This window comes from Arthrobacter sp. MMS18-M83 (genome assembly GCF_026683955.1).
In the GTDB taxonomy this organism is placed as follows: domain Bacteria; phylum Actinomycetota; class Actinomycetes; order Actinomycetales; family Micrococcaceae; genus Arthrobacter.
On record NZ_CP113343.1, the window covers coordinates 57,672 to 172,217 of the forward strand.

The window sequence follows — 114,546 nt, forward strand, 5'->3', positions numbered from 1 at the left end:
ATCTCGGCAAATCGTGTTCGAGTGGAATTCACCGCGGCACGCGCTGGATGATGCCATGCCACCGCCGAAGACTCCCGAAATCGATTGCTGACAGGGCAGACAAGGGGGTTGAATGTGCCTTATGGTCGACTGGGTTCTAATCTCCAACCTCGGCACCGCTCTCGGCACGACGGTGCTCGCCGTCGCAACGTTCATTTCCACGAGATCGGCCAACCGGTCGGCGCGGCTGGCCGAGCGCGCCCTGCTGAATGGTTTGCGCCCCATCCTGCTGCCCTCCAACTGGTCGGACACCCCGCAGAAGGTGCGGTTCATGGAAGGAAAGTGGATGGTGGTGCACGGGGGCCACGCCGCCCTAGAAATCGCCGACGACGCCGTATACCTGTTGATGTCTGTTCGCAACGCCGGTGCAGGGGTGGCGGTCCTGCACGGATGGCACCTGCCTCCGGACGCCAGGGCACCGCTGTCTCGGGTCGAGGAGTTCCACCGGCTGACCCGCGACATCTACGTGCCGGCCAACGACGCCGGGTTCTGCCAGGTCGCTATCCGGGACCCGGAGTCGGCCGACTACCGTAACGCAACCGAGGGAGCGGCCGGTGACGGCTTCGCTGTCGACGTGCTCTACGGAGACGCCGAAGGCTCGCAGCGTGTTGTCTCTCGCTTTTTCATTACTCCAGGACCTGCCGGCCTTGGCCATGAACGCGAGGCCGAGTGGCTGCTGATGGTCTCGCGTCACTGGAACTTGGATTTGCCCGCGCCGCGCGGCTGAGGTATCGCGGCGGTGTGTGACCGTCCGCTCCCGGTTGAAGGAACCAGACATAGCCATCGCCGACCTGAATGACGCCAGGCGGCTCAATAACAGTCTCGGCCTCGTCTGGATGTCCCACCACGTACTTCGCCATAACCGATCACACCCCGTGTTCCGTCGTGAAGAGCACCGCGCCGTGGCCGACGAACAGACGCCCGTTGACTCCGGACTCGGAGCCAAGCACCTGAGTTGCAGCGAACTTGGCGGGCTCCGAACGCTGGAGCGCGGTGAGGATCTGGTTGTCCACCGATTCCTTCGACTGATCTACCCGGTAGATCTGACCTCCGGTATGCACGAACGTTTTTTCAGCCATGACGATCCCCTCTCTTGTGGCGTGAATGCAGCGCCAGCCTACCCGTGCACAAGGAGGGAGTGAAGCCGTTGGCTAAGATCACGCTGAACGGCGGTCCGTGCGACGGGTACGCCATCGGATACTCGAACGGTTTAAGCTTCCGATCAAACGGGGTTCGTTGTTCCACCGGGTGTTGGGACGCATCAATCCGGTCTTCCACGTTGGGGCAGTCGTCATCGCCTTGCTGCTGCCTCCACTCACCGCTTCGAAGGGATGGCGATCCTCGCCTACCTTGCCGGGGCCATGATCGTCACCTCACTCCTCCTGTATCGGCTGCAGCCGTTGGGTCTCCGCGTCAGAATCGCATATGCCGGAGGGACCGAGGAGCCCCGAACGCTTCGTCAGCTTATTTGGCCGGGTGTAGAGACCCTTCATCCCTGATGGCGTCGCTGGTACACGGCCCCTCGTCCTGGACGAAGTTACCCGATGGCCGGCGTGGCTGACGGTGATCAAGTGGACCGGGCCATTGACCGCAGGGCGGCAAGGTTCTGTATCGTGATCCGGCCGCGGCCTTGCCGGATGATGCCTTGGGATGCGAAGTCGGCCAAGGTTTTGCTGGTCGCTTCGCGGGTGGCACCGAGCAGCCCGGCGATTTGTTCGTGGGTGAGCCGGATCGGCCGGTTCTGCCCGAATCTGCCGGTCCGTGCGGTCCCGGCGAGACCGAGCAGGGTCGAGGCCACGCGGGCGGCCAGGGGGCGGAGCGCCAGATCTGCCAGTCGTTCTTCGAGCCGGGCAACTTGCTCGCCGAGGAGCCGGGCAATGCGGATGGCGATCCGGGGATCGGAGATCAGGAAGCGTTCCACTTCCTCGGCGCCGAGCAGGCAGATCGCCGAGTCCTCGATGGCTTCGGCGTAGTTGTCGTACATGCGCTGGCCGACCAGCAGCATTTCCCCGAAGACGGCTCCGGGTTCGAGGATGGCCATGGTCAGGGCCTTGCCGTCCTCTGCGACCCGGAAGATCCGCACCCTTCCGGTCTTGAGGATGAAGAGGGCCGTGACGGGCTGGGACTGGCTGAAGACCAGCTCTCCGCGGCGGAACATGCGGGCCGGGGCCATCAGGTCCATGGCCCGCATTTCTTCGGGGGCGAGGTCGGCAAACAGATCCACTTCGTCCAGGCAGGTGAACGGATCTTCCGGTCCGGACTCATAGGGGTCGAGGTCGCGCCGCCGTGGGGCCCAGGGCCGGGGGCCGCCGGCGGCGGCCTCCAGGTCCCGTCCGATGTCATCGCTCATGCCCGGCCTTTCAGCACGCGCACGGCCACGAGGGCCAGGGTGGCCCCGTAGGCCAGATGTCCCATCAGGGACAGCCCCGCCATCATGTTGACCATGAACAGCGGCATGCCCAGGATGGCCGGCATGATGACCAGCGGGCCGAGGACCCACCAGACTGCGCCGTAGCCCAGGCCCACCAGAACGCCCCGGCCGTAGGAGCCAAGGACCCCGGCGAAGGGTACCGTCAGGCCGAGGCCGACCAGGACCGAGATCACCATGTGGATGCCGAAGCCGGCCCAGGCGGAAGTCGAGCCAACCAGGGAGGCGACCATGGGCAGCATGCCCATCATCGCCATGAGCAGCCCGAACACCAGGCCTCCGGCGATCCCGCCGGTGACCCCGGCCGTGACGCGCCTGCTCAGATGAAAAGCGGAAAGATGGGGGTGGCGGGCCACCGGAGATGTCGCGGACATTTTGACTCCTTCTCGCGGAACGGATCGTGCCTACCCTCGAAATCTAGGCCCAGGCCAGTCCGTCGTTCTGTGAACTGGGACACACAACGTGAGGATAACGGTCGCAGGCTCGGGGAACCATCCGGGCTCCGACGGAGGCCCGGAGTTCTCCGGGCATCGGGTCACCGGAGGAACGGAATTACGAGGTGTTTTCCAACCCCTGTTTGCCGCTGGAGGTCCGGAGCATACTGGTTGCAGCGCTGGGGCGAGTGGAAGCGGGATGGAGAACCGTTGATTGCTGGTCGTGAAGTGGACGCCGCCCTGGCGGCCGGGTCAGGGCGGGCCCTCCGGGCGCCCAGATGCTGGCTGCCGCCAAGTTTCCAGGCGGCCTCATTCGTGCGGCTTGATCCGCTAAAGACCGGGCTTCGCAGGGGGTTGCTATTGCTGGATGTAGACGTTCGCGCCGCTCTCCGGCACGGACTTGTTGAAGTTGATCACTTCCGGAGATGTACCCTGTAGCGCCGTGATGGACGCGGCACCCAGGTGCGCCGGTCTCCGGGGACGGACAACATCACCGCGGGGCGGGCTAGAGGTAGCTGCAGATACGCTCGGGGTCGCAGTCCGCTGGATCCGCTGCGACAGCGGCGTCATGGACGGTGGCCTGCAGCGCCGTGAGCTCCGCGATCCGGGCGTCCAATTCGGACAACTGCTTAGCCAGCAGGTCCCGCACGTGGATGCACGGAGCCTGGCCGGCGTCGCGACCGAAAGAATGCCGCCGATCTGGGACGGCGTCAGTCCTGCCGTCCGACCGCGGCGGATGCGCCACCGGCGGCATCATCGGGATCACCGCCGTCGCCAAGGACGCCGGTGACCTGGCCGCAGCAGGGGTCTACATCCTGGAGGCCGGGATAACCGTGGACCGGGTGGCGAATCTGTCGCTTGGCGGCGATCTCTTGCGCCAATGGAGCCAATGGACTTGGGGAACCGGTGAACGCCAGGCCCTTCTCCAGGGGGCCTCACCGGAGGTGCCCTCGATCGGCGACGAGGACGCAGACCTTAACGACCCGCTCCTCGGGACCTTCACCGTCAGGGCGTCGACGGCGACGAACGTTTGCCGGCCGACGTCAGGCCGCCGGGTCAGTCAATCGCTGGCCCTGACCGCCTCGAATACGGTCGTGATGGGCGGCAAGGGCTCGTTGAAGTCGATGCCGAGCGCGTCAGCAACCTGGCTCTTGAAGTAGGCTGCGAAGTCGGAAGCGTTTGCCGCGAAGCGCCTGTTGGCCTCGGTTGGATCGGGCGCTTCGAAGTAGACGCTCGTGAAGTCGCCCATGGGTGTCGAGATGATGTAGGCGCGGTGCAGATTGACCCCGTTCTCTCGATTGTTGGCCTCCCACTCCGCACTCCGGGGCCCGGCGGTCTCCCGACCGAGGGCGCGAAGAAGATCCGTCTTCCCGGGTTGTATCGGCGCCGAGAAAGCGATCCCGGGATGGCGTGAGCTGCCCGGCACTGAGAATTCCAGGTATTGCTCGGCGGATGGGGGCGGCTGTGCTCCGATGTCGATTCCGTGTGTGCCCTTGATATGATCGCGTAGCTGCTGCGCCACGTCGGACGGATCGTCGACTTGGTTCTGGAAGGACCGCTCGATCGAGTCGGCCTCCTGATACGTGGTGACCACGTCCCCCATGGGTGTCGTCATTTGGTAGACCCTGACAAGACTCAGGCCGCCGTTGGCGAGAAAGCCCTGCAGTCCGGGATGCCCGGTCAGACGAGCGCCGATCTCGGCCGGCATCGCTTCCTTGCCGGGTAGGACGGGGGCGGGAAATGCTATCGAACCCATCGTTCTTACCTCCTGTTCTTGAATCCATCGGTCGCTGTCGAATACTTCTGGTGAAGGCCTAGATACCCCGTGGGGAGGAAACTACGCACTCTAGTATTCGCATTGTGGCGGGAGCCGCCGATGCTTTCAATACCTGCCCCGTTTTGGAGTGAGAAGTGTTGCAAGGAGAACACTGTTCCGTATGCCGGTCCCCCACCGCGACAACCCGGTGACGGGGTCTGCCCCGTGCACGCGTGGAACTACATTGAGATCCTCCGCAGCGCCCGGATTGCGCTGGTGGGTCGGCCCCCGCCAAAACCATCACCTGCCGATTGGCTGACGGCATGACCGGCGCGTCGACCGTCCTGAAGCGGCCGAGACGACGGAATCTGCGCTGCACTTCTTGGCTTGCGGGTGCAACCTGGAATGCCGACGCTTCCTCGGGTCCATAGGAACTTAACCACCGTCGCCAGTCAACCGGTAGTCCCGCCACAAGCAGGAGGAGAGCTGTCCGGTTCGGGGACCCTCTACGGGTCAGTCCGCACTAGCAGCCGGGCATCCTGATTGCGGGCCTTTACTTGCGGGGCGTAACGAACGGGACAGCGCTTGCAGCTAGGGACAGCATGCAACCCGTGAAAGCCAGGCTTATTAGCGCGATCCGCTGGGAACCCAGCGGCTTGCCTTTCTGACGCGGGTGGCGCGACTCGAAGATGGCGTAGGGGAAAGTCATCACTAGGCCGATCAGCATGAGCGTTAGAACTGCTAGCGGGCTAATCATGAGGACTCGTTCCGTTGACCCAGTCCCTGCCGCTGAACTGGGGCAGTATCGACTCTAGGGGCGCTTCGGGCGCATGTCTACGTTCTTTCGTGTCCACTTTCCCTAGACACACGCGCGCTGAATCGGCCAACATTCGGCGCGGAGCGATGCTGCGGCATCATTCGTCTCTTCCGGCTGTCCCTAGGCATGCCGATGAGCGATGAGATTGAGGGCGGCCTGAGGGGGCCCGAGGCGGCCCGAGATGGTTCCGCTCAACGCCGCCCAGGTCCACATTGTGACTCACATCAGGGGAAGCAGCCCGGGTACCCGGCCTTGAAACTGGCAACCTCTGCACTGTCTAGTGTTCCGTCTGGTAGGAATCCGATCTGCGCGTAACCGCAGGATGTGTTGCTGCCGTCGGTGGTGCTGCCGTGGCTGTTCGACACGCACAGATCTCCGAAGAGGTTTCCTCGTACGTTTCCGCCGATAGTTTCACAGGCCTTTTGTTCGATCTCCAGGTGTGAGGCTTTTTCTGGGCTGCCAGTGCCGAGGCTTGGGCGGCCTAGCGACCACCTCGGATGCCGGCCCTCCGTTCGACTCTTTACGATCAACCACTGGTTCCGTAGAAGGCATCCTGGCCCGAACCGCAGCGGGTGGTGAAGCAGACGGTGTTGCGCATGTCGGTCCACAGCGCAGCGGTCGCCCCAGACGGCAGATCGGCAATCCCGCTGTAGTCCCCCATGAAGGTGGTGGGGTGCGGGAAGGCCGCGTTGACCGTAGTGCGGGAGAACCAGCGTTCGCCCTGAGTAGGGTCTGAGAGCGTCGTGCTCACCTGATGGGTTGTGAACGACAGCGCGCCTGGCGCGGTCTCGGTGGCTAGCGTGTAGCCGTACTTGTGATTACCGGGGTCATAAGAGCGGTCGAAGTACCCGACCCGCAGCAGCCCATCCGCCCCGTAGACCGCCCACGGGAAGAACTGGTCGTTCGGCTCGTTGATCGCAACCGGCGCCGACCAGGTGGCCCCGCCGTCGTTGGACTGGCTGAGGACCACGTCGGCGTTGGTGACCGCGCTGTAGGGGTCGCTCGGCGCGGGCAGCGTCGAGTTTCGCATGTCCGACCATACAACCGCGAGGTGGGACGCGTTGGTGGGGTCGGCGACGAGGTTTCCGGCCGAGTTCACCCGGAACTCGCTGTCCTGCAGGGTCTGGCGTCCGTAAAAGGCGATGGGGTAGTCGGTGAACCCATCGACGAGATCAGCCACCTTGTTGGGGCCGGCCACCAGAGCACCGGTTGACGGACTCACCTTGACGACCAGGTACTGGTCGCGGAATGTGGCAAAGTTTGACAAGTTCTCGAAGGCGACGTGAATGCTGCCGTCGGCCGCGACAACAGGCACCGAGAACTGGTTCTGATTGCAGGTGTTCGCGGGCGTCGAGAACGCGCCCACACAGAACGGAGCCGACCCGGAGATCTGCTGCGGCTCGCTCCAGGTGTTCCCGCCGTCGTGCGTCACCGAGTCGAATATCGGCGAGGAGGTGAAGGTGCCTCTGAGGCCGAGGTTGAACCTTGTCCAGGTGACGATCGCGTTGCCGGTCCCCCAGGCCGCGATGTACTCCTTGTCATTGAAGATCCCGGCGCTGGTCATGATTCCGCTGCCCGCAGCGACAACCGCGGGCGCTGACCATGCCTGTCCGCCGTTGGAGGAGTGCGAGACAACCACATCCGGATTGGTGCAGCAGAACTTGCCCTGGCTGGATGTTAGCCCCAGGGTCGCGTAATAGGCCGTGCCGGCCGCGTCGAAGGCGATCGCCGGGTCGCCGGTGCTGCTGTAGCGGTCCTCGTCCGGGATCGGAGACGTCGTCCAGGTCGCGCCACCGTCGAAGGTGACGTGAGCCCGCGAGTAGCCCGTTTCGTGGACCGTGCCGCCGGGGCTCACCGACAGCTGGAAATCGTTCACTCCCCCGATCAGGTTGCGTGGGTTCACCGGGTTGACGGCAATCGTGGTCTCATTGCGAGGGGCGGTGCCTTCGCAATCCGTGTTCACGTTCACCACCGGCGAACCCGTGGTGGAGCAGATCGGGCTCGGCGGGTTCCGCGTGGTGCCGGGCATCCCGCCCTCCGCGTCCTCGGTCAGCGGCCCTTGTACGCTGTTCCACGTCAGGTGCGTGGCCGGCGTGCTAGTTGCGGGGGCGGCTTCACCCGGGGCGGTTCCGAGGGACGCGAGTACGAGGCAGCAGGCTGCAACGGCACTGAGTAATCGGGGCGGGGTGGTCATCGGGTTCTCCTGACAGGAGTGCGGGGCCGTGTGGCCCGCACCGGGCGGGGCTGTACCGAGACCAGGTCCCATGCTACGGGGCATCCGTTATGTGAGCACGAGTAGCCGATACCCGAATTCGAAGGGGTGGTCCACTCGGAAACACACTAGCCAGACGACGCTGGGGATCCCCGTTTACGGCGAATCCCGGGCGGCTCCCGGGATGAACGAAAGCCGCTGCCTGGAGCAGCTGGTTCCTGTCCGTGACCGGCGCTGCCTTCCGTGAGTAGAAGGCCTGTTTGGAGAAGCCCAGCACCCGGAACTCCCGGAACTCCAATAGTTTCCTGCGAACGTCACACAACTCCCGGGTCATGCTGCGCCGCAACAACCCAGCCATGAATAGCCGGAAGAATCTTCGCCGTTTGTCGTTCTGATGCTCGATCATCGCTGGGCGGGTCCTCCGCGCAACCAGGGCGCCACGCGCCGGCCCCGATCCAAAACTTCGCTCGGCGCTCCGCTTATTTCCTCGCGAACTTTTGGAGCGTTGCCGGTTCCCCAAGTTGCACTCCGACCCCTCATGCCCAGCAGCGGTCCCCGTATCAAAACGACGCCGAAAGACTAACGCCCGTGGCCGACGCCGCCTCTGAGGGAGAAAGATCATGGAAACGCTCACCATCAAGACCCCTGCCGATGTCCTCAGTTTCATCGGCCACACCCTGGGCTTCTGGCCGCAGGAAAGCCTTGTGTGCATCACCTTGTACACCAATCACATCGGCGTAACGCTCCGCGTAGACCTTCCCAAACACGACGGCGGGGAACGGGCCCTATGCGCGAACAGTCGCCAGCTACCTAGCGAACGACACCAACGCCACCAGCGCCCTGTTTGCCGCCTACACCTCGACCGCTCCGGCCAGGACAAACCATACGCAACCATGATCGCTGCCCTGACCGGGGCGCTAGCCGAGCGACACATCACCATCCGGGACGGCCTCCTAATCGGCGAAGAGACAGTCTCGCAGTACGACGGCGAGCCCAACCCGAACTGCGCACTGCCCCTGTCGATGGTCGACTCCAGTGAAATCAACGCCGAGCTCGTGTACCGCGGGAGCTCGGTCGCACGAACCGGCCGAATCACTTTGCCGCCGTCAAACAAGGAGGCGACGTTTCATGCCGTCGAGGATCGCGTCAAAACAATCGAACAATCCCGTGACCACGGCGCGATCGAAAAGGCGCGAACGCTCTGGGCTGGGATCCTTGAGGCCAAAACCTACCCGAGCGACGATCAGACGATTGCGTTGATCGCGAACTTGCAGTTCGCCGCCATCCGCGACCAGCTGATGGCTGACATCCCCGGCGTCGACGGTCCCATGGAAAAGATCCTTCTGGCCCAAACTCCCGGCAAGCCGCAGTGGGCCCGCGTCGAATGGGCGCAGCAAATCCTCCTCCACGCCTACACGCTGAGCAGCACACGTTGGACAGGGGCCCAGAGGGAACCCCAGGTGGCAACCAAGAACATTTCCCCGAACCCAGCATTGCCGCGGCATGGGCACCGAAACCCTTCGGTTCTAACGCGACTGCAGGATGCTCCCGTTTACGAAAATCGCCGCCAATGGACCACAATTTCGCCGGAATCCGTCGCGTGGCCCCGGAGCGTCGCCGGGGCCACGCGTCATGCCTGACTCAGATCCGTGACATCCTCGCGGTGCGTGCTCAGAGAGAACCCCGGGCACCCACGTCCAGGATCTGATTTTCGGACAGCCAGGCCGACCACGAGACGCTTGGCTGGCGATCAGGGCACGGGAATCGGCGAATCGCGGAAATACCGGCACCGAGGGCAGTACCTGACCCCCGGATCCGTGCCCGCGTTGCCACGGCCCGCACGTTCCCTGGTGAAATCACCTCCATCCGGCGGGCTTCGTGCGCGGTCCGGAAAGCATTGTTTGTTTGGCCAGAAGACGGTTCCGTCGCAGCTGTGGACGTGCTTGGAGTTTGGTTTGGCGGTTGACAGAGCAGAAAGGGGACTGTTTAGCTTGCCGCTTAAGACCGCCGCCATGGAAGGAGTGGTGCTGCATGATTTCTGTTTTGCAGCCCGGGAGTGACATGGGTCCGCTCTCCGAGTCAGACGCTGAGGTGTATGTAGCCTCGGTGTGCTTCAAGACCGGGCCGCCGGGTGCTGCCGGGGTGGAGGTCGAGCGCCTGGTCCACGATGCCGCGAACCCGCGGCTCCCCGTGCCGGTTGCACGGGTCAGGGGCGCCATGACGGCATCGGAGGAACCGTTGCCTGGCGGAGGGGCGATCACCTTTGAGCCGGGCGGTCAGCTGGAAATCAGCTCCGCCTGCGCGGCTGATCTTCCGGCTCTCATCACCGCGACCCGCGCAGACCTTGCCGCCGTTGAGGGTCTGCTGACGGAGGCGGGCCTTCGCTTCGGCGCGGTGGCGCTGGACCCCAGTCGGCCTCCTGTGCGGTCATTGGATCATCCACGGTACGCCGCCATGGAGCACCATTTCGACCGCCTTGGCCCTGCCGGGCGAACGATGATGTGTTCCACGGCTTCCCTGCAAGTTTCCCTAAACGCCGGATTCGACGGCCCCGGCTCCACCGGTGCAACCCAACGATGGATTCGCCTGCACAATCTCCTGCCGGTTCTCGTTGCCATGTTCGCCAATTCCCCGTTCCTTCACGGCGTCCCCAGCGGCTGGCACAGCAACCGTCAGCGAATCTGGCTGGCCACGGACCCGACCCGGACCGCCGTGGTCCCCCGCGCCGCGGACCCCCGACAGGCCTGGGCACGCTACGCGCTCGACGCACTGGTGCTCTGCATTCCCTCGGAGACGGCTTCCTGGAACGCCCCGCGCGGGCTGACGATGCGCAACTGGCTGCGCGGGGAAGGCCCCCGGCCCGCGACACTGGATGACCTGAGATACCACCTGACAACCCTGTTCCCGCCTGTCCGGCCACGGGGGTTCCTGGAGATCCGGGTGATCGACGCACAGGCAGGCAGCGAATGGGAGACGGTCACCGCCATAGTAACCGCGCTCATGGACGATGAACGGGCAGCCGACCTCGCCGAAGAGGCCTGCGCCCCGCTTGCTTCCCTGACCGATCCGATCAGGACGGCCGCCCGTGACGCGCTGGCGGATCCCGTGCTCGCCTCGGCAGCCCTCGGCTGCGCCGAGGCCGCTCTGATGGCATTGCCCCGTTTAGGAGCTGACGCCGCCGCGAGAAGCCGGGCGGAAGGTTTCGTTGACCGTTATACGGCGCGGGGCCTATGCCCTGCGGACGACCGGCTGGACCGGTGGTAAAGAACCGACAGCTATTTTGGTTCGGCAGAATGTGAGAAGGGTCCCGAAAATGCCAGATAACTTTCCCGGATCAGATATGGGTCCGGAAACTCTCAGGGCTTTCATCGCCGACGGGCTGGAAAGGGCCCGGAAACGGACACACGCGTTGACGGCCTGCGACGAGGAAGACCTGCTGAAGCAGCATTCACCACTGATGTCACCGTTGGTCTGGGATCTAGCGCATGTCGGCAGCCAAGAGGAAATCTGGCTGGTTCGCGACGTCGGCAAAATGGAGCCAGTGCGGTGCGACATCGACCAGATGTACGACGCGTTCGAGCACCCGCGCAGCGCCCGGCCCTCGCTACCGCTGCTCTCGCCCGAGGAGTCCCGGAAGTACCTCGCCCAAGTGCGAGCCAAAGCACTGGACATCCTGGACCGGACCCCTTTGGAAGGCCCGCCGCTGCTGGATCGGGGCTTCGCATTCGGCATGATCATCCAGCACGAGCAACAGCACGACGAGACGATGCTGGCCACGCACCAGCTCCGCGTCGGCGTGCCGGTCCTGCAGGCCCGGACCTTGCCGGTCGACGTCCTGCCCCCGGACCGGCACTCGCTCACGAAAGAAGTGCTGATTCCTGCCGGGCCGTTCATGATGGGGACCTCGGTGGAGCCGTGGGCCTTGGACAACGAACGCCCCGCCCATGAAGTCCACGTGCCGGGCTACTGGATCGACACCGTTCCGGTGACCAACGGCGCTTTCCGGTCCTTCATCGGCGACGGCGGCTACAGGAACCCTCGCTGGTGGACGGCCCAAGGATGGACTCACGTCAAGGAATCCGGGTTGGTGGCCCCCAAATACTGGGAACGCGACGGTGACCAGTGGATCAGGACCAGGTTCGGCGTCGTTGAACCGGTGCCGGAGGACGAGCCGGTGCAGCACGTGTGCTGGTTTGAAGCGGACGCCTACGCCCGCTGGGCGGGGCGCCGGCTTCCGACCGAGGCTGAGTGGGAAAAAGCCGCGCGTCATGATCCCCAGTCGGGGCGTTCGCTCCGCTACCCCTGGGGCGACGAAGATCCTTCACCCCATCACGCGAACCTTGGCGGATCGGCCCTTCGGCCCTCCCCCGCCGGTTCCTATCCGTGCGGAGCCTCACCGCTGGGCGTGCGCCAGCTCATCGGTGATGTCTGGGAATGGGTCTCCAATGACTTCCGCGGGTACCCCGGATTCAACGCCTTCCCGTATCAGGAATACAGTGAAGTGTTTTTCGGCTCTGACTACAAAGTGCTGCGCGGGGGGTCCTGGGCTGTGGACCCGGCCGCGTGCCGTGGGACATTCCGGAACTGGGACTACCCGATCCGGCGGCAGATCTTTTCCGGGTTCCGCACAGCCCGTGACGCCGCACCGGACGAGGTGCGTTAGCCCGTGTGCCGCCACCTTGCCTACATCGGGTCCCCGGTGTCACTGGCGGATCTGCTGCTCACCCCCGGCCATGGGCTGTTGACGCAGTCCTGGGCGCCCAGGCATCAGCGGCACGGGACCGTGAACGCCGATGGTTTCGGCGTCGGATGGTACGCCCCGGGCGACCCTTTGCCTGCCCGCTACCGGCGCGCCATACCGATCTGGGCGGACAGGTCCTTCGCCGACGTCGCCAGGGTTACCTCCAGCCGGGCCGTTCTCGCGGCCGTCCGGTCCGCGACACCAGGGATGACACAGGAGGAGTCAGCTGCTGCGCCGTATGCGCACGGACCCTGGCTATTCAGCCACAACGGACGCATCGAGGGCTGGCCGGGCGCGTTGGAAGGCCTGGCCGCGTCGCTTCCGACCGCGCGTCTGCTGGCACTCGAAGCCCAGGTCGACTCCGCCCTCCTCTGGGCATTCGTCCTGGAACAGCTCGACGCCGGAGACACCGCCGGGGAGGCGCTCACGCACGTCGTCAGCAACGTCGCCGCCGCCAGCGGGGCCCGGCTGAATTTTCTGCTCACCGACGGCACGCACATCGCGGCCACGGCCGCCGGGGACACCCTTTTCTGGAGAACAGGCCCCGGAAGTGTCGTGGTGGCCAGCGAACCCTTCGACGACGGCCCCGGCTGGCATGAGGTGCCGGAGAACTGCCTTCTGACCGCTACCGCCGGCCGCGTCGACGTACGTCCGATTCCGAACCTCACGAAGGAACAGGTGGCCCCATGAGCCTCTCCACCAACCGCTCCGACATCATCCACCACCTGCCCCCGGACCATCTGGGGCGCAGCCTGCGCGCCGATGTTCGCGCCGGGCTCACCGCCTCGCCGAAAACACTGCCGCCCAAGTGGTTCTATGACAAGCTCGGCAGCGAACTGTTTGAGCGCATCACCGAACTGCCGGAATACTACCCGACACGGGCCGAACGCGAAGTGCTGGAGCTCTACTCGGCAGAGATGGCGGCCGCGAGCCCTGCAGAGACGCTGATCGAACTCGGGTCGGGGTCTTCCCGGAAGACCCCGCTGCTGCTCAACGCCCTGGCGAACGCCGGATCCCTCCGCCGTTACATTGCCGTGGATGTCAGCGACAGCGCACTGCTCGATGCCCGGAACGAATTGGCTCCTGCGTTTCCCGACCTTGAACTGCAGGCCGTGGCCGCGGATTTCGAGACCCAGCTGCACCTGCTGCCCCGGGCCGGACGCCGCATGGTTGCGTTCCTGGGCGGCACCATCGGCAATTTTGAGCCGGAGGCCAGGGCCCGCTTCCTCTCCGACGTCCGCGGACTGCTCGGCGACGACGGCGGTTCCCTGCTGCTCGGCACGGATCTGGTGAAGTCGCCCCACGTCCTGGTTCCCGCGTACGCCGACGCCGAAGGAGTCACAGCCGACTTCAACCGGAACGTCCTACGCGTGCTGAACACCGAACTCGGTGCCGATTTCGACGTGATGGCGTTTGAACACGTGGCGGTGTGGATGCCTCAGGACGAGTGGATCGAGATGCGGCTGCGCGCCAGCAGACCAATGCTGGTCCGTCTGCCAGGGGTGGACATGGACGTCCACTTCCAGGAGGGGGAGGAACTGCGAACGGAGATTTCGGCCAAGTTCCGCCTGCGGGGCGTGGTCCAAGAGATGGAGGCAGCCGGGTTCACCGCCGTCGGTCAGTGGACCGACCGGCAGAACCGCTACGCCATGACCCTGGCCGAAGCCATCTAGGCTGGCCGGTGAACCGACACCGTCAGCTACCCGCGAAGAGGTACCAAACGACACCGACCAGCCGCTGGATCTCGGCCTCGGTGTTGTAATAGTGCACCGAGGCCCGCACCACCATGTCCTCCCCCAGTCGTGTCCCGACAGGGAGGGAGCCGGCCTGGAAGAAAGCGGGCGCCACGGAGACATTGATCCGGTGCTCCGCCAGCCGGGCCCTGATGTTCCGGGCATCGCTTCCCTTCACCGAAAAGGTGACGATGCCGCACCGGGTGATCCCACGGTCGTGGACAATGACCCCGGGAACCGCCGCCAGTTCGGCCCGCAGCTGCTCCGCAAGCCCGACGACGCGCTCCTGCACGGCGTCCAGACCCAGGGCCAGGGCATAATCGGCCGCCCTCCCCAGTCCCAGCCGTCCGGCAGCACTGGTCTCCCAGCTTTCGAAACGCCGGGCATCACCGCGGACTTCAAAGCCCTCGGCGCCGGCCAGCACGGCGGAATGCCCGTCCAGCATCGCAGGCTCAAGCCTCTCCAGGACCGCTGCGCGCACATAGAGGAACGCCGTGCCGCGCGGCCCACGCAGGAACTTCCGCCCCGTGCCCGCCAGCACATCACAGCCCAATGACTGCACATCCAACGGCATCTGCCCCACCGACTGACACGCGTCGAGCACAAACATCACCCCGGCGGCGCGGCAGCGTCTGCCCACCTCAGAAGCCGGATTGACTAGACCGTTGGCCATGGGCACATGTGCCAGGGCAACCATGGCCACATTTCCGCGCTCAAGCTCGCGCTGCAGGTCTTCCACGTCCACCTGCCCGTAGGGATCGTCCTCAAGCACCACAATCTGCAGATCGTTGCGACGCGCAAGCTGCCGCAACGCAATGACATTGCCGGCATACTCGGAGCGCCCGATCAGCACCCTCGACCCGCGGACAAAGGGGAAACCGTAGACCGCCCCCGCCCAAGCGCGGCTGCCGCTCTCGGCCAGTGCGATCTCGTCCGTGCCCGCCCCGATCAGCCGAGCCACTGAGGAGTACACACCCTCCAGCCGATTAGCAGCCTCCTCCGCCGCCTCATAGCCGCCGATCTCTTGCTCGCGGCGTAAATGACCCACCACGGTGTCCATCACAGGGCCGGGGGCCAATGAACTCCCCGCATTGTTCAAATGGGTCACTCGCAGAACGCCGCGGGTCTGCCCGCGCACCGCGTCGACATCTATAGACATAAACCACATCCTGCCTCACTAGTGCTAGGAAACCGGAACCCAGGTCACACGCCGGGGATCGGTCGCGTTCGCGCCGCGCCCGGAGTTTTGGGGCGCACCGAATGGCCCCCGGCCAACCATCTACCATCAGTTCACGAAGGCATTGACGCCGAACGGGCCCGCGCCCACGCTTGGAGCATGGCCACGAAACTATCCGGAGTGATCCTCGGGACCTTCCCGCAACTGCGCTACGAACCCACGGCCAAACGGATCCGCGCGAGCCTGGGCGGGAACAGCGTCGTCGACACCCTGCACGCCTGGCTGGTCTGGGAGCCAAAGCGCATTACACCGGTTTTTGCCGTGCCGGAGGCAGAACTGCTGGCGGAGCTGACACCGCCGGGCGGCCCTCCGGCCGACGTCCCGGAGCTCGCCGTCAGGCTCTCCGCAGGCTCACCTCCGTCTCTGGATCCGCGCACGGGGTTCGGCCGGCACACCACCCCCGGCGAACAGCTCGACGTTGTGACAGGGACGACGACGGCGCCCGGGGCCGCGTTCCGACCGGACGACCCCGACCTGGCCGGGTATGTCGTGCTCGATTACGCCGCCTTTCAATGGCGGGAAGACGACGAGGAGATCATCGGCCACCCCCGCGACCCGTTCCACCGCGTCGACATCCGGGCGTCATCCTTGGCCTTGGAGGTTTCCCTCAACGGGGTCACGCTCGCCAGCACGAACGGTGCGCAACTCCTGTACGAGACGCTGCTCCCCGTCCGCTACTACATCCCGCCCGAGGACGTGCGGCTGGACCTCATGGAAGGGAGCCCCAAAAGGACCGTATGCCCGTACAAGGGGGAAGCTCGCTACTGGACCTACCCCGGCACCGAAGACGGCAGGAATGTCGCCTGGAGCTACGACATGCGTTTCCGCGACGCCGCACAGATCCACGGCCTGGTGAGCTTCTTCAATGAAAGGGTGGACCTGACAGTCGACGGCATCCTGCAACCCCGGCCGGTGACGCCCTGGTCCCGGCCGCAGGACCACCGGGAGTGATTAAGCCCCGGCGGGACCTTCTGGATCCAATTCCGAGGGCGGTCAGTAGGACGAGCACGATGGTGGTAACCGCGAACAGGCCGTGTACGTAGACGAGTGGGATTGGAAGATGAGCTTCCGGGGTTGCCTCATTGCGGCTGCGCCTCCAGCGCAGGACCATCACATCCCCGAGGATTGCGACGAGGATCAAGAGTCCGAAGGCGGTCCAGGTCAGGATGTCGCTGTCGATGATGATGTAGACGATCCACAGGATCAAGCCAGCGGCGGCGAGCAGGAAGTGGCTGAAGATCAGCGGCGGTACAAGTCGAGTCGGGATGGCGGCGTCACTTTGCGCTGCGCGCAGCCCTCCGCTGCGTAGCCACAGGCCGAGCATGGTGAACCCAAGCCCAGCGGTAACAATCCAGGTGACGAGCGCGGCGATGCCCGTTGAATTAGTCCTTCGCTGTGGAGGTCCGGTCGAAGCCGGCGGCCTGCGTCTCGTCGTTGGCAACCCGGACGCCGTACTGGAAGGCGAGTTTGCCGCCGAGGTACCCCGAGACGCCAAGCGCGGCGACACTGAGGGCCGAGAAGACAATCAGTCCGGCCTGCACGGGTCCGTGCTGACCAAGTCTGAGGAGAAAGTTGACTAGGAAGGCGATGGTGATGGAGAGGTTCAAGCCCATGTGGACCAAGGCGGTGCGGAACCCGGGTTCCGGTGGGGATGGCGAACAGGTCCAGGAAACCGATCAGGGCTGCAGCTGCTGCGCCCAGCACACCGATGGCGATGAGCCACCGTGAACCTGTCGCCAGTGCGGCTCCATCGTCATCGCCGGGATCGATACCCACGCCGATACCCACCACGTCGCCGTCATCACCGAAACCGGCCTCCACCTGGCCGACAGGGAATTCCCCGCTACGGGATCCGGCCACCAAGGGATCATCGACTTCATGACCGGCTTCGGCCCGGTCCTCGCCATAGGCGTGGAAGGGACCGGCAGTTACGGCGCCGAACTCTCACGCGTACTTAGCCACGAGGGCATGCACGTCGTGGAGGTCATGCGCCCCAACCGGCAGGCCCGCCGGCTGCAGGGAAAATCCGATCCGCTCGATGCCTACCAGGCCGCCGAATCGGTGCTGGCCGGCCACGCCACTGCCACCCCGAAATCCCGCGACGGTGCGGTGGAATCCCTGCGGGTGCTGCGCGCGGAGCGCTCCACCGCAATGCGCGCACGCATCGCCGTGATGGCCCAGGTCAAGGCGATCCTGGTAACAGCACCGGAGACCCTCCGCGCCAAGTACCGGGCCATGACGAGTCCGGCTTTGATGGCCGCACTGGAGAAAACACGGCCCTCCGGAGCACCGTCCGAGCCGCTGACCAGCACCGCGACCGTGCTGAAACGACTCGCCGTCCGCTACCGGCACCTGCACCACGAGCTGGCACTGATCGATGCCGAACTTGACGCCATCCTCGCCCTCCACGCCCCGATGCTGCGCGATCTTCAAGGCGTGGGCACCGACGTCGCCAGCCAGCTCCTGGTCACCGTGGGCGACAACCCCGAACGCGTCACCTCCGAGCGAAGTTCGCGGCCCTGGTCGGCGTCGCCCCCGTTCCCGCCTCATCGGGAAAGACAACCCGGCACCGGCTCAGCCGAGCCGGGGACCGGCAGGCCAACAAGGCCATCCACCCCGTGGTCCTCGTGCGGATGCGCTACGACAGCAAGACCCGCAGCTATGTGGCCAGGAGACGACAGGAAGGAAAAAGCACGAAGGAAATCATGCGCTGCCTCAAACGCTACGTCGCCCGGGAAATCTACGAACAGCTCCTTCACCCGCAACCCGCCCCGGACGCCGGACCACTGCGGACGATGCGGACAGCCAAGCACCTGACCCTTCAGCAAGCAGCCGACGCCCTGCACGTCTGGCCGACCACGCTATCCCGCCTCGAACGCGGACTCAGCCACGACAACGACTTCCACCACCGCTACGAAACCTGGCTCAACGCGCAATCCCCTCAAACCGTACAGACTCCACATCACGGGCAGGCCCGAGGAATGGCATAGCACAGTGCGCCATGGAAAGGGCCTCGGCCGGGCCCGCGCCCCTGCCTTCCCGACCGGGGGCCGCGGAGGCTCCGGGGGTCAAGGGCGGCCGCAGGCCGTCGCGCCAGCGATCGCAAGACCCTTGAGGCCGGAGAGGCCGGCCCCCGGTAACCTGCCCGGCGCCGGGCTCAACGACCATTGACAACAATAGGAGCATCAGTGTGCACACGCCGCTTTTTTCACGGAGACGAATGTCCGCTATGGCAACTGCGGCCTGTCCGACCAACCGGACAACCGTCTCAATCGTCCTGTCCTCCCCCTTGCGACATCCAGTAATCGTTGATCGCCTGAACGGCCTGCTCTTTCGTCATCCGGGCAACATCTCGTTCATTCAGTCCAACGGTGTGGGTGAGTTGCCAGACCAGCGCCAGGGGAATAGCCAAAGCGGGAGGGGATGCCATTCCGCGGGCAGGCAAGGCACCGTCATCGACGCATGCCCAAAACTCATCCTCACTGACCTCGAGCTGGTCTTGGAGAATATGGTTCCAGATCGAACTCGAATACGTGGTGCGATCCACCGGGCGGGAAATCCTGGTCCGCAAGATCCGTCCATCTTGCAGACTCAACCGGTAGGTCGCGTGATGGCGCACTGGTTTCCCGCGGGCATTCGTCACCAACTCCCAGCGCTCGGTTAGACAGAACTTCTCATGGTCGTCCCGTCCGCCCACGCGTCGGACGCTCATGCCACCGAGCCGGTGAGCCAAGCGGTCAATTGCTGATCGGTGCACAGATCAATGAGCTGAACCAAGGCCCAGTTCTCGCGGTGATTGGGCGCCGCGTGCAAATGATCCTCCCAATCCTCCGCGTAGTCCCGCAAAGCATCGACGAAGTCCGCCAAGGCTTCACCCAGTTCCGTGGCCTCAGCGGCAAAAGGCTGCCCCGGCATGAAGACAGCCCATGCTCCGTCCTCGTTCACGACCTGGACATTGGCGACGACCGTCAATTCCAGATAACGGCGCAAGCTCTCTCCATTGACGACGGCGGCCGTGGCCCGGTCGGGCCGCCGTATCGTGGACAGCCCTCCCCGCTCGCTGGCATCGAGGATCGTCTTCAACGAATCCCGTGCTTGGGTAAACCCGTAGACGTGTCCACCGACTGTCTCATGTGTGGGGGTGCTCATATATCAATCATCCGCACGTACATCAGGTACGTCAAGTACGTCTACATCGCTTCCGTTCCGTGGTCGTCACGGGGACCATTGGGTGGCTGATGCCGTCGCAAAATCACCGAAGACTGTTCCTGCGGGGATGACGACGTCACGCGCTTGGCAGTTTCCGCGGATCAGGGAACCCGAGCGAGACGTACCCCGGCGCCCGCTTGTTCAGGGAAGCTGCCAGGACCGGAGTGGACTCATCATGGTAGTCGTGAACGGTCGCCACCGTTTTCCCTGGGTATGGTCGGATGATTCGGCCGGCGTATTGGACCAACCTGCCCTTGAAGGAAATGGGCGCCGCAAGGAACAAGGTGTCCAGCTTCGGACAATCAAAGCCTTCGCCAATGTAGGAGCCGGTTCCCAACACCAGCAGCGGCTCTGAGTCATCGGAGTTGGAAAGACGCTCGACGGCGGCTTGTCGTTCCTTCGCCTTCATTGCCCCAGTGAAGACCACCGGCTTCAGACCATCCGCCTCGAACCGGGACCTGAAGGAATCAAGATGGGTTTTCCAGGTCGTCAGCAAAAGAATTCGCGAGTTCTGTTCGTAAGCCGCCAAAACGTCGTCGTAGATTTGCTGCAGGCGATCCTCGTTGGCGATCAAGTCCTTGTAAATGGCGGAAATCCCGCCAGGCTCGCTGGGCTCCGCGACGCCGTCGTAATTGTAGGACGTCCGGTGCAGCTTCAAAGCCAGCGACGGCTCGGCAACCTCCCGCGGGTGGCGGGGCAGCTGCTGCGGAGCAGGGGGCGAAATGGTGTGCGTGATCTTGCCGAGCTGGTGGTAGATCAGCGAGTCCAGTTTGTCCCGCCGGTACGGTGTAGCCGTCAACCCCAACCAGTACCGTGCCGGGATCTGGTTCATGACGTGGCTGAATGCCACGGCCGGGACATGGTGGCACTCATCCACGATGACAAAACCGTACCCGGCGGTCAGCTCGGCGACGTTGTCGCGCCGCGCGAGCGTGGGCAAGAGCGCGACGTCGATGCGTCCGGTTGTCTTTGCACGCCCTCCACCTATTTGGCCGCACTTTTCATCCATGAACTCGCCTATGCGGCTACGCCATTGGTCAGCCAGGGCCTTGCGGTCAACCAGGATCAGCGTGGATACGCCACGACGCGCCATGGCGGCACAGGCGATGACTGTCTTACCGGTCCCGGGCGGAGCCACCAAAATGCCTTGCTCAGTGGAAGTAGCGGTATCCATTGCGCCTTGTTGCTCCCCACGGAGTAGCGCTGTGAACTCGAAACTTTGAGCGGTGCCGGATGCGCGCTGATCATCAATGCGCAGTGTGCTGCCACTCGACTCGACCAGTTGATGCAAGAGGGATAACAACCCGCGAGGCAAAATAAGGTCCCCCTCAAGGGTTTCGTCATAGTTGCGTAGAAAACGCGGGATGTCCCAGGTCGACCGGCGCTGGCGTTGACGATCGTAAAACTCGGGGTTAGGCATTGACGCGGCATGTTTGACTGCCGAAATCATGGCTGGCCCCAGATCCGTTGCTTTGATGGTTATACGTGAAGCGAAGGTAGCGCGAATGATGAGCGCCGGGCGAGGAACGATCTTGGACGACTGGGGCAGTTCGAGCCGGCGAACCTCTTGTCCCAACTTCACGGCAGGCAGCCTGCGGATGTGGGTGTTGACTTCCCCGTCCGAGAGCCGGTCGAGGCTGGACAGGTACGCCCATTGGTCCTCATACGGTTCGAGAGTAGTGGTGTCGAGGAACAACGTAGTGCCGTGCTGGCGGCGCTTGCCGTTCAGCGGCGCAGCAATCAGATTGCCCATGCCCTTGCCCGAATGCACGTCTTGGGACGGAAAAAGCCTGTCATAACTCGCCAAGCTCATGCTGCCGCGCAATCCCATTGCCTCGTGAATCAGCCCGGTGCCGAGCTGTCGCGCGGCCGAGCCCGGTACGGCCGCGCTGAAAAAGATCCACGCATGAGCTCCACGTCCAGATTGGGAGACTTCAAGCGCAGCCGGGATCCCGCGAAAGCGCGCAGCCTTGACGTACGCCAACGCATCCAACATTGCCGCACCGCCGTCGAAATCCGCCGCTACCCACCAGCATGTTTCCTGCTCAGTCAAGGGATACAGGCCAATGTGCTGCCGCCCGCGCAGATGTTCAGCCACAACGGTCGGCGTAAGCGGCAAGAAACGAGCATCAGCCATGTTCGTGCCCTTGCGCCAACCACCAGCGACGGCTGGTATCCAGCCGGATCGACCGTCCCGTGAATTCTCCCATCGGAGTGCATAGACATCGCTGCGTGCCCGGAACAAGTCCTGGAACAGACAGACTTTTGCCTCCGGAGACGACTCCATGGTCACGAGGCCACGGCTCACAACTGCAGGAATGGCCGGCTGGTCCTGGCGGGGAGCTCTTGATTCCGGCTCGGTGAGTACCAGCAGTTTCCGCAGCCTGGCATTCTCGAGGCGCAGTTCCTCAAGTTCGCGGGTCATGGCGTTGCCTGCCACATCGGTAAACCAGGGCAGCGCACTTTGCCCGACGACATCCGGCGTGTCTTCATTCACAATTTCCATTGTGACCGGAGAAACGCCTGAATTTCGAAAACTTCCCGTGAACCGGTGGGCGGCGGCACGCGTTAGTGGCGGAGCACGATACTGCTGGAAAGGGCTCGGACATCCGGAAGAACTGGTTCGTACCGGCTCGCATCCGGCTGGTTCGCGACAACGAGCAGAATCACCCCCGTCGTCATGCTCTAGCCACGGCGACCCCAGACCACAACCACATCATGTAGCCGAGCCACGACCGCACCATGAAAGAGCAAGAACACAGAACCCTCGCCCAACCGAAGGAAAGAGGCACCCGGCCACACCGAAGGCCACCAACAAAAACGGCCCCGAAGGGCCCATAAAAAGCTGATTTGTGCACGGTCAGGGCGCCAAAGGCACCCTGACCTGCGACAACACTGTGCCCGAGGTGGGACTCGAACCGCATTCCAAGCCCGGGGAAACACGGTGAACTCCAGAAAACATAGGCAATCCGAGCCAGTCCGGCCGATGTACGGCCCAGTCCGACGCCAAAAGTGTGTATGTTGTACACACCCCAAATCCCGCCCTCAAGCTCCCCCGCCAACCGCACGTCAAAGAATTCCGAACATCAGCCTGGCACCCCTTCCACAGCACCTACCGTCGGATCAGGTGTTTCTCTATCAGGATGGCGCTGCGCTGTAAATCAATGTCACCGGCGGCCACGCCCACCACCAGGTCGAAGCCCTCCTTGGTGCTGAAGTCGTGCCGGTAACCGTTGATCCACAGCAGCAGCACCATGAGCGTCCACGCGGTGCGCTTGTTGCCGTCGATGAGCGGATGAAACCTCGCCACGGACTCGAGGAGTGCTGCCGCTTTCATGGCCAGTTGAGGATAGGCTTCCGTGCCCATGACCGTCGTTGCCGGGCGCACCAAAGCCGAGGCCAGTAGGCCGATGTCACGGATGTGGAACCCGTACCGGTCGATCACCTGCAGGGCGTCCTCGATTTCGAGGTACGAACTCATGCATCCTCAAGGCGTTTGAGCAGCTCCGAGTCATGGCTCATCACGAAATCCAGACCCTCATTGATCTCGCGGCGGCGGCCGTGCCGCTGCAGGACCAGCTCAGCCCCCTGGAGCAGCAGCGCGGACTTGGACGTGTGCTCCTCGGCAGCAAGTTCATCAAGTCGGCGGTCGAGGTCTTCGGGAACACGCAGATTCATGGCCATACCTCATGGTACCAAACCAGTACCAGTGAATCCTGAGGTGAGGACGATTCAAACTCCTGACCTCTTCTCATCGGACGGGTATTTCGTTGTATGCCAAGGGCTTGTGTTGAATTGAAAATCCGCGGAACCTAGCGGATTGCTGTGCTGCGCGAGGTCACTGACATGTCATCGTTTTTCATCGTTTCCGTGGGGTAAACGTGCGGTGGACGCTGAGGCCCCCTGCAACTATAAGAGTTCGGGTCCTCGCGCATCCGATCAGGCTCGTCGCCACGGCCCCAGGTCTCTCGTAACTAATGGTTCGTACCGCGATTGAACCGCAACGTTCGACACATCGTTGTGAGATTCGTCCGCTAGCAGCGTTCCGCAGTTCCTTCGCGGAACCATAAACCGACCGTAGATACCTCTAGTATCCGCGGAGATACGCGCCGCTCCGGCGGCTGGCGGCGAGACCAGATGGTGCCCTCCCAGGAACTCCGGGGCCGCCTCCAGGCCCACGGCCGGACCGATGACTTCCGGCTCCTCCTGACGGGGTATTCATCCGATTAGGAAACGTTCTTCTAACTCGTGTATCCACAGCATGCTGAGAACGGGACGCGAGTATTCGGTCTGTCACTGGCGGAACGGAATCTCGCTGTGAGTGACCTTAACGTCATGTAAGCCGTGGAAGTCGAGCAACTGTTTCAGGCTGGCAGTAGCCTCAGAACTGTACGGGGTCGGACCTATGCGAATTTCACGTACGGGCAACTTCCCTGCTTTTGTGGCAAAGCGATATTCATACGGGTCAACGTGGTCTTCACCCCGAGAAGTCAATTTCACGAAGGCACTAGGCCGAAGGGCCCAGGACGATGGAAGACAAACTTCCAGTCGGGGTTGAGCCACACGATGATCCTTTCTTCCCGTTCATCGCGAAAGCCGTCATTTTTGATGAGGTCCAAAGACTCATTCATGAAGTAGGGGAAAAACCATATCCCGAGCCGACCATCCTCAGGTGTCGAAATGCTCTTCTCAACACCTCGACGGAGCGATTCGAATATCTCGGTGACGATCTTCGACTGTTGCGCCTGATCGTAGACCACCAGCTTCCACTCACCACCTAGGATACTCATGGAGTCTGGGTCAAAATTGACAACGGGGCTGCCATTTGGGTGTTTCAAGATTTGACCGTCGTCATTCAGGTCGTACTTATCGACGTAGTAATCCGCAAAGGGGCTAGGGTGGCTATCCTTTTCGAACCGCGCCACAGGAACCAAGGTTTCGCTACGGTCGAGTCCGACGGCAAAGCTAACTTGATCGCGGCCGTAGTAACGCCACATGGTTAGGCTGTCGCCATCCGATGAGGCGGACAGAATAAAGGAGTCCCGTGATCTTGCCCTCACTTCAGGAATGTACTCTTCTAGCCCCTCGACCACGTCCACTGAGGTGCTGAACGTTGATCCTCAAAATGCTTTCGAAGCCGGATGCTTCCGCTAAGGAGTTCATTCGCGTCGTTCATGAAGGCCGCCGACCCGGCACACAGCTCGTTCTTCGCAAGGATGTTCATCAAGGCAGCGCCATCGGTGTAATGCCAAACAAGTCCCGTCTCGTTCTCCGTCATGCCCTGAGCATATTCGGGAGAGGGGCGTGTCCCATTTCCCTCGACACCGCCCGATCCTGACAGTCCCATGGCCCAGCCGGCTTCTGTCAGGATTGCCGAACTTGTCGCAAGCCTGGGTGAGTGTAGATTTGGTCGCTCGGTAGGCATTCTGTGGGCGATAGATGGCGGGTTTTGGTCTAATGGGCTGGGTTGCGCGCTGGATGGCCCGATACGCGATGAATCGTACGAAGCCAGAGAACTGGCTGGAACAACGCAACGAACCGCCTACGACCCTCCGCACCGTCCAGACAGCAGCGGGCTAGGCCTCACCAGCCAATTCCTACTCGCACCTCCGCGACATCACCTTGAGCCTGGCTAGCGAGCTTGTCGGCTCGCCAGCCAGATCCCTTACTTGGAGAAGCCGATCTCCTGATACTTCAGGTAGCCAGGTCCGTAGAGGTTCAGCCCCACCACCTTGGAACTCCCGATGACGCTCGTCGTTGCATAGTAGAGGTCGATCTGCGGCATGATGGCCCAGAGCTTCTGCTCAAGTTCTGAATAGGCCTTCTTGCGCTCCCCGAGGTCGAGCGTATTGCCCGCCGTCTTGAACAGCGCGTCGATCCCCGGATCTGCCACCCCGGAGAAGTTCGTGCGCGAACCGGAGGAGAACCGGCCCTCCATATCCCAGGAGGGATCGATTCCGAAGAAGCCCGTGGCAGTGACTTGGAAGTCCCGTTCGGCGAACTTCTTCGCGTTGAGCGCAAGCGCCGCCATTTCGATCTTAACCGTCACTCCATGAAGCCGGCTCCACTGCTGCTGCAGAACCTCCGCCGACTTGGCAAACGTGCCCGCCGTCGCATTGATCGTCAGCGTGACGGGGCCCTTGTCGGCCACGTAGCTGTCGATGAGGGCCTGGGCCTTCTTGAGGTCGTTCAGCGGTTGCCTGACCTCCGTGCGAAGCGGGTTCCCCTCGGGGAAGATGGAGGTCGCGATGGTGGCGTTTCCCGACTGCACCTTGGCGTTCCAGTCGGTGAGGTCCGTCGCATATGCGAGGGCCTGACGGACCCTTACATCATCGGTGGGCGCCCGGTTGAAGTTGAAGAGGAATCCCCAACCACCGATGTTTGGCTGTTTGTGTGCGTTGAACCCGGCGTCGACGAGGCGTTTGACCAGCGTCGGGTTATCGCCGGCCCAGACGTCCGCTTCGCCTGCTTGGAAGGAGAGTACGGATTGGTCCATGTCCGACTGGACTGTGAACAGGAGCTTATCCAGGTATGGTTTGCCTTCGTCCCAGTAATTGGGGTTCCGGTCAAAGGCCACTTTGCTTCCGGGAGTCCGCGAAGTAAGCATGAAGGGCCCCGCTCCCACAGGATGGACGCCGAAATCGGCCCCGGACTTCTTGACAGCCGTGGGAGAGACCATCATTCCGAGGCTTTGCATCAGGAGGGTCGGAAACTGCCCGTTCGCGGACTTGAGTTGAACGTCCACCGTGACGTCGTCCACCGCGGTGGTCTTCGCGATCTTGTTCGCCGCGTTGAAGGTCTGGGTGGAAGTCGGCTGCGCATAGCGTTCGAAGTTGAACTTGACAGCCTCCGCGTTCAATGGGGTTCCGTCGCTGAACTTGACATTGGGACGGAGCTTGATCTCCCAGTTCAGCAGGTCCTTCGACGTGACGGAGAGCGCGAGGTCGGGCGTGACCTTTCCGTCCTGGTCAACCTGAACGAGCTGGCTGTAAATCGCCGTAAGGTAGGCGCCGTCGGTGGTAGGGCTGAAGAACGTCACGGCCGGATCGAAGCTCGCCGGATCCTGGAAGTAGGCGATCCGCAGGGTGCCGCCCTTCACGCGGGTCACCGGCTCCGTGGAGGCCGACTTCGTGGAGGCGCAGGCCGAGAGGAGCAGTGCGGCTGCCGCCGTCAGCGCAACCAGCGAGAGGATACTTCTTTTCTTCTTGGCATGGTGCATGGGTTTCCTTGCTTTCATGGACTTCGTTGTCGATGTGGCCGTATCGAAGCTGCCGACGGCCTCCTAAGGTTCGGAACGGTGTCTGTTGCCGGCGCTCCTTCCGTTTAGCGGCCTGGTCTATTCATGGGTCTGGTCTAGGGGGAAGTGGCAGGCGATCCAGTGGTCTGATCGGATCTCCCGCCACTCCGGGACTTCTGCAGCGCACAGTGACGTCGCCCGCGGGCAGCGTGTGCGGAACCGGCAGCCCGACGGCGGGTCCAGCGGGGAGGGAATCTCCCCCGAAAGCGGGACCGCAAGTTTCGCCTCGTCTGGATCCTCTTCGGTCGGAGCCTCGGGGATCGCGTCAAGAAGCGCCCTTGTGTAGGGGTGAAGGGGCGCCTCGTAGAGACTCTCCGCAGGGGCGAGCTCACAGAACCTCCCCAAGTACGTGACTGCCACACGGTCGCTGACGTTCTTGACTACGGCGAGGTCGTGGGCAACAAAGATGAGGGTCAGCTGTCGCTGCTGCTTGAGGTCTTCGAGCAGGTTGAGCACCTGGGCCTGCACCGACACGTCAAGGGCGGAGACGGGCTCATCACAGATGACCACCCGCGGATCGAGTGCCAGCGCTCGCGCGATAGAGACGCGCTGGCACTGTCCCCCGGACAACTCCAATGGCCGACGGCGGCCGACGGTATCCGGGTCGATGCCCACCTGGGCGAGCAGTTTCGATGCCTGCTCCCGGCGGGAAGCCGGGGTGCCTTCCTTCCAGATCGCGAGTGGTTCGGCAACGATGTCGACGACGCGCCGGCGCGGATTGAGCGAGGAGATGGGGTCCTGGAAGATCATTTGGAATCGACGGCGGACCTTGCGGAGTTCTTTTCCGTCCAGGCTCCCGAGGTCTTCTCCCTCCAGCAGGATGGAGCCTGACGTGGCCTCCTCCATCCTGACGAGCGTCCTGGCGATCGTGGACTTTCCCGAGCCTGATTCACCCACCAGACCGAGAGTCTCGCCGGCCCGCACCTCGAAACTGACCCCTGACACGGCGTGGACCGTCTGCCCCTTCCCGACGGGAAACTCGACCACGAGATCGCGCACGCTGAGCAGCGCCCGCTCCTCGATGGGTGTTTCCTCGATGGGCATCGTTGTTGACGTCGTCACAGAAGGATCTCCTTTGATCGCTGGCCTGCGCGCTTCTCTACCGGCTGAGAAACCGGAAGACCGGCGGCGGTACGGCCTCGTTCGAGATTCAGGGCCAGCGCGTCCCGGTTCGCCGTGGTCCCCACGGGGTAGAAGCAGCGGTACTCGTGCTCGGCCTGGGTCTCCTTCTCGATGCCGGGTACCTCGGTGAGGCATTTGTCCTGCGCATAGCGGCAACGCGGAGCGAACCGGCACCCCGTGGGGAGGTCTGTCATCGTCGGAGGTCGGCCCGGGATTACGTCGAGCCGGGTGTGTGATGGATTCGCCAGGCGCGGGATGGATCGTCGCAGCGCCTCGGTGTAGGGACTGCGCGGCCTCTGGAGTACCTCCGCGGCGGGTCCCCTCTCAACGATCTGGCCGGCGTACATCACCATGAGGTCGTCGGCATAGGCGGAGGCGATTCCCAGGTCATGAGTGATGAGAATCATCGACATGCGGCGCTGGGTCTGCTGCTGACGCAGCAGCGTCATGATCTGCGCCTGGATCGTCACGTCAAGGGCAGTGGTCGGTTCGTCTGCGATGAGCAGTTCGGGGTTGCCGGCGAGGGCGATGGCGATCATGACTCGCTGGCGCATTCCGCCAGACAGCTCGTGCGGGTACTGCTTCGCCCGGGCCACGGGATCGGGGATGCCGACGGACGCCAGCGCCGAAATGGCAGCCGTTTTCAGTTCCGCCTTGGGCACCAGCTTGTGTTGCTGCAGCAACTCGCTGATCTGGTCGCCGACGGGCATGACCGGGTTCAGCGCTGTCATGGGGTCTTGGAACACCATGGACAGGCGGTCAGCCCAGATGCTGCGCATGTCTTTCTCACGCAGCTTCATCAGATCGACTCCCGAGAGCAGCACCTCTCCTGAGGACTTGCTGTTCGCCTTGGGTGTTAGGCGCATAATGGTGCGGGAAAGCACGCTCTTACCGGACCCGGACTCGCCTACGACCGCGAGGACGTGGCTTGTCGGGAGGGTGAAGGAGACCCCGTCCACGCTTCGGGCGATGCCCTGGGGCGTCTCGAAATGGGTTTGGAGGTTCCGCACATCCAGGGCGGGGGGCTGCACATCGCTCATCGAGATGACCACCCCGGCAACGCCGATACGCCACAGTTCTGCATAATCCGCTCCTATAGCCGAGAGTTTGAGACATCGAGTCGGCGCCTGGCGGCATCTCCGAGGACGTTGAACGAGAGCACCGTGAAGAACAGCACGGCAGCCGGCACGAAGACGAGGGCGGGGTCGGCTCGCAGATCGTATCGGCCATCGGCGATCATTCCTCCCCAGCTCGGCGTCGGCGGTGCCACCCCGAGACCGAGGAAGCTTAGCGAGCTCTCGGCAACGATCAGGCCCGCCATCACGATGACCGCGTACGCAATCATCGGCGGAACGATGTTGGGGAGGATCTCTTTGATGAGGATCCGACCGACCGAGGCGCCCGACAGGCGGGCGGCATGCACGAACTCCCGCGTAGAGAAACGAATCGCATTGGCTCTGGCGACTCGAAGGAATGACGGAATCGCCACGGCCCCGAGGCCGATGATAAGCACCCCCACTCCGCGTCCGAGGACCGCAGCGAGTGCCATGAGGAAGATGAGCGCAGGAAACGCCAGCATGGCGTCGGTGAACGTGCCGATCAGGTTGTCGATCCATGCGCGCCTATATCCGGCGAGGAGGCCGAGCAGACCGCCGACGACCATTCCGACCAGGACCGCGAGGACACCGATGGCAAGCGAGGTGCGCGCGCCCAGAATCACCCGGGAGAGCGTGCTGCGCCCGAGCGAATCCGTACCGAGGAATTCGGGCCAGTTCTGGAAGGGAGGAAGCCGGACACCGATTCCCGCGTCCACGTCAGGTGAGGCGATGGGAAGGATATTGGCGAAGATCGCCACGAAGAGGAGCGCCAGAACCCACGCACAACTGAAAACAACCAGAAGGCGCGAGCCCTTTCGCACCATTCGGCGTCGCAGCGATCGCACCGAAGGCAGGGCGCTGACGGCGGCAACGGTCTCTGTACTCATGTGTCACTTTCCCAATCGTGGGTCAAGATGCCGGTAGGTCAGATCGACTGCCAGATTGACCAGTAGGTAGAAGAGTGCGATCAGGGCCACCAGTGCCTGGACCGTGATCAGGTCCTTGTTCAGAATCGATGTCACGAGCAGACTGCCGATACCTGGGATGGCGAAGACCGTCTCGACGATGACGGTGCCACCAATGAGTTCAGCCAGTCGCAGGCCCGCAACAGTCAGCAACGAGAACGCCGACGGTCTGAACGCGTGACGGATGAGAATCGTGTGGGTGGGCAGCCCCTTGGCTCGGGCCAGTGCGATGAAGTCCTGCTGCAACGTTGCGATGACGTCGGCACGCAGCACGCGCTGGAACACCGCGATCACGGGCAGCGAGAGAGCGAGTGTCGGCAGCATGGCATGGCTGAGGTTCCCGAGGGGATCGTCGCTGAATGACGTCCATCCCGAGACGGGGAGGACGCCCAACTCCACCGAGAAGACGTACACCAGGCCGATGCACGCAAGGAAGTTCGGAACGGCGATGAAGATGCTAGTGACGACATCCAGCGTCCGGTCCAGTATCCTCCCGGCCCGATAGGCAGCGATCAGGGCAAGGGGAATCGACACCAGGAGCGCGACGACGATCGCCGACAGCGCAAGCTGCAAGGTCACCGGAGCACGCTCGGCGATGAGCCCGAGAACAGCCTGCCGGTTGATGTACGAGGATCCGAGATCGCCCCGGAACAGACCGGTGATCCAGTGCCAGTAACGGACGATGAGCGGATCGTTGAATCCGTACATTTCGTTTATCCCGGCGACCGCCTCCGGAGGCGCCCCCTCTCCCGCGATGAGCACCGCCAAGTCACCCGGGACCAGTGACAGCATAAGAGTCGTTGCAAAGGTGACAAGGAAGACCACCGCGATCAGGCGGGCAATTCGCGTCTGCGTGAACGCGCCGATCGAACGCCAGGCCCTGGCCGGCATCCGGCTCCCGTTAACTCGCCGTACGCCGGTCTCTTGCGATAACGCCGTCATCTCTAGTCACTCTCTCCGTCGAGGGCCTGCCGCGAGGCGACATGGCGGCTTGGTGTCCCCTGGCCCGAACGACACTTTCCGCCGTGGCCGGGACTCATACGATCTCTGCGAAATATGTCAGTGGCCACATCATCACCGACCTGAAGCTGGTTCGCTGTAGAAACATCCGACCTCTACAGCAGAATTGGTGTCATCCGCGATGCCCAGCGTGTCAATGGCACTCGCAGCTTGATGGGTTGCGGAGCCAGCGAAAGCGCCGATCCCGGGCGAAGACATCCGGGACCGGCCGCTTTCATGCCTCCTAGTAGAGGAGGAGCGGGTTGATGAGAACGCCCGTGGAGCGGTGAATGGCGGTGGGCGCGGCGACGAGCAGGCCAGTGGAGGTGCCTGCTTCCTTCAGCGCGGCCGCGGCGGGGCCCAGGAGGCAGTTGTCGACGAGGCATAGGCCGATTGCCCAAATGAGGCTGTGTACCTCCAGCGATCCTGTCGGAGTGTTCCGGGCATCATGGAAGTCCCAGAGCACAAGGCCCGGATCCTTGGAGGCGATCCATTTTGCGCCGTCCTCACCGATGCCGGGGCGCTTCACTGTGGCGGCACCGCTCGGGTAGATGTTCCCGGCAGCCTCGTACCTGTCGCGGCCTTGGTAGATGATCAGCGCGTCACCAAGCTCAAGGGACACCCCCGTCGCCGTGAGGGCGGCGTCGAGCTCCGCGGCCGTGACGGGTTCCTCTGCTGTGACCCACTCGACGCCGCGCACGGCGGGGATGTCGAGCAGCACGCCGCGCGTCGCAATGCCGTGCTGTGCCCAGTTGACCATCGTGTCTTCATCGGTCTCGGTATTCCGGGCGGGGATGGGGCCGTGCCAGGTGGCGTCCGCGCCGATGTGAGCAAGACCGTCCAGATGGGTGTTATGCACGCCGTGCGCGTCGTACTTGATGACATCGCCTCCGTGAGCAGAGCGGCCATGAATGCCGATCTGCACCTCAAGTTCAACTCCTCCGTGGCCGCTAGGCATTTCTGACAGACCCAGCTTTCGCCACTGTTCCTTCTCTTCATCGGCAGCTTTCCGGCTGCCAGCAAGACGATCGGGGCGGGTCTCGATCTCCTTTTCAAGAGAGATGGCCTTGCCTAACTTCACCCCTCCGACCCCGCGGAGCCGGGCTACCTCGTCAATGAGCGCCACGGAGCCACGGCACTGCACGCCCTCGACGTGGCGGCCGGCGTCGTGCTTGCTTGCAATTTCCCGCACCCACGGGGCGAGGGGGTCGGGTCCGATTTCGTCTGACATCTCTGATTCCATTTCTCCCGGGGTTGGGCCCGGGCCATCTAGCTTGAAACTGACTTGTGCCAATCGCACAGGGGCTAGTCCGACTCCTTCGTCGTGCGTGTATCCGGGAAAACCGACCCCAGCATCTGACCTCTACAACGGAACAGTCATGCCCTACAGTGAACTGCGATTAAACGTTGCACGGCGCCCCGTGCGGCGTCAACAGGTAGCGCTCACCCTTAATTGCGGACGTCCGACAGAAGCGGGCTTGACACTAGCCCGTCCGGAGCCCATGCTGGGAGTGCGTCTAACAGTACAGGCGTTCCATACAACAAAACATCATGAGTTCTTGATTGATCTCGAAGAGTCCCGAGGCAACGGCGCGCGGACATCGAGGCAAGGGCGGACTCAGACTCAAGGGAAAGGGACTCAGATGACCACCGTCGACATCGATCCCACCAAGATTGACTTCTTCACCGATCCGGAGACAGCGAAGACGGCAGAGCCTTACTTCGACTACATGCTCGCCAACCATCCGGTGTGGCGTGAGCCAAAGTACGGTGTCGTAATCGTCACGGGATACGAAGAAGCTCTGCAGGTGTACCACCAGCCTGAGGTTTACTCCTCGCTCAACCGCACGGGCGGGCCGGTTCTCGACCTGCCCGTCGAACTCGTCGGCGACGACCTGAGCGAGCTCCTCGAGAAGTACCGTGAGTACTTCCCGAACAACGACCAGATTGTCACCTTCGATCCGCCGGTTCACACCGACCACCGCACGCTCCTGATGGGTCTCATCACACCGAAGCGCCTAAAAGAGAACGAGGACTTCCTCAAACGCACCGCGGACCGCTTCCTTGACGGGATCATCCCGCGGGGCAACTGCGACTTCATCTGGGACTATGCCAAGGGCTACACCATCCTCGCGGTGGCCGACCTGCTCGGCGTGCCCGAGGAGGACCACCCAATGCTGCTTGAGTTACTCGCCTCGGCTCCGGGTCCCGTGCTCGGCAACCTCGAGCTCCAGGCCAGCCATCACAGCAGCATTGAAAAGCTCTACGACTACTTCGTCGCGAAGATCGAAGAACGCCGCAATGATCCGAAGGAGGACGTGATCACCGGCATGGCGCTGGCCACCTTCCCCGACGGCTCCCTTCCCGAGCCACTTGAGGTCGCCCGTATCGCGTCCAACATGTTTGCCGCCGGCCAGGAGACCACGGTGCAGCTGATGGGCATCGCCCTGCAGCGTATCGCCGAGGACCAGGACCTGCAGGGCCTGCTGCGCCGTGAACCCTCGCTGATTCCAAAGTTCATCGAGGAAACGCTCCGCATCGAAGCACCCATCAAGGGATCCTTCCGGCTCACCAAAGTCGCCACCAGCATCGGCGGACACGACCTCTCCCCAGGCACCGTCGTCATGCTCCTGCACGGAGCCTCGGGCCGCGATCCCCGGCTCTTCGACAATCCGGCCGAGTTCGACATCGAACGTGCGAACGCCAGGCAGCACCTCGCCTTCGGCCGCGGCATCCACACCTGCCCGGGTGCCCCGCTCGCGCGCGCCGAAGCGGTCTTCTCGATCCAGCGCTTCCTCGAACGCACCGAGCGCATGTGGATCAGCGAAGAGCACCACGGCCCGAAGGACGCCCGCGAGTGGGACCTGATCCGTAGCTACAAGTTCCGCGGCCACAACAAGCTCTTCCTCGAGTACACGCCGAAGGAGGCATGATGTCTGAAAACCTCACCATCGACCGGGACCGGTGCATGGGCTCGGGGCAGTGCACGTTCTATGCGCCGGGCACCTTCGATCTCGACGATCTCAGCATCGCTATCGTCACCAACGAGCACGGCGACCCTGAAGACAAGATCCAGATGGCCATCAACGTTTGCCCCACCCGGGCCATCGCACTGGCGGCCGCAGCCAACAAGGAAGGTGTGCAATGACAACGACTACCGAGGCCCCAGCCTCACAGCCCATTGCAGACATGGAGGCCGACAGCCTGATCGGCACGTTCCCCGAAGGACAGCGCCTGGTCGGCAGCCAGTGCAACACATGTGGCTGCACGATGATCGGCAGCCGCGTGGTCTGCAGTTCCTGCATCAGCCGCGACGTAAGCCGCGTTGCGCTGCCGAGCACCGGCGTGCTCTACTCCTTCACCCGCATACACGTCGGCACCGCGGGCATCCGCCCGCTTGGCTATGTCGACCTGGACAACGGCGTACGCACCCTGGCCGACATCCGCGAGGGTGACGTGCCACTGCGCCCCGACATGCGGGTCGAGCTTGGTATCGACGACGACGACTGGTTCTTCACGCCGGCGGCCGGCGAAAAGCGAGAGGATTAACATGAGTGAGAATGTATTTGTGATTTCGGCGGCGATGATCCCGTTCGGGAAGCACCGCACCTCCTCGTATGTCGGCCTCGCCGTCTCCCCGCTCATCGATGCGATCCGCGATGCTGGAATTGAAAAGTCGGACGTCGACGCCGTTTATGTCGGCCACTCCTACGGTGGCATGATGACCGGGCAGCGCATCTGCAAAGAGATCGGGCTCGGCACTGTCCCCACGGTCAACGTCGACAACGCCTGCTCAAGCGGTGCCACGGCGATACACGAGGCGTGGCAGGCCATCTCGCAGGGCCTGATCGATATCGCCGTCGTGATCGGCGTCGAGAAGCTGACCCAGTTCGGCGGCGGCACGCTGCCCCTCTCTCCAGAGGACCGCGAGGTCAAGCAGGGCATCATCATGCCCGCGGTCTATGCCATGCGAGCCACCCGCTACCTTCACGAGACCGACGCGACGCCCGAGGACCTCGCACTGGTCAGCGTCAAGGCCCGCAAGCACGGCGCACTGAATCCGTTCGCGCAATTCCGCAAGGAGACGACCGTCGAGGAGGTGCTCAACGCGCGCCGCGTCGCCGACCCGCTGACCCTGCCCATGTGCTGCCCCACAGGTGACGGTGCCGCCGTCGTCGTGCTCGCCTCAGAGCGCGCACGCAAGCGCCTCGACTCCAAGCCAGGCATCCGCGTGGCCGCCTCTGTGCTGCACTCCGGTCATGTCGCCGAGGGCTTCCGCGACATGATCAAGCCCGAGATCTCCTACGATTCGGCCCGCGACGCCTATGCGATGGCCGGCGTCGGGCCAAAGGATCTCGACATGATCGAGCTGCACGATGCGTTCTCGATCGCCGAACTCATTTACTACGAGGCCTTCGGGCTCGCCGAGCCCGGGCACGGCGTGGACCTTATTCGCGACGGCAAGACGACGTTCGGCGGTGATGTTGTGGTGAACCCCAGCGGGGGCCTGCTCTCGAAGGGCCACCCGGTCGGCGCAAGCGGCGTCGCGCAGGTCGCCGAGGCGTTCTGGCAGCTCACTGACCAAGCGGGCGCACGGCAGATCGACAAAGCGCGCTGGGCGATGACCCACGTCACCGGTGGCGGCACCGCTGGCCTCGATCATGGCGCCTGCACCATTCATATCTTCGAGGCGGCATGACCACCATCGAGCGTCCGCCACTGGAGGGGATCCGGGTCATCGACCTCACCACCTTCCTTTCCGGCCCTTCGGCAACGCAGCTCCTCGGGGACCTCGGCGCGGACGTCATCAAGGTCGAATCGCTCGCGGGTGACTCAAGCCGCGCCATCGCCGGCCCCGAGATCGACGACGTCAGCGCCTACTACCTGGCGAACAACCGCAACAAACGCAGCGTCGCGATCGACCTCAAGGCTCCGCGGGGCCTTGAGGTCATGAAGCGCCTGATCGCGGGCGCCGACGTCGTCATCGAGAACTTCCGGCCCGGCGTCACCACCCGGCTCGGACTGGAACCCTCGACCATTCTCGAGGCCCAGCCCTCGCTCATCTGGGCGTCCATCAGCGGGTTCGGACAGGAGGGCCCCCTTCGCGACCGCCCGGCCTACGACATGGTGGTGCAGGCCCTCAGCGGGGTTATGAGCCTCACCGGCCACCCGAACGCCCCCGCCGCGCGGCTGGGCATCCCCGCCGGTGACGTCGTCGCGGGGCTGTACTCCGTGATCGGCATCCTGGCCGCCCTCCGGGCGCGGGACGAGACCGGTCGCGGCCGCATTATCGATGTCTCGATGCTGCGGGGCCAGCTGGCGATGCTGTCCTACCAAGCCCTGTACACCTCGGTTAACAACACCGCACCCGAGCCGCAGGGAGCAGGCCACGACTCCATCGCCACCTATCGCTCATTCCGGGGAGGCGACGGCCGCGAGTTCGTCGTCACGGCCAACACCCCCCGGATGTGGGAGGGCATGTGCCAGACGCTCGGCCTCGGCGAACTGGTCAGCGACGAACGCTTCATCGACGCCGCGAGCCGGCTGCGGAACAAAGAGGCCCTCTGGGAAATCCTCGAGGCCCGTCTCGCCGAAAGGCCCGCCGACGAATGGGTCAAGCTCCTCGCAGATGCATCGGTGCCCGTCGCTCCAGTGAAGAACGTCCTCGAGGCGCTCGAGGACGCCCGCGAGGCCGGTGACGGTTCACTCCTCACCCTGAGGAAAGGCGCGACCTCGTTCGAAAACGTCGCAACACCAATCCGCTTTGTCGACACGATCGACGTCGAACCGGCCTACCCGCCGGCTCTCGGCGCAGACACCATCAGCATCCTCACCCGGGAGCTTGGGCTCTCGAGCCTGGAGGTCAAGGATTTGCTGGAGGACGGGATAGTCCTTGCACCGTCGAGCGATCGCTCGGCAGCAGTGTAGGAGACACGAGACACGCCTAGATTCCCGGCTGAGACCAACGTCGTCCTACACGGGTCTTCGAGACACGAAACGGCCGGGCCCCAACGCCCGGCCGTTTCTTCGTCCCCGCCTACCGGCTGACGATATCCAGCGCGATGTCGACAAGCATGTCCTCCTGGGCCCCGACGAGCCCCCGCTCCCCCGCCACGGTGAGGAGTTCGCGGGCATCGGGGCCGTAGGTCCTCGACGCGTCCTCGGCGTGCCGGAGAAAACTTGAGTACGCCCCGGCGTAACCCAGGGTGAGCGTCTCGCGGTCCACCTGCACCGGCCGGTCCTGCATCGGCAGCACAAAGTCATCGGCCGCGTCCTGCAGCTCGAACACCGAGCATCCGGCCCCTAGCCGAGCCGGTCGGCCGCCCCGACGAAGGCCTCGATCGGCGTGTTCCCGCTACCGGCACCGTGCCCCGCGAGCGAAGCGTCCACCCGGTAGGCACCCTCTTCGACGGCGACGACTGAGTTTGCGACGGCGAGCGAGAGGTTCTGGTGGGCGTGGATGCCGACCTGTGTGCCGGCATCGGGCACGTCGGGATAGGCGCGAATGCGCCCGCTAACGCCCGCCATTGTCGATACGCCTGCGGAGTCGGTCACGTAGACGCAGTGGGCGTCGGCGTTCTTCTCCTCAGTGCTCATCGCGATAGCGAGGTCGTGCACCTGCGGCGTGACGGAGGGCCGGAGGCGACCAGTGCACCGACCTCGGGAATGTGCACGAATTCGCGTCGCTTGAAGTCAGCTGGTCCCGCAGCCACTGCTCGGCGGCGCCAACGTGCTGGGGAGCCGCCTGCACGTTGAAGTGGTCGATTCGCCGCACTCCGAGTCCGCGCCTCCTCGAGCTGTTGCTTGGCAGCTTGGATCGGATCTCCTCGGGAGCCTGCGGTGTGTCGATGTCGTAGTACAACTCGAACGGATGCTCCGATTGAGGAACCAGGAAGCGGATGGCGGTGCCGCGGCCGGACTGGTGACCGTGCGGCAGTTCGATCACCTCGATATCCTGTGCACTGAGCTGCTGGGAGAACAGCTCAACGTCCTCGGGACGCGCTACGCGGAAGCTGTAGGAGTCCACGATGGGAGCATCGCTCGCGAACAGCACGAGCGAGTGGTGCTTCAAGTGAAGAGAGGTCTCAAGATTGGGGGGTGCCAAGCGAGATGGCACCTACGTGGGCGATGCGAGGGCCTGAAAATGACGTCGGTGTCATAGTGTGTGCTCCTTTTTGTGGTCCCCTAGGTAAGGGTCGATGCAGCGTGAGTCTATGCACCCGTCCCCCGGGCCCTCTCGACCCAGTCCCACTCAGCGGGATGGAACGCGGGGTCCGGCCGACTTTGCCCGGGCTGAATCCTTCAGCGATTCAGCGAGTTTCTTTAGAGTCTTCGCTGTAGCTTCGGCGTCTTCCTGGCTCCAGTCCTGGAGATACTCCTGCAAAGTGGCGGTGCGCCGCGCTTCGATCTGCCCCAGCTTCTCCGCGCCTGAGTCGGTGAGGGCAAGCAACTGGGCCCGGCCGTCGTCAGGATCCTGCCGCCGGATGACGTAACCCTGCTCTTCAAGGTCCGCGATGTGGCGACTGAGAACCGGCGCGCTGACACCCAGCCGCTCGGCCAGCTGGGTGGCGCGCGATTCCCCCTCCCCGACGAACTTGAGAACGCCGTGTACCGCAACGCCGGCGACGTTCCCGCGCACGCTTGCAGCGGCTGCGCACTTCACCACGCGCTGAAGGTCCAAGATCCGGTAGACGAGATCTGCTGCCGTATCCGATGCAAGTGCCATAACTCTGAGTTCTCCTCGGTTGTTGGCCTCAGCCAGCTACTGGGGCCTCGGCCAGGGGTGGCCGTCCAGCCGTTCGATATCGCCGTTGAAGCGTTTGAGGGCCAGGGCGAATTCCGCAACATCCTGGCTGGTCCAGTCCTGCAGTACCCGGGAAAGGGCCTTCACGTTAGCCTCACGTTCCTCGTCCAGGAGGCGTTCGCCCTGAGGCGTGATGCGGAACTTGCGGGCAATGCCTCCATCCGGGTCGGCAATGCGTTCGGCCAACCCGGCCCGCATCATGGCCGCGGTCTGGCGGTTCAGGGTTGAGGCGTCCAACCCAAGGGCATCGCTGAGTTCGCCTATGCTCATCGACCCCTCGATCCTGATGCGGTTGAGCAGGGTGTAGGCGCTGCGGTCCAGCTGGCCACCGCTGCGCCGAGAGAGCAGGCCCAGGTGGCGGCCCAGCAGCATGGACTCGAATTCGACAGCCCGCGCGGCTTGCTGATCCATGGATTTCCCTTCCTCCCGCCGCCTGTTACGGACAGCCCCCTCAGATATAGCACGAGCGAACCTGCATACCCGTTGTGTATGATACATAGTCTATGTATCATACACATTAGAAACCCTTCCATCCCTCCATATCCAGGAGATTCCTATGAGCTCCCCCTCTCCGCCACCAGAACCGGCCCATTGGTGGCCGTGCTGGCATTCTCGGGCATCGTGGCCTCGCTCACGCAAACCCTCGTGGTCCCCCTTATCGCGGAACTGCCGAAGATTTTTGACACGACGGCGTCGAACACTTCCTGGGTCATCACCGTGACACTCCTGGCCGGTGTGGTCAGCACCCCCGTAGCCGGGAAGCTCGGTGACATGTTCGGCAAGCGCCGGATGATCCTCATCTCGCTAATACCGCTGATCCTCGGATCCATCCTTTGCGCCGTGGCCGTCTCCGTGGTTCCGATGATCATTGGACGCGGCCTGCAGGGCCTCGCCACAGGCCTAGTTCCACTGGGCATCAGCCTGCTCAAAGACCTGCTTCCTCCGCAGCGACTGCACGGTGCGATTGCCCTGATGAGTTCCTCGATGGGCATCGGGGGTGCGCTGGGCCTGCCCATCGCGGCCGCCGTAGCCCAGTACACCAACTGGCGCACCCTGTTCTGGGCCGTGGCAGTCGTGGCCGCATTGGGCATGGTGCTGGTCTGGAAGGTCATCCCGGCCGCCGCGGCACCGGAACGAGCCGGAAAATTCGACGTTCTTGGGGCACACGGCCTCGGCGCAGCCCTGGTCTGCCTCCTCCTGGCCGTGTCCAAGGGCGCGGACTGGGGCTGGGGCAGCCTCACCGTGCTCGGCCTGTTCGCCGGCGCCGTCGTACTCTTCCTCCTCTGGGGAGTGTGGGAGCTACGCACCCGCGACGCCCTGGTCGACCTGCGCGTCACCGCCAGCCGCCCCGTGCTGCTGACCAATGCTGCGTCCATCCTGGTGGGCTTCGCCCTCTATTCCCAGTCGCTGATCATCCCGCAGATCCTCCAGCTCCCCACGCAGACCGGATACGGCCTAGGCCAATCGATGCTGCAGATGGGCCTATGGATGGCCCCCTCCGGCATAGCGATGATGCTCATCTCGCCGGTTGGGGCGCGGCTCACCGCCGCCCGCGGACCGAAGACCACCCTCATCGTCGGCGCTATCATCATGGGCGCCGGCTATGCCGGCGCGGCCCTGATGATGGGGACCGTCTGGGGCCTGCTCGTCGCGACGGCAGTCGCCGGCATCGGCGTCGGCTTCGCCTATGGGGCCATGCCGGCCCTGATCATGAGCAGCGTCCCAAGCACGGAGACCGGCTCCGCAAACAGCTTCAACTCACTGATGCGCTCAATCGGCCTTTCCCTCTCCGCCGCCATCATAGGCGTCGTCCTGGCCCAGATGTCCGCCCCGTTCGGTGCTCATGCCATCGCCACCCCGGACGGTTTCCGGACAGGCCTGTTCATCGGATGCGGCGTTGCCCTGGGCGCCGCGGCGCTCTGCCTGGCCATCCCCACGGCAGCAAAGACCACGCCGGACTCCTCAGGGCGCAGCGACAGTCACGCAATGGAACCCGCGGCAACCAGCCACTGACACCCCGCCGGGGCTGAGATACAACCGGGCCTTGGAAATACACCCTACAAACGCGACTGTAGTGCTAGTCGTTTGTAGAGTTCCCTGAGGCCCCCGACCGTTCCCATCACTTGGCCGAGCATGAGTCCGTCCACCACGGCCAGACTGCAGACCCCGACGATGTCCGCCGGGACCCACAATCCCACCAAGCGGCTGCGGAAGATACTGAACGCAATGTACGCCACCAGGATGACGACGCCAAGAACGTCCAGTTTGCCAACGACGTTCTTGGCGGCGCTGTCCCACTGGAGCCGAAACATGCGGCTCGCCACAAGCCCGACGACGATTCCGCCGGCCAAGGAAACGGCAGCGGGGAGGATGGCCGTCCGTGAGGCAATGAAGAGCTCAACGATCACGACAACCAAGAGCACTGAGAAGACAAGCGCATAAATCCGAAGCCGCAGCCGGATCTTCCGGTGGACATGCCTGCGCGCCCCCTCCCTGCGCGCCTGGCGGTCCAGCGGTGCGCGGCCGTCGGGGCTCTCCACGGCGCCCAGAATAGACCTGAGGGCCACCGCGTTTGAACAGTCCGGATTCATAGTCCAGCACTACAGCGCGGAGAGAGCGGACCGGTCATGAAACCTGTGCGGTGATTTCGTGTTCCTTGAATTCCTTGGCTGTTTGGATAAGGCAACTGGCAAGGCGTTTGGCGTCCTCTCGGGTGAACCGCGCACTTGGCAGGGCAACGCTGAATGCGGCGTGTTCGCCGTCGATCACTCCCAGTGAGACGGCGACGGCAGCGACGCCGTTTTCGCTTTCCTCGTAGTTCGTACCCACGCCTACCCGGCGGGTCTTCTCCAGATCCGCGTGAATTCGAGCCAGATCGATTCTCGCGTCGCGTCTACCGGAGTTCGGCGCTGCGATCTTGTATCGGGCGTCGACCTCCTGCGGAGTCAGTTCGGCGAGCATTGCCTTGCCTGCTGAGGTGACATGGGCTGGAAGTACGACGCCGGTCCTTAGGCCGAAGCGCAAGGCGTGTGTGGTGGCTTCGATGCCGTCGAGATGGTGGATTTCGGTGCCGACGAGTGTCGCAAGGTGGACCGTCTCGCCGACGCGTTCAGAGAGGCGCTCCAGGTAGGGCCGGGCGCGGAGGCGGAGCGGCGGAACCGGTTGCATCATTCCGGGCCGCAGGAACTCCGGGCCGGGTGAATAGCGCTTCTGTTTTCCCTGCCGTGCGAAGCCGTCTCCGACCAGGGTGGCGAGCAGTCGTTGCGCCGTCGACGGGTTGACGTCAAGTTCCTTTGCGGCCTCCGTGACGCTGAGGGAGCCGCTTTCGGCCATCAGCTTCAGCAGGACCAAGGCCCTATGGACGGCTTCCACCCGAGAAGAGTCTTCATTGCGTATCACGCAATTACTCTAACATCTATTGCGTCACAGACAATAGCGGGGCTACGGTTACATCACTTCCAGGTGCACAAGGCGCAGAACCAAGAGCCCTCGGCCGAGCGCCACGCCTGGCACCTCCAACAATCCGCTCACCCGACAAAGGAGTCTTGATGAGTCAGCCCACCCCCACCCCCTACGTGAAACATCCGTCGCGGACCCGCATGCCGGCTTCAGCCCAGGCCAAAAGGGCCGTCGTCAGCGGAACCTTCGGCTCGGCACTCGAATGGTTCGACTTCGCCATCTACGGAGCGATGTCAGCAACCGTCTTTCCCGCCGTGTTCTTCAACAAGCTGGACCCCGGCATCGGTTTGCTGGCCTCGTTCGCGGCCTTCGGGGTCGGCTTCTTCGCCCGTCCGCTTGGAGGCATCGTCTTCGGTCATCTGGGAGACCGGTTCGGACGCCGAAAGATCCTGCTGACCACTTTCGTCCTCATGGGTATGGCGTCAATGATCATCGGGCTTTTGCCGCCCTACTCCTCCATCGGATTCATCGCCCCGTTGGCGCTGGTCCTCATGCGTTTCATTCAGGGCGTTGCGCTGGGCGGTGAGGCCACAGGGGCTCAACTCATGACGATGGAGCATGCTCCAGGAGACCGGCGCTCGTTCTATGGAGCCCTCATGGCGATGGGCTCGCCCATCAGCCAGGTATTGGCCAATCTCATGCTTGCAGTCCTCTCCGGAGTGCTGAGCGGGGAGGCCTTCCTCTCTTGGGGCTGGCGTGTGCCGTTCCTGCTGAGTATCGTCCTCGTGGCAGTGGGTATCTATATCCGTCTCAAGGTTGAAGAGACTCCGGTGTTCAAGGAGGGCGTGAAGGAGCTTGCGACTGAGCAGAGCACCCCGGCGATTGTGATGAAGACGCAGGGCGTGACCATTCTGCGGCTGATCCTGGCTTTCGCCCCGATCGTCATCACGTTCTATATCGTTTCCGTCTTCGGCATCAGTTACCTGACCAGCCACGGATTCACCCAAAGCCAGACGTTTACCATCATCATGATCTCCAATTTCCTGTCCGTGATCGCGATCTGGTGGGGTGGCCGGCTGTCCGATGTCTACGGTCGTCGCAAGATCCTCATGATCGGCTCGGCCGGCACCCTGCTTGCGGCCCTCATTTTCTTCCCGGTCGCAAATACCGGCAGCTTCCCACTGACACTTGCCGTGGTCGCCTTCGCCCTCGTCTCGGCGCAGTTCGGCAATGCCGGTCAGGGAGCGCTCTTCGCCGAAGCCTTCCCGACCCACATGCGCTACACCGGATCCGCACTCGCCCTGACGGGATCAAACCTTATCTTCGCGGCACCTGCTCCCTTCCTCGCCTCGTGGCTGATGACCATTAGCAACGGCAACACCCTCTCGATCACGATTTTCTGGGTGGTCACCATCGTTGCCGCGCTGATCAACATGCGACTGATGGGTGACGGCAGCACGCTCGAAGGAAAGTCGCACCGATTCGGTCGCAATGTACCGGCAGTCGAAACCGATGATCCGGACGTCCAGGCCCCGGCCAACGTCGATGACGCCAACACGGCGTTCATCAGGAACTGAGGTGCGGGCCATGGACCTCACGATCGCCGAATCCACTGACCGGGAAGTCCCGGAACGCAGCACCCTCACCCGGACGGCAATTGTTACCGGCGGGGCAGGCGGTATCGGCCGGACGATTAGCCGCCGTCTCGCGGCCGAGGGCTACGCCGTCGTCGTCGCCGACATCAATCAGGACGCTGCCGATCAGGCGGCGGCCGGCCTTCCCGAGATCGACGGCGCGACTCACCGCGGTTTCGCGGGCGACCTGACCAACAGCGCAGTCAACCGTGAACTGGCAGCCCTCGCCGCCGAGACGGCGCCCATCGGTGTCCTGGTCAACGCCGTCGGCATTTCCCCGAAACGCAACGGCCGGAAGATCCCGTTCTTCGAGCTCGGCGATGAGGAATGGAACCAGGTGATGGCGGTCAACGTCACCGCCCCATTCTTTCTCATCCGAGAAGCTTTCCGCTACATGCCTACCGACGGCAGCGCAAGCATCGTGAACCTGCTCTCGATTACGGCCAAGCTGGGCACCGGCGGTCCGGCCGATGCCGACTTCGGTCCGTTCCTGCCCAGCACTGCGGCCTACGGAGCGTCGAAGGCGGCACTGCAAAACCTGACAGCCAGCCTCTCGCACGAGCTGGCCAGCCGGCGCATCCGCGTCAACGGAATCGCCCCGGGCTTCGTCCAGACTCCGATGATGGGCGACGTGCCCGTGGATGAGAGGCTCATCGGCCAAGTGCCGATGAAGCGCTTCGCGAGGCCCGAAGAGATCGCCGACGCCGTCGCATTCCTCATCAGCGACCAGGCCAGCTACATCACCGGCATCAGTCTCGACATCAACGGCGGCTGGCTCACCTGCTGACACGCCGCCCCAAGCGCGGTCACCGTTCAACTCTTCCGAAATACATCTGAAAGCGAGCGTGCACTACCACCATGCCCGAACATACATACGATCTGATTGTCGTCGGCTCCGGCATCGCCGGGCAGACGGCCGCAACCTCAGCTGCCGAGGCGGGACTGAAAGTGGTCATGCTGGAAAAAACAGCAAGCCTCGGCGGGTCTTCGGCGATGAGCGGCGGTTGGTTCGCGTTCACCGGCACCGAGGAGCAAGAAGCGGAGGGGATCGAGGACTCTACCGAACTATTCCTGCAGGACATGCTCGAGGTCGGCCAGTACCACAACGACCGATCCCTGCTACAGGCCTACCTCACTTACCAGCAGGAGACCTACCGGTGGCTTAAGCAACACGGCGTGGAGTTCCGCGAAGTGGAGATCAGCTCCGGGCAGTCGGCACGTCGCAGCCACAACTCGATGATCAAAGAAGTCCTGGCTTCTCTCCATCGCGACTTAACGGCCGCCGGAGGACAGACCCTTCTGAACCACCGGGCAGTGCGGCTAGTACAGGACGATTCGGGGCGCGTCACGGGAGTGATCACGCAGTCAGAACAGTCCCAGGAACAGTTCACCGCCGCCGGCGGTGTCATCCTGGCCACCGGCGGATTCAGCCGAGGAACAGAGCTACTGAAGACCTTTGCGCCGGAGCAACTGAGCGCCATCCCTTACGGGGGGAAGGGCAATACCGGGGACGGGCTGCGGATGGCTTGGAAGCTCGGGGCCGGCATGGCGGACATGGCATTCGTCAGCGGGACGTACGGTTCCCACCCGGACACCGGGGAGGAGTTCCATGAACTGCTGACGGCTTATTACATGGGGGCCGTCGTCGTGAACAAACACGGCCGGCGCTTCGTCGACGAATCGCAGGACTACAAGACACTCGGCCGGGTGGTCCTCGACCAGCCCGAGGGACTTGGCTTCGAAATCTTCGATGCGAAAGTACGGGCGAAGTCACACCAGGGCATCCCGCTGAAGGACATCGATACCCTTGAGGACATCGGACACGTGTACAAGGCCGAGACTCTCAAGGAACTGGCGGAAATCGCCGGCATCGACCCCGGAACCCTTGCCGAGACGATCCGCCAATACAACGCCGCAATTGCCGGTGAGCAAGCGGACGAGGTCGGGCGGAGCAGCCTGTGTAACGGGGTCGGTGAACTGCTAACCATCGACCAGGCGCCGTTCTACGCCTACCCGGCGAAGTCCCTCATGACCACCACCTACTGCGGCGTGACTATCACCGACCGCGGGCAGGTCCGCGACGTCGACGGCGAAGTCATTGACGGTCTGTACGCCATCGGAGAAGTCACCGGCGGCTTCCACGGCGCGGCCTACATGACGGGCACGTCCCTGGGCAAGGGCGCCGTCTTCGGCCGCATCGCGGCCGGGCACGCGGCCGCAAGGCTTGGCGTCGGTGTCGGCGCCGCATGAGAACGAAAGAGAGGAGTATGTCAATGGCACATCACGAAAGCGTCGACGAGACGCGCAAGGTGGACGTCGTCGTCGTCGGGTCCGGGGTCAGCGGATCATCCGCGGCCATGACCGCGGCCCGGACCGGGGCGAAAGTGGCGATGCTGGAGAAATCGGAGAGCTTCGGCGGGTCTGCGGCCCTATCGGCAGGAATGTTTTGGACCGCGCCCACCGTCGAGGCCTATCGAGCCCGCATTCCCCTGGGAAACCTGGAGCTGGGGACGCGCGTGGTCGGAGACTACCGGGATGCGCTCGCCGAGCTGCGTGCCTCGGGCGTGAGAGTGGCCGATGAGCCCAAACAGGACATCATGACCTTCGGCATCGGCTACTCGACGGATATTCACGCAATCCTTGCTTGGTGTCGGGAGGAAGTGGTTTCGGCCGGAGGCCAGGTCCGCACCAATGCGCCGGTGATCGAGATGCTTTACGACGGCGGCAGGGTCACCGGAGTGGTTGCCCGTGAGGACGGGGATCGCTTGGTGCGCTACGAAGCTAAAGCGGTCATTCTTGCTACCGGCGGCTTCCAAGGCGCCCGCGATGAGCTCACACGCCACATCGGTCCCAACGCCGACCGACTAATGCTTCGATCCAATCCCGGCAGCGTCGGCGACGGCCTGCGGCTGGCTCGCTCTGCCGGAGCCGGGGGCACGACGGCGATGAGCACCTTCTACGGGCACCTCCTTCCCTATCCCGTTGACCGGTTCCAGCCGGAGGACTACCTGCCGTACTCGCAGTACTATTCCGGTTCCACCGTCCTGGTCAACCTGATTGGAGAGCGGTTCACGGACGAGACAGAAGGCGACGAACTGCTCAACCAGGCCGTCACCTTCCAACCACAAGCCCGCGGCGTGCTGATTTTCGACGAACACGTGCGCAGCACCAAGGCGACCGAAGAACCTTTCCCAGGCCTCGGAGCCACCGACCGGTTCGCCACAGCCGTCGACGCCGGTGGCACCTACGCGGTGGCCGACACCCTTTCCGAACTGCTGGACCAAGTCGCGGCCTGGGGAATCGACCGCACAGCCCTGGGCCTTACGCTGCACGCCTACGCCGATGCGGTGGCCTCCGGCGGCGGAATCGCCCGCGGCATCAAAGTCTCCGCCACGGCCCGCGCCCCGCAACAAGGACCGTTCTATGCCCTGATGGTCCAGCCATCCATCACCTTCACTTTCGGGGGAGTTCGCACCAACACCGACGGCGAGGCCCTTGACTACGACGGCCGGCCGATCCCCGGCCTCTACGCAGCCGGAGCCGACATCGGAGGGCTGTCCAACTACGGCTACGCCGGAGGCCTTGCACCGGGATACATCACCGGACGCTGGGCAGGGCGAACCGCATCCCAACAGGCTGCCGCCGTTCAGCTGAGGCGCTGTCCGGCACTGATCAACGCAGCACAATCAACGACACACGGAGAGACAGCATGACCACAACCGCAGATGTCCTCGTCATCGGCGGCGGCGGCTCGGGATTGAGCGCGGCCATCTCCGCAGCGACCAGCGGAGCCACTGTGATCCTGCTCGAAAAATGCCCCAAGGTCGGCGGCAGCACCGCAATGTCGGTCGGGTCATTCACGGCGGCGAACACTTCCTACCAGTACCGCGCCGGCGTCAACGACAGCATCGAGCTGTTCGTCGCGGACATGAAGGTCGCCAACGGCCAATTCGAGGACCGCGAAAACAAGGAGTTGCGCAGGATCCTGGCCGAGAACGCCGGAACCACCGTGGAATGGCTGTCCAGTATCGGGGTGCAGTTCCTCGGCCCGACGCCGGAGCCGCCCTACGAGAAGCCGCGGATGCACAACGTCCTGCCGAACTCCTCCGCCTACGCCTCGGCACTGCTGCGGGAATGCAAGAAGCGCGGCGTCGAGGTGCGCACATCCATGCGCGTGGACAAGCTCCTGCGGAACGCGGCGGGCGAGATCATCGGAGCCCGGGCGAACGGCACCGACTTCTTCGGCCGCCGCGGCGTCATCCTGGCCACCGGAGACTACTCCGCCTCCACCGAGATGAAAGCCGAGTTCGTCGGAGAAGCCGCCGCCAAGATTCCCCCTGTAAACCCCAACAACACCGGAGACGGGTTCAAGCTGGGCACCGACGCAGGCGGAGTCATGATCCAGATGGACCGGCTCTACGAGGGACTGCGGTTCGCCCCCTCAACACGACCAGACCCGATCAAGATCCTGCCCTCGCACCCGCTGTTGTCCAAGGCCATGCGCCTCGTTGTCGAACGGCTGCCGAAGAAGCTGCTCGCTTACGTCATCCGTGGCGCCCTGACCAGTTGGGTGGGCCCGAACAACACGATGTATCAGGCTGGTGCCATCTTGATAGGGCATTCCGGGAAACGAATAGCCAACGAGGATTCCGACAAACTCATGGCGCGCGCCGCAGCCGCTGATGAGAAGAACACTGCCTTCATGATCTTCGATGAACGCGTGGCGAAGAAGTTTTCCGCGTGGCCCCATCCCGTTTCGACCTTCCCCGGCGTAGCCTACGCCTACGTCGACGACTACAAGCGATTCCGCCCCGACGTCTACCACCGGGCTGAAACCATCGAGGAGCTCGCCGCGAGCATCGGCGTCGCCACCTCCGTTCTGAAATCCACCGTCGATGAATGGAACGCCGAGGTTGCCAACGGAAAGGACAGCAGGTTTGGCCGGCAGCACCTCGGCGACGGCGTCAGCGAGGGACCGTTCTGCGCCCTGGGCCCGATGAACGCCTACATCACCCTTGCCGACGGCGGCCTCGCCGTTGACACACAGTTGCGCGTGACGCAGGCCGACGGCGAGGCAATACCGGGGCTGTGGGCCGCCGGTTCCACAGGCCAGGGAGGTCTCCAGCTCCTCAACCACGGCCTGCATATCGGGTGGGCGATGGTCTCCGGGCGACTTGCGGGCAGGAACGTCGCCCACGCCCCGGACCGTCTCGACCTCCAGTCGGTGGAGACGGCCGCAGAATACTCAGCAGGAACTCGCGTACCGCCTCTGGGAGACGGGATGACGGGACGTTTAGCAAGCAGATGCGAGCGAGACCGGAAGCCTGCGTCCTGACAGTCCGCGGGGGCGTACAGCCAACTTTTCGGCGAGCTTGCCGAAGGCTCGGGCCGCAGGGTCTTCGGGATCGGCGACGACCACGGGCACCCCGGAATCGCCTCCCGCGCGCAGCCCGGTGCTGAAGGGGATCGAGGCGAGGAGCGGCACCTCTGCGCCGGACGCGGAGAGCCTGGCTGCGACCGCGGCCCCGCCGCCGGCGCCGAACGGTTCGAAGGCGGTGCCGTCGGCGAGCTGCATCGGAGACATGGTTTCGACGACCCCAATGACACGCTGGTTTAATTCGCGGGCCAGGATGCCGCTGCGCACCGCGACGCCCGAGGCGGCCGGCTGCGGCGTCGTCACAACGATGACTTCTGCGTGCGGCAGGATCTGCCCCACCGAAATCGCAATGTCGCCGGTGCCCGGCGGCAAGTCGAGGAGCAGCACGTCGAGGTCACCGAAGTAGACATCGGTGAGGAACTGCTCGAGCGTGCGGTGCAGCATTGGCCCGCGCCAGGACACCGCTGTGTCCTCGGCGCCCTCCGGCAGGAACATGCCGATCGATACCGCCCTGACGTCGTGCGCGATAGGCGGCAACACAAGGTTGTCAATGCGGGTGGGCCTGGTGACCTTTCCCTCGTCGTCGAAGAGTCCCAGGAGCCCGGGGATCGAGAACCCGTGCACGTCGGCGTCGATGAGCCCCACCCGCAGCCCGCGCGCAGCCATCGCTGCGGCGAGGTTGGCCGTCACGGTGGACTTTCCGACCCCGCCTTTGCCGCTGGAGACTGCGATAACGCGGGTGAGCGAGTCCGCGGTGAACGGCATGCTCGCCCGGCTGCGTCCCTCGCGCAGCTTCGCGGTGAGCGCCGCGCGCTCTTCCGCGGTCATCACCCCGACGTCGATGCGCACCTCTTCGACGCCGACGACCGCGTGGGCCGCCGCGCGCACGTCCCGCTTGATACGGTCGGCGGAGGGGCACGTCGAGATGGTCAGGGTGATGCCGACGACGGCGACACCGCCTTTGACCTCGACGCTCTTGATCATGCCGAGGTCGGCAAGGGGGCGGCGCAATTCGGGATCGCTGACTCGCCCCACGGCCTCGCGTACGGCGGCTGCGAGGTCTGTGCTCGAGTTCTCCATGTCGATGTTGATCCGCTCAGCCGGCCGCGACGCCGGCGGCGCGGAGCATGTCGGCGCGGTCGTGCAGCTTGATGCGCTCGCGACCCGCTGCCTCACCGGCCTCGTACTCGGCCTGCTCGAGCACCCGCCAGGCGGCCCAGTCCACCACCGGCACCCCGCGGGAGCGCAGCAGCTGGTCGACGACGGCGGCCGGAGTCGCCGTCGACGCCCAGCCTTCTGCGGTGACGTCCTGAAGGATCGAAGTGACGGTCTCGGACGCGCAGCGGCGATTGGTGCCCACCACGCCCGAGGGGCCGCGCTTGATCCAGCCGGCCACATACACGCCGGGCAGCACGTTCCCGCCGTCGGCGACCCGCGAGTCGAGGTGGGCAATGGTACCGGACGCCTCGTCGAAGGGCAGGCCGTCGATGGCCGCGCCCCGGTAGCCGACCGAGCGAAGCACCAGCTCGGTTTCGAGTGTTTCAGTGACACTGGGGTCGCTGGTCTTCGCCAGGCGAATGGCCAAGGCCGATTCGTCACCGATCAGTTCAAGCGGCGTGCGGTCGAACAGGAACCGGATCGCCGTGCGACGCCCCAGCACCCCTCGCTCGGCAGCCTTGGCAAAGGTGGCAAGCAAGCGCCTGGATGACGGGTCAGCGTCGGCGTGCGCCTGCTGCTGAGCGTCGAGCTCGAGGTCTGCCGGATCGATGATGACGTCACAACTCTCCACTTCCAGCAGCTCGATGAACTCCTTGTTCGTGAACTTCGCGAAAGCGGGTCCGCGGCGGCCGATCACCACAATCTCGCGGTACGTGCTCGCTGCAAAGGTGTCGACAATATGCTCGGGCACATCCGTGGCGCGGAGAGCCTCGGGCGTGTGGGCGAGCATACGGGCCGCGTCGAGCGCCACGTTGCCGACTCCGATGATGACCGCACGGTTTCCGTTGAGCACGAAGGCATCGCTCGCACTGTCGGGGTGGCCCTGGTACCAGGACACAAAGTCGCGCACGGCATGCACGCCACCTAGTTCCTCGCCCGGTATGCCGAGGTTTCGGTCGACCTGTGCCCCACTGGCGAAGACGACCGCGTCGTAGTTCGCACGGAGCTCGTCAAGCGTAATGTCGGTGCCGACGTGCACGTTGCCGAGGAAGCGCACGCCCGGGGTCTCGTCGAATACCTCGGCGAACGAGGCGGCTATCGACTTGACCTTGGGATGGTCGGGCGCCACACCGTAGCGAACCAGGCCGAACGGTGACGGCAGGCGTTCGAACACGTCCACCTCAACCGGGGACTCGGACTCTTCGGTGAGCAGTTGGGCGCAGTACGATCCCGACGGACCGGAACCGATGACGGCGACTCGCAGGGCACTCACGCTCAGCCCCCTGCTCGCGGGGGAAGGGCCGCAATAACATCGACGTCGTAGTCGATCTTGCCGGCCTTGCGTCCGCTCTTGGGCGTCTCGACTTCCTGGAAGAAGCGCTCGTTGATGTCGACGTACTCTTCCTTGGCGTCCCGAAGTTCGGCGTCGTAGAAGACCGCGTCAACCGGGCAGGCCGTCATACAGGCCCCGCAGTCAATGCAGAGATCGGGGTTGATATAGCTCATCCGCCCCCCTTCGAAGATGCAGTCCGCAGGGCACTCCTGCATGCAGCTCTTGTCTTGAATGTCGACGCATGCGTCAGCGATCACGTAGACCATGGTTTTTCCTCTCTTCACACCTTCAGGACAGCGCGGCCGTCAGGCCAGCCGCCCAAGTTTTTCGACAATTGTCTTGGTGGACTCCCCGGTGGCGAGCAGCCTCCGGGCCAGGTTGAGTCCGCGTACCCAGTTCACGGTGACGGCACCACAGACGTCTCCTTTCGCGTCGCTGTGGATAACGGCGGTTTTCCCGCTCCCGGCCAGGTCGCCGACGATAGTGGAACTGCCCTCTGGGTGGCGCCAGCCGATGGTATGGACCTTCCAGTCGTACTGGTGCGACCACACGTAATCGGTGGAGTCATAGGGCACATCGGCCCCTTGGGTGATGGCGGTGGCAACATACCGCGCCTGGTCGCTGGCATTGGTCCAGTGCTCGGCGCGAACCTGCACGCCGCGTCCCGGGTGGGGCCACCGCGCCACGTCGCCGATCGCATACACGTCGTCGGCTCCGACCGCACGAAGGAAGCCGTCGGTCACTACACCGTTATCGAGCGTGAGCCCTGAAGACGCTAGCCATCCCGTCGATGGAATGGAGCCGATGCCGACCACCGCCGTCGAGGTCGCGATGCGACTGCCGTCATCGAGGATGACCGTGAGCTCACCGTCTTGGCCCTGGATGTCAGCGACGCCGACGCCGAAGCGGGTTTGGGCTCCGTGCCGGTGATGCAGTTCCACGAGGCTGCGGGCGATCTCAGGGCCGACGATCCGCGCCATCGGCTCCGCAACGGGATCGACCACCGTGACCTCGCACCCGAAGCCGACGGCAGCGGCAGCGATTTCCGTGCCGATAAAGCCCCCGCCGACCACGACGACGGGCCCGCCCAGCTTCAGACGCGTAGCGATGGCCCGTGAATCTTCAAGGGTTCTGAGCTGGTAAACACCCTTCCCGGGGCGCCAGGGCGAGGGCCGGGCCGAGGCTCCGGTCGCGATGATAAGCACGTCATAGCCGACTGTCGTACCGTCGGCAAGAATGACGACACGTTCGGTTGTGTCGAGGTCGTTTGCCGCGACACCGAGCTTGAGCTCGATATCTGCACCGTCCAGGCTGGCCTTGGTAGCCAGTCGAAAAGACTCGACTGCCTCATCGGACCAGTCGGACGTGAGCAGGTCTTTCGACAGTGGCGGGCGATCGTACGGCAACTCGTTCTCGGACCCGATGAGCGTGATGCGGCCGGTGTGGCCAAGGTTGCGCAGCCCCTCGGCCGCCCGTGTTCCGGCCAACGACGCACCCACAATGACTACGTGGCGGTCGGCTCTTGCTTCGGTCATCGTTGATCCTCGGTGTAGTCGGGCAACGCGACGGTCCCGGTTAGGCCCTCGCAGCAGTTTTCATGTCATCATGTTCATTGAACCGAACAAGTGGTCGCTTCAACGCAACGCATTCAGTATGAGCCGCGGTCCGAACCGGTGTCAAGGAACGTAAGCACGGCCACTGAGCGTTTCCGCCAGGCACCCTCCCGCTCGAATGGCAGCATCCGCCTCTACCTACGCACGATCCCGGTGCGTGGATCACGAGCGCCAGTGAGATAGTCGGTGATCTGGCGCGCGGACTCTTTGACCAGCCCGGCCAGTGATGAGGAGTGTGCGGCGTTGAAGCGCGCCTCGGGCATGGAGATGCCTGCCGAACCGACCACAGTGCCCGCCGGGCCGAAGACCGGCGAGGCGATCGCGATCGCCCCATCGATACGCTCGCCGTGGGTAATTGCATACCCGTCGCTCCTGATCATGGCGAGCCGGTCGAACAGGCTCTGAGGCTCGACCAGGGTGCGATCGGTTGCCGCGTGCAGCGGGCCATGCGCAATGCGGTCCTGGATCTGCGCCGGGAGGAACGCCAGGATCGCCAAACCGCTTGCACCGGCATGGAGCGGGATCTGCTGGCGCATGGGCAGCGTGTAGCGAAGGGGGTGCGACGATTCGACGACGAGTGTGAACATCATCTGCAGTCGCTGCTCGCCGTAGACGGCGAAGAATGAGGACTCGCCGCTCTGCTCCGTGAGTTCCAGAAGCGTGTCCCTGGACACTTCCTGGATCGGGTAGCGTTCCGTCGTCGTCCATGCGAGGCGTAAATATTCGAGGCCGAGGCGGTACGAGCCGTTGGCCGTGCGGCTGACAAGTCCGAGCTTTTCAAGGTCGGCGATGAGGCGGTGCGCGGTGCTCGGGCTCACGTCGAGCCGGCCCGCCAGTTCCCGCACTCCGTGAGTATCCCGGTCGCTGTCAGTCATGAGGGTGAGCAGTTCAATGCCGCGGGCCAAAGGATGCCTGCGTCGGAGCCCCTCGACGGACTCTCGATCTGCCTTCTCTGCCGCACTACTCATCGCTCACCATCCCGTTTCGTAGCCACTTTCAGTGGCTTGACATCCATCTTCGGCGCATGCAATTCTGAAGCGACCGAGAACGGAACACTTGTTCAGTTGAACACAACAGTAGCTCACCGCGAAGCACATATAAAGACATGGCGGCTCAGCCGGTTCGGCGCGGCGAACCCACGGCACCTCAAGGAAATAAGGACAACCATGACCACAAAGCAAAACACCCGGTTTACCAGTTTGGACATGAGATGAGCGGGGCAGGGCGGGTCGCCGTCGTCTCAGGAGGAGCGGCCGGCATTGGACTGTCGATCGCAGAGCGGCTTGCGAAGGACGGGTTCGCGGTCGCCATCCTCACCCGCACCGAGGGTGCGGCCGAGAAGGCTGCCGCAGGCATCGAAGAGACCGGCGGTATCGCCCGCGGCTACCAGGCCGACGTGAGCGACCGCGAACAGGTGGATGCTGCCCTCGCCGCCATCCGCGCCGATCTTGGCCCGCTGTCTGTCATCGTCGCAAACGCCGCCGTCGCTCCGCAGCAGCCTTTCCTTGAAATGACGCTGGAGCAGTGGAACCAGATCCTGACTATCAACCTCACGGGCACTTTCAACCTTGTGCAAGCAGGCCTGCCCGATCTGCTCGACGCCGGCAGCGGACGCGTAGTGCTGATCTCGTCGTCGAGTGCCCAGCGCGGTGCGCCCAGAATGGCACATTACGCTGCGTCGAAGGGCGGACAGTTGGCCCTGACCAAGGCGCTGGCCGTCGAATTCGCCAAATCGGGCGTGACAGTTAACACCGTTGTTCCTTCATCGATCGACACTCCGAGCGTGGAGAAGAAGCGGGCGGCAGGCGCCATGCCCTCGGTCGAGGACATGTCAAAGTACATCCCGGTCGGCCGCATGGGTACCGGCGCCGACATCGCCGCCGCTGTCTCCTACCTTGCCTCCGATGACGCCTCGTACGTGACTGGCCAGACCATCAGCGTCAACGGCGGATCGTTCATCGCATAACGAACAGGAACACAAAAGATGACACAGCTGACACAGCCCCGAATCTCCCCTCGCCCCACCGAAGACTGGGATGCTGAGGTCGACAGCGCGCTCAGCGTGCTCGCCACGCACGGCGCCGGTGGCCAGGCTGCACCGCAGCTCACGCCGGAAACCAGGCCGAAATCCAACATTCTCGGTATCTACGCCTGGCATCCCGAACTCATGCGCGGCTGGATGCCGTACTCGAACCACCTTCGGCACTCGAGCCTTAGCGACCGTGTTCGCGAGATCACGATCATCCGCACCACCTGGCTCGGCTACGGCGAGTACGAGTGGGCGCAGCACGTGCGCATGAGCCGGGCCGCCGGGTGGCTCACCGACGATGAAATCACCGCGCTGTCCGAGGGACCCGACGCAGCCCTCTGGTCGGACAATGACGCCACGCTGGTGCGCGCGATCGACGGGATGTGCCGCCACAAGAACGTGATCGACGAAACCTGGCAGGCGCTCGAAGCGCAATTCAACCGCCAGCAGCTCCTCGATCTGCTCTTCACCGTCGGCACCTACGACTTCCACTGCATGGTGTTCCGCACGATGGGCCTTGAACTCGAGCCCGGCATGGAAAGCTTCCCCGAGGGTCACTCCCCCGAGCCGGCCGAGTGACAGCATTGCATAACTCGGTGAATCGCGGATCGCTCACATGGGCGGTCCGCGATTCATTGCTGCGCTACGTCACGGTGATCGCCCGCGGTTCATACCAGATGGAGGGTGGAGCCACCGTCACCGACGACGGCGCATTCACCTTCCCGCTGCGCAACGCGGTGCACGTGGGGAATGAGTGGCGCTTGTCATTCGAAGGTTCTGTGCGCTTTACGGCGCATCACGGTTTCCTCGATGTCAGAATCGCCGATCCCGAAATTGTCACCGGGCCCGTGGACGGGGTTCTTTCCGTCCGCACCGGCGATGACGGGACGTCGACCACGGCCGTTGCCGCGACGGGCGCGGAAGAGCTTGGGCGCGACGGCACCGATATCGTCTGGACGGCGAACCTCCATCTCCTGGAAACCGGCGTCGAGCTTTTCGGTGGCGTGTACCCCGTGGGAACCGACCTGGCTCCGCTCAACATTCGCGCCTCACTAGACTCATAGGCATGTCCCAAACTTCAGTTGCGTCCAGGCCGTCCGGCGAGCGAAAAAACATACGCGGCCAGGCAACACGGCAACGCATCCTCACCGAGGCAGAGCGACTCTTCGCACAGCACGGCATCTCGTCAGTGCCGCTGCGAGACATCGGCAAGGCTGCGGGGCAACGAAACCACGCGGCCGTGCAGTACCACTTCGGCGAGCGTGAAGAGATCGTGAAAGCGATCATGGAGTACCGCGGCGCGCAGAGCGAAGTCAGCCGCGTCGAGATGGTGGCAAGCCTCATGTTAAGCGGAACTACGCCGACCGTGTCCGACGTCGTTAGCGCCTTCGTGCGCCCGCTCGCCATCCACTTCCAGCCCGACAACCATTACCTTCCCTTCCTCTCCCTCTACATCACCGAAGAGGGTGGATATGAAGGGCTCACCGGGGTGCATGTCGGCGCCGCGGTAATCACGCTCCGCACACTGCTGGGCAAGCTTGTGCCCGAGATTCCCGAGGCGGTGCTCGACGAGCGCTGGTGGGTGACACTTACGAGCACTGTGCACGCACTCGCCCGGTACCACACGGCCCAGCGCAAACGTCAACACCTTCCCGCAGGGATCGAGGCGCTCGTCTCGGACCTCATTACATACCTGAGCGCCGGACTTGCGGCGCCGGTCGCGGAAGACGACCCCCGAAAATAGGAAACGGGGCCTGCGCGAACGCAGGCCCCGAAACTGGCTTAACGCCTACGCCAGATGCGCCATGAACCTCGCGCCCCAGTCATACGTCCCCGTGGGCACGTAGTAGCCGCTCTGGTCGTTGATCTCACCCCAGTGCGCCACGACATCTTCAATGGTCGGAACCCCCTCGCCATCGTCCAGCCAACCCGGTGTAAAGCCCATGAACCAGCGGGCGAAGCGCTTCGCGCCGGCGACGAGGATCTCACCATTGACCCCGCACGATTCGTGGGCGAGGTAGGCGACCATCGGCGAGACGAGATTGGTCTGCATGGCCTGAACGCGCGCTGCGTCCATCTGGTTGGCCGAGACGATGTTCGGCTTGTCGGCTGAGGGACTCGGCCTGGTAACCGAATTCGGCGCGACGCAGTTGACGAGGATGCCCTTCGCTGCGGCTGCCACCGCGAGGCTTCGAGTGAAGCCAATGAGTGCCCCCTTCGCCGTCGCATAGGCAAGGTTATCGGGCAGGCCCAGCATTCCGGTCGACGTCGTCGTGATAATGCGGCCGTAACCCTGCTGCTCCATATAGGGCCAGGCCGCGCGGGTCGTATGCCAGGTGCCGCGGAGGTGCACGTCGAGCGTGAGCTCAAGGTTTTCGGCGTCGGCATCCGGGAAGGTCGCCCAGCGCGAGATGCCCGCATTGTTCACGACGATGTCGACGCGGCCGAACTCGCGAATGGCGGTCTGGACGAGCGCATGGCAGCCCTTCTCGCTGCCGACGTTGTTCGTATCGGCGACCGCCATGCCGCCCGCAGCGACGATCTCGCTTACGACCTCGTTGGCGGGCCCGGCGTCGCTCCCTTCACCCTCTTTCGAGCCTCCGAGGTCGTTCACGACAACCTTCGCGCCGCGTTCAGCGAGCAGCAGGGCATGCGCGCGGCCCAGGCCGCGGCCGGCCCCCGTCACTATGGCAACACGTCCGTCGAATCGTAGGTCAGGGGTGGCGTTCATGGTTCTCCTTTGAAATAGCCGTGGATCAGATTTCATCACAGCTGCTCAAAAATATCAATCGAGAACTGTCCGAAAATTCCTGCTTTCCCGGCACGCCGTTGTAATTATTGAGCGTTAGTGCTTGAATTATGTCCGGTGGTCGCCAGAGAGGCACCGATTGAGTAGGAGTGAAGTCAAATGGCAGAACAGACCAGCAGCGACGTCGATGTCGAAGTACTGGTGATTGGCGCAGGTGTTGTCGGCATCTACGCGCTCCAGCGTGCGCTTGAGGCCGGGTTCTCGGCCCAGACGCTGGAGGCGGGAGAGGGCGTCGGCGGCGTCTGGTACTGGAACCGTTACCCCTCCGCTCGCTTCGATTCCGAAAGCTACACGTACGGCTACATCCACTCCAAGGGCCTCTTCGACAAGTGGCGTTGGGAGGAGGAGTTCGCTACCCAGCCCGAGATCGAGCGCTACCTCAACTTCGTGGTGGACCACTTCGACCTGCGGGGGCACATCCGCACGGGCCAGAAGGTCGTCTCGGCAGTGTGGAACGAGGTGGACACGGCATGGACAGTGTCGACCGAGAAGGGCGAAACCATCCGGGCACGCTGGGTCGTCTCGGCGACCGGCGGTCTCTCCGTGCCGAACTACCCCGACCTGGATGGCCTTGAGGACTTCAAGGGGCAGGCCTGCCACACCGGCGCCTGGCCGCAAACCCCGGTCGATTTCACGGGAAAGCGGGTTGCCATCATCGGCAACGGGCCGAGCGGCGCGCAAATCCTGCCTGCCATCGTTGACCTGGTCGAGTCCGTGGACCTCTACCAGCGCACCCCGACCTGGACGACACCGCTAAACAACGCGCCCATCACCGATGAGCGCCACGCGTGGCTTATCAAGAACTTCGACGAGATTGCCGGGAAGCTGGGATCCCCGGCGAACCCGACCGGCTTCCTGCACGAGCCCGCTGGCAAGTTCTCGACCGACGACTCCTTCGAGGAGCGGCAGGCCTTCTACGAGAAGGTCTGGAACAGCCCGGGCTTTGGCAAGCTCACTACCAACTACTACGACATGACAACGAACCGCGAGGTCAACCTCGAGTTTTGCGAGTTTCTCGCCAACAAGGTCCGCAGCATCGTCAAGGATCCCATTACGGCCGAACGGCTGATCCCGAAGGACCACCTGTTCGGCGCGAAGCGCCCGCCGTTCGTCTCGCACTATTACGAGTCGTTCAACAATCCGAGGGCCTCGCTGATCGCGCTCAGGGAGACGCCAATTGTGCGGGTCGACGGGACCGGCATCGAAACGACCGAGGGGCATCGCGAGTACGACATCATCGTCTTCGCCACCGGCTTCGACTTTGGTACCGGCGCCCTCACGCGCATGGGCATCAAGGGCCTCGACGGCCTCGACCTCAGCACGGACTGGGAAGACGGCCCCGCGGACTTCGGTGGGTTCAGCGCACACCAGCTGCCGAACTTCTTCTTCCCTGGCGGGCCGCACGGCGCCGGCGGTGGCAACTACCCGCGCTATTCGCAGGACCAGATCGACTGGATCACTGCCACCCTGATCTACGCGCGTGAGCACGGCTACGAGCGTTTCGAACCGACCGCCGAACAGCAAGAAGGGTGGATGAACATGATCGAGACCCTCGCGCCCAAATCCATCTTCTCGGCAGAGCACAGCCACTACTACGGCGCGAACGTCGAGGGCAAGGTGCGCAAGTTCCTGCTCAACCCGGGCGGACGCGCCAAGCTGCACGAGATGCTGGGCGAAATGACCGCAACCGGGAACTACGGCGGCGCGTTGTCGACCGTGCGCGAGCGTGTGAGCGCGGTATGACGCCTGCCCCGCCCGAAAAGCCCGTTCCATACGAAAAGGAGAATGAAATGACCGATAACACACTGCCACCACGCGAGATGCTGCTGGCGCTCGTCAACCCCGTGGAGGACCGCGACGAAGCGTTCCGCCCCTGGTACTGGGAGACACATATACCTGAGGTGCTTGGGCTTCCCGGCTTCGTGGCGGCCCAGCGCTACCGCGCCGCCACGGACGCGCCCGCTTCGGTCTCGCACCAGTACGCGACGATCTACGAAGTCGAAGGATCTGCAGCCTCTGCCCGCGACATGCTGTTCGGGGCTGGCCTCGGCATGAGCCCGGACCTCGATCTGGGCACCATGGTGTTCGTTCCTTTCGTCGCAGAAGGGAACCCCGTCCTCCCATAGAGGCTCGGGACCACGAGCGCAAGATAGTCAGAAACTTAGGAGAGAATAAGCATGGTTTTAAGCAGCAGGCGGCCCGGCGGGCCGTGGGGACTGGCCCGGTGAGCGCGATGACACGAGTCGCGGTGGTGACCGGGGGTGCTTCCGGCATCGGCAGGGCGATTTCCACCCGGCTCGCCGACGAGGGGTACGCCGTTGCCGTCCTGGACGTAAACGGCGAGGGCGCCGAGCTCGTCGCCAAGGAGCTGTCCGCGGCAGGCGGCAAGGCGGTGGGATACCAGGTTGACGTAAGCGATCGAGCCCAAGTCGACCATGCCATCGAGAAAGCCCGGGGCGAGCTCGGCCCCATCGGAGTGCTGGTCTCCAGTGCAGCCGTGGCGGTCCAGGAGCCTTTCGCCGAAATCACGCCCGAATCCTGGAACCGCGTTCTCGCCATCAACCTGACGGGCACCTTCAACTGCGTCCAGTCCGTGATCCACGACATGGTGGACGCCCAATGGGGCAGGATCGTCCTGATCTCCTCCGTGAGTGCCCAGACCGGAGCGCCGAGCCTGGCGGCCTACTCGGCCTCGAAGGGCGGCGTGATCGCACTGACCAGGACCCTGGCCCTGGAATACGCATCCTCAGGCCTGACCGTCAACAGCATCGCTCCCTCCGCGATCGACACACCGGCCCTACGCAAGAAGCAGGAGGCAGGGATACTTCCACCGAGCGATGTCCTGGGGAAGGGCCTTCCTGTCGGGCGCATCGGCACGGGCGAGGACATCGCCGCTTCCTGCGCGTTTCTCTGCTCGGATCAGGCCTCATTCATCACCGGACAGATCATGGGCGTCAACGGTGGCACATTCACCGGGTGACGAACTGCCACTGATTGAGTACTGCGCGGGGGCCGGCGCGTTTCCTGCCCGCCGTTGGATCAGATACGACGACTGGTCTTGTGTTCTCGGACAGGAGGTCGAGATCCGGCGCGGGCCGAAGACTGTCCGGCGCGGCCGTGTGGACATGGTCTCCGAGGACTCCTCAATCGTCTGGATTGCCGGGGACCATGCCCAGGCACGCGCGCTCTACATGAAGGACGACGGGTACGAGGCGTGGGTCAGCCCGCCCTGCATCCAGACGATGGGACCCTGACTTTCACCGCCTGCGGCATCGTAGCTGCTTGCGATGCCACAGGTCTTCCATTCACCACAGCACCGACGTTCCACCAATAGGAACATCCAAAGAAAGAAGGTCGTGCAATGACCAGTTTCGTACCAGGAGAGGTAGCCGTGGTAACCGCCGCGGGAAGCGGCATCGGGAAGTCGCTTGCCCTGGCGTTGGCGGCCCGCGGGCTCAAGCTCGTGATTGCCGACATCGATTCGAACGGATTGGAGGCCACCCGCGATGAGCTGAAGTCATTCGACACCGAAGTCCTCGCGGTGCCCACCGACGTAACCGATGCAGAATCGGTCGACAGGCTCGCGCGCACAACTCTTGAGCATTTCGGCACTTTTGACCTCATATGCAACAACGTCGGGGCCGCCAATGCCCAGCGCCCGTCCTGGGAGATCAGCCCGGATGCCTGGCAGCGACTGCTTTCCCTGAACCTATGGAGCGTCATCAACGGGATCCGTGCCTTCGTGCCGCACATGGTCGAAAAGAACCACGGCCATGTGCTGAACACGGCCTCCATGTCCGGCCTGTCCATCGTCCCGGGCATCGCCGACTACATCGTAACCAAGCACGCCGTCGTCGCACTCACCGAGACGCTGCGTGCCGAATTGGACGCATCGGCGCCTGGCGTCAGCGCCACCGTCCTCTGCCCGGGCATCGTCCGCACGCCCATGAGCGCGGCCATCGAATCCGAGCGCGTCGAGAACGCCGCAGGGTCCTCCGCAAGAAGAGGCTCCATCCCTGCCGTTCCGGCCATAAACCCCCACGACGTGGCAGAGAACGCACTCGCGGCCATGGAAGCCAACTATCTCTACGCGGTGCCAGCCATCGATCCTCTGATGCGGATCCGTCCCACGGTGGACCGCCTGCTCCAGGAAGTATCCAGCCAACCTCGAGCCATAACGGCCCATCCCTGAGGCAATCGGGGGCGCCCCAAGGCGACCCGGCGCGGGCCATCCATCCCGAACACGGCCGCCCGTCGGAAAGGTATCTCTTAACTCACTTACGCCCGATGCTTCGATTCTTCGTCAGAACGCGTGTCCTGTTGAGTAGACTCATCCAGAATGACTTCGAACTGAGACGATTTCGCTAAGTCGTAGCAGGGAGATGTCGGAGAGTCCTGGAGGGGCAATGAGTACGAACGAGACGGCTGCCGAATCGGAGCCGGTGGCGGACAGGCAGCGGCATCCGCTGGCCCGCGGTATCGAGCTGTTGACCATTATGGTCGACACGGGCGAGGATTCCTACGGTGTGCGCGAACTGGGTTCCCTCATGGGTGTCAGTGCGAGCACTGCCCACCGGCTGCTCACGGACTTGGAGAAGCTCGGGATGGTCGGGCGCACGCCCGATGGCGCGTATCGGCTTGGGCTCGAGTTCCTGCGGCTTGCCTGGGCGACGACGGCCCGTCTCCCGCTCGAGGAGGCGGCCGCGGACATCCTCGGTGAACTCACCGCGCGCACCGGAGAGACCTCGTTCTTCGGCGTCTACAACGAACAGCGCCGGCAGATGATGTTCACCCACACGGTCGAATCCCCGCACCCTTTGCGCTACGTGCTGCGCAAGCACACCTGGCTGCCTCTCCACGCGGGCGCGAGCGGGCTCGCAATCCTCGCCTTCCTACCGGATGAGACCCGGCAAGAGATCTCCCACGGCGCGCTCCCCGCAGTGACTGCACGCACCCTCGTCGACCCCGATCGACTCTCCGAGCGACTCGAGGAGATCCGCCGGGACGGCTACGCCATCTCGCACGGCGAGCGAATCGACGGCGCGATCGCCATCGCCTCCCCGGTGTTCGGGCTCTCAGGCAACCTCGTCGTCGGCGATGTCGGCATCACAGTCCCCGAAAGCCGCTTCGACAGGGGCGCCGAATCCAATCTCACACGCCTCGTCAGAGACTCCGCCGCAGCCCTCACCGCCCGGATCGCGAGCTCCCGCGTAGCCACTCGACGCCAGCCCACTGAAGTGCTAGCCAAGAATTCTGACTGAAGGCGACACCTTTCGGGGCAACCCACTCGCGCCTGTCCAAGATCTTTTGAACCATCGCTTCGTCGAACATTGTTACCAATTGACTGGTCCTTTCGACGCCGATCATGCCTGGCTTGCCGCGGCGCTGCTGCTTCGCCTGGACCGGGTCGGGGCAACGGAAGCAACTGGCTCACCTCGGCACTCGTCGAGGCAGCCGCGTGCGCCGCGCGCAGCAAAAACAGCTACCTTTCGCCGCAACAGTCCCGGGCCCAGACCCGACTGGCGGTCACCAAACTGGAACGTCTAGGCCACACTGTCGTCATCGACCCAGCGGCCTGAACCGCGGGGCCCTTCCCTCCGAAGTAGCTCCTCCGGAGGGAACGTATTCGGAAACTGCTGCACGGATGATGCAGATGGCTGCTGCAAAGAGCATGTCCTCCCCACGCCGCGCGAGCCTGGCCGCGGCCGTCGGCCTTCCGGCCCTGATCAAGTTGCCCAACAACCAGTCCGAGGCAACGTGGGCCCGCCAGGATCAGGACGCGCGCTTGACATTGGGCACAGCGGTCGACCCGGAACGGCGCGTCGCGCTCTTGACAGGGCACTTTGACGGTGACAGCATGGTGCAAATCACACAACGAAACCCTCGTTTCGCTAAAGAGAACGCTTTCACATTCACTAACAAGTTTCACATTCACTAACAAGGAAGTTAGGAACGAAATGACTACGCCCCTCACACGGTCAATCGCGGTTAGGCCTTTCGCCTTGATCGTTGCGATCTTCATGACCATCGAACTCACCCCGATATTTGAAGTGACGATGGTGTTCGCGGCCATCCCCACACTCATGGCTGCCTTCAAAGCCGATGCATCCGCGATCTCCTGGGTGATCACGATCTTCTTGCTAACCGGAGCAGGCACAGCAGCAATTTCGGGGCGGCTCGGGGATATCTACGGCCGGAAAAAGATCCTCATCATTCTGATGCTGATCTCCGCTGCAGGTTCGATCATCAGCGTGATCACCGGCAACCTGGAGGGCGTGCTGATCGGTCGCGCATTGCAGGGAACCAGCGCAGGCCTCTTTCCGCTGCTTATCGGCGTCGCCCGCGAGGTTGCGCCCCCTTCCAAAGTGTCGGTTCTCATCAGCCTGACCTCGGGCATCGGTCTGATCGGTGGATCGCTGGGAGGCGTCGCGGCAGGCATCCTTCTCGGCGCCGGCGGTTGGCGCAGCATGTTCATCGCCTCGGCCATCCTGGCGATCGTGTCCATCCTGGTCGCACTTGCACTGCCCAAGTCGGTTGTTGCCGTGGCGGAACCCGGCCGGGTGGATGTGTTGGGCGGCATTTTGATGGCCCCAGCAATTGCAGCAATTCTGTACGGGTTCACAACGTCGCGCACTGAGGGCGCTAGCCCGTTGGTCGTCGGCCTCATCGTTATCGGAGCGCTCCTCTTCACCTTCTGGATCATCTGGGAACTGCGAATCAAGACCCCGATGTTCAACCTGCGGCTGTTCCGCAAGCGCTCATTGATTCTTGCTCTCGTCGCCACCGCTTTTGTATCGCTCGGTATCCTGTCGGCGCCCAGCCTGCTCACCCCCATCCTCCAGCAAAGCCCGACGAAGCTTCCTGTCGGCCTCGGCCTGACTCCGACCCAAGCCGGACTGTACGGGCTGATCTCAGGAGCGATCGCGTTCATCCTGTCACCGGTGGCAGGTCGGGTCGCCGGAAGGTTTGGGGGAAAGCTGATACTCGCCTTGGGCGCCCTGCTCGGAACCCTGGGATATTCCGGCTTCTTCATGTCGACCCATAGCCTCCCCCTTTCCATTGTCTCGATCGTGATCGGCTCGGTGGGGTCAGTGTTCCTCACCATAAGCATTCCGATTGTCATCGTCGAGAACGTGTCCGCCCGCGACACGAGCGAGGCCGTCGGTCTGATCTTCACGGTCGGGCGCACCCTCTTCAGCGCCAATGGCACCGCGATCATAGGTGTTGTGTTGGCGTCGAGCACCGTGCCTGGCACCACAGCACCGACCATTTCTTCATGGAATGCTGGGATCATTTTCATCGTCATCACGGGCGCGGTCGCCTTTGCTGCGGCTATGACCTTCAGAAAGTCGACACCGATGGACCGGCGCGGCGCGGTCATGGAGGCCCTCGTCGAGGTCGAAGAAGAAGCCCACAACGTGGAGGCGCCTGCAGCGACCCATTAGCTCGCCACGTGACTTCATGGTGTCCAGTTCCATTTACCGTTCCAGGAGTTGGCGCGGCGAAGTGGAACTGGACACCCCGACCTCGACCGCAGCAGGACCTTCGGTTCATTCATGGCGCAGCCTAGGGATCCGAGGTTGATGAACGAACATGGACAAGATAGCTTGCAACGAATGTGGCGAAGGCTTCGAACCGATTCGCACCTCGCAGCGGTTCTGCACAACACGCCGGGGCTCTGGCTCGGCTCCGGACTGGACGGCATCGTCCGAACAACCGGTGATCTCGACACGGAAACCGACGCGTAGGCTGTTTTCGACGACGTCACCCACCGGGACACCGGCACTCCCCTGGGCCGACCGCAGGCCAGCCCAATATCGTCCAAAACACCCAAGCACAAACCGCAACGCGCCGGGCCGTGGCCGGATTCGACCTCACCTTCAGCGTCCCCAAATCCGTGTCCGTGCTCTGGGCACTAAGCCCCGCGCCCTCCAGGGCCAGATCCTGCAGACCCACCATGACGCCGTCACCCGCCACCCTTCACTGGATCGAGGAATCGGTCATCCACACCCGTGCAGGACGCGACGGCATCGCCGCGCATCGGCACCCAGATGGGAGGGTCCCCACGCTCCCTCGACTTCGCCTGAACCCTGAGGTTCGATGGCGTCTGGGGTGCCGATGAACTGCCGGATCTTCCCCTCGATGCGGTAATCGACGCCTCGAACGCGCCGACCCTGCCAGCGAAGGCCCTTGAGCTAGCGGCACCGCGAGGCTGACAGCCAGCTCGCGGACCGGATGGCTGCGGAGATCAGCCGGTTGCTGCCCGGATATCCCCCCTCAGGGTGCTGCCGCGATCGCCGCGCACACCGCGGCACGGGGCGCGGCCGGGTCGGACGCACCGCCGAGGGACAGCGCCTTTACCAACAGGCTCTGGAGTTGGCCGTCGTGGCCTCCATTCGCCACCACGACACCGACTACGACGCACTACTCATGGCGGGCGTGCCCCGGCACAAAGCCCGCGAGGGGTCCGTGAAAAAGTGGGCGAGGTGCTCAACCGCTGGCGTCGGGGCTAAGACCGCTAAACGGCACACCCCTTCCCTCTCGTGGTCACGGCCCCCACGCAGAATCATTCACTCAGCCTCTCACGGTCGTCCGGTTGAGGATCCGTCACCGGAACAGTCCGCAATGTCGTTGGTATATCGGGCACGCAGCACATCCACAAAATGTCGCCGCTGCGGGTGAGAATTGGATCATGCCAACGCGTAACCCCGTCCCAAAGGCCGTAATCTCCACTCCAAGCACTTTCCGTTCGGTCAGGACCAATGTGTCCGATCTCCTCGCAGGGCCAAAGGTGGATGCCGATGGGAACATCGCGATGATCCTATCCGCACCGTCATGAAGCAGGTAAGGCTCCGGTACCCCGGGGCATGCCGGGTGTGCGGTGCCCCTCTTCTCCCGGCACAAAAGCGATCTACGAAACCGAAACAAGGACCGTCCGCTGCCTGGAGTGCGCCTCTAAGGCCAAGTCCGCAGATCTCGAACCACCTGCTGAGGATTCATCGCCCGCCGAGTCCGGAGTAGCCGGGTCGTCGGCCCGACGTGAATACGAGCGCCGCAAAGCCAAGGATGAGGAGAGGCTCCGGGAGAAATGGGGCCGCCTGGGCGGCCTCGCCGTGGCTCTCTCCGACGAGCGGCAAAGCACCAAGGCCTGGGATCGGGGTGCGGTTGGCGAGGAACTCCTCGGGACCAGGCTCGACTCTCTGGCCACCAACGGCATCGCGGTCCTTCACGACCGCCGCACCCCCGGATCGAAGGCCAACATCGACCACATAGCCATCACTCCGGGTGGAATCTGGGTGATCGATGCCAAGCGGTACGAGGGGCGACCCGAGCTGAAGATCGAGGGCGGCATCCTGCGGCCACGCGTCGAGAAGCTCCTCGTGGGCCGGCGCGACTGCTCGAAGCTGCTCGACGGGGTGCTCAAACAGGTCGGGCTCGTACGCGAACTCGTCGGGGAGGTGCCGGTCACCGGGGCGCTGTGCTTCGTCGAAGCCGACTGGCCCCTGATCGGGGGCGCATTCGCGACGCGTGGCATTCACGTGCTCTGGCCGAAACGACTGGCCAAAGTGCTTGCAGAGGAGACAGCCGGCAACGTTGATGTCGCCGCTATGCGTGAGTCTGTAGCCTCGCGGTTCAAATCCGCATAACATCCTTGTCGACGCTAGACATTCAGCGCAAAGCAACAGCAGGCACGCCTGACTGTAAACAGCCAGGTCATGCAGCTCCGGAGCTCAGAGCCCGCACATGCATTGAGTGCATATACGTCGAAGGCTCAGGGGCGGACCGCCATGGGCACTTCCATAAAGCAGACGTAAGTGTGGACACTGTCCACAGCCCCTTTGGCAGGACAAGCGGACAGGCCCAGCTCCCCCTTGCGGCCGGAAGTAGCTTTCCAAGAAACTTCGGAGCCAAGGTCGGATTCATCATGTTGCACCCCGGACCCTGAACCATGAACTGGTGTTGGCCATCCAGGACCAACCTGACCGAACCGGAACGAGGAACCGCATAACCGCACCTCAGAGCAGGCGGACGGCCCACCAGCCAGGACTGTCAACGGCAACTTAGAAGTGACCGGTGGCGGCATGTTGGTTTGACCGCTGGCGGCAAGTGATTGACCGGTCGCGGCAAGTATTTTTGGACAGGGTCAGGCGCCCCGGGCATGCCGGGTTTCAGTGCGCCTGACCAGGGTTTGGGGTTAGTTCATGGGGCGGGTTCCTTTCCCGTTCTGGGCTTGCATGAGCCGGACGGACTCGCCGCTGGTTTGGCAGAGGTGGGCGTGGTGGAGAAGCCGGTCAACGGTCGCGGTGGCGATGGTTTTGGGCATGAGCTCATCGAACCCGGAGGGGTGGATGTTCGAGCTGATCGCCAGGGACCGCTTCTCGTAGGAGGCCTCCACGACGCGGTAGAAGCCCTCGGCCGAGTCCGCGGAAACCGGCAGCAGGCCGATGTCATCGATGCAGATCAAATCCACGTTGGTGGCCCGGGTGATGGCTTTGTTCACGCTGTCATCGATGCGGTGCCGGCGCACGAGCGCACCGAGGTCTTCCATGCTCAGCCAGGACACGGACATGCCCTGGTCGATGGCCTGCTGGCCCAAGGACTCCAGCAGCAGGGTTTTGCCGGTGCCGGAGGGCCCGCACGCGATCAGGTTCTCCCGCCGCCGCACCCATTCCAGCGTCCGCAGGAACGATGTCGTTGCGGCCGGGAGGGTGGACAGAGCCTCGTCCCAGACATCGAAGGTCTTCCCGGAGGGGAAACCTGCGCGTTTGCGCCGGGTGGCCAGCATCGAGGCGTTCCGACCGGTGGCTTCGGCTTCGAGCAGGACACGGACGACCTCGGTGGGGTCCCAGCGCTGGGCTTTCGCGGTGGCCAGGACATCGGCGACGACGGCGCGGGCGTGCGGCATCCGGGTCGTGCGCATAAGCGCGATCACCTGCTCCACCGCCGCGTCGGTCAGGGGCGGGGACATGGTGTCAGCGCTCATCGAGGGCTCCTTCAAAATCGCCGTCAACGACTGGATCGGTGGTCGGGGCGGTCGTGGGTGTCGTGCCGAAATTCGCCCAGGAGCCGGTGCCCTGGCTCAACCATTGGCCCTGGTCGGTGACGGTGCGGGTGGTGCCGGTTGTGTGGCCTGTGCCGCCGGCGGTATTGACGATGGAGCACAGGTCCTCGTGGGTGAAGCGCTGGTGCACCGCTGCCGCCCCGAGGCCCTTGTCGACCTCGCCGGCGCCCAGGACCTTGGCCAGGGTGACGGCGCGTTCCATTTTGTGCCGGATCTTCTGGGTTCCGGCAGCGGCGGCTTCCTTGAGCCAGAGCGCGGCGCCGGCGCCGATGGCCAGGAACTCTTCCTCGGCCTTGTTGGTGGGGCGGATGACCCGTTCGAGGGCACCGGACGGGGCCGGCGGGAAATGGGCGTCGATGATCGCCGGGGTCCCTGGGCGGGTGAGCTGGTGCCGTGCGACCTCCACCGGGCCGGCGTCCCCGACGTGGACGATGACGACCTCGGTCTCGGTGCCGCGGACCCAGACCATCTCACCCATCAGGGTGTGCGGGACGGAGTACCGGGACTGCTGAAAGGTGATCATGGGCGTGTTCGGCGGGACCTGGCGGGTGTGGCCGAAACTGGCCGTGACGGGGGTTTCCGGGACCGGGTGCAGCCGGGGACGTTCGAGAACGCGGAGCATGTCCTTGGGGATCTCCAGAGTGGCCCGGTGAACCCGCGAGTTCACCTCCTCCATGAACGCCTCACACGCAGCCTCCAGCTCGGCGAAGGACCGGTACTCGGGCAGCAGGTTCGTCTCTTTGGGGACGAGGTCGGCTTTGGCGATCTTGACCGCGTTCTCGACCCCGCCCTTGGAGGCCGGGTCGGCCGGGATGCACGTCTGCATGGACGTCGAATAGTGCCTGGAAAACGCCACGATCTGCGCGTTCCGCACGGGGATTCCGGCGACGTGCTCGATCGTGACCGTCTTCTCGTTGTCAGTCAAAATGTAGGTCGGGATCCCGCCGATCAGCCTAAACGTCCGGTCCAGGGCGGCGAAGACGCTCGGCATGGTCTTGTCCCGCAAGGCGATCACGATCCGGAACCGCGAGAAGGCCAGCCAAGCGACGAACAACACGGTCTTCACACCGTCAACCACGGGGCCATCCCCGTAGTCGAACTGGAGCCATAGACCCGGCTCCGGCGTCCAGGGCCGGTGCACGCGCACGTTCCGGGCCCGGTATTTGGCCTTCAGTTCAGCCAGCGTTGTCCTGGTTGTCCGCTCACACCCGGTGAACCCTAGAGCGAGGAGCTTCTCATGCACGACATCACCGCGGATCTTCCCACGGGACTGCTCGACCCAGGAGATCATCTGCGGCAGGAACGGGTCGGTCATCCGGCCGCGGTGCCGGGCCACCGGCGCCTGCGCGCCTTCCTGACGGGCCTTCACATAAGAGCGCACCGTATTGTGTGAAACGCCGCAGATCTTCGCGGCATCCCGGTAGGACCGGGTCAAATCGTAAGCAGCTAAAATTTCCATGAACTCTCCTGGAGACTTCATAACGAGCCCCTTCCTTCCCGCAACGGGTGAAATACACGATTGGCATCGCCATTTCACCGCGGAAGGAAGGGGCTCTCCCCGTAACGACACGAGGAATGGACAAGGGGGAATCCCGGCACGCCAAGCCACCCGTAGTGGCCGACTGCTGTTCAAAAATGCTTGCCGCCGCTGGTCAAAACCACTGCCGCGAACGGTCAATCAGTTTTGCCGTCTCCGGTCAGTTTAAAGTTGCCGCTTACACAGGACCCTGAACCCGCCACCCACACACCTGAACAGGCCACCGCGGCGGCCAGGCCACAGCCGCGAACCAGCGTCAGAGGGACCTGGTCACAAGCCTTGTACACACGTTAAAGCAAAAACCCCCTCTGACGAGGGGAAACAGTATGCCCGAGTTGGGACTCGAACCGCATTCCAGGCCCCGGCAACACAGGGAAGTCCAGAAAACATGCCGAGTACGGGCCGGTCCGGCCGATGTACGACCCAATCCGAAGCCAAAAGTGTTGACAGTACTGTCAACACCCGCCGATCCGAATCCGCAAGCTTCCACATCGGCCGCTCAACAGTATGACTTACGACCTCTCGGGGTAGAGCTACGAACTTACGACCCCGTTTCCGCAGCGATCGCGATTCGACGCCTTGTCAGCAGGCGGACCACCACGGTGGGGGCCTTCCTGGCAACGCCGAGCAGCCGTATAACCATGTCATGACACCCTTTCCCGGGGTGTCATGACACCGCGTAGACTTGGTCGTGAAGGTCAAACCCTCTGAGAGGAGCGCACCATGTCGACCGGGACGCCACGGCACACAATCCGGGTCAGCGACGAACTGTGGAACGACGCCCACCGCAAAGCCGTGCGGGAAGGCACGTCCGTGTCCGAACTCATCCGTACCCGGCTCCACGAGTACGTCACAGCCCCGGTCAAGCACCCGCACACCATCGCCGATTCCCTCGTGTACCTGGTCCCGGGCGCTTTCAATGACCTGCACGGCCCCGCCACCGGCTCGGTCGAACTCCCGCTGCACCTGGACTGGGGACCGGAGACAAGCTACAACCTGGACGATGACGGAAGCTGCTCGGTGCTGTACCAACTCACCCTGCAGAACTCCGGATCCATCGAAGAAATCTGCCGCATCGTCCACCCGGGACGGCTGACCGCCCTCTGGCCGACCATGATCCTGCCTCCACGGTGCAGGCAGCTCTGGGAAAACACGTTCCCCAGCTCCCCGCCACCCGCGAAGCGAAGGAACACCCGTCATGGACGACGCTCAGCGTCTAGCAGCCAGGATCGCCCTCGACGTCCTGGCCGACGACGGCTTCCTCCTCGCCGGCGGCCAGGCCCTGATCGAACACGGCATCACCGAACGCCCCTCGGACGACATCGACCTCTTCGCCCTCCACCGACGCCACACCCCGGCAACCTTCGCCGCATCGGTACAGAAAATGACAGCCGCCCTCGAAGCCGCCGGATACACGATCGAGATCACCCGACAATACGAGGAGTTCGCCAGCATCACCATAGGACACAACGACGAAGCCGTCGTCATCGACCTCGGACTGGACTGGTGGGAGAACTCCCCCGCCATCATCGACATCGGCCCCATCCTCTCCCTGAACGACTCCGTCGCGTCCAAGCTGCTCGCCGTCTACTCACGCGGCTACGCCCGCGACTACCTCGACGCCTACTCCATCATCACCAGCCACCGTTTCACCCACCAGCAACTGATCACCCCCTGCCAGCGCCGGGACCCGACCCTGGACCTCCCAACCTTCGGCGCCGCCATCGCCAGGCACCGGACACTCCCCGCCGCCGAATTCACCAAATACGGCCTCCACCCCGGCGAGCTCCCCGCCCTCAGCACCACCCTCCTGGACTTCGCCAAGACAACCCACAACGCCCGCCGCAACCCCGGCGCAACCCAGACAGACGCAGCCAACCCCGCCGGGCCGCCAAACCCCAAACCCGGCCTGGAACTGCTCTAACCGACTCGGATCAGCTCACGCCCGGTTCTCGGTAAAACTCCGCCGGCCGTTGTCCTCGTAACCATGACTGAAGTCCGGGTACGTTCAACACTCTGGATCTGACGGCAGCGCCCTTAAATTACTCCATCGAGGGTCATCTCATCTCTGTTGATGTCTATTGTCAGAGCGGGTTGGTCGACTTCGCCTATGACACCAGCTGCCGCGCGGATCTTTGTGTTCAACCTGGCGGTACCTCTTAACCGACGGCGTGGTTCGCTAAGCGACAAGCGGCCAAGGCGGCCCGATTGCGGGTCCCCGACCGGCCGCAATTCCGGACTGTTAGCTGGGCGGACCGATAAAAGGTTCGACGTCCGCAAGGAATCGATCTCCCTTCTTCGTGCGGCCGGGAATCCTCAGCCAAGTCGGTCTAACGCACAATCCCTTCAGAGCCCCTAATCGTGCCCGTTCGCCGATGCCCGCTCGGTCAGCCATTTCGACACCTGGTCTTTGAAAGGCTGTAGGCGCCGATACGCATCGCGGGCGAATGAAATCTGCCATTCGAGATCGGCCTGCCTAACCGGCTATCTCTTTACCGAGTCCCTCGTCGATGATTCCCAATCTCACAGCCGCAGCCACCTTGCTATCGAATCTGATCTTCGAATCCCGCGTGCGGCGCGTTACGCGCACCGCCCCGACGATACTGCCGGAGTCGCCCCCCTTGAGCCCCCGAATCCGGTTCATGATGTGACCAGGCAGCTAGCGCTCGATCAAGGTCTCATACTCAAAGAGGCGCTGAACCTCAGGCGCGTCCGCTGCTTCGACGAACAATAGGTGGTGGATGGACGCCTCGTAAATGGATGCATACTGCTGGACCTGCAACTGAACCTGAGCCTGCCTCGCCCAATTCCCGTCGACCCTCAACCCCTCCCAGAGCTTGTAGAGGTATCTCGCGGCGTAGAACTCTTGCCCGATCCGCTGGCGAAGCTCCAGGTCACTAATGAAGTCGAAGTAGTCCACATGCCAGGCGACGTCGCCGGGGAGGTCGTTACGCGCGTACTCGACCGCTTCTGATCGGGCTGGCTCTCGGAGTGGCATAAACGGCCTTTCAGTCCTGAATATATTCGTCGGACATACTCTAGGTGTTTGGCACGAAGAGTGCCGGGTCGCCTACGCTGACGGCGGGGCCCACTGGACCCCAGCACCATAAACACACCAAGTCCCAAGAGGCTGCTGGTGGCCAGTTCGATCAAGGAACCGGCCACCAGCGTCCCTGGCGCCCCGAGACAGCGAGGAGCGTGGCAGGTTTCAGGCGAACTTGGGTCCCACCCCTTGTATGCGCTGCGGATCGAGACTCTGTCGAACGCCTTGAGCCAGAGCAGACGCCCCACGCCACGGCAACCGATCCCCGACTTGTAGTCGCTGTCCAGCGTCTCGAACGAGGTCATGTTCTCCGCAGTGAAGCCCACGCCGTTGTCTTCGATGCTGAATCCGACGATCGGGCTCAGCGCCGCACGGCCGCCGCTTTTACGACGAAGGAGAACGGCGGACTCGGGCTCGCCCCTGAGCCACCGGATCATCACCCGCCAGCGGGGCCGGATCCGTGCGCAGGAGAATCCGGACGGGGGCGCCACGTTCGCTTTCACGCCGCCGATTGTGCCCTGATGCCCGAAGAGAAGGGCGAGCGTCCTTACGGGGAAGCTTCCCGCGATCGGCTCGGCGCCATGTCGTGTGCTGGCGAGGACCTTGAAGGAGGGGAGGTGCGGCCGCACCTCCCCTCCTTCAAGGTGCCTTTGATGCCTAGCCGAGGTACTCGGCCAGCCAGCGTCCGCTGGCGGCAACGCTTTCTTTGGGGTCGGTGCTCGCCCGGTCGACCTCGATGACTACCCATCCGTCGAAGTCCGGGCGGAGGGAGTTCAAGATTCCGTCGAGGTCCGCGTCGCCGCGGCCGGGCTCGGTCCACAGTCCGGCCAGCACGGTGGCTCTGTAGTCGATTTTCTCGTCGCGGCTGCGTCGCGCCGTCTCGTGATGGAGGTCCTTGATGTGGATGCCCCCGATCCGCTCCGCGTACTCTCCGATGGCAACCGTGGGGTCGGCTCCCGTCCACGCGAGATGGCCGGTGTCGGGGCCGAATTTCAGGGTGTCGGCGTCCGTGCTGTCGAGGACGAAGCGGGCCTCGTCAAGAGTCTCCACCCACGTTCCGATGTGTGGGTGGAGTGCCGCCGTTCCGCCTTCCGCAGTGATGACGACGGCGGCCTCCGCGAGATAGTCGCGGACCCGGTTCAAGTGCGACTCGTCCGCGGCGTGCCCCACGGCGGGCCGCAGGACCCGCTCGGCGTTCCTGGCCATTCCCATGGCCAGGAACATCAACGGCGTCCCGGCCTCGACGTTCTGCACGGTCAGCCCGCGTGCGCGGTCAAGGTGCCGGCGGCGCTCGACTGCGTCCTCGCTCCAGGGCATGTTCACGTAGCCGGGTCCGGGCCGCACTCCGTACTCGGCCAGCACGGCACTGTACTGGGCGGGCGTCATGTCACGCGGGACTTCGGTCTGGATCGCGCCGAAGCCGGCATCGCGGATAACCGTCAACCTTTCGCGAAGGGCCGGCGCGAGCGTGGGGTCGATCCAGCCGTCGGAGGTCGCGACCCACTGGAGGGGATTGATGGCGAAGTGGTCTGCTGTCAGTGGCATGGGTTCTTTCCGTTCTCAGAGGAGGTGGCTTCGCCGACGATCGTCAGCGGCCGGTCGGTGGTGGAGGCGACGCGGAGCGTCTTTTCCATTTGGGCGGCGAGGAGCCGGTGCCGTTCTTCGCGGCGTTGGGCCTGGGCTTCTGGGTCGGCCACGGGCGCGGCGAAGAAGAGCCGCTGGGTGTAGGGGTGCCGGGGTGCGCTGGTGACCTGGTCGCCGTCGCCGAATTCGACGACGCCTCCCCGGTACATGACGGCCACCCGGTGGCTGATGTGGCGGACGACTTCGAGGTCGTGTGAAACAAACAGGTACGCGACGTGCGTCTGTTCCTGGATGTCCTTGAAGAGTTCCAGGACGCGTGCCTGCGTGGACAGGTCCAATGCGGAGACAGGTTCGTCGCAGACGATGAGTTGTGGTTTCAGGGCAAGGGCGCGGGCGATCGCGATGCGTTGTCTCTGGCCTCCGGAGAATTCTCTCGGCAGCCGGTTCCCCGAGTCCGCAGGGAGCCTGACCATCTCGAACAGCGCCTGGATGCGCTTGGATGCTTCAGCCCGCGGGACTTTCCGGACCGTGAGCGGTTCGGCAAGGATCTGCTCGACGGTCCGGGACGGGTTCAATGAGGTGTAGGGGTCCTGGAAGACGACCTGGATGTCGCTGGCCAGTTCCCGGCGCTCGGAGCGGCCGGCGTGGGCGATGTCCTGTCCGCGGAAGAGGACCTTGCCTTCGGTCACGGGTGCCAGGCCCAGGACGGCGCGGCCCAGGGTGGTCTTTCCCGAGCCGGACTCCCCTACCAGGCCGACGCATTCTCCGGCGCGCACGTCGAGTGAGACGTTGCTGAGGGCCCTGAAGGGCTTGGACCGGAAACTCTTGGAAGGGTATTCGACCGTGATGTTCTGGATGTCCAACAGTGGCTGGTTCACCGCAAGGCTCCCTTCCGGGACGGGCTGGCACTGGGTCCGGCGTCGAAGGTGGCGAGTGGTCCGCGGGGGCTGGTCTCGCCAAGGATGGCTCCGAGGAGTTCGCGGGTGTAGGGGTGGCGCGGGTCGGTGAAAATGGACCGGGTGGGGCCGGTCTCCACGATCCTGCCCAGCCGCATCACCGAGACGCGGTCGCAGAGGTCTGCAACGACGCCGAAGTTGTGGGTGACGAGGATGACGGCCATGCGGAATTCCGATTGCAGGTCGCGCAGCAGGTCCAGCACTTCGGCCTGGACGGTGACGTCGAGTGCCGTGGTGGGCTCGTCCGCGATGAGCAGATCGGGGTTGCAGGAGATTGCCCCGGCGATGAGGACGCGTTGGGCCATTCCGCCGGAGACCTGGTGAGGGTATGCGGCGAACGTCCGCTCGGGGTTGGGGATTCCCACCCGGGCCAGGAGCGCCAAGGCGCGATCTGTTGCTTCCTTCTTGGAAATCCGGAGGCAGATCCGCATCGGCTCGACCAATTGGCTGCCGATCGTGAAAGAGGGGTCCAGGTTGGACATCGGCTCCTGTGGGATGTAGGCGATGCGGGAGCCCCGGATCTTCTCCATGTCTTTCTCGTTCAAGGCGGCCAGGTCGTCCCCGTGGAAGAAGATGGAGCCTCCCGTGATCCTGCCGCCTTCGGGCAGCAGCCGCAGGGCCGACCATGCCGTCTGGGTCTTGCCCGAACCGGATTCGCCCACGAGACCGTGGACCTCGCCGCGGGCAACCGTGAGGGAGACGTCGTGGACCACGCGCTTTGTGCCGCCGTCGCCCGTCTCATACCCGACCGAAAGGTTCTCGATCCGCAGGACCGCCTCGCCGGCCGGACCGCCGTCGTCGTGCCGCATGACTTCTTCGCCCGCCACGGCGGGTGGTTCAGCATGCTGCTTGCGGCGGCGCTTGCGCGGCGCGTTGGAGCGTTCGAGCTCGTCGCGCAGGCTGTTGGCCAGGAGGGTCAACGAGATCAGGGTGAGGCCGATCGCGAGGGCTGGCCAGATGATCAGCAACGGGGCCGTGTAAAGGTTGGTGAACCCGTCGCTGAGCATTTGTCCCCAGGTGGGGACGTTGATGTCGCCCAGGCCCAGGAACTCAAGTCCGGACTGAACAGCAAGGGCGACGCCGCCGACGATCGCGGACTGGACCACGATGGGTGCGCGGACCACGGTCAGGATGTGGATGCCGATGATCCGCCGGTCGCTGAGGCCGGAGACCCGGGCGGCATCCACATACAGCTCGTTCCGGACCGCGGAAACCGAGGCGTAAACGAGCCGGAAGAAGGCCGGGGACAGCATGACGCCGAAGATCAGCATCGAGGCCCAGAGGGAAGGGCCGACGACGGCGCGCGCGGCCAGGAGGACGATGATCGCAGGCAATGCCATCAGCATCGAGATGACCCAGGTCGAGACGGTGTCGATCCACTTGCCGTAGTACCCGGCCAGCAGGCCGCCGGTCACGCCGATCAACATGGAGGTGACCAGCGCCACAAGCGCGCCGGCGAGGCTGAACTGCGCACCGAAGAGGAGCCTTGAGAGCACGTCGCGGCCTGCACCGTCCGTCCCGAGAAGGTGCCCGCCGTCCGGGGACGACAGGACCGCGGAGATGTCGGCGGTGTTGGGGTTGTGTGGCGCCAAAAGCGGGGCCGCAACAGCGCTGACGATGACCACGGCAAGGAAGAATATTGAACCCAGCGCCAGCGGGTTGCGCAGCACGCGGCGCAAGAGGGAGGTCTGGGCCGCGGCCTCCGGCAAAGCGATGGCGAGCTGGGGATCCGGGGCGTGGACGGGTGTACTCATGACAGACGCACTTTCGGGTTGAGCCAGCCCTGGGCCAGGTCTACAAGGAGGTTGAAAATGATGACGAGGATGCCGGTAGCGACCAGCAACCCCATGACGAGCGGAATGTCCCCCTGCGTCGTGGCTTGCACGGCCACTTGGCCGAGTCCGGGGATGGCAAAGACCTGCTCGACGATCACCGCCCCGCCAAGAAGACCCACGAAATAGACCGCCAGGACCGCAAGGGCAGGCCCGGCGGCATTACGCAGGACATGCTTGAGGACAACACGGCGGGCAGGGATTCCGCGACTGCGCAGGGTCCGCACGTAGTCGTTGCGCAGGGCATCGATCACGGAACCGCGAACCTGCTGGGTGACGCTCGCGATCCCGCCCAGGGCAAGGGCGATCACCGGGAGTGTGACGGTCTTCGCCCACCCCGTGGGGGAATCCAGGAACGGCACGTACCCGGTAGGGTCGAACCAACCCAGCGTCAGGGCAAACACGAGCACCAGCCCCACCGCGAAAAGGAAACCTGGAATCGCGTGGCCCACGATCGCCAAAAGCTGGGCAATCCGGTCAACCCATCCGCGTCTGGTGGCGGCGAGCACGCCCAAGACCACCGAGATGACCGCGATGAGGATGATGGCTCCCGTGACCAGCGACAGCGTCACGGACAGCCGCGAGCCGATCGCATCCAGGACCGGCTGACCACTGAACCACGACGCGCCCAGATCACCGCGGACGGCGTGGGAGACCCAGTCCCCGAACCGGACGAACACCGGACGGTCCAGGCCCAGCTCGTGCGCCTTCGACGCCACCGTCGCCTGATCAGCGCTCTCGCCGAGGATCTTCCTGGCGATGTCACCGCCGCCAAAGTAGAGCAGGTTGAAGCCGATCACCGTGATCGACGCCAGGAGCACGATGCCGCTGAGCACGCGGCGGGCAATGAACGTAACCATCAGAATGTCCTCCATTCTTGGGAGACGCGCCACGCCGTGGGGTGGCGCGACCCGTCAGGATCATGCTTTCGGCTTGATGTCCCAGAGGTAGGGGTAGGCGTTGCCGTTGTTGATCGTCGCACTGGTGGTGCTGTTCGTGACGTAGTTGAGGGTCGGGGCGTACCAGACGTCGAACCATGCCTGCTGCACGATGTACTGGTTCAGCTGCTTCAGCACCGCGGCCTGGGTGTCACCCGTGGTCGTCTGGATCGTGCTGATGAGCGAATTGACCTTCGGGTCCGAATGCTTCATCGGGTTCCAAACGGCGCTCGGGGAGATCAGGTTCTGGATGTTCAGCCAGTCGCTGGGGTCACGGCGCAGAGGGAAGAAGGCTGCCGGGTACTTCTGGCCCAGAAGGGCCGAGATGTAATTCGGCGCGGCTCCGACGTCGGTGAGGTTCACCTTGATGCCGACGTCCTGCAGCTGCTGCTGCAGGAGCGGCCACAGGGACTGGGAGATGACGGAGCTCGTGGGGAGCGAGAGGGTGAAGCCGTTGGGGTAGCCCGCCTCCGCCAGGAGCTGTCTAGCCTTGGACGGGTCGTAGTTGTAGGTGGAGTCGAGACTCTTGTCGTATCCTCGGCTGCCGGGTCGGAAGACCTGTTCGGTCAGTGTCCCGTACCCCTTGTCGACGGCCTTGAGCATCGCGTTGGCGTCGATGGCGTAGTTGATCGCCTGGCGGACCTTGACGTTGGCGAGGGCCGGGTTGAGCTTGCCGTCGCGGTCTAAGAGCATCAGACCCGAGAAGTTCAGCTCCTGCGAGTTGACCGTGTAGCCAGCCGCCTTAATCTGGTCGATCGTGGTGTTATCGGTCACTGCCGCCGCGTCGAGCTGCTTGCCGCGCAGCGCGTTCAGCAGGGAGGTCGGGTCGTTGTAGACCTTGACGGTGATGCTGTCGTAGTGCACGGAGGAGGAATCCCAGTAGTTCGGGTTCCTATCGAAGACGTAGGAGCTGCCCACCACGGTCTGGGACGAGTTAAGGGTGTACGGGCCCGACCCCACGGGGACGGTCTTCGCAGTCGCACTTCCGAATGCCTTCGGGCTCTCTTCGAGCCCTGGTGCTTGGCCCAGGACGACAAGGAGTGCCGGGTCTGCCTGCTTGAGAGTGATCACCAGAGTGGTGGCATCGGTGGCCTTGGCATCGGTCACGTCCGTGAGAAGCACCGCCAGGGATCCCGTGCCCTGCTTGTAGCGAAGCAGGTTCTGGGCTGCGACATCTGCTGTGAACGGCGTCCCGTCTGTGAACTTCACATCGCTGCGGAGCGTCATCGTCAGGACCGTCTCGTCAGCGTTGTAAGACCACTTGGTGGCCAGAGACGGCTGGACATCGGTGCCGTTCGGGGCGATCTTCACCAGCGTGTCATAGACCGCCTGCAGGTAGATGGAGTCGTTTGCCCAGCGGGTGTTGCTGGCATCAAAGGTCGTCGGAGTCGAGACATTCCCCAGGGTCAGGTTCTTGGAGGCCTGCTGTGGGCCGCCCGAAGGGGAGCCGGAACATCCGGCAAGGGCCAGGGCGAGAGCTGCGGCGGCGACTATTGGGGTGGACTTGAAAAGCATCCTTGCGTCCTTTCGGTTTTCAGTACTGGAAGCTGAGACCGCCCGGTTTCTCAGCCACCGACTCCAATGGGTTCAGTGGCGGAAGCCGGCGGGTCAGGCGGTGTGAGAAGGAGCCAGTTCCTCCGCCAGTTGGACCAACAGGGTGGCCGGGATAGGGCTGACCCGTGCCAGTTGGTAGAGCGTGAGCTGGGCGGGGATGTTGACCAACTCGCTAGAGACCAGCTCAGGGACGTGCCGTTCGAGGATGTTTCGGCAGCGCGGATCCAACAGGAGCTCAAGGATCGGGGTATTCAACCCTGCACCATCGTCGAGGAACTCCTCCAGGGGCGGGAGGGGCTCCAAGGCGGCCGAGGCGCGCTCCGCCTGCTCGCGGACCAGGAGGTGCTCCTTGTCGGGGACGGCGTCGAAGGGAATGCCAAGCCGTTTGAATTGACTGGGTGGGGCATCGCTTGCGTGCATGAGCTCGGCGAGCAGCCGCAGCATGCGAAGCTCGGCGTCGTCGTCAGTGACCGGTGCATTTTGCCCTGGATCGGTCTGAAGGTCGAACAGCAGGGTTCCATGCGCCCAGGAGTTCATGCGCGAGGTCGCCTGGACCTTCATGGTGCGCAGGCCTTTTGTGAAGGAGAAGGCTTCCGCGGGCTCCCACGCGGTGAGCTCCGGGACAGCAAACCGTGAGCGCATGTGGGTGGGCATCAGGGTGTAGTCCTCAAGCGGGGCGTTCGAGGCGTCCGCTGCAGCCCGCATGTAGACGTATCGGCCGTCGGTGACGTTGACGTGACCGCCGTGGATTCCGAAAAGTGCCGCCTCGCGCACCTGGGTGTCGTCTTCGAGCACGATCGCGAGATCCCTGCCCTGCATGTCCGTCGTCGGCTCGAGCCCGAAATACCGGAGCATGGTCGGGGCGATGTCGATGGTCTGGGCGAGTGCGCCGCGGCGAGTGTCACGCCCCGAAGTGCGGGGGTCCCAGAGGAACATTGGCAGGTGCACCAGCTCGTTGAACCACGGCAGGACCGATTTCGCCCACCACCCGTGCTCGCCGAGCAGGAAACCGTGATCGGTATTGACCAGCAGAACGGTGTCCTTCCACATGTCGTACTTGTCCATGGCATCCAGGACCCGGCCGAGAGACTTGTCGCACATGGAGACAAGGGCTGCGTACTCGTAGCGAGCATGGTCCACTTGGGACTGGGGCTCGGTAACTTTCTGGTAGCCAGGCCAGTCGAACTCGGGCCCGTCGTAATCATGCGGGTACATGGCCTTGTAGGCCGCGGGGGTAAAGAAGGGCTCGTGCGGGTCAAAGGTCTCGATCTGGAGCATCCATTGGTCCGCGGACTGGTTGGTGTCGATGAAGTGCAGCCCGGCGTCGACGGTGAGGGTCTGGGGGTGTTCGGCTTCGGTGGGCATGTAGCTACGGTTGATCAGGTCCTGGCGCTTCATGCCAGAGCGCGAGTCCCATGCGCCGCCGTCGTCCGCCGGCTGGGCGACAACACCCTTCCATGGATCGCCCTCCTGGCCGCGGAAGAACTCCCACGTCGTGTACCGGGGGTGATAGGTGGCACCGCCGTCCTCCCAGTAGTGCGGATGGTCAGACACTAGGTGAGTGTGCACACCCGCCCTGCCGAGCATCTCGGGCATGGAGTCGTCGAACGGCTCCAACGGGCCCCAGCTCCGGTGCAGAAAATTGTAGCGGCCGGTGTGCATCTCGCGGCGGGCGGGCATACAGGGCATCGAACCGGCGTAGAAGTTCTCAAAGGTGACCGACTTTGCCGCGAGGCGCGCGAAATTCGGCGTTTCGACAAAGGTGTCGGCATAAGGGGAAAGCATGTGCCTGTTAAGGCTGTCAAACATGAGGATGATGGCCCTCATCATGGTCCTTTCGGGGGCGGCAAGGCGCCCTGTAAACGAACGACGTCGTCCCGCCGGGTCAGCGGGCGACGTCAGCAGAATTAACGTCGCCGGGAAGTGCGGTAAGGGAACGCGACGACAGCTTCCCGTCGAGGAGGTCCTTGCGGAGCTCGATCATGGCGGCGACGTGGGCATCGATTGCCTCGGCACCGAAATGGTGGATCCTCTCCCCGATGGAGTCGGCCAACTCGGGGTCGAACGGGATGGTCGGCGCCCAGTGCTCTCGCCGGTCCCGGAACCGGTACTGGGCGATCTGCTCCTGCCGGGTGTTGATTTCCATGTCGAGGAGCCGAAGCACCTGCTCTGCGCTCATGAAGCCGGCGAAGCGCAGGCGCGCAAAGAACTCGGGGTCTTGGAACCGCGACGGCGGCTGGTAGGGCCCGGTCAGCCAGTCGAGGAAGACGGTGGCCCCCTCCTCGGTCACGCGGTACGTCTTGGCGTCCTGGGCACCGGGATGCGGGGCAACGGCGTACGTGACCCAGCCCAACTTCTCCATGGCCGTGAGCGATCGATAAACCTGGCTCATCTGCGTGTTCGATCGCATGAAGCGGCCGCGAGTGTCGAGGAACTTCTTCAGGTCGTAGCCCGTGCTCGGATGCGAGGCCAGGACGCCGAGAAGGATGTGTTCAAGCTTCAATTGCCCTTCCAACCTGCTCTAAGTGAGATGAATCACTTCGAGGATGACACAAGTAGAGTGCCTAGTCAATGGCACAAATAGAATGATTTACTCGCTGATGCAGAGCTGCTGCTGCCAAGGAGGGCGAGGCCAAGGAGGAAATCGAGCCATCAAAACCGGTGGACGGGTAGGGTCGCTCGAGTGGCTTTGGGAAGATTCCGCCGCCCCTCGGGGCCAACGGCTGAATGTGCGCTTCGAAAGCGAGAAAGACTGGGGGGATGGCGCGCATGCTTCAGGCCGGCGAATCCCGAGGCTTCGGTGCCGCGGTTTTTGGAATGCGCATGGTTATCCTCCTCGAGTGGCCAGGCCATCGGTGAAGGCAGCCCGGATCACTCAGTCTTGTGAATCTTTGAGAATGCGACAGCCCCAATCATGGACAGCAGAGATTGCCGGGGTGGTGCATCCACAGAGGGACGTGTCGCGGCAACGGTCGAGGTCATCGGCCCGCTTGCGGACTGAGCGCCCTGGCGGTCTGGGACGCTTCGGGGCCTAAAAAAGGTCCTTGAAGCCGAGGGCCACGAGGTTGCGGTGGGAGGTGGCGGGGGCTTCGAAGACGGTCCGGCCGTAGAGCCTGTCCTGCTCGACGAGCAGGTACTTGGCGCCGGCGTCCATCGCCGTCGGGACGATGGACGCAAAGTCGAGGTTGCCCTCGCCGAGCTCGGCGAACTGCACGACGCCTAGGAAGTGGGCCATGAATGTCTCGTTCCACGGGTTTGCGTCGTACGCCTCGACCCCATCCTCGGAAAGCGCCCCGATGCGGTAATCCTTGAGGTGCACCATAGCGGTGCGGTCCGCGTACTTCTGCAGCGTGCGGACCGGGTCGAGCCCGCCTCGCTGGACCCAGTGAACGTCGATCTCGCGCCCCATGCTCTGCGCCTCCTCGGCGAGGATGTCCAAGATGAAGGTCCCGTTGATCTTCGCGAACTCGACGTGGTGGTTGTCGTAGCAGAGCGTGATGTCCTCGCCCGCGAGCGACTGGGGGGCCTTCTCCGTGCGCTTCGCGTAGTCCACCACGGTGTCCTCGGTGCGCAGCTCGGACATCGGAGCCATGCCGATCCGCAGCATGTCGGTGCCGAGGCGACGGCAATCCGCGATGGCGCGCTCGACGTCGACCGCGAACGGATACGGGGTGGCGCCGGGCCGACAGCGCGGCGAACTCGATCCCGAGCCCACCGCGGGCCCGATCAAGCTCGGCGACATTCGTCGCATCCATGGGAATCTGGGAGACCTCAACGACGCGGTACCCGATGTCCGCAACCCTGGAGCGTTTCAAAAGGGCCAATGCCTTCGAAGCTCTCCCGAAGCATCATTGCTTGGACGCCGATTCTTGCCATCGCTGTGACCCTTCCCTTTGATGTGGTCTCGTTGATGCGATCGGCCGCACGGTGACGACCATCACATGTCCATATGCTAGACAGGGGTGGCCCGCCATGGTGACCGATTGCCTTAATTTGCCAGAGAAGTCATTTTTGCCGGATTCCGACTTTATTCGCTCTTCAAAGGAATCACTGAGAGCGTCATTCCGAGGCTGCGGGCTGTGGTTTTCATGGCGCGGGAGCTCATGTAGTAGCCGCGAGCCATGCGGGGAGGTCGTACACGTCAGGATCGATCAAGCGGGTGAGCGCGAAGTCGGCTCTGTGTGCCGGGAGCCTCGTGTACCACTGGAACATCACGGCGTTGTCCTCGTCGTCGGCGAGCACTTCGATTGGCACGGCTTCGTATCGCGACGGCAAGCCGAGATGGGCGCCGATCGCGTGGGCAATCTGTCGGCCGGTGCGCTCGTCGCCGGCGATCTCGACCGCCTTCCCGGGGACGTCCGCTCCGAGCATTATGGAGGCGGCGATCTTGCCGACGTCTCGGACGGAGACCAGCTGGATCGGTATCGACTCGGGGAGGGGAAGACGTACAACCACGGTACCGTTCTCGATCGACGTCCCCATGAACGGCACGCTCTGGGTCAGGTTTTCCATGAAGAACACGGGGCGCACGAACGTGGCGTTCAGGCCGAGGGATTCGATGTGCTCCTCGATGCGGCGCTTGCTCTCGAAGTGCGGGATCCCCGTATGGCGTTCGGCACCCCCGACCGTGCTGAAGACCAGGCGGGGTGCTCCTGCGGCTGCGACTGCTTCCGCCAACGCAATGCCGCGGGCGGTCTCACCGGCAGGTCCCTCCGGCCCGGCGGGGGTACTCATACCGAAGACGGCGTCTGCGTGCAACAGGGTAGCCGTGAGGGCTTCGCGGTCGGCTGGGTCGGCTCGCACGACCTCGACACCTCGGGCAAGGAGCGCGCGCGCCGCGGGAGACTTCGGGTCGCGGACGACGGCGCGTACCCGGATCCCGTCGGCAAGAAGCGCGTCGACGACCGCGCCACCCTGCTTTCCTGTGGCCCCGAACACAGCCGTCAGCAGGGTCGGGGTGGGCGACTGAACAGCGATGGCAAGCTCCTTCTCTAAGGCGACGCCCCGGCGAATTCCGCAAGACGGGACGGTGCGGGGAAAGTGTGTTTCTCGGTCCACTTTCAGCCACAGGTGAGGTTCTGCAGCCTTCCCTTCTCGTCGGCCGCGGCCCGGATGGCGTGTTGGAGGGCGTCAGGGTCCGCCGCGTTTCCGACGATGGCCTGGATGCGGCCGCCGGAAGCCTCGCGCACTGCCTCAGGGCGCGGTTGCCTCGCCCCCGGGACGGCGCAGCTTCATGCTGCTCGAATGCCGTCGGACGTGTGAGCCGGGGGTCGCCCAACCTCGGGCAATACAGTCAGCATAGGATCGAATGTCGACAAAGACAACCCCTGATCTCACATCAATCCCTCGCCTCCCGCAAAATCAGACAATCTACGTCGAAAAACCCGCCAAGGTGCAGGCCGCTCGCTCGCCGCATTTCACCCTGCAAGCGCGACGCGCTCGGAAGTGATGGCCCCCGATTGCTGCTCCTCAGGGGATCTATGCGTATTCGAGGGAGGTGTAGACCGGCCCTCCCACCCCCGCACCGTCACGGAGACCTGAGACTCGGCGTGGCTCACCATTGTCACTGCCGACGCCCCGGCCGAGTGCCACCGGCCTGCGAACGCCAGCAACGAGGAAGCACATTTTGTCGACAAACTCTGCTGAAGAAGCTGTGTCACACGGCCTCCGATTGGTATGCTCGTTCAGCAGCAGAAACACGGACCAGGAGCACCGCCATGTCGATCGCCGAGTCCTCGGGAACGCCCGAGAACTACGCAGCTCTACCCGAGGCGCTGCGGCGTGCCATTGCCAGTGGCGAATACTCCCCCGGCACCAAGCTCGTCGAACGGGAACTAACCCTCAAGTACGGTGTTGGCCGCACTGCGGTGCGGGACGCGCTCCACCATCTTGCGGCCGAACGGATCATCGAGCTCACTGAGAACCGGGGTGCGCGCGTACGGGCGCTTGACTACGCAGAGGCCGCCGACATCTATCAGGTGCGCGGCGTGCTCGAGGGGCTTGCTGGTGAACTCTTCGCGGTGCGAGGCACCGCGGCGGAGAAAGTGCGTTTCGCCGAGTCACTCGAACTGATCAGGGAGGCCATCGCGAACTCGGACATCACGGGGGCGCTCCTGGCAAGCGATGTCTACTACGGGCTCTTGCTGACCGGCGCCCGGAATGCAGAACTTTATGAGGTCGTCGAGCGACTGCACGTGCGCATCAACCAGATCCGCCGGGTCTCGCTTTCGATGCAGGAAAGCGCCCAGCCGACCACCCAGGGACTTCAACACATCGTGGACGCAGTATTAGTCGGCGATCCCGCGGAAGCGCGACTGGCCTGCATTGAGCACGTCAAGGCGTCGGCCGCGGCCACGCTGCCGGTGCTCGCCGCACACGAGCGGCGTTCGCCGGCGCCGAAGCCAAGAGGCGATCACGCTTCCTAGTCGTCGTAGAGCAATACGTCGTGGGACGGTTTAGCAAGCGCCGCCAGGCCAGACGAGCCTCGCCCGCAAGCGGAGTCAGCGCGCGCGACCGGCGAGCCAGGCACATAGGACCGGGGTCGGGAACGGCGTTGGATCGAGCGGTCGGGCGATTACCCCGAGCCTCATACGAAAGGCCAGACACCGGCCGCTGGCTCACGATCGAGTAGCCTATTCCCCGTGCAACGAGCGACCGCACCACCTCGATCTCCTGGAACCGGTACCGCGGCTTCGGAATGAAACCCTGTGCCGCGAAATAGCTGCGGAGGTTCTCTGGGCTCGGGAAGGCGTCCAGCAGCACGAGCGTTTCGCGCAAACCATAGGCTCGACGTGCATCTGGAATTCCTTACTGGGATCACGAACGGGACCCGGTTCTTGTCGAACCTCGGCCTAGAGAGTGACTGCGGCACAGTTGAAGCGTCTTTTGATCCGAGAACCCGCAGGTTCTTCCGCCAGCCACACACGAACCTCATCATCCTCGTGAAGTGCGATCCGGCCGCCTCCGGCGTCGATCCAGATCCAAAAGATCGATCCATCCGGAACCATGTCGTCCACCGTGCCACGCATAAGCAGCTGACTTTCCCTCTGGACGTACAGCCCGTCTCCAGGAGTAAGACCAGCCCAATCCTTCGTTTTCAAAGGTGGGTATTTCATGAGGGAGGGCAATATCTCGGCGATTTCGCGCTGGACCAAGAGATCGGCCACGTGGGGTTCCGTCTTCCTTGAAAACTGTCTTTACCTCAACGCTCTGGTTCGGGCGCGAATGCTGTGCAGTTCCTCATCACCTGCGCAGTTGTGGTTCGCGTTCCCCTGCCACCCCGAAGGGGAACGTAGGAGTGGCAGGGGAGACGCGGTGCATCCTTGGAAAATAACCAAGTGACCGGGAGCCACCCGGAATGCATTTAGATTCGGTGGAGGAACCAGTCGCTCAGTCGTGCACCCGCTACTGACATGTAGTCATAGCTGCAGTGCAGCGATCCGGCGCCGTCGTAGATGTCCACGGTGACGTCGTCGGAGGTAAGCGCTTCAACGAAACGGTCAGCGCCCTTGATGTCCATGATGATGTCGGCGGTGCCGTGCATGACGTAGACGGGGATCTTGAGCTTGTCTGCGACACCGTCCAGGGTGAATTTGGCCAGCTTTTCTCGGGCTTCTGCATCGTCCTTTGAACCGCTGAGCCACTGGAGCTGCTTCTGCAGGGGCGGGTAGAACTCGTAGAAGTCCGTGAGGATGCTCCACGTTCCGCACCAAGCGGCTACTGCCTTCACGCGGGGTTCGAATGCAGCAGCACGGGGGGCGTAGTAGCCACCGAAACTCACGCCGGCGAGACCGAGCCGGTCAGAGTCGACGTCGCCGCGCTGCTCAAGGAAGTCCAGAATCGCGGCCACGGGTACTTCATAGTCGGGTCTGCTGTACATTTCCTTGAAACGCAGCGAGCTGCCGCGTCCGGGGGTGTCGACCATGACGACATTCATGCCCCGAGCCGGGAATTCGGTTCCGCCCAGGAAGTAGAGTTCTTCGGCCCAGGAGTCGGCGCCGCCAAGGAACAGGACCGTGGGGCGGGCCTGACCGGAGTTGTCGGGGCGGACGATGTAGCCCTCCATTTCCTTGCCCTCGAAAGGTACGGCGATCCGCTCGATGAGTCCATCGGACAGCTTGGCAGCATTCTGGAAGTTCTTGGTGCCCTGGACGTAAGCTTCAGTGCGTCGCTCGTCAAAGGAGTCCAGGAAGAATTCGGAGTGGCGCCAGTAGCTCATGGAGCGGAACAGCGCCCGCCGGGCAGTTGTGATTTCACCGCGCTCAAGGGCTTCGTAACCGGCGGCCGCGATGTCTTTTGCTGTGCGGCTCCACTCGCGGTGCCAAGTTTCGCCGTCGGTGGTCTCACGCCCGATGCGGGCTGCCGTACGTGCGCATTCAAACAGATCTGCGCCGCCGACTGCGACCTGCGAAAGCAGCCTCATCGTCTGCAGCGACCAGTCTTCGTCCTGGGGGAAGAGCTCGATGAGCGAGAGTGCGTCGCCCGTTTTGACGGTGTTCATGTATGTCTCCTTGTTGGAATCGGGTGGGGAAGGGGATTCAGGTCGCTGGGGCCAGCCGGGTTGCGTCGGTGGCTTCCCAGGGGGTTCGGTTCTGGATCGCAACCTTGTATTTGGCGAGTTGCCGGGGAGCGCAGACGCAGAGCGCACCGATTAGCAGGCCGTCACGGCCGAGGGTGGCAACCAGTTTGTCGTCCGACATCTTTTCGATTCGGATGTCGGTGGCACCGGCTGCGCGCCCCACGAACCGCATCTTTTTATCGTGCTGGTCTGTCCAGAAGTAGGGCACTGATGCAAATGGGTCCCTCTCGCCGAGCAGTGTTGCTGCTGCATGGCGGCCTTGGTCCACTGCGTTCGACCAGTGTTCGATGCGCATTTCCTCGTCGAAGACCGGGTTGCGCCAGCTGGCGACGTCGCCCGCCGCGACGATGTTCGGGACCGAGGTCAGCAGTTCCGGTGTGCAAGTAACACCGTTGGTAACCTCGATGGCGCTTCCGGTGAGCCAGTCGACAGCGGGTGTGGCACCGATGCCTGCCGCTACAATGTCAGCGCTGAGGCGTTCACCGCTGCTGAGGGTGAGCGTGACCCCGCCGGCAGAGTCCTGCAGGCTTTCAACGGATGAGCCGCATATCATGCGGACGCCGTTGCCTTCGTGAAGGTCCCTGTACCAAGCGCCGATCTCGGTGCCGAAGGCCCGTGCCAGGGGCATCGGGGATCCTTCAATCAGGGTCACGTCCAGGCCCAACCGTCGGGCTACGGCCGCGACTTCGAGGCCAACGAACCCACCCCCGATCATTACGAGGTGCCTGCCAGGTATGAGTTCCGGCCGCAGCTCGAGGGCATCATCGAGGGTCCGGAGCACGTGCACGCGGGCCTGGGCGGCGACACTGGAGAAGCGCCGAGCGACGGAACCTGTGGCAATGACCATGCCGTCGTAGGGAAGATCGGATCCGTCCGTAAGCGCAAGCAGCCCTTTACCGGCATCAACGCCTCGGGCGGCTGTACTGAGCCGCAACGCGATGCCTTGTGTCTCGTACCAGGGGGCGGGGCGGAGCAGAAGCTGCTCGGGCGTCATGCCGTCAAGCAGGAGTTCCTTGGAGAGCGGCGGGCGGTCATACGGCAACCCTGGCTCTGCCGACACGAGCGTCAGTTCCCCGTCAAATCCACGCTCGCGGAGCGCTTCGGCTGCATGCACTCCCGCGAGCGAGCCTCCGACGACGACGATCCTTTGCATCAGATGTCCTCTATAAAGATGGCGTGTGCGGGACACCCGCGCCGGGCGGCCTCTGCCTGGGCCCGCACAGCTTCGTCGTGTTCGTCAGAGCCGATCAGGACGGCCTTGTTCGTGTCATCGTCGATGTCGAAGAGTGCGGGACCTTCGATGAGGCAGTTTGCGTATCCCTGGCAGGCCGGTAAATCCACGGTGATCTTGAATGCCATTTTTCTCTATCTCCTTTCATGCTGTTGTCTCAGTGCCCCGAGGCTTCGAGGTGCTCGATGCGGGGCGTGACCTGGGCCGCGCGTGCAGCCTGTGGTGTGTTGCGGCTGCGCAGCGTGCGGACTATCCCACCGGTAATCACTGCTGAAATGCCGGGAATATCGCCCACGGCCAGCGCGCCCAAGGCATCGTCTCGGGTCGAACCCCAGGGAGCGTCGAGAACTACGAGGTCCGCGGCCCGTCCGGGGGCGATGAATCCTGCCGGCAGGTCCCATACCCGGGCGTTGTTGCCGGTGGCCGCTGCCCACACTTGGGCCGGGTCGACGTCAGAGAGCGACGACAGCTCGGCTACGGTCTTCAGCACGCCGAGGGGCATGACGCCGGTACCGGTTGGGGTGTCTGAACCGATCACGACACGCTCGAAGATGCCCTTGTCGGCGGCGCGGTTGATGATGCGCACGGCAGAGCGCAGGTTGCCCGCCTGCACGATCTGTAGAGCCATGTTCGTCTCGTCCATGATGAGGTCCACGCCGGCCTCATCAAGTGAGGTTGGTCCGCCGTTGAGGTGGCCGCACACGTCCGGAGCCAGCAAAAGCAAGTGCTCCGGAGTGATCGGCTTACTGCCCGGGATACTCGCCCCTCCGGAGTGGCACATCACGGTTAGCCCGTATTCTTTAGCCCATCGGACCTGGTCTGCCCCATCGGCGGGATCCATGTAGCGGCCGAATCCGAACTTCGCCAGGTGTACCCCGACTTCCTGCAGGTCGGCGAAGTCCTTTTCCTGCAGCGTGGGTTCAAGCACGACTGCGCCGGCGTGGACGGTCATGCCGTTGGGATGGAAGTTTTCGAAGCACTCTTTTGCAGCGATGGCGAGAGCTTTGACTCCTGATGCGCTGCTCGGCCGGCCCGGCGCATGGATCTCGCCGGGGGACACGACACTGGTGATGCCTCCGTGCACGTAGCTTGCAAGGAAGTCCACGGTCTTCTGCCGGGGTGTGTAGTCCCCGAGGACGACGTGGCAGTGTGAGTCGATGAGCCCCGGCGCGAGGGTGGTACCCATGGCGTCGACAACATGGGAGGACCCGTCAATTTCGGCCAGTAGATCCTGCTTGCGGCCAACGGCCGTGATGATCCCGTCCCCGGTGATGACGGTATCGGCGTCCTTGATGATGGGTGACTGCCAGTCTCCGGAGAGGATCGTGCCCGCTCCGACGATTGCGATCGATCCTGTCACAGCCCCTTCTCCTTCGCCTCTGCGATGGACATGCCGCCAACGCGTGCGTTCAGCCGTCCACGGTTTGTCACGGCGGCGATGACGACCAGCTCGTCGGGGTGGGGAGCGTCCGGCACCCGTACTTCCATTGCGTCGTAGTGCGACCGAACCCAGACTTCGTCCTTGAACGCCGTTGGCACGTCAATAACGGAACCGGCGGTGGCGGCCTTCGTCACTGAGGTGATCCAGGCCGCGCCCCCGCCAATGGCCTCGCGGAAGGCGTCTCCGAATACGGAGGTGAGGGCGGCGTTGATGTGTTCCTGCTCGCCTGCGCTCCCCACGAGGCCTGCCTTGCCGTAGCTTTCGACCGGGGCGCCGAGCAGCCCCAATGCCTCTTTTCCCAGCAGGGTTCCGATTTCGCGCGAGGCCTCGACCAGTGCTGAGAGGTCCTCGACAAAGCCCTCCCCGGCGTAAGGGTTTTTGATCACGGCGCAGACCGCAACTTTACGCAGCGGCCCGCCGGCGTCGCTCTTTCCGGCCGACGTGCGGATTTCTTCGACCTGCGCGAAGGTCTTACGAATTTCGATGGACTTCTCAACCATTTGTGTTCCTCATTCTGGTTTGGGTACAACGGCGGACCGTTTTCCTGGTTTTTTGGTGTGGGGTTCTGCTAGAGGCGTCTTCCACCGTCAGTTCGGATCACGACCCCGGTGACAACGCGGGCGTCAACCGGGTCGGCGAGAAAGCGGTACGCCCCGCTGTGGTCTTCAGGGGTGGCGGTGAAACCGAGCAGGGTGCGCTCGGCAATTCTCTCGTCTCGCCCTTCCACCCGGTCAGCCGTCATGGTTTGCCCAAGCGTCGACAGTCCGCCGAACCGGGTTCCTCCGGTGCCGCCAGGCGCGACGCCGTTGACACGGATCTCCGGTGCAAGCTCGGCAGCGAGGTGGTCGACTATGCCCCGCAGCGCCCACTTGGAGCTGCCGTAGAGCACGCCGCCTCCGATGGCGTTGAAGGCAGACTCTGAGAGGGTGAGAGTAACGGATCCCCTTGCTGAGCGGAGTGCCGGGACGGCGAGATTGACCGCAAGCAACGTTGAGCGCACGTTAACGCGCCAAACCTCATCTGCCGCGATCAATAGCTCATCGGAAGACAGCTCACAGACCTTCGCGTAGTTGTCGAACACCCCAACACCACAGGTGATGTTATGCAGTCTTCCCTCTGCATCGACCGCAGCCGCGATGGCCTTTCGGAGGACATCAGCATCGGTCGCGTCGCCGGCCAAGGCTTGAATGGCGCCGCCGGAGGACTCCGAGACGGCTTGGGCGCCCCCTGCCGACCGATTGAGAACCGTAACTTTTGCGCCTTCATGGTGATAGCGTTCGGCAGCGGCCCGCGCAATTCCCGACCCCCCACCCGTGACCAGGATGTGCTGCCCGGAAAGTGATCCGGTCATGCCCCTGGCGTCCTGCTCAGCAGTTTTGTGATGAACTCGGGCTCCTGGTAGCTCAATACATCAAGGGCCACAGCGTCGTAGCGCACGCAGGTGCCGCGACGGGGGGACCATAGTTCAAGCCGCACGCCATTTCGTGTATCGACCTTGCGGACAACGACATCCGCGAACTCATTGGCGATCACGATGGGACCACGGTTGCCACCGTCCTGCGGGAACTCGAGCACATCGCCAGTGTCCGGGTTCTCCGCCTGAGGCCTTGCTGTCGATTCGGACATGATTCATTCCTTTAGATGAAGATGGACAGGTTATGGGCGTTGATGACCGCCTGGTCAATCGCTGCCCAACGGCGTGCGATCTCGTAACCGTCGGTAGTTTTCCGGACGAGGTCCTTTCGGAACACCGAGATGAGGTTCGGCTCGATACTGTCTCCGCGGCTGCGGTAAATAAGGCAGTAAGAGCTGACTTCGTACTCGCCGTCCTGCTCCCCGGTATCCACAAGCACGTTTGTCACGAAGTGACGTGTGCGTGACGGTGGCTGTTCGGCCCAAGCAAAATCAGTTTCGAGACGACGGACCCGGATTTCGAGCGTCTGCTTGTTGTCCTGGAAGATCCTGCCCGTAGGGGAAAGCTCCCATTCCGCCAGTCCTTCTCGTACGACCCGCAGGGGCACATCGTAGGTAATGTCTTTGGCCAGGAATTCGAGCCAATCACGGAAACGGCGCTCATCCAGAGCGAGTGCTTCCCGCAACATAAACTCTCGGATGTCCTCTTGCACGGTCCGGTCAACATGGCTGAGCACGGTCATGATCAGGCCTCACCCAGCAGGTAGTCCGCCCACCGGGACCACAGGTTCCGGAAGTTGGAGTCATTGACGTAGGGCTTGACCACATGGCCGGGACCGGGGAAATCGGGATCCGGCTTGCCTTCAAGGCTCATCATGTACGGGAAATCGATACCGCGCGCTGCAGAGGACTTGGCCATGCGGGTTACGCGTGCCCAGTTCTCGAGGTCATCCTGCTCGAAAGTACCTGCCTGGGCGAACGCGAGTGTGTAGGCCTGGTAGGCAGCTGCCTTGTACTCTTCGGAGGCGTCCTTGGGCACCAGGCACCAGGAGTACATTTCCGTCTTTCCGGGGCCGATGGGGTGGTACAGCCGCATCGTCACGAACCGCACACCCGTTTCACCGGGAATCAGGCTGAAGGGCTGCATCAGGAAGGACAAATTCGGAAACACTGTGCCAACGGCCGTGCGGGTGTTGCTGAACACCTCCACCTGCTCCGGGGAAAAGCTGCGCCGCATCTCCTCGGTAAGCTCTTCCGGGAAACCTGCGAAGGGGGTGAATCCCGGCGTGTGACCGAGCCCGATGCCGTGCCCCTTGCCTGGAATACTCGCAGCCCAGCCCTGGCTGTGCGTCGCGCCCGATGAGGGGAAGTACCCCAGATTGAAGCCGAACTGGTGGGCGACGGGCGTGTGGTATCCATCCCCCGCAAAATTCTCGGCCGCAATTTTCCAATCGGTTTCAGTGATCCAATGATCGGGTGGACCGTAGACTTCACTGCCGGCCAATCCCTGTTTGAGGTAGAGGTCGAGGTAGAACTGGAACCCGCCGAGGTATTCTTCCAATGTGGGAGCATCCTGGTTGAATGTTCCGAACACCAGACCCGCGTAACTGTCTACACGGGCCCCCACCAGGCCCCAGTCCTTCCTCTTCAGCCGGCCTTCATAACCTTCGGCCATATACGGAACTCCGACGAGCTCACCAGAGTTCTTGTACACCCAGCCGTGGTATGAGCAACGGAAGTGGGAAGCGTTTCCCATCTCCGACTTACACATCATGTTGCCGCGATGCCGGCACATGTTGAGATTGGCGTGGATCTCGCCGTGCTCGTCCCGGGCAACGATCAGATTGTTGTTTCCGATATACCGGGTGACGTAGTCACCCGGGTTCGGGATCTCCGATTCGTGCGCCAGGAACGTCCACGCCTGACCGAACAGCCGCTCCTGCTCCAGGTCGAAGATCTGCTGATCGTTGAAGACATGGGCCGGAAACCGCCCCTGTTGGATCCCTTCCTGGATCTGTCGCAAATGAGCATCCATGTCCGGGCTTGCCGGTTCCGTTGTCATGTTGATGACCTCGCTGATTCCTCTATCTATTCCGTGATCTGCTACTTTTTGCGGGATCCCAGTCGCGCTTCGATTTCCGCGCTGATCTTGCGGTAGCGCTCGACGTGCTCGGAGGTAGTGTCCCAGTGCACCTGAGGCACGAGGTCCTCGGTGTAGGGCACCCGGCTCTGGCCTACATTGATGTAGCCGGCCTTGTTGACGCGGATCTTCTCGAGCGGGATGTTGTACTTGGCAAACTCGAAGAAGTCCTGGCCCACGATGAAGGGCTCGTGTGCCCAGCGCAGCCGCTCGGTAAGCCAGCGGGCGTCATCCGTGCGGCCCTGCTGGAGCGCATCGCGCAGGTGGAGGACAGGGTCCGGTCCCATGGCCGTTGTGGAGGACCAGGCCATGCCAACGAGCTCCTCGCCGTACATCTCCCAAGCCGGGAACCAGTCGGTCTCGATGGGCATGAGGGGGAACTTGTCGCCGGTGTGGGCCATATCGTTGTGGTAGCGGAAGCCGACCGAGGCGCCGCCGGCGTATTTCACTGCGACGACCTGGGGCAGCTGGACCAGCGTGCGGTACACCGAGCGCGGGATGATGCCGCCAAAGGCTGCGGTGTTGTCGTAGACCACGATCGCCATTTCGGGAACGGCCTCGGCGACGTCGCGGTAGAACTTCTCCATCACAGGTGCCACCATCTCGCCCCACATGGGGCGGCCGAGGAGGGTACCGGTGGCGCCGAGATCCGAAAGGAACCGCATACGTGAAATGGTTTCGCGGGTGCTCAGGGTGGTTGAGCCGACGAAGATGGGAAAATCGGGATTTACTGCATGTGCTGTGTGTACCGCGCACTCAGCGAAAGCCTTCCATTCGTCAAGAGTCAGTGTCGCCATTTCGCCTAGGGTGCCGTTCAGCGCGATGGCGTCTACGCCATCGGTGATCAGCTGGCGGATCATGCGTTCGGTCTCGGCGAGATCGACGGTGTTCTGTGCCTCCACCTGGTCCGCGCCGGGCAGAGCCGGCGTGGGCGGGTAGGACATGACGCCACGCATATCGCGGCCGGTGACCTTGGGAAGTTTGCTCATGGTCTTGTTTCTCCTTGATGTGATCGGCTTCCGCGAGTGCAGAGCCGTCTGGGTTGGGGTCTTAAAGCTTCAAACCAGGCGTTGCCGCTGCGACGGCGGTCCCGGTCAGCCACTCCGGAACCGGTTCGTAGGCGAGCACCTCGAACGGGGCTCCGATCGCGCCGGCAGCGGCAATCCATGTGCGGACTTCGTGAGCCCCATTGCCTGCCGCGTCGATTTCCTTCGGCGAGTAGCTCTTGAGCTGTTCGGGATCGCCGCTCTCGATCCGGGTAATGAAGTCGCGGTCGAATTCCTCGTTCACCTGGCCCGCCTCGGGCAGCCCTACCCAGTGGGAGAGGCCGCCGGTTCCGACGACCACCACACGTTCGACCTGGTCCTGCGCTTCAACGGCGCGGCGGATCATCTCCCCGAATTCGTAGCTGCGCTTTGCTGTGGGCCAGGGCGGGTTGACGCCGTTTATGATGATGGGGACGAGCGGGTACCTTGAAGCGGGATCGAGGTGCTTGAACGGAACGCAGAAGTTCTCGTCGAAATCAAAGCCGCCCTCAACCAGGGACGGATCGAACTCATTCGAGATGGCGAACTCGTAGATGTGGCGCCCGAGTTTTCCGTTCCCGGGGTACTGGTGCTGCTCCACCTGCAGGAACTCGCTCATCTCCGGGGTCACAGGTCCCAAGTAGGAGTCCGCCGTCGCGATCGCGAATGCCGGAAGGTTTCCGAAGTTGAAATTGGTGAAGTGTTCCACGGAGATGGCGATGATCGCGTCCGGTTCCAGGGCGTCGATCCGCCGTCGGGCCTCAGCGAAGGCTCCTTCGATTGCTTCCCTTTTGCGTGGCTCGGCTCGTTCCGGCCAGCCGGTCACTCCAGGTGAATGGGATGCTGCGAATGCTCCTACGATCTTGCCCATCAGTTCTCCTCCTCACGGATCTGTGTGTAATAGGCCGCACGATCAACAGCCAGCTGGATGGCGCAGAAGTAGATCAGGTATGGGTTTGCTCCGAGCTTGTGGAGCCTCTTGAAATCGAGCTCCAACATTGCAGTCCGGGCCTCGCCTTCCACCCCGTACTGATCGAGAATCGGATGCGGGTCGCTACGAAAACTCTCTGCGAGAGTGGGATCTTTGCGGATGTCCCACAGCAGCTTGTGCAAGTTGTACAACCGGTGCTCCTCCGTTCGTCAATTGAGTGCTGTCCTGCGCCGGTCATCTTCGGAATTGATTGGTGACTATCAGCGCCCTCGTTCATGACGCGCAGATTCAGAAGTTTCGTGGCGTCGAGCGGTGAAGACAGCTTAGGAATGATTGTCGACAAAAATCAAGACTTTTTTCAAGAAAACTTTTTGAACCCCTGGAAGCAGTCTTGCTGCGCGTTGAGCCAATCTCCGCCTCGGACGCACAATGTCTTCGGTCTCGCGGAACAAGACTTGTACCGGTGAGATTGCTACGGTTCCGGGGGTTTGAGCGATAAACAAGGCGACGAGTCTCCTGTCCCGTACGGTTGAGCGATCCGAAATCTAGGCGGGAGGTGCCGCTGGGCGTCCCCGCGGAAACGGCAGCACTTTGGCGTCCGACACACCCATCCAGACCGTATGCGGCGGACAGGCTCATGTGTTCACCTATTTTTGTCGACATTATTGCAGGACGCGGCCCTATGATTGATCTGTATGCTCGAATCGAGAGCAGAAACCGTCAAACTAGGAGCTCCCAACGCCATGGCCGTCAGCCAACACGCTCAAGCGCCCAGATCGCTCATGGCTCTCCCCGAGGAATTGAAACGGGCCATCGCAAACGGCGAATACGCGCCTGGGGCGAAACTTGTAGAACGAGAGCTCGCCCTGAAGTACGGCGTTGGTCGTACTGCGGTGCGTGACGCCTTGCGGTACCTCGACGCTGAACGAATTATCGTGCTTACTGAAAATCGTGGAGCGCGTATTAGGGAACTTAGTTACGCTGAAGCGGCAGACATTTACCAAGTGCGTAGCGTGCTGGAAGGGCTTGCGGGCGAACTTTTTGCTGTGCGTGGCACCGCTGCCGAGAAGGTTGTCTTTGCCAAGTCCCTCGAGCCTGTACGTGAGGCGATGGAGAATCTGGACATCACCGGGGCGCTACTAGCGAGCGATGTCTACTATTCCCATCTTTTGAACGGCGCTCGGAACTTTGAGCTATACGAAGTGGTTGAACGTCTCCATGTCCGAATCAGCCAGCTCCGCCGAGTCTCTTTGTCCATGAGCGATCGCGCGCAAGCCACCATTGAGTCCCTGCAGCGAATCGTGAACGCGGTGCTCGCCGGCGATCCTGTCGAAGCTAGGCTCGCTTGCGTTGAGCACGTCCGGGCTGCAGCTGCAGCGACCCTACCCGTGCTGGCAGCCACCGGCGAAAAACCCGATGCGGAACCGAAAATTTGTGGCTTGCCTTCGTCCTAGAGCGATGCCTCGTGCTCGCTTGGTGAGCATAGATCAGGCCGAGTATTTGCTTGTGCTGGGGCAGTCCCCTAAATCCGGGTCTAGCTTTAGCCTGGATGCTTGATGGTTGTCTTGACTGCTGTCTACTCAATCTTTGCCTCAGCAAACAAGCGAAATGTGATCGGCCACTGGATGAGCCCACGCCGCTCCGTCGTCTGGAGCATAAACCGCTATGTGGCAGAGATCCTTCGCCGTTCAAGCATTCGCCCGAGCCTCCAGACAGCGGACGCGGAGCTATTGGACCCGATGTCGAGCCTTGCCGAATTCAGCGTGGCAAAAATCAACCAGAGCCTGCACTTTGGCGTTAGGTACGCTACCGCCCGGACGAGCTAACACAACGGAGTTCGCCGGCATCTGATCCGCGATCCGCTTGTAGAGAACGGGAAGACCGTCATAGGTGGTGTCACCTGCGGGCCTGCCCATCAATACGGAGTATCCGATGCCTCTGGCAACCATAGACCGGATAGTTTCGACGTTATTGCTGAACATTCGGATATTAGCTGTGAAGCCAATCGCTCTAAGCAATTCGTTGGCTATGTCGGACGCTGGGCGCAGTGAGAGCAGGATCGCCCTATCCTCACTCAGTTCCTCAAGCGCGATTTCACTACGGTTCGCCAGATGCGGAATTTTTCAAGCTGAACGGTACCAACGGGGGTTAGGCGGCTAGCTGTCCCGTGTTTTCCTTAGGCTGGTTGATCCACGAGGGTCCTGGGAGCCCGAGGATTTTCGGGTCGGTTCTGGTGGTGAAGCGTTCGGGGTGTTTCGCGCGGGCTTGAGCGAGTGTTGCCAAGCGTTCCTTGGCCACGTCGGCGGCGTGTCCGTAGTGGACGTTCGCGGGCGTGTGGAAGCCGATTCCGGAGTGCTGGTGGTGATGGTTGTACCAGTCCACGAAGCCGCTGATGAATGCCCGGGCGTCGTGGACTGAAGCGAAGCGTTCGGGGAATTCCGGACGGTACTTCAGGGTCTTGAAAAGCGATTCACTGTACGGATTGTCATTCGACACCCGGGGCCTGGAGTGAGACCGGGTGACCTCCAGGCCCGAGAGCAGCGCGGCCACCGTCTTGGAAGTCATGGACGTTCCCCGGTCCGCGTGCACGACCAGCGGGATCCCGTGGATCCCGAAGATGCCTTTCATCATTTCCACCGCCAGCACCCCGGACTCGGCGGCGTGCACGTGCGCGCCGACGATGAATCGGGAATGGATGTCGACCATCATGTAGCAGTCGAAATCTTTGCCCTTGAACGGGCCGGCGAGTTTGGTGATGTCCCACGTGTACACCTGCCCCGGGGCCGTGGCCACCAGTTCAGGAACGGCACGGGGCGGATGTTTGGCCAGCCGGCGGCGTTCCTTGACCTGCTTGTTTTCCTCCAGCACCCTGTAAAACGTCGATAGCGATCCCAGGTAGATTCCCTGGTCCAGCAGCTTTGTATAGACATGCATTGGTGCCAGGTCCACGAACTCCGGTGAGTTCAGTGCCGACAGAATCCTGGCGCGCTCAGCAGCGCTGAGTTTGTTCTGCGGCACCACAGCCATCTGGTCCCGTGGTGGGGCCTGTTTGCGGTTCGCGGTCGTCCGGGAAACACCGGTCAACGACGCGGCCCGGCGTGAGGGGATTCTCAGTTCCAGCATCGACCGGTAGGTGGCCATCAGCGTTTCTTGGACCGGGGCTCGTCCGGCATATCCTCTGAGGCGCTCTCTAAGAACGCCTGTAGTTTTCCCATCAGTTCCAAGGCTGCCTCGGTCTTCTTCAACCGGCTCTCGCTCACCTCTGATATGTAGGTCTGGTTGTCAATAGCCATAGGTGAGCGGCTCCTGGATTGTGGTCCGGGGCCGCTCATCTTGTGCCGATCAGGGTGGGTAGCTTGGTGCTGGGCGGGTCGGTTTCGACTGGCAGTGTCAGGCTGACATCCGCGGGTTGTTTAACGCATGACGATGTGTTCGGCTGCAGCGTATCGGTGTCTAACATCGAGCGTCCGACGGCCGGGTCATCCGCGTGCTCATAGAGGTGGCCCCGAGTTAGCTCCGGGTGCTGCCCATCGCACTTGCATGCACCGGAGGGGCACGTTCAGGTCAGCCCGCGTTCATGCGTTCTCCTTGCTGGAGCGGGGCGGCCAGTGACCAGCACCAGCCTGCGAGTTCGCGGGCGATCGCGGTGTTGGCCTTGACTGACATCTTGCGGCGTTCATCGAAATGTTCCCATTTCTGGTGGAGCCGGTGGTTTCCCTCCAGGGCGCGGATGCGGGTTGCCGGGGAGACGAGATCGAGCTGGCGCAGCAGGCGTTGCCCGGGCCGGGCGTAGGGGCGCCTGTGCTGCCAGGCGGATTCGATGAGCAGTTTGCGGGCATAGGTGTTTCCGGCCTTGGTGATCGGGCCCTGGTACCGGGACTGGCCGGAGGATTCCTCGCTGGGAACCAGACCGAGATAGGAGCCGATGGACGAGCCGGTGAACCGGGTTCAGTCCGCGATTTCGACGGCCAGCCCGAACGAGGTGGTCATCTGGATGCCGCGCAGGCACATCAGCGCCTCAATCACCGGGGAGTAGCGTGACGCCGCGGCCGTGGCGGCGACGTGCTTCTCGATCCGGGCCAGAGGTGTCCGGCGAGCAGCTCGGCCTGCTCGACGTCGGCCTGATAGGTGAACTGCAGCGCCGGTTCGCCAAGGTTTTGGCGGTGCAGCCACTGGATGTGTTCCTTTGTCCACCGGGTGTCCTTGGTGTACCGGATGCCGTGGCGCAGCAGGCCTCGCATGATCTCCCGGACCAATGTGCTGGGAACGGACCATCAAAGCAATCATGCGAAGACCAGTAACCTTGCGGTATTACGGAGATGGGTACCGCTCGGAGCAACCTTCCTCGGCGGAGTCCTGCACATAGCTGCGTCCCTCATCGCGTTTGCACTCGAAAATCGACGGCATGAACGTGAGGCCCGGCGGAACGGTAAGCGCATAGCTGTTTCTCGAATGCTCGATGTTCTCGACCACGCTATCCAGGACCAGGAGTTGCCTCCACTCATCCGCAACGGGCGAAACCCCGATGCTCGTGTTCTCCTTGCACTGTCCCGACTGCTGGTCGACCTTCCGAAGGACGACCTACGCGTTGCCCTATGGCAGAAAGCCAAGTCCAGCGGATAGTCTACCAACGAAACGGAAAACAGTACTTGCATCGAGCGACACAGCTTCAATCTCGTCTTGTAAGTTGGTAAGGCGATGCTGAGATTCGTTGGTTCGACGAACCCTCCGTGAATCACCATTTGATGCTCACTGGCGGCCATCGCTATCCACGCGAGCGAAGCCAGTTACACGCGACTTGGCGAAGGACATGGAAATTGCTGCAGGGTGGGTCCTTGCAAACGCCATAGTGAAAGACGTCATAATGCCAGCCGCATCGAAGTTCGTACGTGATCGGTTCGGGACACTCGAGAAATAGGCCTCTCGAAGGTGACAGGATTCAGTTGCGCAGTCTCATCGTTTCACGGAGTTGCCCATGGCAGCTCCTTCGGAAGATGCGACTCTCAGGACGCTCGAGGCCTAGGTCGAACTGCCAACCGGAAGTCACGTGAATGCATCGGTTCATCTTCTGAAAATCGCCGCGCTCTATCGTCGGCTTTCACCCCAAAACCTCGGGTGAGCCCCAAATCTGCCACAAGAAAGGCCCTCCCACCCAACGTCTCCGCAGGTCGGAGGGCCTTCACTGTGGAGCTAAGGAGATTCGACCTCCTGACCTCTTCTCACGGGTGGACAGGTTGTCTGCGAACGGCTCGTGTGTGGTCTTGAAAGTCCGCGGAATCTCGTGCATAGGCTGTTCACCGGTCGAGGATGCGCTCAGCGCCGTCGGCCTTTCCGACGTACTGCTTGCCGTTAGTGGAGTCCGTGATCAGGTAAATGCCCTGAACTTAAGAGAGAGCGCCTGCCAGTCCGCGTATCGCGAATCCCCCACCATCTCGCACAATTTGTGGTAGCTGAGCAACTGGTCCGCGGAGGCGGCGAGTTTGGACCTCACGGGCGTGGGCAAGCCGTTGCCTGGATCCATCGCGTCGGCGAGCAACTACGCCGCCATTTCGCCGATCCCGGCAGCACGTCCGAGGCGTCGCCGCCCAGGGTGGCTTCGTCGGTGTACTGCTCGCGCAAGCCACGGGCCTCCCAGAATCCTTTCACGAGCATCCGCTCGCTAGGTCAAGAAGTCGACAGGACCCAGGGCAGCACCGCATGTAGCTCCGAGCCGCACCTGCATTGGGCATGCACGTCGAAAGGCCCAGGGGCGAGCCACCGCGGCACTTCCATAAAGCAGACGTAGGTGTGGACACTGTCCACACCCCCTTTGGCAGGACAAAACGACAGACGCAGCTCCCTTATGACCAGACGTAGCTTCCCAGAGAAACTTCGGCGCCAAAGTCGGTTTCATCATGTTGTACCCCGGACCCTGAGCCATGAACTGGTGTTGGCCATCCACGACCAACCAGACAGAACCGGAATGGAGAACCGCATAACCCCACCCCAGAGCAGGTGGAGGGCCCACTAGCCAGGACCCTGAACCCACCACCCACACACCTGAATAGGCCACCGCGGCGGCAAGGCCAAAGCTCGCGAACTTAGCGTCAGAGGGACGCCACCACAAGCTTTGTACACACGTTAAAGCAAAAACCCCTCTGACGGGAGGAATGCTGTGCCCGAGGTGGGACTCGAACCGCATTCCGGGCCTTGGAAACGGTAATACTGGAATTGGTCTTGAACCGGTGTGACCCGCTTGAAAACTGACGTGCCTGCCGGTGCTGTCTTCCCTGTGATCTGTCCGCCGGTTCAAGTTCCGCTATAAGCGCGTTGAGCCAGGCGGACATGACTTCATAGGAGCCTGATTCGACCAGTCCCATTACCGTTTTGTCTGCCCACCTGGCCCACGTGCCCGTCAACTAATCATTGATATCTCAGGGGCAGTTTCCATTTTGGCAAAAGAACCGCTAAATGTCTTCGTCGGCGTCGACACGCATGCCGATACTCACCACGTCGCCATCATCAGCGAGTACGGCAAACCTCTGGCCGATCAGGAGTTCCTTGCCGTGGGCTCCGGATACCGCAAAATCCTGGACTTCATTGCCAGTCATGGAACGGCTGCCGCGGTGGGGGTCGAAGGAACCGGCTCATACGGTGCCGGGCTGTCCAAGGTGCTCCGCAACGAAGGGCTCACTGTCCTGGAGGTCAACCGGCCCAACCGGGCCCAGCGTCGCCTGAAAGGCAAATCCGATCCCCTGGATGCCTACCAGGCAGCCCAGTCGGTACTGGCTCAACGAGGACTCTCGACCCCGAAAGCCAAAGACGGACCCGTCGAATGCCTGCGGATCCTGACGTACCGCGCGCTCTTCGGCGATGAAAGCCCGCACGGCAGCAATCAATCAGATCAAGGGTCTCCTCGTGTCGGCACCGGACGCTCTCCGGGCGAAATACAGGGGGATGGCCACTCCCGCCATGATCACCGCCCTCCAGCGGAGCAGGCCGTCAGGCCATGTGGCCGACCCGGAATACATGACGCTGCTGACCTTGAAAACCCTGGCCACCCGTTACCAGGCGCTGGCCGGGGAAATCACCGCCGCCGATACCGCCCTGCAAGAGATCCTCGATTCCTATGCGCCCTTGCTCTGCGACCTCCCAGGCGTAGGACCGGACGTTGCCAGCCAGCTCCTCATCACCGTGGGAGACAACCGGGGACGGATCGGAAACGAAGCCCAGTTCGCGGCACTCGTCGGGGTTGCACCCATCCCGGCATCGTCAGGAAAAACGACCCGCCACCGGCTCAGCCGAGGCGGTGACCGCAACGCAAACCGTGCCCTGCATCAAGTAGTACTGACCCGGATGGCTTCGTGTCCACGCACGAAAAACTATGTCAGTAAACGCACCACGGAAGGAAAAAGCAAGCGAGAGATCATGCGTTGCCTCAAACGCTACGTATCCCGTGAAATATACCGACAGATATTCAACCCGGTACCGGCACCAGGCATCACCGACCTACGCCAGAAACGCAAAAGCCTCGGGTTGACCGTCAATGCGGTCGCCGGCGAACTCAGCCAATGGCCCTCCGTTATCTCCCGCATCGAACGAGGCCTCATGCGCAACGACGACCTCGCAACAAGCTACCGAAAATGGCTCGAGGAGCAGGGGACTCAAAAAGCGAATTGACAACCATAGGAGCGTCACTGGGAACTCCAGAAAACATACCGAATCCGAGCCAGTCCGGCCGATGTACGGCCCAGTCCCAAGGTAAAAGTGTTGACGGTGTCAACACCCTCTTGATGGCCGAGTCGAGCGCAATCTCGGGCTGCGCTCCCCGCGGTGGAGGAGGCAGCGGCACCGGATTCCTGAGGAGAGTCATCGAGCCAAATCCACAGCGGCCGGCGAGGAACCCGTCGTTTAGAACGCTGCGGCCGCGCTGAAATACGGCCCTAGTTGCATTTCCGCGCGTTCTCTTCGGGTACGCCCAGCAGGCCCCTCTTTGCCCGACGGTGGAGTGCAATGGGAGTTGTATTGCCAAGCGTTATTCGCTGAAGCGACGGTCGTGACCAGCCTGCCGGCCCTTCACGGCTGCGCAGGAGGTGTCCGGAACCGTGGCACTCGTCGGACCCCTCGACCGAGCATGGATGCGTGGAGGTCCTACAGGAGCATCCGCGAGGCCATGAGAATTGTCCGAAATACCGCCAGAACTCGCGCCGTGAACGTCTTCATCCGCGAACGCAGCCTGGCCACCAGCTGAGCGGCGGAGAACTCAGCGCTGAACAAATCCGCGCCCAGTATCAAATTGGTTGGGCGGCGGCGTGGTCACACGCACCTAGCTGCTCGCCACGGCCACGTGGATGACTCGACTTATTCGGTTTCTTTGACGGCCATGCTTAGACGGTCGACCCCGTGCATTGCATCCGCGGCCCGGACTAGCGCCAAGTGGGAAAATGCTTGCGGGAAGTTGCCCGCCATCCGTTTTTCTTTCACCGCATATTCCTCGCTGAGCAAACCCAGCTCATTCGAGAACCCCACAAGCGTGTCCATCAGTGCTTTGGCTTCGGTCAAACGACCTGTCCTGGCGTATTGCTCCACGAGCCAGAAGGAACACGCAAGAAATGGATGTTCGCCCGGTTCAAGTCCGTCGATGCCGCTCTCGGTCCGGTACCGTAGAAGCAGCCGGTCCTCCGTCAAAAGTTCCTTTTCCAGCATTGAAACCGTACCGAGCATTCGCTCGTCCGCGTACGCAAGGAACCCGACCTGCGGAAGAGCCAACAGAGCGGCGTCCACCTGTCGCCCACCGTATGTTTGGGTGAAGCAGTTCAGCTCGTGGTTAAATCCTCGGTTCATGATCTCCTTGCGCAGCCGTTTGCGGATTTCCTCCCAGTGCGCAACCGGGCCCTGCAGCCCGTGGTCACGGACCGCCCGGACTCCGCAGTCGAATGCTGACCACATCATGACTCTGGAATGTGTGAAGTACCGAGCGCTACCTCGCATCTCCCAAAGACCGAAGTCTTTGTCGTTGAAGTGATTCTCCACGAAGCCCAATAGGGCGCACTGTAAGGCCCAGGAGAAGTGGTCTTCCCTTCCGCCGGCCAGGCGCAGTCTTTCCAGCGCAACCATGACTTCGCCCACTACATCGGCCTGATACTGGGAGACAGCGGCATTACCGACCCGAACGGGTCTTGCATCCTGGTAGCCCGGCAGGTGGTCCAGTTCTTTTTCCGGCAGGTCCCGTTCACCTCCGACTCCATACATGATCTGAATATCTTCCGGATCACCAGCGAGGGCGCGTAACAGCCAATTGCGCCACTTTAACGCCTCGGATTCATAGCCATGCGTCAACATGGATTCGAGCGTCAACGCGGCGTCGCGAAGCCAACAGTAACGGTAGTCCCAGTTGCGAGAACCCCCAAAATCCTCCGGCAGAGACGTTGTCGGGGCGGCAACGATGCCACCTGTTTCATAGTGCGTCAGAGCACGCAGCACCAATAGCGACCGCTTGACTGCGGCCCCGTATGCTCCGTCCTGACGGCAATGACCTCCCCACCGGGCCCAATAATCCACAGTCTCATCGAGAGCAGCGTCCACATCGACGGCGGGCGGCACTTCGCGATGGGAGGGAAACCACTTCAGCTCGAAATCCACACTCTCTCCAGCTGCAACCACAAATTCCCCTACATGAAGACGATCGTGGGCTCGGGGAAGGTAAGGCCCCCGCAACGCCCAGGCATCCGGTCCGGCCATGGCAAGTAATATTTCAGCACCGCGCGCAGCGTTCTCGCGATATCGGCTCACCCAAGGCAATAGGGCGCCGTAACGTGGGCGGATCCTCAGATCCTGCAGCAGGATGACGCTCCCGCTAAGGCCCGTCACCCGTCGGACAAGGGATGAACACCCTTCCCCGACGGGCATGAAGTCCCTAACCCGGACCTGGCCACTGGAAGTCTGCCATGTTGTCTCAAGAACAAAAGTCGACGCCACATAGCGACGGTCCAGGACGACCGCTTCAGGGTGCTTGGGGGCAAGCAGCCACCTTCCGTGCTCTTCGTTCCCCAGAAGGGCGCCAAAAATTGAGGCTGAGTCGAAGCGTGGCAAACAGAGCCAGTCGACGCTGCCCCGGCGAGAGACTAGACATCCTGTGGAGAGATTCGACAGAAGCGCATAGTCCTCTATGGGTGCGGCCATAGCCCCACTCAATCACAAGGTTTTGAACCGCGATAGATTCGGCCCGGGGGAACCATCAGGCCCTCGTCACAAGACGCTGGGGGCCGGAGACATCCGGGGCCACGCCGTCGGAGGTCCATGGCTTTGAGCCACCACCCCCATTCCACCCGGGTGGCCGGCCGTCCCTCCCGGAACTTCACCCGGGAGGGTAGTTGCGGGCCACTCCGGCCTCGGAGCCAGACTGAATACAAGACGCCAGCAAGGTCACCACGCGGCAACACAGCAAGGGAGTAGCCATGGAACGCTCTGTCAGCATCGACAGTGGTGAGACACTAACCGCTTCTCCGGCCCGGAATGGCGGACGCTTTTCGATAATGCGTTCGATCCCGATGCGCGCCGTTTACTCCAGTGACCCGTTGCGGCAACTCGGTGGCTCGGGGATGACGCGCGACGAGGCCTACGCTAGTTGCCCCGACGACTCGTATGTGGAGCTTTACGGGAATCAGTGGTTAATCGTTCCGTTCGCGCCTATCGAGCAGCCGAAATTCTTCGTCTGCACGCCAGGCCCGAAAAGCACGAGTCTCTGAGGCATGTTGCCAGCCTTGTCGGTCGCCTGCAGCAGCCATCCTCCAGAATGACGGCCAGCGTCAGGAAGTTGTTTCTGCGTCTCGCTGAGAGAAACCATGAGACCGCAACGCCGTGCATGCCTGCACCGCCCTCTTCGCACGAAGCCATGGGTCTGACCGAACCGGGCCAGGGATCCCGCGCCGTCCCGGAAGGCTGGGTCAACACGGACGGCAAGCTGCCAATCAACGTCTCCGGCGAGCTCGAAGCCAAGGGCGCCCCACCCGGTGGCCGGCGTCGGCATCGCGAACTAGTCAGCGTCCTCGAAGCCGCCTAGCCCTCAAGACCCAGATCCTCCACAGAAAGTGGCACATCGGTGACAATTTCACAAACGCACCAAGACAGCTACAAGAAGGGCCTCAGTATCCGCAGCACCGTCATGGGGACGGCCCACGTCGAACGAAGCCTTGGGCAGACCAGCGACTTTTCCCGTCCTATCCAAGAGATGGTTACCGAGTACGCGTGGGGGGAAGTGTGGTCCAGGCCTGGCCTGGATCCGAAGACTCGGAGCATGCTCAATCTGGCCATGCTGACCGCCCTTAACCGTCCACATGAATTCGCAGGACACGTCCGCGGCGCTGTCAACAACGGCGTTACGGAACAGGAAATACAAGAAGTACTGTTACAGACGATGATCTACTGTGGCGCGCCTGCTGCGCTTGAGTCTTTTCGAGTGGCCGAGGCGGTCCTGCAAGAGATGCCGCACCAGGATTAGAAATCCTGGCCGAACCACTCCGGCCCCACGGCGCTGTTTTTGACGCACTCATTGACATAGGATTTCAGAGGGCATATTCCCGGCGAACGCCGGTCCACAAGGAGGTGGCAGATGGCGGCAGTGCCGCCCGGTGCTTCAAGCAAGTTCCGCCCCCCGAAACCGGTGGGGAAATGGGTTCCCAGGACCCGCCTGAGCGGTTTTCTCAATGCAGAGTTTGGTTGGCGCCTGGCCCTGATCCATGCACCGGCAGGCTTCGGCAAATCCACCCTGGCAGCTCAATGGATGGAGCTTCTCGCTTCACAAGGACGAACGACAGTGTGGCTCTCCCTGGACCGGGATGACAACAACACCATCTGGTTCTTGTCCCATTTGCTGGAAGCCATCGGAAGGGCAAGGCCGGGTTTCGATGGCGAACTGCAACAGCTGCTCGAGGAACGGCCCGATGACGCAGAACGATATGTCATCCCCGCTCTCGTCAATGCCATCGATGAAGGCGCTCAGGAAATAGTCGTCGTGCTGGATGACTGGCACTTGGTCACAGACAAACGCACCCTGGACGTCGTCGAACGCCTGTTGGAGGCCGGCGGGGCGCATCTTTCCTTCATCATCACGAGCCGAACGCGCTCAGGGCTACCGCTGGGGCGTCTGATGGTACGCGGCCAACTGGTTGAGGTGGATGCCGTCGACTTGCGGTTCGACCGGACGGAATCCCAGTCATTTCTGGTTGACATCAACCGCCTAGACCTCGGCGGAGAGGACGTCGCCAGCCTCTGTAGGACCACCGAAGGCTGGATCGCCGCGCTGCAACTCGTGTCCCTGTCCCTACGCGATCATAGTGAAGCGTCAGCCTTCATCGAAAGACTATCCGGAGGGCATCAGTCGATTGGCGAGTATCTAGCAGAAAACGTCTTTAACACTCTGGAACCGGATGTGCTGAATTTCCTCTTGACCTCGTCCGTTCCAGAGCGGCTCTGCGCCGGCCTCGCGTCGGCACTGTCGGGTGTGGAACAGGGGCAGTCCATGCTCGAACAGGTCCAGGCCCGGGACTTATTTCTGCAGCCGCTTGACGAGGACGGTACCTGGTACCGCTATCACCATCTCTTCGAAGACTATCTGCGTCGCCGACTGGACCGCGACTACCCAGGACGCGCCAGGGAGCTGCATCTGACCGCAGCACACTGGTACTCGGACAACGGATTCCCGAGCGACGCCGTGGACCATGCACTGGCCGCGGGTGACATCGACTTCGCCGTAGAAATCGTCGAGTCCCGCGCGATGTGGCTGGTAGAGCACTCGAGCATGGCGACGTTGCTTGCGCTCGTGGGCAAAATCCCGGCTGATCGTGTTGCTGGCCAGGCAAGGCTCCAGATGGCCATCGCATGGGCAAACACGCTGCTGCACCTGGCTGCAGAAGCGCAGGTCGCCCTCGACCAGGCGCAGGCCGTGATGTCCTTCGACGCGACGTTGAGCGACGACGACCGCTTTGAACTCGGAGTTGAAAGCCTCGTCGTCCAGTGCTGCATCGATATGTACGGTGACGATGTGAGCCGGGTCGGAGAATTGGATGAAAAGTGCTTCGCTCAAGCGAGCAGGCTTCGCCCTTGGATCGTTTCGGTCGGAGCCAATCTGTCGACATTCAAGAAAATTCACGACGGCCAGTATGGACTTGCATTGGAACAGCAGCTTTGGGCGAACAAGTTTCATGACCAGGTCTCGGGCCCGTTCAGTAATGTCTACGGGCACTGCTTTGCCGGCCTCGCTGCTTATGCGCTGCTCGACATGGATCAGGTTGAAAGGCAATTCGCCCTGGCTGTCGAACTGGGACGAAGCCACGCCGGACGACATTCGCACGCCGCCCGACTGGCCGGGGCCATGAAGGGTCAACTCCTTTACGAACGCGGCGATTTGGATAAAGCCGAAAGGCTTCTTGAAGAGACACATGAGCTGGGATCAGAAGGCGGAGTCGTGGACTTCATGACTTCCACCTTTGCCACTCTCGCCAGAATCAAGGAACTTCGCGGCGACTCATCTGAGGCCGCTGAGATACTCGACGAAGGCGACTCCGTCGCCGACAGTCTGGGGCTTTCGAGGCTTAAACTCGTCATCAATCTTGAACGGGTGCAGCTGGGCCTCAAGTCCAGGACACTCCAACCGGGCCTTGCCCCTGGCGTTCCCGTAGCGCACGGGACTCCGGGAGTACGGCTGGAAGGACTGGCCGAAACCAGCTACCAGATTTTCCTTGCCACCCAGGTCCGGTCGGCGCTGGCCGATGCCGTCCCCGCTGACGCAGCTACCCCAGAGCATCTGGCAGCCGTCGAGACAGCCCGCTTTCTGGTGGGGCGGGCTGCAGCATACTTGGGCCCTCGGTCGGAATTGCACGCCCGCATACTGTTGTCTGCGGCACTTCAGCAGGCGGGCCTCCACGACGAGGCTGAAGATACCATTCTCCCGGCGCTCAACACATGTTGCACCTTAGGCCTTGTGAGGCCAGTACTGGACGGCGGAACTGCCTGCTCCGAACTGGTGCGTACCGTCTCTGAAAAACTGAGGCTGGGAACGGCGAACTACGACTACCACCCATATCTCAGGGGGTTCCTCAGTCTCCTGGTTCGGCTGGATTCAAATGCTGCAGTCAACCGCGGAAGTTCCGCACCTCGACGCGAGACACCGTACAGCAGCAGGTCCGCCGTGCCCTCTGTCGCGGAGCCAGGCTTGTCACAACGCGAACAGACCATTCTGCTGCTTATCGATAAGGGTCGATCCAATCGCGAAATTGCCCAGGAGCTTCATCTGGGCATCAACACGGTGAAGTGGTACTTGAAGAACCTTTTCAGTAGCCTCGGCGTGAGCGGCCGTCAGGCCTGTGTGGATGAGGCGCGCCGCAGGCATTTGCTGAAGCAAGCTTGAACTGCAGGGCCGGTCATGGCCGCGGCCGGTCATCTCAGGGCATCAAGCCGCAATAGCACGTCTTCCGGTCGTGCTGCGCTTGGTATCTCTGCCAGGTAAAAGTCTGCGGACGGAAGTTCTACATCCGGATCTAGCCAAAAGCTTCCAGGGACATACCCGCCCACCGCAGTGTCGGCTTGCAGATGCACTTGCTCGTCGTCCAACTGCCCTAGCGTCCACCGATAATTGCTGGTTACGTTGGCGATCGGTGTATAGGCCTCCAGCGCAACGGGCACGCGTCCGAGGCCTTCGTCAGGCGCGCGGTTATCCAGCAACAGGCCGGCGACGGGCAGTGCTGCGAAGGCGCGTAGCCAGTCGCTGACGTACATCGAGGCGTTTTCAGCGTCGTCCGCGACCAGTTCGCTCAGGTTGTCAGCGCCGCCGAAACGGTGTGTGGCGATGAGCCATTCCATCGGCGAGGGGATGCGCAGGACCACTGGCTGGCGTGCAGTCTGAGCGAACACCGTGGCGAATTCAAGGACGGCCTTGTTTGTGTCATTGTCTGCCAACAAACTCCGAAGCGCGTACCCCGTCCGGGATCTAGCCGCCATTGCGGTCTCGAGCCCGGTATTTCCGGCTGTCAGATGATCGTAGAGTCGCTTCAAGTCCAACATGGCGATGTCCGGCCTGAGCAGCCCTTGTGCCTGAGAGAAGAAAGCCGCATAAGCGGTGGCGTTGTCCCAGGGCACGGCATGGCCGCGAAGAATCACGGATGCTGCGTACTCATGGTGATCAAACACCACGGCCTTCGCCCGCCCCGAGGGAGGGGAGGCAACAACGTTGGCAAGTGTGGCGGCAGTGGAAGTGGTCATGACGTCTTTCTCCGAACTTTGGCTGTTACAGGCCTTCAGCGCCGCACCGTCCTGGATTCCGGAGGATGCGGCGCTGAAGGGGATTTTGAATGCGTTGGTCCCGAATCAGGATCTACGTTGGAGGGCTAGGACTTGCGCTGGACGACTTCTCCGTGCTTCATTTCCAGTTCGCGAATTCTCTCCTCCAGTTCGGTGATCTTCACTTCCCGGCGGTCCGGAAGCATGATCAGTGGCAATTTGTCGATGGTCGCTTTGACCCGTTCCGGGCCGTTGCTGGTGAAGTGGGTGGCGGTGAGCTCCCCCGTGTCGTCGCCCCAGGACCCGTAGTAGAGCAGATCCTTCGGAGGCTCAGCCTTCACATAGCCCTTAAGGAACTCCTTGTACGGCTTGCCGCGGGCGATCCGTGCTTGCCGCGAGTCATGACGCAACTGGGTGGTTGCCTCGTGGTCCACCACAAAGGTGTCAGGATCCCAGACGACGCCGTAGATGCTGGTGGCCACCTTCGCTGAAATGCGCCCGAGCTCCAGATCCTTGGCTACCGATTCTGGGTCGCGTTCCAGGACATCGCCGTAACCACCTCCGGAGCCCTGGGCGATCATGTAGAGCTCGCCGTCCTTTGCGACATCGAACTGCAGGCCCATATGGGCGGTGCTGTATTTGCCGCCCTTGTAGGGCTGCTCGTTCATGATCCGTTCCATGGACAAATCGAACTTGCTGGAATCCTTGCGGATGATGTCGTAGATGTTGATGCCTTTGACCATGGCAAGCGGGTTTGTGCTGCAACCATAACCGCCGAACATCCCAGTGATGGAGGAGAACTTGGACCCCGAAGCAACCGTCATGAAGCCCCACATCGGCGTTCCTTCAGCGGCGACAATCATCTCGTAGCCCATACCGCCGCTGTTCTTGCCGAAACCCTGGTTGTCGCGGACGATCCTCTTACTGACCAGTTGCATGAAGGGAACCTCCTCCTCCATGACTTCCTGTTCAGCGGTGTCAGCCATGGCGCAGAACAGTGGGGAGACGGCATCTTCACCATCTCGGAACGCCTTGGCCCCGCCGCCCATACCGTTAAGGTCTGCACACAGATTGCCCACCTGATCCCCGTGCTGGGTCAGACCTCCCCAGAGGAAGGTGTTGATCTGGTTGAACCACGGAGCCAGGACGTTTGAGAACTTCTCCGGGTTGGAGAACTGCATCTTGGCGAAGGCCGTCTGTAGGGCCGAGAACGCGCGGAACGAGGCCTGCAGCGACTGACCCATCGGCGCATCGTAACCGGCGTCGGCCCAGGTATGTTCATCCGAGATGATGTCGATGGGCGACATCGCCGAAGTACACCGCGGCAGGTCCGGCCACCAGAATGCAAGGATCGCTTGCATCATCATTGACTTGACTGAACACAGCGGGGAGTTGATGGCCCGGTTGAGGATTTCCGGACCGGTTCCCCTCAGGTCCACGGTCATCTTGTCGCCCTTGACCGTGACCTTGCAGGCAAGCTTGATCAGGATGTTTTCTTTGAGCGTGGAGTCCATGAACTGGTTGAAGGACACGGTTCCGTCGGGGAGCTCGCTGATGCGGCGTTTGACTTCCTGCTCCACGTCCTCGACTGTGACTCGCAGCGCAGCTACGAACGTCTCGACGCCCACTTCCTCGATGATGCTGTCAACGCGTTCCTGGATTCGCTGAACGGCACCGATCTTGACCTTGAGGTCTGCCAGCTGCAGTTTGGGGTCTCGGACCGAGTGCTGTAGGAATGTCAGCAAATCCCGGCGAAGTTCGCCTTTCTCAACGATTTTGAACGG

Annotated in this window: 109 protein-coding genes and 5 pseudogenes (1 of these 114 cut by a window edge); 44 read left to right on the forward strand and 70 right to left on the reverse strand. The window is 63.0% G+C overall.

Annotation, left to right across the window (positions count from 1 at the left end):
- Positions 1 to 112 precede the first annotated feature (112 nt).
- Positions 113 to 766 carry a hypothetical protein gene (locus OW521_RS00260; RefSeq protein ID WP_268021967.1) on the forward strand — a complete coding sequence of 218 codons (654 nt, stop codon included), beginning with the start codon at positions 113 to 115 and terminating at the stop codon, positions 764 to 766.
- Positions 767 to 905: 139 nt separating this feature from the next.
- Here the strand turns inward: OW521_RS00260 and OW521_RS00265 are convergent, their stop codons facing one another.
- The 7 genes from OW521_RS00265 to OW521_RS00295 all read right to left on the reverse strand — a co-directional run bounded on the left by OW521_RS00265 (position 906) and on the right by OW521_RS00295 (position 7,668).
- Positions 906 to 1,118, reverse strand: a complete 213-nt coding sequence (locus OW521_RS00265) for a hypothetical protein (protein ID WP_268021968.1) — start codon at positions 1,116 to 1,118, stop codon at positions 906 to 908.
- A gap of 488 nt (positions 1,119 to 1,606) precedes the next feature.
- A complete protein-coding gene (locus OW521_RS00270) occupies positions 1,607 to 2,389 on the reverse strand; it encodes a Crp/Fnr family transcriptional regulator (protein ID WP_268021969.1) in 783 nt (260 codons plus the stop codon).
- Positions 2,386 to 2,841, reverse strand: a complete 456-nt coding sequence (locus OW521_RS00275; RefSeq protein ID WP_268021970.1) for a hypothetical protein — start codon at positions 2,839 to 2,841, stop codon at positions 2,386 to 2,388. Before OW521_RS00275 ends, OW521_RS00270 begins: the two co-directional genes overlap by 4 nt.
- Positions 2,842 to 3,406: 565 nt before the next feature.
- Complete coding sequence (locus tag OW521_RS00280; protein WP_326494046.1) at positions 3,407 to 3,658, reverse strand: MerR family DNA-binding protein; 252 nt, start codon at positions 3,656 to 3,658, stop codon at positions 3,407 to 3,409.
- Complete coding sequence (locus tag OW521_RS00285) at positions 3,612 to 3,782, reverse strand: hypothetical protein (RefSeq protein ID WP_268026130.1); 171 nt, start codon at positions 3,780 to 3,782, stop codon at positions 3,612 to 3,614. Before OW521_RS00285 ends, OW521_RS00280 begins: the two co-directional genes overlap by 47 nt.
- A 179-nt stretch (positions 3,783 to 3,961) precedes the next feature.
- Entirely contained in the window at positions 3,962 to 4,657 is a 696-nt protein-coding gene (locus tag OW521_RS00290; RefSeq protein ID WP_268021971.1) for a hypothetical protein, read from the reverse strand.
- Between the two features lie 1,343 nt (positions 4,658 to 6,000).
- Positions 6,001 to 7,668 (reverse strand): exo-alpha-sialidase, encoded by a 1,668-nt coding sequence (locus OW521_RS00295; RefSeq protein WP_268021972.1) that lies wholly within the window; start codon positions 7,666 to 7,668, stop codon positions 6,001 to 6,003.
- A 638-nt stretch (positions 7,669 to 8,306) separates the two neighbouring features.
- Between OW521_RS00295 and OW521_RS00300 the strand changes: the two genes are divergently transcribed.
- The 5 genes from OW521_RS00300 to egtD all read left to right on the forward strand — a co-directional run bounded on the left by OW521_RS00300 (position 8,307) and on the right by egtD (position 14,100).
- Positions 8,307 to 9,326, forward strand: a complete 1,020-nt coding sequence (locus OW521_RS00300; protein WP_268021973.1) for a DUF4192 family protein — start codon at positions 8,307 to 8,309, stop codon at positions 9,324 to 9,326.
- 391 nt (positions 9,327 to 9,717) lie between these two features.
- Positions 9,718 to 10,950, forward strand: a complete 1,233-nt coding sequence (gene egtA / locus OW521_RS00305; protein WP_268021974.1) for an ergothioneine biosynthesis glutamate--cysteine ligase EgtA — start codon at positions 9,718 to 9,720, stop codon at positions 10,948 to 10,950.
- Positions 10,951 to 10,999: 49 nt separating this feature from the next.
- Complete coding sequence (gene egtB / locus OW521_RS00310) at positions 11,000 to 12,349, forward strand: ergothioneine biosynthesis protein EgtB (protein WP_268021975.1); 1,350 nt, start codon at positions 11,000 to 11,002, stop codon at positions 12,347 to 12,349.
- Positions 12,350 to 12,385: 36 nt separating this feature from the next.
- Positions 12,386 to 13,117: an ergothioneine biosynthesis protein EgtC gene (gene egtC, locus OW521_RS00315; protein WP_268021976.1), complete on the forward strand. Its 732-nt coding sequence runs from the start codon at positions 12,386 to 12,388 to the stop codon at positions 13,115 to 13,117.
- Positions 13,114 to 14,100 carry an L-histidine N(alpha)-methyltransferase gene (gene egtD / locus OW521_RS00320; protein WP_268021977.1) on the forward strand — a complete coding sequence of 329 codons (987 nt, stop codon included), beginning with the start codon at positions 13,114 to 13,116 and terminating at the stop codon, positions 14,098 to 14,100. Before egtC ends, egtD begins: the two co-directional genes overlap by 4 nt.
- Before the next feature lie 22 nt (positions 14,101 to 14,122).
- Here the strand turns inward: egtD and OW521_RS00325 are convergent, their stop codons facing one another.
- The gene (locus tag OW521_RS00325) at positions 14,123 to 15,319 is read right to left on the reverse strand and encodes an aminotransferase class V-fold PLP-dependent enzyme (RefSeq protein WP_268021978.1); all 1,197 of its coding nucleotides are present in this window, start codon (positions 15,317 to 15,319) and stop codon (positions 14,123 to 14,125) included.
- 177 nt (positions 15,320 to 15,496) lie between these two features.
- Between OW521_RS00325 and OW521_RS00330 the strand changes: the two genes are divergently transcribed.
- Positions 15,497 to 16,348, forward strand: a complete 852-nt coding sequence (locus tag OW521_RS00330; RefSeq protein ID WP_268021979.1) for a DUF427 domain-containing protein — start codon at positions 15,497 to 15,499, stop codon at positions 16,346 to 16,348.
- A gap of 431 nt (positions 16,349 to 16,779) precedes the next feature.
- Here the strand turns inward: OW521_RS00330 and OW521_RS00335 are convergent, their stop codons facing one another.
- Positions 16,780 to 17,010, reverse strand: a complete 231-nt coding sequence (locus OW521_RS00335; protein ID WP_268021980.1) for a DUF2231 domain-containing protein — start codon at positions 17,008 to 17,010, stop codon at positions 16,780 to 16,782.
- Positions 17,011 to 17,197: 187 nt separating this feature from the next.
- Here OW521_RS00335 and OW521_RS00340 point away from each other — a divergent pair.
- Positions 17,198 to 17,536, forward strand: a pseudogene (locus OW521_RS00340) (IS110 family transposase); the annotation flags it as partial.
- A gap of 380 nt (positions 17,537 to 17,916) precedes the next feature.
- Positions 17,917 to 18,387, forward strand: coding sequence for a transposase (locus OW521_RS00345; RefSeq protein WP_268026088.1), 471 nt, complete (start codon positions 17,917 to 17,919; stop codon positions 18,385 to 18,387).
- A gap of 278 nt (positions 18,388 to 18,665) precedes the next feature.
- Here the strand turns inward: OW521_RS00345 and OW521_RS00350 are convergent, their stop codons facing one another.
- The 12 genes from OW521_RS00350 to OW521_RS00405 form a co-directional block, all read right to left on the reverse strand.
- Positions 18,666 to 18,944, reverse strand: coding sequence for a hypothetical protein (locus OW521_RS00350; protein WP_216363216.1), 279 nt, complete (start codon positions 18,942 to 18,944; stop codon positions 18,666 to 18,668).
- Positions 18,945 to 19,105: 161 nt separating this feature from the next.
- Positions 19,106 to 19,546 (reverse strand): hypothetical protein, encoded by a 441-nt coding sequence (locus OW521_RS00355; RefSeq protein ID WP_268021981.1) that lies wholly within the window; start codon positions 19,544 to 19,546, stop codon positions 19,106 to 19,108.
- A 136-nt stretch (positions 19,547 to 19,682) separates the two neighbouring features.
- Positions 19,683 to 22,103, reverse strand: coding sequence for a DEAD/DEAH box helicase (locus OW521_RS00360; RefSeq protein ID WP_268021982.1), 2,421 nt, complete (start codon positions 22,101 to 22,103; stop codon positions 19,683 to 19,685).
- A gap of 615 nt (positions 22,104 to 22,718) precedes the next feature.
- Complete coding sequence (locus tag OW521_RS00365) at positions 22,719 to 23,087, reverse strand: type II toxin-antitoxin system death-on-curing family toxin (protein WP_268021983.1); 369 nt, start codon at positions 23,085 to 23,087, stop codon at positions 22,719 to 22,721.
- Complete coding sequence (locus OW521_RS00370) at positions 23,084 to 23,284, reverse strand: ribbon-helix-helix protein, CopG family (RefSeq protein ID WP_268021984.1); 201 nt, start codon at positions 23,282 to 23,284, stop codon at positions 23,084 to 23,086. Before OW521_RS00370 ends, OW521_RS00365 begins: the two co-directional genes overlap by 4 nt.
- Before the next feature lie 818 nt (positions 23,285 to 24,102).
- A complete protein-coding gene (locus OW521_RS00375) occupies positions 24,103 to 24,705 on the reverse strand; it encodes a hypothetical protein (RefSeq protein WP_268021985.1) in 603 nt (200 codons plus the stop codon).
- 566 nt (positions 24,706 to 25,271) lie between these two features.
- A complete protein-coding gene (locus OW521_RS00380; RefSeq protein ID WP_268021986.1) occupies positions 25,272 to 26,825 on the reverse strand; it encodes an ABC transporter substrate-binding protein in 1,554 nt (517 codons plus the stop codon).
- 117 nt (positions 26,826 to 26,942) lie between these two features.
- The gene (locus OW521_RS00385; protein WP_268021987.1) at positions 26,943 to 27,965 is read right to left on the reverse strand and encodes an ABC transporter ATP-binding protein; all 1,023 of its coding nucleotides are present in this window, start codon (positions 27,963 to 27,965) and stop codon (positions 26,943 to 26,945) included.
- Positions 27,962 to 29,065 carry an ABC transporter ATP-binding protein gene (locus OW521_RS00390; protein ID WP_268021988.1) on the reverse strand — a complete coding sequence of 368 codons (1,104 nt, stop codon included), beginning with the start codon at positions 29,063 to 29,065 and terminating at the stop codon, positions 27,962 to 27,964. Before OW521_RS00390 ends, OW521_RS00385 begins: the two co-directional genes overlap by 4 nt.
- Positions 29,066 to 29,118: 53 nt before the next feature.
- Positions 29,119 to 30,009 carry an ABC transporter permease gene (locus tag OW521_RS00395; RefSeq protein WP_268021989.1) on the reverse strand — a complete coding sequence of 297 codons (891 nt, stop codon included), beginning with the start codon at positions 30,007 to 30,009 and terminating at the stop codon, positions 29,119 to 29,121.
- A 3-nt stretch (positions 30,010 to 30,012) separates the two neighbouring features.
- Positions 30,013 to 30,978, reverse strand: a complete 966-nt coding sequence (locus tag OW521_RS00400; RefSeq protein WP_268021990.1) for an ABC transporter permease — start codon at positions 30,976 to 30,978, stop codon at positions 30,013 to 30,015.
- A 352-nt stretch (positions 30,979 to 31,330) separates the two neighbouring features.
- A complete protein-coding gene (locus tag OW521_RS00405) occupies positions 31,331 to 32,317 on the reverse strand; it encodes a cyclase family protein (RefSeq protein WP_268021991.1) in 987 nt (328 codons plus the stop codon).
- Positions 32,318 to 32,729: 412 nt separating this feature from the next.
- On the opposite strand from OW521_RS00405, the gene OW521_RS00410 reads away from it, so the two are divergent.
- From OW521_RS00410 to OW521_RS00430, 5 genes are read left to right on the forward strand one after another with little or no spacing between them, the layout of a single operon-like run.
- The gene (locus OW521_RS00410; RefSeq protein WP_268021992.1) at positions 32,730 to 34,019 is read left to right on the forward strand and encodes a cytochrome P450; all 1,290 of its coding nucleotides are present in this window, start codon (positions 32,730 to 32,732) and stop codon (positions 34,017 to 34,019) included.
- The gene (locus OW521_RS00415) at positions 34,016 to 34,234 is read left to right on the forward strand and encodes a ferredoxin (protein WP_268021993.1); all 219 of its coding nucleotides are present in this window, start codon (positions 34,016 to 34,018) and stop codon (positions 34,232 to 34,234) included. Before OW521_RS00410 ends, OW521_RS00415 begins: the two co-directional genes overlap by 4 nt.
- Entirely contained in the window at positions 34,231 to 34,635 is a 405-nt protein-coding gene (locus tag OW521_RS00420; RefSeq protein WP_268021994.1) for a Zn-ribbon domain-containing OB-fold protein, read from the forward strand. The genes OW521_RS00415 and OW521_RS00420 overlap by 4 nt, the downstream gene beginning before the upstream one ends.
- Position 34,636: 1 nt before the next feature.
- A complete protein-coding gene (locus tag OW521_RS00425; protein WP_268021995.1) occupies positions 34,637 to 35,785 on the forward strand; it encodes a thiolase family protein in 1,149 nt (382 codons plus the stop codon).
- Positions 35,782 to 37,014, forward strand: coding sequence for a CaiB/BaiF CoA transferase family protein (locus tag OW521_RS00430; protein WP_268021996.1), 1,233 nt, complete (start codon positions 35,782 to 35,784; stop codon positions 37,012 to 37,014). Before OW521_RS00425 ends, OW521_RS00430 begins: the two co-directional genes overlap by 4 nt.
- Before the next feature lie 109 nt (positions 37,015 to 37,123).
- On the opposite strand, the gene OW521_RS00435 is transcribed toward OW521_RS00430, so the two are convergent.
- From OW521_RS00435 to OW521_RS00455, 5 genes are all read right to left on the reverse strand, one after another.
- The gene (locus OW521_RS00435) at positions 37,124 to 37,375 is read right to left on the reverse strand and encodes a hypothetical protein (protein WP_268021997.1); all 252 of its coding nucleotides are present in this window, start codon (positions 37,373 to 37,375) and stop codon (positions 37,124 to 37,126) included.
- A 14-nt stretch (positions 37,376 to 37,389) separates the two neighbouring features.
- Entirely contained in the window at positions 37,390 to 37,683 is a 294-nt protein-coding gene (locus tag OW521_RS00440) for a hypothetical protein (protein ID WP_268021998.1), read from the reverse strand.
- A complete protein-coding gene (locus tag OW521_RS00445; RefSeq protein ID WP_268021999.1) occupies positions 37,673 to 38,191 on the reverse strand; it encodes a hypothetical protein in 519 nt (172 codons plus the stop codon). The genes OW521_RS00440 and OW521_RS00445 overlap by 11 nt, the downstream gene beginning before the upstream one ends.
- A 147-nt stretch (positions 38,192 to 38,338) precedes the next feature.
- Positions 38,339 to 38,812 carry a MarR family winged helix-turn-helix transcriptional regulator gene (locus tag OW521_RS00450; protein WP_268022000.1) on the reverse strand — a complete coding sequence of 158 codons (474 nt, stop codon included), beginning with the start codon at positions 38,810 to 38,812 and terminating at the stop codon, positions 38,339 to 38,341.
- A gap of 36 nt (positions 38,813 to 38,848) precedes the next feature.
- A complete protein-coding gene (locus OW521_RS00455) occupies positions 38,849 to 39,301 on the reverse strand; it encodes a MarR family winged helix-turn-helix transcriptional regulator (protein ID WP_268022001.1) in 453 nt (150 codons plus the stop codon).
- Positions 39,302 to 39,490: 189 nt separating this feature from the next.
- Between OW521_RS00455 and OW521_RS00460 the strand changes: the two genes are divergently transcribed.
- The gene (locus OW521_RS00460) at positions 39,491 to 40,903 is read left to right on the forward strand and encodes an MFS transporter (RefSeq protein ID WP_268022002.1); all 1,413 of its coding nucleotides are present in this window, start codon (positions 39,491 to 39,493) and stop codon (positions 40,901 to 40,903) included.
- Between the two features lie 44 nt (positions 40,904 to 40,947).
- Here OW521_RS00460 and OW521_RS00465 read toward each other — a convergent pair whose 3' ends face one another.
- Together OW521_RS00465 and OW521_RS00470 are read right to left on the reverse strand one after the other, a co-directional pair.
- Positions 40,948 to 41,481: a hypothetical protein gene (locus OW521_RS00465; protein WP_268022003.1), complete on the reverse strand. Its 534-nt coding sequence runs from the start codon at positions 41,479 to 41,481 to the stop codon at positions 40,948 to 40,950.
- 34 nt (positions 41,482 to 41,515) lie between these two features.
- Positions 41,516 to 42,289, reverse strand: coding sequence for an IclR family transcriptional regulator (locus OW521_RS00470; RefSeq protein WP_268022004.1), 774 nt, complete (start codon positions 42,287 to 42,289; stop codon positions 41,516 to 41,518).
- A gap of 149 nt (positions 42,290 to 42,438) precedes the next feature.
- Between OW521_RS00470 and OW521_RS00475 the strand changes: the two genes are divergently transcribed.
- From OW521_RS00475 to OW521_RS00495, 5 genes are all read left to right on the forward strand, one after another.
- Complete coding sequence (locus OW521_RS00475) at positions 42,439 to 43,866, forward strand: MFS transporter (protein ID WP_268022006.1); 1,428 nt, start codon at positions 42,439 to 42,441, stop codon at positions 43,864 to 43,866.
- A gap of 10 nt (positions 43,867 to 43,876) precedes the next feature.
- Positions 43,877 to 44,710 carry an SDR family NAD(P)-dependent oxidoreductase gene (locus tag OW521_RS00480; protein ID WP_268022008.1) on the forward strand — a complete coding sequence of 278 codons (834 nt, stop codon included), beginning with the start codon at positions 43,877 to 43,879 and terminating at the stop codon, positions 44,708 to 44,710.
- A gap of 71 nt (positions 44,711 to 44,781) precedes the next feature.
- On the forward strand, positions 44,782 to 46,173 hold the full coding sequence (locus tag OW521_RS00485; RefSeq protein ID WP_268022010.1) for an FAD-dependent oxidoreductase: 1,392 nt from the start codon (positions 44,782 to 44,784) through the stop codon (positions 46,171 to 46,173).
- Positions 46,174 to 46,196: 23 nt separating this feature from the next.
- Positions 46,197 to 47,636, forward strand: a complete 1,440-nt coding sequence (locus OW521_RS00490) for an FAD-dependent oxidoreductase (RefSeq protein WP_268022012.1) — start codon at positions 46,197 to 46,199, stop codon at positions 47,634 to 47,636.
- The gene (locus OW521_RS00495) at positions 47,633 to 49,258 is read left to right on the forward strand and encodes an FAD-dependent oxidoreductase (RefSeq protein WP_268022014.1); all 1,626 of its coding nucleotides are present in this window, start codon (positions 47,633 to 47,635) and stop codon (positions 49,256 to 49,258) included. The genes OW521_RS00490 and OW521_RS00495 overlap by 4 nt, the downstream gene beginning before the upstream one ends.
- Here OW521_RS00495 and OW521_RS00500 read toward each other — a convergent pair.
- From OW521_RS00500 to OW521_RS00520, 5 genes are all read right to left on the reverse strand, one after another.
- Positions 49,217 to 50,380, reverse strand: coding sequence for a P-loop NTPase (locus tag OW521_RS00500; RefSeq protein ID WP_268022017.1), 1,164 nt, complete (start codon positions 50,378 to 50,380; stop codon positions 49,217 to 49,219). The two genes, OW521_RS00495 and OW521_RS00500, sit on opposite strands and share 42 nt — an antisense overlap.
- Before the next feature lie 16 nt (positions 50,381 to 50,396).
- Positions 50,397 to 51,731 (reverse strand): FAD-dependent oxidoreductase, encoded by a 1,335-nt coding sequence (locus tag OW521_RS00505; RefSeq protein WP_268022019.1) that lies wholly within the window; start codon positions 51,729 to 51,731, stop codon positions 50,397 to 50,399.
- Between the two features lie 2 nt (positions 51,732 to 51,733).
- Positions 51,734 to 52,057, reverse strand: a complete 324-nt coding sequence (fdxA, locus tag OW521_RS00510) for a ferredoxin (RefSeq protein WP_268022021.1) — start codon at positions 52,055 to 52,057, stop codon at positions 51,734 to 51,736.
- Between the two features lie 39 nt (positions 52,058 to 52,096).
- Positions 52,097 to 53,326, reverse strand: a complete 1,230-nt coding sequence (locus OW521_RS00515; RefSeq protein WP_268022023.1) for an NAD(P)/FAD-dependent oxidoreductase — start codon at positions 53,324 to 53,326, stop codon at positions 52,097 to 52,099.
- A gap of 212 nt (positions 53,327 to 53,538) precedes the next feature.
- The gene (locus tag OW521_RS00520; RefSeq protein ID WP_268022025.1) at positions 53,539 to 54,372 is read right to left on the reverse strand and encodes an IclR family transcriptional regulator; all 834 of its coding nucleotides are present in this window, start codon (positions 54,370 to 54,372) and stop codon (positions 53,539 to 53,541) included.
- 242 nt (positions 54,373 to 54,614) lie between these two features.
- Here OW521_RS00520 and OW521_RS00525 point away from each other — a divergent pair, with 242 nt between their 5' ends.
- From OW521_RS00525 to OW521_RS00540, 4 genes are read left to right on the forward strand one after another with little or no spacing between them, the layout of a single operon-like run.
- Positions 54,615 to 55,370, forward strand: coding sequence for an SDR family NAD(P)-dependent oxidoreductase (locus tag OW521_RS00525; protein ID WP_268022027.1), 756 nt, complete (start codon positions 54,615 to 54,617; stop codon positions 55,368 to 55,370).
- A gap of 18 nt (positions 55,371 to 55,388) precedes the next feature.
- A complete protein-coding gene (locus OW521_RS00530; protein WP_268022029.1) occupies positions 55,389 to 56,012 on the forward strand; it encodes a carboxymuconolactone decarboxylase family protein in 624 nt (207 codons plus the stop codon).
- Between the two features lie 17 nt (positions 56,013 to 56,029).
- Positions 56,030 to 56,497: an HtaA domain-containing protein gene (locus OW521_RS00535; RefSeq protein WP_268022031.1), complete on the forward strand. Its 468-nt coding sequence runs from the start codon at positions 56,030 to 56,032 to the stop codon at positions 56,495 to 56,497.
- Between the two features lie 2 nt (positions 56,498 to 56,499).
- Positions 56,500 to 57,177 (forward strand): TetR/AcrR family transcriptional regulator, encoded by a 678-nt coding sequence (locus tag OW521_RS00540; RefSeq protein ID WP_268022033.1) that lies wholly within the window; start codon positions 56,500 to 56,502, stop codon positions 57,175 to 57,177.
- Positions 57,178 to 57,222: 45 nt separating this feature from the next.
- Here OW521_RS00540 and OW521_RS00545 read toward each other — a convergent pair whose 3' ends face one another.
- Positions 57,223 to 58,164, reverse strand: a complete 942-nt coding sequence (locus OW521_RS00545; protein WP_268022035.1) for an SDR family NAD(P)-dependent oxidoreductase — start codon at positions 58,162 to 58,164, stop codon at positions 57,223 to 57,225.
- Between the two features lie 177 nt (positions 58,165 to 58,341).
- On the opposite strand from OW521_RS00545, the gene OW521_RS00550 reads away from it, so the two are divergent.
- From OW521_RS00550 to OW521_RS00590, 9 genes are all read left to right on the forward strand, one after another.
- The gene (locus OW521_RS00550; protein WP_268022037.1) at positions 58,342 to 59,985 is read left to right on the forward strand and encodes a flavin-containing monooxygenase; all 1,644 of its coding nucleotides are present in this window, start codon (positions 58,342 to 58,344) and stop codon (positions 59,983 to 59,985) included.
- Positions 59,986 to 60,032: 47 nt separating this feature from the next.
- Positions 60,033 to 60,368: a DUF4286 family protein gene (locus OW521_RS00555; protein ID WP_268022039.1), complete on the forward strand. Its 336-nt coding sequence runs from the start codon at positions 60,033 to 60,035 to the stop codon at positions 60,366 to 60,368.
- Positions 60,369 to 60,475: 107 nt separating this feature from the next.
- Positions 60,476 to 61,222 (forward strand): SDR family NAD(P)-dependent oxidoreductase, encoded by a 747-nt coding sequence (locus OW521_RS00560; RefSeq protein ID WP_268026090.1) that lies wholly within the window; start codon positions 60,476 to 60,478, stop codon positions 61,220 to 61,222.
- A complete protein-coding gene (locus OW521_RS00565; RefSeq protein WP_268022041.1) occupies positions 61,203 to 61,496 on the forward strand; it encodes a hypothetical protein in 294 nt (97 codons plus the stop codon). Before OW521_RS00560 ends, OW521_RS00565 begins: the two co-directional genes overlap by 20 nt.
- Positions 61,497 to 61,603: 107 nt before the next feature.
- On the forward strand, positions 61,604 to 62,434 hold the full coding sequence (locus OW521_RS00570; RefSeq protein ID WP_268022043.1) for an SDR family NAD(P)-dependent oxidoreductase: 831 nt from the start codon (positions 61,604 to 61,606) through the stop codon (positions 62,432 to 62,434).
- 214 nt (positions 62,435 to 62,648) lie between these two features.
- A complete protein-coding gene (locus tag OW521_RS00575; RefSeq protein ID WP_268022045.1) occupies positions 62,649 to 63,503 on the forward strand; it encodes an IclR family transcriptional regulator in 855 nt (284 codons plus the stop codon).
- A gap of 392 nt (positions 63,504 to 63,895) precedes the next feature.
- Positions 63,896 to 64,180, forward strand: coding sequence for a hypothetical protein (locus OW521_RS00580; RefSeq protein ID WP_268022047.1), 285 nt, complete (start codon positions 63,896 to 63,898; stop codon positions 64,178 to 64,180).
- 19 nt (positions 64,181 to 64,199) lie between these two features.
- The gene (locus OW521_RS00585; RefSeq protein WP_268022049.1) at positions 64,200 to 65,687 is read left to right on the forward strand and encodes an MFS transporter; all 1,488 of its coding nucleotides are present in this window, start codon (positions 64,200 to 64,202) and stop codon (positions 65,685 to 65,687) included.
- Between the two features lie 413 nt (positions 65,688 to 66,100).
- A complete protein-coding gene (locus OW521_RS00590) occupies positions 66,101 to 66,364 on the forward strand; it encodes a relaxase domain-containing protein (RefSeq protein ID WP_268022051.1) in 264 nt (87 codons plus the stop codon).
- 155 nt (positions 66,365 to 66,519) lie between these two features.
- Here OW521_RS00590 and OW521_RS00595 read toward each other — a convergent pair whose 3' ends face one another.
- Positions 66,520 to 66,648, reverse strand: a complete 129-nt coding sequence (locus OW521_RS00595; protein ID WP_268022053.1) for a hypothetical protein — start codon at positions 66,646 to 66,648, stop codon at positions 66,520 to 66,522.
- On the opposite strand from OW521_RS00595, the gene OW521_RS24270 reads away from it, so the two are divergent.
- Entirely contained in the window at positions 66,613 to 66,924 is a 312-nt protein-coding gene (locus tag OW521_RS24270; RefSeq protein WP_442781289.1) for a DUF2293 domain-containing protein, read from the forward strand. The genes OW521_RS00595 and OW521_RS24270 overlap by 36 nt on opposite strands.
- Before the next feature lie 185 nt (positions 66,925 to 67,109).
- Complete coding sequence (locus tag OW521_RS00600; protein WP_268022055.1) at positions 67,110 to 67,889, forward strand: nuclease-related domain-containing protein; 780 nt, start codon at positions 67,110 to 67,112, stop codon at positions 67,887 to 67,889.
- Between the two features lie 548 nt (positions 67,890 to 68,437).
- On the opposite strand, the gene OW521_RS00605 is transcribed toward OW521_RS00600, so the two are convergent.
- Positions 68,438 to 69,226 carry an ATP-binding protein gene (locus OW521_RS00605; RefSeq protein ID WP_326493961.1) on the reverse strand — a complete coding sequence of 263 codons (789 nt, stop codon included), beginning with the start codon at positions 69,224 to 69,226 and terminating at the stop codon, positions 68,438 to 68,440.
- On the reverse strand, positions 69,216 to 70,784 hold the full coding sequence (istA, locus tag OW521_RS00610) for an IS21 family transposase (protein ID WP_268020404.1): 1,569 nt from the start codon (positions 70,782 to 70,784) through the stop codon (positions 69,216 to 69,218). The genes OW521_RS00605 and istA overlap by 11 nt, the downstream gene beginning before the upstream one ends.
- A gap of 1,255 nt (positions 70,785 to 72,039) precedes the next feature.
- Between istA and OW521_RS00615 the strand changes: the two genes are divergently transcribed.
- Positions 72,040 to 72,765 (forward strand): nucleotidyl transferase AbiEii/AbiGii toxin family protein, encoded by a 726-nt coding sequence (locus OW521_RS00615; RefSeq protein WP_268022057.1) that lies wholly within the window; start codon positions 72,040 to 72,042, stop codon positions 72,763 to 72,765.
- 735 nt (positions 72,766 to 73,500) lie between these two features.
- On the opposite strand, the gene OW521_RS00620 is transcribed toward OW521_RS00615, so the two are convergent.
- The 11 genes from OW521_RS00620 to OW521_RS00670 all read right to left on the reverse strand — a co-directional run bounded on the left by OW521_RS00620 (position 73,501) and on the right by OW521_RS00670 (position 85,937).
- Positions 73,501 to 73,839, reverse strand: a complete 339-nt coding sequence (locus OW521_RS00620; protein ID WP_268022058.1) for a hypothetical protein — start codon at positions 73,837 to 73,839, stop codon at positions 73,501 to 73,503.
- A 702-nt stretch (positions 73,840 to 74,541) separates the two neighbouring features.
- Positions 74,542 to 75,429, reverse strand: a complete 888-nt coding sequence (locus tag OW521_RS00625) for a sugar phosphate isomerase/epimerase family protein (RefSeq protein WP_268022059.1) — start codon at positions 75,427 to 75,429, stop codon at positions 74,542 to 74,544.
- Positions 75,420 to 76,346 carry an ATP-binding cassette domain-containing protein gene (locus tag OW521_RS00630; RefSeq protein ID WP_268022060.1) on the reverse strand — a complete coding sequence of 309 codons (927 nt, stop codon included), beginning with the start codon at positions 76,344 to 76,346 and terminating at the stop codon, positions 75,420 to 75,422. Before OW521_RS00630 ends, OW521_RS00625 begins: the two co-directional genes overlap by 10 nt.
- Positions 76,343 to 78,178, reverse strand: coding sequence for a dipeptide/oligopeptide/nickel ABC transporter permease/ATP-binding protein (locus tag OW521_RS00635; RefSeq protein ID WP_268021921.1), 1,836 nt, complete (start codon positions 78,176 to 78,178; stop codon positions 76,343 to 76,345). The genes OW521_RS00630 and OW521_RS00635 overlap by 4 nt, the downstream gene beginning before the upstream one ends.
- Positions 78,175 to 79,116, reverse strand: coding sequence for an ABC transporter permease (locus OW521_RS00640; RefSeq protein ID WP_268022061.1), 942 nt, complete (start codon positions 79,114 to 79,116; stop codon positions 78,175 to 78,177). Before OW521_RS00640 ends, OW521_RS00635 begins: the two co-directional genes overlap by 4 nt.
- A 60-nt stretch (positions 79,117 to 79,176) precedes the next feature.
- The gene (locus tag OW521_RS00645) at positions 79,177 to 80,709 is read right to left on the reverse strand and encodes an ABC transporter substrate-binding protein (protein WP_268022063.1); all 1,533 of its coding nucleotides are present in this window, start codon (positions 80,707 to 80,709) and stop codon (positions 79,177 to 79,179) included.
- Positions 80,710 to 80,802: 93 nt separating this feature from the next.
- Complete coding sequence (locus tag OW521_RS00650) at positions 80,803 to 82,578, reverse strand: sulfatase (protein ID WP_268022065.1); 1,776 nt, start codon at positions 82,576 to 82,578, stop codon at positions 80,803 to 80,805.
- A gap of 55 nt (positions 82,579 to 82,633) precedes the next feature.
- A complete protein-coding gene (locus OW521_RS00655) occupies positions 82,634 to 83,251 on the reverse strand; it encodes a PadR family transcriptional regulator (RefSeq protein ID WP_268022067.1) in 618 nt (205 codons plus the stop codon).
- A gap of 528 nt (positions 83,252 to 83,779) precedes the next feature.
- Positions 83,780 to 84,490, reverse strand: coding sequence for a sugar phosphate isomerase/epimerase family protein (locus OW521_RS00660; protein ID WP_268022069.1), 711 nt, complete (start codon positions 84,488 to 84,490; stop codon positions 83,780 to 83,782).
- Positions 84,491 to 84,849: 359 nt separating this feature from the next.
- Complete coding sequence (locus OW521_RS00665) at positions 84,850 to 85,806, reverse strand: NmrA/HSCARG family protein (RefSeq protein WP_268022070.1); 957 nt, start codon at positions 85,804 to 85,806, stop codon at positions 84,850 to 84,852.
- A gap of 2 nt (positions 85,807 to 85,808) precedes the next feature.
- Positions 85,809 to 85,937 carry a hypothetical protein gene (locus OW521_RS00670; protein ID WP_268022071.1) on the reverse strand — a complete coding sequence of 43 codons (129 nt, stop codon included), beginning with the start codon at positions 85,935 to 85,937 and terminating at the stop codon, positions 85,809 to 85,811.
- A 528-nt stretch (positions 85,938 to 86,465) separates the two neighbouring features.
- Here OW521_RS00670 and OW521_RS00675 point away from each other — a divergent pair.
- A complete protein-coding gene (locus tag OW521_RS00675; protein ID WP_268022072.1) occupies positions 86,466 to 87,173 on the forward strand; it encodes a GntR family transcriptional regulator in 708 nt (235 codons plus the stop codon).
- Positions 87,174 to 87,599: 426 nt separating this feature from the next.
- Here the strand turns inward: OW521_RS00675 and OW521_RS00680 are convergent, their stop codons facing one another.
- The 13 genes from OW521_RS00680 to OW521_RS00740 all read right to left on the reverse strand — a co-directional run bounded on the left by OW521_RS00680 (position 87,600) and on the right by OW521_RS00740 (position 97,698).
- Positions 87,600 to 87,914, reverse strand: coding sequence for a hypothetical protein (locus OW521_RS00680; RefSeq protein ID WP_268022074.1), 315 nt, complete (start codon positions 87,912 to 87,914; stop codon positions 87,600 to 87,602).
- A 197-nt stretch (positions 87,915 to 88,111) separates the two neighbouring features.
- Positions 88,112 to 89,248, reverse strand: coding sequence for an alpha/beta hydrolase family protein (locus OW521_RS00685; RefSeq protein ID WP_268022076.1), 1,137 nt, complete (start codon positions 89,246 to 89,248; stop codon positions 88,112 to 88,114).
- Between the two features lie 37 nt (positions 89,249 to 89,285).
- Positions 89,286 to 90,479 (reverse strand): NAD(P)/FAD-dependent oxidoreductase, encoded by a 1,194-nt coding sequence (locus tag OW521_RS00690; protein WP_268022078.1) that lies wholly within the window; start codon positions 90,477 to 90,479, stop codon positions 89,286 to 89,288.
- Positions 90,479 to 90,685, reverse strand: a complete 207-nt coding sequence (locus OW521_RS00695; RefSeq protein WP_268022080.1) for a ferredoxin — start codon at positions 90,683 to 90,685, stop codon at positions 90,479 to 90,481. Before OW521_RS00695 ends, OW521_RS00690 begins: the two co-directional genes overlap by 1 nt.
- A gap of 29 nt (positions 90,686 to 90,714) precedes the next feature.
- A complete protein-coding gene (locus OW521_RS00700) occupies positions 90,715 to 91,917 on the reverse strand; it encodes an amidohydrolase family protein (RefSeq protein ID WP_268022081.1) in 1,203 nt (400 codons plus the stop codon).
- The gene (locus OW521_RS00705; protein ID WP_268022083.1) at positions 91,914 to 92,498 is read right to left on the reverse strand and encodes an amino acid synthesis family protein; all 585 of its coding nucleotides are present in this window, start codon (positions 92,496 to 92,498) and stop codon (positions 91,914 to 91,916) included. Before OW521_RS00705 ends, OW521_RS00700 begins: the two co-directional genes overlap by 4 nt.
- A gap of 68 nt (positions 92,499 to 92,566) precedes the next feature.
- The gene (locus tag OW521_RS00710; protein ID WP_268022085.1) at positions 92,567 to 93,349 is read right to left on the reverse strand and encodes an SDR family NAD(P)-dependent oxidoreductase; all 783 of its coding nucleotides are present in this window, start codon (positions 93,347 to 93,349) and stop codon (positions 92,567 to 92,569) included.
- Positions 93,346 to 93,624: a hypothetical protein gene (locus OW521_RS00715; protein ID WP_268022087.1), complete on the reverse strand. Its 279-nt coding sequence runs from the start codon at positions 93,622 to 93,624 to the stop codon at positions 93,346 to 93,348. Before OW521_RS00715 ends, OW521_RS00710 begins: the two co-directional genes overlap by 4 nt.
- Positions 93,625 to 93,635: 11 nt before the next feature.
- On the reverse strand, positions 93,636 to 94,154 hold the full coding sequence (locus OW521_RS00720; protein WP_268022089.1) for an aromatic-ring-hydroxylating dioxygenase subunit beta: 519 nt from the start codon (positions 94,152 to 94,154) through the stop codon (positions 93,636 to 93,638).
- A 2-nt stretch (positions 94,155 to 94,156) separates the two neighbouring features.
- Positions 94,157 to 95,473, reverse strand: a complete 1,317-nt coding sequence (locus OW521_RS00725; RefSeq protein WP_268022091.1) for an aromatic ring-hydroxylating oxygenase subunit alpha — start codon at positions 95,471 to 95,473, stop codon at positions 94,157 to 94,159.
- Between the two features lie 41 nt (positions 95,474 to 95,514).
- Positions 95,515 to 96,540, reverse strand: coding sequence for a dihydrodipicolinate synthase family protein (locus OW521_RS00730; RefSeq protein WP_268022093.1), 1,026 nt, complete (start codon positions 96,538 to 96,540; stop codon positions 95,515 to 95,517).
- Positions 96,541 to 96,601: 61 nt separating this feature from the next.
- Positions 96,602 to 97,447, reverse strand: a complete 846-nt coding sequence (locus OW521_RS00735; RefSeq protein WP_268022094.1) for a hypothetical protein — start codon at positions 97,445 to 97,447, stop codon at positions 96,602 to 96,604.
- Positions 97,447 to 97,698 carry a hypothetical protein gene (locus OW521_RS00740; protein WP_268022095.1) on the reverse strand — a complete coding sequence of 84 codons (252 nt, stop codon included), beginning with the start codon at positions 97,696 to 97,698 and terminating at the stop codon, positions 97,447 to 97,449. Before OW521_RS00740 ends, OW521_RS00735 begins: the two co-directional genes overlap by 1 nt.
- A 504-nt stretch (positions 97,699 to 98,202) precedes the next feature.
- Between OW521_RS00740 and OW521_RS00745 the strand changes: the two genes are divergently transcribed.
- Positions 98,203 to 98,961, forward strand: coding sequence for a GntR family transcriptional regulator (locus tag OW521_RS00745; protein WP_268022096.1), 759 nt, complete (start codon positions 98,203 to 98,205; stop codon positions 98,959 to 98,961).
- A gap of 273 nt (positions 98,962 to 99,234) precedes the next feature.
- Here the strand turns inward: OW521_RS00745 and OW521_RS24275 are convergent, their stop codons facing one another.
- The 4 genes and pseudogenes from OW521_RS24275 to OW521_RS00760 all read right to left on the reverse strand — a co-directional run bounded on the left by OW521_RS24275 (position 99,235) and on the right by OW521_RS00760 (position 101,748).
- A complete protein-coding gene (locus OW521_RS24275; protein ID WP_442781290.1) occupies positions 99,235 to 99,627 on the reverse strand; it encodes a LysR substrate-binding domain-containing protein in 393 nt (130 codons plus the stop codon).
- Between the two features lie 28 nt (positions 99,628 to 99,655).
- Positions 99,656 to 100,770 (reverse strand): annotated as a pseudogene (locus OW521_RS00750) (transposase); the annotation flags it as partial.
- 595 nt (positions 100,771 to 101,365) lie between these two features.
- Positions 101,366 to 101,434: pseudogene (locus tag OW521_RS24280) on the reverse strand (hypothetical protein); the annotation flags it as partial.
- Positions 101,435 to 101,529: 95 nt separating this feature from the next.
- Entirely contained in the window at positions 101,530 to 101,748 is a 219-nt protein-coding gene (locus OW521_RS00760; RefSeq protein ID WP_268022098.1) for a hypothetical protein, read from the reverse strand.
- Between OW521_RS00760 and OW521_RS00765 the strand changes: the two genes are divergently transcribed.
- The gene (locus OW521_RS00765) at positions 101,747 to 102,130 is read left to right on the forward strand and encodes a hypothetical protein (RefSeq protein WP_268022099.1); all 384 of its coding nucleotides are present in this window, start codon (positions 101,747 to 101,749) and stop codon (positions 102,128 to 102,130) included. The genes OW521_RS00760 and OW521_RS00765 overlap by 2 nt on opposite strands.
- A gap of 742 nt (positions 102,131 to 102,872) precedes the next feature.
- On the opposite strand, the gene OW521_RS00770 is transcribed toward OW521_RS00765, so the two are convergent.
- The gene (locus OW521_RS00770) at positions 102,873 to 103,043 is read right to left on the reverse strand and encodes a hypothetical protein (RefSeq protein ID WP_268022100.1); all 171 of its coding nucleotides are present in this window, start codon (positions 103,041 to 103,043) and stop codon (positions 102,873 to 102,875) included.
- An 895-nt stretch (positions 103,044 to 103,938) separates the two neighbouring features.
- On the opposite strand from OW521_RS00770, the pseudogene OW521_RS00775 reads away from it, so the two are divergent.
- Together OW521_RS00775 and OW521_RS00780 are read left to right on the forward strand one after the other, a co-directional pair.
- Positions 103,939 to 104,280 (forward strand): annotated as a pseudogene (locus OW521_RS00775) (IS110 family transposase); the annotation flags it as partial.
- Positions 104,281 to 104,443: 163 nt separating this feature from the next.
- Positions 104,444 to 105,166, forward strand: a complete 723-nt coding sequence (locus tag OW521_RS00780; RefSeq protein ID WP_268022101.1) for a transposase — start codon at positions 104,444 to 104,446, stop codon at positions 105,164 to 105,166.
- 681 nt (positions 105,167 to 105,847) lie between these two features.
- Here OW521_RS00780 and OW521_RS00785 read toward each other — a convergent pair.
- Positions 105,848 to 107,128, reverse strand: a complete 1,281-nt coding sequence (locus OW521_RS00785) for a glycoside hydrolase family 15 protein (protein WP_268026092.1) — start codon at positions 107,126 to 107,128, stop codon at positions 105,848 to 105,850.
- 258 nt (positions 107,129 to 107,386) lie between these two features.
- Positions 107,387 to 107,668 (reverse strand): annotated as a pseudogene (locus OW521_RS00790) (trehalase-like domain-containing protein); the annotation flags it as partial.
- Between the two features lie 682 nt (positions 107,669 to 108,350).
- On the opposite strand from OW521_RS00790, the gene OW521_RS00795 reads away from it, so the two are divergent.
- The 3 genes from OW521_RS00795 to OW521_RS00805 all read left to right on the forward strand — a co-directional run bounded on the left by OW521_RS00795 (position 108,351) and on the right by OW521_RS00805 (position 111,893).
- Positions 108,351 to 108,548, forward strand: a complete 198-nt coding sequence (locus OW521_RS00795; RefSeq protein WP_268022102.1) for a hypothetical protein — start codon at positions 108,351 to 108,353, stop codon at positions 108,546 to 108,548.
- 39 nt (positions 108,549 to 108,587) lie between these two features.
- Entirely contained in the window at positions 108,588 to 108,986 is a 399-nt protein-coding gene (locus OW521_RS00800) for a carboxymuconolactone decarboxylase family protein (RefSeq protein ID WP_268022103.1), read from the forward strand.
- Between the two features lie 111 nt (positions 108,987 to 109,097).
- Positions 109,098 to 111,893 carry a LuxR C-terminal-related transcriptional regulator gene (locus OW521_RS00805; RefSeq protein WP_268022104.1) on the forward strand — a complete coding sequence of 932 codons (2,796 nt, stop codon included), beginning with the start codon at positions 109,098 to 109,100 and terminating at the stop codon, positions 111,891 to 111,893.
- Between the two features lie 29 nt (positions 111,894 to 111,922).
- On the opposite strand, the gene OW521_RS00810 is transcribed toward OW521_RS00805, so the two are convergent.
- Entirely contained in the window at positions 111,923 to 112,744 is an 822-nt protein-coding gene (locus OW521_RS00810; protein ID WP_268022105.1) for a hypothetical protein, read from the reverse strand.
- Positions 112,745 to 112,869: 125 nt separating this feature from the next.
- A protein-coding gene (locus OW521_RS00815) for a hydantoinase B/oxoprolinase family protein (protein WP_268022107.1) crosses the window boundary here: on the reverse strand, positions 112,870 to 114,546 show its 3' portion. 648 nt of this gene lie beyond the right edge of the window; only the last 1,677 of its 2,325 coding nucleotides appear in the window; the start codon falls outside the window, past its right edge; its stop codon occupies positions 112,870 to 112,872.

Bases quoted from the DNA above. Each gene is read 5' to 3' on its own strand.
- OW521_RS00625 (WP_268022059.1), bottom strand. From the start codon at position 75,429: ATGCCACTGACAGCAGACCACTTCGCCATCAATCCCCTCCAGTGGGTC.
- OW521_RS00300 (WP_268021973.1), top strand. From the start codon at position 8,307: ATGGAAACGCTCACCATCAAGACCCCTGCCGATGTCCTCAGTTTCATC.
- fdxA (WP_268022021.1), bottom strand. From the start codon at position 52,057: ATGGTCTACGTGATCGCTGACGCATGCGTCGACATTCAAGACAAGAGC.
- OW521_RS00270 (WP_268021969.1), bottom strand. From the start codon at position 2,389: ATGAGCGATGACATCGGACGGGACCTGGAGGCCGCCGCCGGCGGCCCC.
- OW521_RS00295 (WP_268021972.1), bottom strand. From the start codon at position 7,668: ATGACCACCCCGCCCCGATTACTCAGTGCCGTTGCAGCCTGCTGCCTC.
- OW521_RS00480 (WP_268022008.1), top strand. From the start codon at position 43,877: ATGGACCTCACGATCGCCGAATCCACTGACCGGGAAGTCCCGGAACGC.
- OW521_RS00410 (WP_268021992.1), top strand. From the start codon at position 32,730: ATGACCACCGTCGACATCGATCCCACCAAGATTGACTTCTTCACCGAT.
- OW521_RS00485 (WP_268022010.1), top strand. From the start codon at position 44,782: ATGCCCGAACATACATACGATCTGATTGTCGTCGGCTCCGGCATCGCC.
- OW521_RS00370 (WP_268021984.1), bottom strand. From the start codon at position 23,284: ATGAATCTGCGTGTTCCCGAAGACCTCGACCGCCGACTTGATGAACTT.
- OW521_RS00760 (WP_268022098.1), bottom strand. From the start codon at position 101,748: ATGCGAGGCCTGCTGCGCCACGGCATCCGGTACACCAAGGACACCCGG.
- OW521_RS00275 (WP_268021970.1), bottom strand. From the start codon at position 2,841: ATGTCCGCGACATCTCCGGTGGCCCGCCACCCCCATCTTTCCGCTTTT.
- OW521_RS00425 (WP_268021995.1), top strand. From the start codon at position 34,637: ATGAGTGAGAATGTATTTGTGATTTCGGCGGCGATGATCCCGTTCGGG.
- OW521_RS00600 (WP_268022055.1), top strand. From the start codon at position 67,110: ATGCCGGGTGTGCGGTGCCCCTCTTCTCCCGGCACAAAAGCGATCTAC.
- OW521_RS00515 (WP_268022023.1), bottom strand. From the start codon at position 53,326: ATGACCGAAGCAAGAGCCGACCGCCACGTAGTCATTGTGGGTGCGTCG.
- OW521_RS00330 (WP_268021979.1), top strand. From the start codon at position 15,497: ATGGCCACGAAACTATCCGGAGTGATCCTCGGGACCTTCCCGCAACTG.
- OW521_RS00690 (WP_268022078.1), bottom strand. From the start codon at position 90,479: ATGCAAAGGATCGTCGTCGTCGGAGGCTCGCTCGCGGGAGTGCATGCA.
- OW521_RS00640 (WP_268022061.1), bottom strand. From the start codon at position 79,116: ATGGTTACGTTCATTGCCCGCCGCGTGCTCAGCGGCATCGTGCTCCTG.
- OW521_RS00585 (WP_268022049.1), top strand. From the start codon at position 64,200: ATGACTACGCCCCTCACACGGTCAATCGCGGTTAGGCCTTTCGCCTTG.
- OW521_RS00780 (WP_268022101.1), top strand. From the start codon at position 104,444: ATGGCCACTCCCGCCATGATCACCGCCCTCCAGCGGAGCAGGCCGTCA.
- OW521_RS00795 (WP_268022102.1), top strand. From the start codon at position 108,351: ATGCCTGCACCGCCCTCTTCGCACGAAGCCATGGGTCTGACCGAACCG.
- OW521_RS00465 (WP_268022003.1), bottom strand. From the start codon at position 41,481: ATGAATCCGGACTGTTCAAACGCGGTGGCCCTCAGGTCTATTCTGGGC.
- OW521_RS00525 (WP_268022027.1), top strand. From the start codon at position 54,615: ATGAGCGGGGCAGGGCGGGTCGCCGTCGTCTCAGGAGGAGCGGCCGGC.
- egtA (WP_268021974.1), top strand. From the start codon at position 9,718: ATGATTTCTGTTTTGCAGCCCGGGAGTGACATGGGTCCGCTCTCCGAG.
- OW521_RS00495 (WP_268022014.1), top strand. From the start codon at position 47,633: ATGACCACAACCGCAGATGTCCTCGTCATCGGCGGCGGCGGCTCGGGA.
- OW521_RS00290 (WP_268021971.1), bottom strand. From the start codon at position 4,657: ATGGGTTCGATAGCATTTCCCGCCCCCGTCCTACCCGGCAAGGAAGCG.
- OW521_RS00605 (WP_326493961.1), bottom strand. From the start codon at position 69,226: ATGAGCGCTGACACCATGTCCCCGCCCCTGACCGACGCGGCGGTGGAG.
- OW521_RS00715 (WP_268022087.1), bottom strand. From the start codon at position 93,624: ATGTCCGAATCGACAGCAAGGCCTCAGGCGGAGAACCCGGACACTGGC.
- OW521_RS00620 (WP_268022058.1), bottom strand. From the start codon at position 73,839: ATGCCACTCCGAGAGCCAGCCCGATCAGAAGCGGTCGAGTACGCGCGT.
- OW521_RS00545 (WP_268022035.1), bottom strand. From the start codon at position 58,164: ATGAACGCCACCCCTGACCTACGATTCGACGGACGTGTTGCCATAGTG.
- OW521_RS00265 (WP_268021968.1), bottom strand. From the start codon at position 1,118: ATGGCTGAAAAAACGTTCGTGCATACCGGAGGTCAGATCTACCGGGTA.
- OW521_RS00580 (WP_268022047.1), top strand. From the start codon at position 63,896: ATGGCTGCTGCAAAGAGCATGTCCTCCCCACGCCGCGCGAGCCTGGCC.
- OW521_RS00455 (WP_268022001.1), bottom strand. From the start codon at position 39,301: ATGGATCAGCAAGCCGCGCGGGCTGTCGAATTCGAGTCCATGCTGCTG.
- OW521_RS00520 (WP_268022025.1), bottom strand. From the start codon at position 54,372: ATGAGTAGTGCGGCAGAGAAGGCAGATCGAGAGTCCGTCGAGGGGCTC.
- OW521_RS00530 (WP_268022029.1), top strand. From the start codon at position 55,389: ATGACACAGCTGACACAGCCCCGAATCTCCCCTCGCCCCACCGAAGAC.
- OW521_RS00570 (WP_268022043.1), top strand. From the start codon at position 61,604: ATGACCAGTTTCGTACCAGGAGAGGTAGCCGTGGTAACCGCCGCGGGA.
- OW521_RS00765 (WP_268022099.1), top strand. From the start codon at position 101,747: ATGATCTCCCGGACCAATGTGCTGGGAACGGACCATCAAAGCAATCAT.
- OW521_RS00810 (WP_268022105.1), bottom strand. From the start codon at position 112,744: ATGACCACTTCCACTGCCGCCACACTTGCCAACGTTGTTGCCTCCCCT.
- OW521_RS00725 (WP_268022091.1), bottom strand. From the start codon at position 95,473: ATGACAACGGAACCGGCAAGCCCGGACATGGATGCTCATTTGCGACAG.
- OW521_RS00805 (WP_268022104.1), top strand. From the start codon at position 109,098: ATGGCGGCAGTGCCGCCCGGTGCTTCAAGCAAGTTCCGCCCCCCGAAA.
- OW521_RS00440 (WP_268021998.1), bottom strand. From the start codon at position 37,683: ATGAGCACTGAGGAGAAGAACGCCGACGCCCACTGCGTCTACGTGACC.
- OW521_RS00325 (WP_268021978.1), bottom strand. From the start codon at position 15,319: ATGTCTATAGATGTCGACGCGGTGCGCGGGCAGACCCGCGGCGTTCTG.
- OW521_RS00555 (WP_268022039.1), top strand. From the start codon at position 60,033: ATGACCGATAACACACTGCCACCACGCGAGATGCTGCTGGCGCTCGTC.
- OW521_RS00615 (WP_268022057.1), top strand. From the start codon at position 72,040: ATGGACGACGCTCAGCGTCTAGCAGCCAGGATCGCCCTCGACGTCCTG.
- OW521_RS00685 (WP_268022076.1), bottom strand. From the start codon at position 89,248: ATGAACACCGTCAAAACGGGCGACGCACTCTCGCTCATCGAGCTCTTC.
- OW521_RS00500 (WP_268022017.1), bottom strand. From the start codon at position 50,380: ATGGAGAACTCGAGCACAGACCTCGCAGCCGCCGTACGCGAGGCCGTG.
- OW521_RS00635 (WP_268021921.1), bottom strand. From the start codon at position 78,178: ATGAGTACACCCGTCCACGCCCCGGATCCCCAGCTCGCCATCGCTTTG.
- OW521_RS00675 (WP_268022072.1), top strand. From the start codon at position 86,466: ATGTCGATCGCCGAGTCCTCGGGAACGCCCGAGAACTACGCAGCTCTA.
- OW521_RS00380 (WP_268021986.1), bottom strand. From the start codon at position 26,825: ATGCACCATGCCAAGAAGAAAAGAAGTATCCTCTCGCTGGTTGCGCTG.
- egtB (WP_268021975.1), top strand. From the start codon at position 11,000: ATGCCAGATAACTTTCCCGGATCAGATATGGGTCCGGAAACTCTCAGG.
- OW521_RS00695 (WP_268022080.1), bottom strand. From the start codon at position 90,685: ATGGCATTCAAGATCACCGTGGATTTACCGGCCTGCCAGGGATACGCA.
- OW521_RS00490 (WP_268022012.1), top strand. From the start codon at position 46,197: ATGGCACATCACGAAAGCGTCGACGAGACGCGCAAGGTGGACGTCGTC.
- istA (WP_268020404.1), bottom strand. From the start codon at position 70,784: ATGAAGTCTCCAGGAGAGTTCATGGAAATTTTAGCTGCTTACGATTTG.
- OW521_RS00280 (WP_326494046.1), bottom strand. From the start codon at position 3,658: ATGATGCCGCCGGTGGCGCATCCGCCGCGGTCGGACGGCAGGACTGAC.
- OW521_RS00720 (WP_268022089.1), bottom strand. From the start codon at position 94,154: ATGACCGTGCTCAGCCATGTTGACCGGACCGTGCAAGAGGACATCCGA.
- OW521_RS00575 (WP_268022045.1), top strand. From the start codon at position 62,649: ATGAGTACGAACGAGACGGCTGCCGAATCGGAGCCGGTGGCGGACAGG.
- egtD (WP_268021977.1), top strand. From the start codon at position 13,114: ATGAGCCTCTCCACCAACCGCTCCGACATCATCCACCACCTGCCCCCG.
- OW521_RS00705 (WP_268022083.1), bottom strand. From the start codon at position 92,498: ATGGTTGAGAAGTCCATCGAAATTCGTAAGACCTTCGCGCAGGTCGAA.
- OW521_RS00430 (WP_268021996.1), top strand. From the start codon at position 35,782: ATGACCACCATCGAGCGTCCGCCACTGGAGGGGATCCGGGTCATCGAC.
- OW521_RS00660 (WP_268022069.1), bottom strand. From the start codon at position 84,490: ATGTCGCCGAGCTTGATCGGGCCCGCGGTGGGCTCGGGATCGAGTTCG.
- OW521_RS00735 (WP_268022094.1), bottom strand. From the start codon at position 97,447: ATGGGCAAGATCGTAGGAGCATTCGCAGCATCCCATTCACCTGGAGTG.
- OW521_RS00540 (WP_268022033.1), top strand. From the start codon at position 56,500: ATGTCCCAAACTTCAGTTGCGTCCAGGCCGTCCGGCGAGCGAAAAAAC.
- OW521_RS00415 (WP_268021993.1), top strand. From the start codon at position 34,016: ATGATGTCTGAAAACCTCACCATCGACCGGGACCGGTGCATGGGCTCG.
- OW521_RS00730 (WP_268022093.1), bottom strand. From the start codon at position 96,540: ATGAGCAAACTTCCCAAGGTCACCGGCCGCGATATGCGTGGCGTCATG.
- OW521_RS00355 (WP_268021981.1), bottom strand. From the start codon at position 19,546: ATGAGCACCCCCACACATGAGACAGTCGGTGGACACGTCTACGGGTTT.
- OW521_RS00710 (WP_268022085.1), bottom strand. From the start codon at position 93,349: ATGACCGGATCACTTTCCGGGCAGCACATCCTGGTCACGGGTGGGGGG.
- OW521_RS00745 (WP_268022096.1), top strand. From the start codon at position 98,203: ATGCTCGAATCGAGAGCAGAAACCGTCAAACTAGGAGCTCCCAACGCC.
- OW521_RS00475 (WP_268022006.1), top strand. From the start codon at position 42,439: ATGAGTCAGCCCACCCCCACCCCCTACGTGAAACATCCGTCGCGGACC.
- OW521_RS00335 (WP_268021980.1), bottom strand. From the start codon at position 17,010: ATGGGCTTGAACCTCTCCATCACCATCGCCTTCCTAGTCAACTTTCTC.
- OW521_RS00395 (WP_268021989.1), bottom strand. From the start codon at position 30,009: ATGAGTACAGAGACCGTTGCCGCCGTCAGCGCCCTGCCTTCGGTGCGA.
- OW521_RS00365 (WP_268021983.1), bottom strand. From the start codon at position 23,087: ATGAGTTCGTACCTCGAAATCGAGGACGCCCTGCAGGTGATCGACCGG.
- OW521_RS00420 (WP_268021994.1), top strand. From the start codon at position 34,231: ATGACAACGACTACCGAGGCCCCAGCCTCACAGCCCATTGCAGACATG.
- OW521_RS00390 (WP_268021988.1), bottom strand. From the start codon at position 29,065: ATGAGCGATGTGCAGCCCCCCGCCCTGGATGTGCGGAACCTCCAAACC.
- OW521_RS00550 (WP_268022037.1), top strand. From the start codon at position 58,342: ATGGCAGAACAGACCAGCAGCGACGTCGATGTCGAAGTACTGGTGATT.
- OW521_RS00645 (WP_268022063.1), bottom strand. From the start codon at position 80,709: ATGCTTTTCAAGTCCACCCCAATAGTCGCCGCCGCAGCTCTCGCCCTG.
- OW521_RS00650 (WP_268022065.1), bottom strand. From the start codon at position 82,578: ATGATGAGGGCCATCATCCTCATGTTTGACAGCCTTAACAGGCACATG.
- OW521_RS00560 (WP_268026090.1), top strand. From the start codon at position 60,476: ATGACACGAGTCGCGGTGGTGACCGGGGGTGCTTCCGGCATCGGCAGG.
- OW521_RS00400 (WP_268021990.1), bottom strand. From the start codon at position 30,978: ATGCCGGCCAGGGCCTGGCGTTCGATCGGCGCGTTCACGCAGACGCGA.
- OW521_RS00260 (WP_268021967.1), top strand. From the start codon at position 113: ATGTGCCTTATGGTCGACTGGGTTCTAATCTCCAACCTCGGCACCGCT.
- OW521_RS00405 (WP_268021991.1), bottom strand. From the start codon at position 32,317: ATGTCAGACGAAATCGGACCCGACCCCCTCGCCCCGTGGGTGCGGGAA.
- OW521_RS00450 (WP_268022000.1), bottom strand. From the start codon at position 38,812: ATGGCACTTGCATCGGATACGGCAGCAGATCTCGTCTACCGGATCTTG.